This is a genomic window from Fibrella aquatica (assembly GCF_041321135.1).
Taxonomy (GTDB): Bacteria; Bacteroidota; Bacteroidia; order Cytophagales; family Spirosomataceae; genus Fibrella; species Fibrella aquatica.
Genome location: NZ_JBGGWF010000003.1, coordinates 692,058 through 784,837 on the forward strand (window position 1 = coordinate 692,058; position 92,780 = coordinate 784,837).

The following is a 92,780-nucleotide window of genomic DNA, read 5'->3' on the forward strand; positions in this document are numbered from 1 at the left end:
TACGTGCCACTTATGGGTACACCAGTGGTAGCATTTACGCCCTGAGTAGCCACGTTGGTGGTGTTGAAATAATAATCACCCATGGCACTCGTAGTAGTTTTGCCAACCAATCGGCCAGTGATGTCATAGAGGTTGACTTTGACGCCTGCCACTCCCGACTCAGCAGGGCAAGGATCCTGTACGCCATCTCCATCCTGATCAACCCAGATTCGGTTGCCGATTTCAATAGGTAGCGGGTCGCAAGCTGCAGTGAGGTCACCCATACCTGCAGCCTTACCAAACAGCCCGTTGCTAAGATTACCCGAGTATAGTTGTGCCCCCGACTGTGGTTGCGCTCCGCTACTATTGTTCAGGTAGATTACGCCACCACTGTTGTAGTTTACCGGGTCTAATGCTGTCATGGCCACCAGGTTGTCCTGAGCGGAATAAAACACCCCCCCATGAGAAGTTTCCTGATGATCGGTCAGGTACGTATCGCCGGTGAAGAATTCGCTGCCCGACGAAATGCCCGTTTCAATTGTCCAACTGTTGTTAGACACGAACGTAGCCTTTAGTATATCGCCCCCAGTAACGGCTGCTTCGTTGGTTAAGTTGTCGGGCGTTTTGTTGCCGTCGCCAAACATATGGCCAATACGGTCCATAAAGCCCAGAATCATGTTGCCTTTGCTATCGAACTCTAGATCTGACAAAATCGGCGTAGGATGCGAGAAAATATCCCGGCTGTCTGATCCATTCTTAAACACCATCAGGGCCGTTTTGTCGTAAGTGTCTATCCACGGATACCAGCTTGTCGAGAGTACGGCTGCCGACTGCCCGGCGTTGAAATAGGTTGTATTGTTCCAGGCAGGCTGTCGAGTGTAGTTCATGTTTACGCTCACCACCGGCGTTGGGCTGAAATTCGCTGTAGTTGGGTCGAAGATCAGCACGTGGGCTTTCAGATCGGCCTTGCTTTTCGAGATCGACGCATCGCAAACCACGCCTACATACACTTTGCCACGCCAATATTTCACGGCAAACGGTACCTGTTGGCCTTTGGTGAGATCACAAATAGTCGGTATGGCTACAGTCGTCAAGGCTTTGGTGGTCATGTCAACGCTCACCAATTCTTTGCTATTCAGGTTGATGGTGTAGAGTGTGGTGCCATCATCATTGAGCGACAGGCCGCCCAGACCAACCCGTCCCACTTTACCCAGGGCATCTACATCGAGCGACTGCCCTGTGGGTGTACCCAGCCCTCGGGCAGCGTCGTTGCCAATTGTTCCCGCGTTGGGAATGGTAACAAACAAAGCGCCATCGGCCGGGGAACCAGGCGTGGTCACGTAGATATCGCCCAAAGCGCCTTTGATGCCTACATGTCGCTTCAGAAATGTAGCCGAGAAAAGCTGGTTGGTTGCAGGCTTGTAGGCCAGCCCCCAAACTGCACCCACCTGATTTTTATTGACTTCTGTGAGCTTACCGGCCGGAGAAGTACCTGAGGCCAGATAATTGATTGATACTACTACATCGACAGGAGAAGTAGTGCTGTTGGCGGTTCCGTTTACGAAGCAAACGGTTATCAGACGGGGTGACGCCTGGCAGTACTCGGATGCCGATACCATACCCAAATCGACACCACAGGCAGGGGCCTGCACAAACTGAATGTCGGTCCCGCCGTCGGTGCCTCTGAATGTCGGTTTCGCCCAGCTTGGAAACGTAGACGCATCGAACTCAATCCGCAAGGGGCCGTCGGCAGCGGTTACAGTGGTCATACTATACTGGCCAGTTGCGTCAGTTGTTGCCTCATCAACCTTAACACCGTCACAGTTGTAGGCGTACACCTTAACGCCCGCAAATCCAAGTTCGTCGGTTGTATTCAGAACGCCGTTGTTATTGAAATCGCTAAATACAGAGCCTTGAACACCAGTTACATTCAGAGTGGCACCAACAGTGGCTACGCTAAATTCACTAATGCCGACATAAGTATTAGTAGTGGTAACAAGCTGAATGTAGCGGGCCGAAATTGACGAAAAGGTAAAGGTCGACAGCGTGTTGTTTACCGTTCCCGAAATTACCTGGATCGTTGTCCAGGTGGTGCCATTGGTGCTGTATTGTAACGTGATGCCGTTCAGGTACGTTGGCCCCCAGCCTGTTAATGCCAGCGGACTGATCGTTACGCCTGTCATGGTGACGGCACTGCCAAAATCCAGCCGGACATACTGCCCGTTTCCGATGTTTGTGCCCGCCCCTGTGCCGAAATTATTGTCGGTCATCGAGGTTAGCGTACCAATAACGCTCGCCCCATTATTACTGCTTTGCGTAATGGCAACGGGCGTAGGACCCGGCTCAACGCACTGAGCCTGTGCAGTTAGACTACCCAAAAATAAGCCGAACAAGAGGAATCTTAACCAGTGTGTAACAGGGGAAACAGGTAACAATCTTTTCATGGTGCTTGTAAGGAAATTCGTCTTAAATGGAGTCGTTGTTCCGGGTTAATCAGTCTTTTCCGGTAAATGCTGGTCACTCAAAATCAGTGACTCAGGCTTTGCATGCTGCCTATCCTACTTGAAAAATCCTGCCCAATCTGAGACGATGCCTTTAACCTGAATCTGTTTCTCATATATGACAGGATTTGTACTTACCTTTATGTGTAAAAAGAAAACTTTAGCTAACTTTTTAGATCATAAGGTGTATCATACAAATCCGATGCCACTCAATGTGTTAACTACTTATTTTGTTTGATATGTATGAGTATTAATATTCAATTTTATTACTTAAGTACTGAAATTCAGATAGTTAGTGTTTATTCGCAAACATTTATGTGCACACGTTTTAAGTGTCTAAAAAAAATGGCATTAATTTATCTGGATTGATTTTCGTTTAAAATGCTGATGGTCAACCTTTTTCAGGTTGACCATCAGCATTTTAAATAGTAATTTTTAGTCAGGATACTAGTAGTTACCTAAGTCGCTTCACGGTTACCGGTAGGCAAACAGGCGGCGGACACTGACATGACGCGGGCGGAATAGTCACCGTAGTGTCGGCAAAACAGCCATTGGCCGTGTACACCCGAATGGTGTAGACATCGCCCGGAGCCGAAGCCGGATTAGCCAGGTTCGCTGCTAACACCCCGCCTGAAACGGTCGTCAGCGACTGGTTGGAAGCGAATAACGGGGCCGCGGCTGTAAAGCTGCTACCCATCGTGATGTTATAGCTAACGGCATTGGCCGACGTACCTACCAGCGTGATTTTAGCATCGTTTACCGGAACGCCATTGGTGCAACTTGCCGCAACAGCTACGGCCGTCAAGCTTGGCAGTGGCCCATAAGCTTCAATGATAAAGGGGCAACAAGAGCCATCGGTACAACTTGTCGAGTTGGTCGAACTGACAGTATACTCACCTACAGCAGTAACGGCCAGGGTATTGGTAATAGCACCGGCGATTGGTTGCCCGTCTTTGCTCCACTGATAGCTGGCTTTGCCAGCCATAACGGTTAGATTGAACTGGAATGCTTCGTTGGCGCAAACTTTATAAGGCACCGTGGTACATACGGCAACCGTAGTGCCGTTGGGGGCCGTCACGGTGTTGTAGGTAATGCCCTCCTGATTCAACTGTACGCTGACTCTTAGCGTAGCTACCTGCCCCGCCCCCAGGGAAGCAATGCTCCAGCTGCCCGAGTTAGCTCCCGGTGTGAACGTACCTGCCGAAGCGGTAGCGCTGCCAATAAAGGTCACGGCGGTGTTGCTCAACTGATCGGTGATCACCAGGTTGGTGCCCGTGGCGTTGCCCGTGTTGGTCAGCGACACGGTGTAAGTCACGATGCCCCCCTTAACGGTGCGGCTAAGATCCACCGTTTTGGCAATGGCGTAGGCAGGTGCCCCGCTAGTGCACGATTCGGGTTCGGCGTAGGTGGTGCTGGCCGACAACGTACCCAGCGCGGCGCTGACCAGATGCGTGGCGGGGCCGTTGCTGATGCCCGTCAGGCTGAAGCTGGCCGATGGCTGGCCCGCTGTGACGGTGATCACCGCTACAGTGTTTCCGTTGTCAGTGATAGTCAGGCTACCGGCGGGGCTGTTGGTGAGCGAGACCATGCCTGTAGCGGTATAGGTGTTGGTGGCCGAGTTACAGATTGGCGCGTTGACCACGATGCTCATCAGGGGTGTCGAATTGGGATCGATCTGGAAGACCGACAGGGGTAGTCGCACCACGCAGCCCTGGGCATCGGTGACCACGATGGTGGTGGGGAAGGTGCCGCTAGTGGTGGGTGTGCCCGATACCACGCCTGTGGTTGGGTTCAAGGTCAGCCCGGCTGGTAACGTACCTGGAGCGGTCGAGAAGCTGTAGGGGGTTGTGCCTCCGGTGGCCACTACGGTCTGGCTGTAGGCTTTGTCTACTTCCCCTTTGGGCAGGGTTGTGGTCGTCAGCGAAAGGGTGCAGACGGTGCAGGCCGATGGGGCCGAGTAGGTCACCGTCGTTGTTCCGCAAGCGGTAGCACTGCTGAGTACAGAAACCGTTTTGGCTAGTCCATCTGATACCAGCCCTGCCAGCGTGTAGCTGACGGGTCCGTTTCCGGTTAGGGTCACCACCGTGCTGATGCTACCCACCGAGACGGTCAGCGTTTGTGGGCTGGCGTTGTTGACGGCCGCGTTGGTCGAGGTGACCGTACCCGTTACGCTGTAGGCATTGGTGGCGGAGTTACACGAACCTGGGGTAGCCGTGGCGGTGAGCGAACAGACGGGCAGGTCGGCGATGGTGATGGTCAGTGGCTGCCCATCTGAGCAGGACTTGCTGTCGGTGACCTTGACGGTAAAGCTACTGGTGGAAGCCGTCGTCGGCGTACCGGCGATTACTCCGTCTGGGCTTAGGCTCAGACCTGCTGGCAACGTACCCAGGAGCGTGTAGGAGTAGGGGGCTGTGCCGTCCGATGCGGTAACGGTCTGGCTGTAGGGTGTACCCACTTGTCCATTCTGTACCGAGGTGGTGGTGATGCTGGTCGAGCAGACGGTACAGGCTGCTGGCGCGGCATAGACCACACTGGCCGAAGTACCTCCGGTTAGGGTAGCGATTACTGTGTGGCTGCTGGCGTTGCTGATCCCCGAGACGGAGAAGCTAGCCGTGGTCTGACCGGCGGTGACGCTGATAACGCCGATGGTAGTGCCATTGTCGGTGATGGTTAGTGAACCCGCCGGGCTATTGGTCAGCGAAACCGTGCCCGTTGCAGTGTATTCGTTAGTCAGGCTGTTACATACCGGTGCAGCAACTATTACGGCTAATGCTGGTGGCGCAATCGAGCAACTGGCTGGAGCTGAATACGTGGCCGTAGCCGTTCCGCAACCGGGTAGTGTTACCGTCACTGTATGCGAGCCTGTGCCTGATGTCAAGCCTGTCAGCGAGTAAGCTACCGACGTAGCCGCTGCTGGTACGGTCACCGTAGTAGACTTCGCTCCGTCGGTGATGGTGACAATTCCCCCATCTGTGTTGCTCAGACTCATGGTTCCCGTCACCGAATACTGGTTCGTCGCCGGATTACACGTACTTGAGGTGGCCGTGGTAGCCAGGTTGCACGAGGCGCAGATGTACGTGTACACAACGGTAGCATAGGCGTACGCTTTCGTGTTTTGAGACGAAATGAGATTTCCACCTCCCCCTGCGGTGCCAAGGCTATTTAGGGTAGAGGCGAGCAGTGGTACAGTACCGCTGCCCACAAATTGAGCCAGATCCGCTGTTGACGTGTAACTGGTGGTTCCCGTAGCGGAGAAGGATTGAGGTGCCCATACGTACATATCGTCATCATGCGCAGGGTTGCCCGTGGCATTGGTCACCCAACGCGGGTCGAGACGGGGATCTACGAAGATATCCTGAAGCAAGAGGGGTAACCAGGGGTTCATGCCTCTGATTGTCGATAGGTTGGTCGCGCCAAAGGCTCCATCGCCGGGGTAGGTTCCCTGGGCCGTTACGGTAATGCCGGCCGGCAGCGACACATCGCCCGTCGTTATACTGGGGAATCCTGCTGTGATAATGGTCGCGCCATTCAGTTTCATGCGAGCATTGCCACTAATCGTCGCTTCGAACTCACTCGCTGTGGCAGCAGCATTCTCGAAGATGAAATTGGTCGCTTCAAAGATCTTGTAGCTCAGGGTGACTCCTGTTAAGGTGCGTGTGCCACCGCCATTGTCAAACCTGTTGAGCAGGAGCGGTACATCTTCCAAATCAGTCAACAGAAAAGGTGTCTGATACGTATAGGTGACCGATACGGGTGTGGTGCCCACACAAGCTGCTGGCGCACAGGTGCCGGGGTCAGTCACTGTTACCTGCGTAGTGCAGGTGGCGTTGTTTACGTCAGTGATGGTCAGGGTGATGTTGCCATTACCAGCTGCGCCAAGGGGTGCCCTGAATGGAGTTGGGTACGCATAGCTCAGGTCCGTCGGTGAATTGCCATCAGAGAGGCTCAACGAGATAGGACTGCCCGCCTGGGTGGCTGTAATGGTAAAGCGGCTGGCCTGAACGGCATTGTAGGGCGTCAGCACAAAGGTGATATAGTCATCAGCTGTGTTATCCAGGGTGCCATTGTCATTGCAGGTTGCCACGGCCGTAGCCGAGATAGAGCAGGGTATTGCTGCTACTGAGCAGCTAGCTGGGGCTGAGTAGGTAGCCGTAGCCGTTCCGCAATCAGGCAGCGATACCGTTATCGTATGCGAACCCGTTCCTGAGGTCAATCCCGTTAGTGAGTAAGCAACACTTGTGGCCGATGCAGCTACCGTCACCGTGGTAGACTTGACTCCATCGGTGATGGTAGCTATGCCGCCCGCCGAATTATTGGTCAGGCTGATCATGCCGGTTACGGCATATTGATTAGTGGCTGGGGTGCACGTACCTGGCGTAGCCGTGGTGGCTACCGTGCAGCTGGCTGCGGTAGAGCAAGAGGTTGCACAAATCCCGTCAATAGCAACCCCGTTGTTGGTATTGGTCGATGACAAATATATGTGAAGCCGGTTAGAGGCCACAGCGGGGGTGAAGTCAAGGGTTATGTACTGCCAGTTCAAGGTTTTCCAGTCAACTACCTGTCCTGATCCTCCCGTGTAGGTTGCCCCTGTAGTGGTTTTGACATTTGTCGAGGCCGGTAGTGTCCATGACACCGTTCTGAACGTGCCCGTGTTGCTGCTCGCTGTTGGTACTACAGAAGAATTGGCGACTGTACCTGGACTGCTAGACCCGAACGTATCTTCGTATTCAAAATTAAAAACGGATGTCAAACTGGGGGAATTAGGCGCTGCCGGGTCAAACTGAGCCACCCAAAAACCTAATTTGTAGCAGTCTCCTGTTTGGTAGGCAAACCCAAGTGCCGTGTTGGGGAAAAGGCACTTATTGGCACCTGTATTGGCTGGAATGACAAATAGCCGATTGGCATCTTTAGCACCTGTGCCTCCATTCGTTGATGCGTCGACCCAATAACCGGTATTGGCCTGGAAGCCAGTAATTGGCTTATCGGCCAGGGTACTTCCACCGGGATCAGCACTTAGGAAAATGGACTGGCTTCCCCCGTATGTAGCCAGTGTGCCATTAATGTTAGGGTTCGATGTGGTGAATGCGTTGAAGGTTCCATTTTCTAAACTGCCGTTGCTCAGGAGATTTCCGGGGCAGCCTGTAGTCGGACTGGCCGTGCCGCACGTATTGGCGCTACAATCTACCGTATACACTACATTGACAGACGGACTGTTGGCGTTTACGACATCAAACTGGTTATTGGCCGTATTCTTGTCGCAGAACTTCATGCCTGTACCATTATAAGAACCTGCAACGGTAATGGTGCTGACGCCATTGTTGACAATGATTCGCCCGTTGGTGCCCGACACTGCATTATTGATAGTCAGATCGCCCGTAATCTCCAGGGTTCCGTTGATGAAGCCCGGACCATTGAATGTTGTGTTACCCACAACGCTCATACAGCCATCACCGGTAACCGTGAAGATTTTCCCCGGCCCTTTATTGCCCACAATAAACTCACAACCAACGCTGCCAAAAGGCCCGCAAATTGTGTTGATCAATCCATCATTTATAATGTTACCATGATTGAAAAAATAACGACCAATGGTGATGGTAGCTCCCGCAGCGTTTCGGATGTCAGATTCTGCATTCTCAAGGTTAGAGAAGGTCATCAGGTTGGCATTCTCCACGTAACTATTCGTACCCAGCAGAAAAAGAGAGGTGGCGGTAGCCGAGACAACACCGGTTGTTCCGTTGATGAGTGTAAAGGTGCCGGCATTTGATATTTGCGCTGTGTTGGTGAAGGTCAATGTACCCTCGTTGTTGATGCGAATATTGTTGCCGAATCCAATCGTATTGGTGTTCATAATGCCCCCTGTCTTTACATTAAAGACGGGCATTCCCGAATTGACGTTGTAGTTGCCATTGGCGTTGAGCGTTCCATACACATCAATTTCCAGGCTCGACGTGAAGTTGATCCCAAACCCAATGGTCCAGGTTGCACCCGGTGCCACACAGACTTTATTACTGGTGCCACTGGTAGACAGATTGAGATCACTAACGTTGCCTGTGATACAAAGCGTCTGGTTACCTGTCAGGTTGTATGTTCCCCCCGTTACTGCTGTAAATGAGCAGGTTGAGCATTGCGCCCAAAGCGTACCTTCGCCGACCCTCAATACGAGTGTAGACACGAGTAGCATGAAATAAAGTAGACGGTTTCGCCTCATGACTATCAAGTTTATGTAAAAGAATAGCTAGAAAAAGATTACTAAATGCCTATTGCTTAGACAGAAATACGGGCATTGTGAAGGTGTTGTTACGCCTGTTTCGCTCGCTGATGTAACCGAGCGGATCTACTTCTATTTCAAGTTGGTAAGTGCCCTTGGGTAGCTGTTTTGGCAACTGAATGTATTGGCCCTCATACATGACGCCATAGGTGTCATAGCCACCTACGCTGATGCCCTGCTTCCGGGCTTTGCACTCGCTGTAGCTGCCCAGACCGTAGTTTGGCAGGTTCTTTTCACCGTATACCATACCATTCCAGCTGCACAGGCTATCACTATTGTTGCAAATGCCTGAATCGAACAAGCAGTAGCTGACTTTGCGCCCTTTGGCAATGAGTTTTCGTAAGGGAGTTTTGCCCTTACGAGGGGTCAGCTTAACCAGTCGGAACTCAACCCAATCATCCACGTGGAAGTGATTATGGCCGGGTTGATCATCGTAATAGTTGGTACCCGCTTCCCGATCCGTCCACACCAGGCCAGTGTCTGATTTCTGGTACACCCGCTGGTAAATTCGTTGCCGGGCGAAGGAGCCGTCGGGGCAGCGTAACGTAGAGTCTACCCGTTTGCCCTGACAAATCCACTCTCGTTTGCCCCAGGTCTCCAGCGGGCCATCGCCAATGTTGCCAATGCTGGCCGCAAACCGTAATTGTCCGGGGTAGTTGGGGTCGTCTTTGGCGTATTCCCGAATCTGTGTTTGGGTAAACCGGGGCAGAATGATCAGGTCGGGTAATAAATCGCAGTTCTTGCCCTTGGTAGTAACGCATCGGCAACCGTCAGGCTCTTCAAACGAGCACGGGTTGTGTTCGTTATTGGGCATCGGGTCAGCGCTAAATGTCATGTTGACAAAGTTTACGCTTCCCTGTATTCCCGCTCTTAAGTCAGTGATTACCAGATACCAGGTTCCGTTCGGGTCAGAGCCATTGTTAAGGAAGCTAAATCGACCATCAGGTATGTACTCACCGTCGAATGGTAATTTAGCCTGGTGTATATAGCCCGAAAAGCCATTCGAGCGGAAGCAGGTGTTGGTATAATGTTGCCCATCGTCACCACCATTTCGGTTCGTTAGCCAAATGCTGACTCCTGCCGGGCTAATCAGCTCTATTTTTAGATCAGAAACGCGCTGATGGTAAACGGATATACATACGCTCGATAACCCGAACGATTGATCAATACGTGCCGGTAATCCCTTGACCTGTATCGGAAAAGAGTCGGCTCGCACCTGGCCTGCAAAGTCGTCAAGTCGGCCACCCTGTGCAGCAAATTGCTTTACTTGTCCACTGCTTAAGTGAGCAATTAATAGGCAAGCCACCCCATAAATGACTCGTATTAGCATCGTAGATGGCGTTGCGTTGGATGGAATAAGCAGAATTCAGGCAGGCTAGCCAGTAGATGCTTACTTTCTTCGAAAATTCGCGTACATTCTGTTGCGTAGGTTAATCCCAAAGAAGGCGTTTTGGACCACGCCCGCGATGTTCCCGACCCAGGTTGGTTGCAGGTGGTGGCTAGTTGATTAATCGGGCTAAAAACGAGGTAAGTTGGTGGTATATAATTCACAGGCTAGACTATCAGTAGTAGATGATCGTTCATAATCAAATGTGATTCCACTTACATATATGTTTAATTGTTTTTATGTGTACACATTTAAAATATCGCTAACTTAGTGATGCTTATTTTATATAATGTGTTGATTGTTAAAATATTAACTTAAAGTGTTTTTGCTATAGCTTAACTGGTTATTTTTACTGATGTGCGGAATTGTACTACCTCTAAATGACAGCTTTTTTTACTTCATGTTAAAAAGGTAAGTGGCGTCTTTTCTCAACAATTGTGCCAAACCATACTATGATACTTCGTTTCTATATGCCCCTAATCGGGTCTTCTTATAGTCTGCCATCAGCGTACCAGACAATGAATGCTGGACATTGGACGTCGGATAATAGACGTTGACCAGTGGACGCCAGACGGTGGTCGCTAAACAAGCCTGTCGTTGTCCAACATCCAGCATTCTCTATCCAATGTTCAGTACGTATTAGTTGGTACGGTCGGGTAAAACAGAAGGCCCCTATCTGTTCGAGATAGGGGCCTTCGGCCAATAGAGCTAGTAAATAAGCAATGATTTACCGCAGTTTTCGCACCGTTAACGGTACACAAACGGGCGGTGGACACTGGCACACCGCAGGCGGAATGGTCACCGTAGTGTCGGCAAAACAACCATCGGCCGTGTACACCCGAATGGTGTAGACATCGCCCGGAGCGGAAGCCGGATTAGCCAGGTTCGCTGCTAACACCCCGCCTGAAATGGTCGTCAGCGACTGGTTGGAAGCAAATAACGGGGCGGCGGCTGTAAAGCTGCTACCCATCGTGATGTTATAGCTAACGGCATTGGCCGACGTACCTACCAGCGTGATTTTAGCATCATTGAGCGGTGTGGCTCCGTTGCAACTGGCCGCCGCAGCCACGGCTGTCAGGCTTGGCAGTGGTCCGTAGGCCTCGATCACGAAGGGGCAACATGACCCGTTGGGGCAACTGCCCGAAGTGGTAGCCGAGACAGTATATTCACCCAGCGCAGTTACCGAGAGGGTATTGGTGGTAGCTCCCGCAATAGGCTGTCCGTCTTTGTTCCACTGATAGCTGGCTTGTCCTGGATCGGTGCTCAGAGTAAACTCAAATGCTTCGTTGGCGCAAACCTTATAAGGCACCGTGGTACATACGGCAACCGTAGTGCCGTTGGGGGCCGTCACGGTGTTATAGGTAATGCCTTCCTGATTCAACTGCACGTTAACCCTTAGCGTAGCTACCTGCCCCGCCCCCAGGGAAGCAATGCTCCAGCTTCCCGAATTAGCTCCCGGCAGGAACGTACCTACCGAAGCGGTAGCGCTGCCAATAAAGGTCACGGCGGTGTTGCTCAACTGATCGGTGATCACCAGATTGGTGCCCGTGGCGTTGCCCGTGTTAGTCAGCGACACGGTGTAGGTCACGATGCCCCCCTTAACGGTGCGGCTAAGATCCACCGTTTTGGCAATGGCGTAGGCAGGTGCCCCGCTGGTGCACGATTCGGGTTCGGTGTAGGTGGTACCGGCCGATAACGTACCCAGCGCGGCGCTGACCAAATGCGTGGCGGGTCCGTTGCTGATGCCCGTCAGGCTGAAGCTGGCCGATGGCTGGCCCGCCGTGACGGTGACCACCGCTACAGTGTTTCCGTTATCCGTAATGGTCAGGCTACCGGCGGGGCTGTTGGTGAGTGAGACCGTGCCTGTAGCAGTATACGTGTTGGTGGCCGAATTACAGACCGGCGCGTTGACCACGATGTTCATGACAGGTGTTGAATTGGGATCGATCTGGAAGACCGACAGGGGTAGTCGCACCACACACCCCTGGGCATCGGTGACCACGACGGTGGTGGGGAAGGTGCCGCTAGTGGTGGGTGTGCCCGATACCACGCCGGTGGTTGGGTTCAAGGTCAGCCCGGTTGGTAACGTACCTGGGGCGGTCGAGAAGCTGTAGGGGGTTGTGCCACCGGTGGCTACTACGGTCTGGCTGTAGGCTTTGTCTACTTCCCCTTTTGGCAGGGTTGTGGTCGTCAGCGAAAGGGTGCAGACGGTGCAGGCCGATGGGGCCGAGTAGGTCACCGTCGTTGTTCCGCAAGCGGTAGCACTGCTGAGTACAGAAACCGTTTTGGTCAGTCCATCTGATACCAGCCCTGCCAGCGTGTAGCTGACGGGTCCGTTTCCGGTTAGGATCACTACCGTGCTGATGCTACCCACCGAGACGGTCAGCGTTTGTGGGCTGGCGTTGTTGACGGCCGCGTTGGTCGAGGTGACCGTACCCGTTACGCTGTAGGCATTGGTGGCGGAGTTACACGAACCTGGGGTAGCCGTGGCGGTGAGCGAACAGACGGGCAGGTCGGCGATGATGATGGTCAGTGGCTGTGTATCTGAGCAGGACTTGCTGTCGGTGACCTTGATGGTGAAGCTGTTGGTCGCGGCGGTCGTCGGCGTACCGCTGATGACGCCATCTAGACTCAGGTTCAGACCTGCTGGCAACGTACCCAGGAGCGTGTAAGAGTAGGGGGCTGTGCCGTCCGATGCGGTAACGGTCTGGCTGTAGGGTGTACCCACTTGTCCATTCTGTACCGAGGTGGTGGTGATGCTGGTCGAGCAGACGGTGCAGGCTGCTGGCGCGGCATAGACCACGCTGGCCGACGTGCCTCCGGTTAGGGTAGCGATTACTGTGTGGCTGCTGGCGTTGCTGATCCCCGATACGGAGAAGCTAGCCGTGGTCTGTCCGGCGGTGACGCTGATAACGCCGATGGTAGTGCCATTATCGGTGATGGTCAGCGAACCCGCCGGGCTGTTTGTCAGCGAAACCGTACCCGTTGCGGTGTAGGTATTGGTGGCTGAGTTACAAACGGGCGTAGCAACGATCACACTGAGTCGGGGCTGGCACGAGGCAGGGGCCGCATAGGTAGCACTGCTAACTTCACAGGTAGAACTCGATGCCGTTGCCGTTACCGTGTGGCTCGATTGGTTCGATACCAGACTGGCTCCCGTCAGCGTAAATCCGACCGGACTAGTGCCCGTAGCCGACACAATAGTAGAGGCTGTTCCGTCGACGATCGTGAAACTACCGCCACCCGTATTCGAGAAACTGACCGTACCCGTTACCACATACAGATTGGTGGCTGTCAGGCATACTGCCGAGGTGACGGCAACGCTAACGTCGCAGGGGGGCGTGGCATAGCCCGCATCGTAAGTAAAGTTATTTTGCCCCGACTGTCCCAGCGTGAAGCTGATTAACCCCGATGCATTGGCGTCTGTATCAATGGCATCGGCGGTAACACCGGTGGCCTGATCAGGTTTTGTGCTGAGCAACAACGTACCTGCGCTGACGCTGGTTGGAAACGTGAGCGAGTAACTGCCACCCATCGTTAGCCCGGTGAGGTTGTAAACAAAGCCCGTCACGTTGGTGCCTGTAGCGTTCGAGAAGTAATACTCCCCATTGGCGTTGGTTGTTACGGTGGTGCCGTTTGTTGGTAAACCAGACCCCTTAAGCGTTACTGTAACGCCAGCAAGAGCCGATTCACCCGCATCCTGCACACCGTTGTTGTTCGTATCGCGCCAAACCCGGTTGCCAATCTGAATGGGTGAAGGATCGCACAACGCCTGAATTAAACCTAGTCCATTGGCCTTGCCCAGGGTTGAAGGCTCGGCTGCTGTGCCACCCAGGGTGCGGTAAATTTCGGCCCGCCGATTGTCGCTGCCCGTTTGGTTATCAAACCAGCTAAAGCCTCCCGACCAGGTGTTGAGTGGGTCCATGACTGTGGCCACCGCTTTGTTGGTGCCAGGTAGTATCAGTGCTCCTCCCATAAATGTTTCCTGGTGAATCTCTATATCAGGGTTGTCATTGTTTAAGAAACCTCTGTAGTTTTCGGTGGAATAAAATTCGCCCGATGGGTTGGTGTAGGTTGTGCTTGTTGGTGTGCCGGGACCTTGCCCGGTGCCTACACCCGCCAGGCTGGTTAAGCCGCCAACCGTTCCGTTGCGCTCGAGTACCCAGTTGCTGCCGTTAAAACTGGCCCGTAAGATGTCACCACCAATGTATCCGCTCGAGAGCGTGGTAGACGATGCCTGCGTGGTATTTCGCTGCCGGTATCCTAGCTGATGCCCCGCACGGTCCATAAACCCAATCACCATATCACCGTTGTCAGTGAAGGCAATGTCAGACAACATAGCCTGTGGCCGACCGGCACGACGGAAAAAGGGATCGGCCACAGTACCATCGGCACTCGGGTTCAGGGTAGCCCCGATATTGATACCCGAAAACTGACTGACCCAGGTCTGCCAGTTGGCACCTAATTCGTCGTCCTGGGTATGAACCATGCCTTTCGAATAGTTGAGGCGGAAGCTAAACGTTGGTGTAGTTGGCAAGGTTGTGCTGCCTTCATCCATCGAGTAAATATGCGCGAAGAGGTTACTGGCGGTACCGCCGTTCTCTCCTGTACACACAACGCCTACATACACCTTGCCGTCATGCACTTTTACCGCCATTGGGCGGGCCACGCCATTGGTGCAGCCAGGGTCAGGAATGGTTATGAAGGATAGGTCACCAGCTGTTAGTGAGGCTTTGGCCGGATTGCCAATGGCTAGCGCGAGTAACCTCCGGTTAAATAAGTCAACCGCGTACAATGTGCGTCCATCTGTCGATAAAGCCATACCGCCCAGTCCAACTTTACCAACGGCATCGAAGGCCAATGGGTCGTTGCTTGCCACCGTGCCAGAACCAGGTAACACCCGGCCTGCCAGTAAACCTGCTCCCAACGATACGCTGAAAGGAGCCGATTCCAGATCAACGTACAGCGCTGCGTTCTGTGTTTGTGACGCCGTTATATTGGTCACGTAGATGCCTCCGAGGCCAGCAGAGCCCAAACCTACGTGCCGTTTCAGGAAAGCGGCGGTAAATAGTTTTTTGGTCTCACGCTGAAAAGCGGCTCCAAACACAGACCCCACCTGCTCGGCACTGGCCAGGTACGTGCCTTCTATCCCGGTGCCGGATGCGTTGTAAGGAACACTAACCAAAGCCACTTCATCGGCCACTGTTGTTGTAGCCGACAGTGGATCACCGCTCACGTAGCAGGGTACTGCCAAAGGGGGATTTAACTGGCAATAGTCGGTACTGGCGCTGACCCCGAAGTTAAGGCCTGTAGCGCCGCCGTTGGCAAACTGTACTGACGTACCTGTGCCGCTGGCTACCCGAAATCCTTCATTCAGAAAGTCTAACGACTGAGGAACCGTAAACTCAATTCGGTGGGCGTTGGTGTTGCCCACTGTAAGGGTGTACGAACCCACTGATGATGTGGTAGTGCTACTGGTTGTTGTAGACACAAGCGCACCCGCCGCATTGTAGGCACTGACGATCACACCACCAACACCCGGTTCGCCATACGCGTACGTACCTGAAGTAGGTGTGCTGGTGTAGATACCGTCACTGTTGAAATCTCTGAAGACTGTACCTCTGATTGTCTGCGCCTGCGTGCACAGGGGAAACAAACTGAGTAATACAAAGGAAAGCCAGACCCATTTAGGCAAACAGATTGGCCGACTGTCGTGAGTCGGGTAGTTATTTTTCATGAACCGATAATTAGGGAGCTAGACAAGTAATTACTAGAATAGCCCGAACAATTATGAGACCATGACCCCCTCACTAGCGGCAGTTATAGCAGGTCGTTATCAGGATTTATACTATATATGACCATTTGATATTTGCAAAATATTGATTTACAGACATATAATAAGGATCATATGATTTTTCTGTTTTTGTTGGTTGCTGACTGGTCGGTTTTGTGCTGTTTTATGAATAAATGAAAAAATGAGTATTTATGCTTAAACTTGTTATCTGCGCAAATACTATACCAGTATACTGGTTAAAATGAGTAAAATTAGTATGTATTTTAAATTAAACATATAGATATAGTAGACTTTAAGGTTACCTGTCCTTACAGGTACATATAGCTTACTGATGCCGTAAAACAAATTCGGGCCAGCCTTGTGCAGACTGGCCCGAACGGGAACTAGAGCAGTTTATTTACTAATCAGCGTCGTGTTACTTTCTTGATAACGAAAGGAGCACATTTAACCGGTGGGCACTGACACAAGGCCGGAGGAATCACCACAACGGCATCACTGAAGCAGCCGTCGGCCGTATAAACCCGAATTGTATAACTTGTACCGGGAGCCGAGAGTGGATTAGCTAACCCGCCTTTCAGGACACCGCCCGTGGCAATACCTGCCAATGACTGATTGGTGGCAAACAACGGAGTCGATGCGCTGAAACTAGTCCCCATACTGATGTTGTAACTTACTGCATTGGTGCTGCTACCCACCAGCGTGATGCTGGCATCATCGAGTGGAACTGAGCCAGTACAAGTGGCCGCTACGGCAAGGGCTGTTAAGCTTGGGGCTGGATCTGCCACCACCACGAAGGGGCAGCAGGATCCATCAGGACAGCCGGCAGTACTGGTAGTAGCTACGGTATATTCGCCCACTGCCGTTACGCTGTACGTAGCACTGGTAGCGCCTGGAATTGGCGTGCCATTCAGCGACCATTGGTAGGTACTGAAGTTGGCGGGTGCTTCAAGCTCAAATTCGAACGACGATCCTTCGCATACGTGATAGGGAACCGTGAGACAGGCGGTTGCTGTGGTGCCACCGGGAGCTGTAACCACGTTGTAAGCCAGTCCTTCTTCATTAACCTGCACGTTGTAGCTTAGTGTGGCAATCTGTCCGCCACCCAGGGTGGGAATAGTCCAGGTGCCGCCTGTTAGCGACGGAGCGAAACTGCCCATCGAGGCCGATCCCGAACCCACAACCGTGAGGCCTGATGAACTGAACGCGTCGCTGATGATTACGTTGTTGGCTGTTGTGGCACTGGTGTTGGTCAGAGAAACCGTGTAGGTTACAATCTGGCCTTTTTCTACCCGGTTCCTGTTCACCTTTTTGGTAATAGCATACGTAACAGGCGGCGTTGGCGCTTTTACGAAACCAGCATCCAGCGTAGTATTATTCTCGTTAACTGACAGCGTTACCGGAGCGGTCACACCTGAAATTGGGTCGGAGTCAATAGCATCATCGCTACCCTCATTCGATGTTGTAGCCGCCGAGAAGCCAACCGGCGTAGTGAAGCTCACCGAATAAGGAATGCCCGGTGTTAAGCCGGTAAAGCTGTAGAGACCGTTGGCATCGGTGGTGGTTGTTCCAGCCACGGTGCCGCTTTGCAATAAGGTTACCACGGCACCTGGGATTGGCAGGTCACCGGCATCCTGCAAGCCATCTTTGTTGACATCCTCGAAGACGAAGTTGCCCAGACTGGCTGTTGGCAGGTAGAAGCCTGCATCCAGGGTCGGATTGTTTTCGCCTGGTGCCAGCGTCACGCTTTGAGTTCTGCCCGTGGTAGGGTTGGCATCTGAGTCAGCGGTATCTGAGCCCACGTTGCTGATCGTTGCTGTATAACCAGCCGGTGTGGTAAAGCCTACTACATAGCTGTTAGACGTACCTGGAGCCAAACCCGTAAACGAGTATAAGCCAGTCAAATCTGTGGTTGTGGTGGCAATCGCTGACCCATTTAGGAAGAGCGTCACGGTTACGCCCGGCAGCGGTACATCACCCGTGTTCTGAATACCGTCCTTGTTGGTATCGATGAAGGTATAATCTCCCAGGCTGGCTGGAATGATTGGACGAACGAAGCCTGCATCCAACGTAGTATTATTCTCATCCACAGTTAGCGTTACCGGCGCAGTGATACCACTCACGGGGTCAGAATCGATAGCATCGTCGCTACCCTCATTCGATGTTGTAGCCGCCGAGAAGCCAACCGGCGTAGTGAAGCTCACCGAATAAGGAATGCCCGGTGTTAAGCCGGTAAAGCTGTAGAGACCGTTGGCATCGGTGGTGGTTGTTCCAGCCACGGTGCCGCTTTGCAATAAGGTTACCACGGCACCTGAGATTGGCAGGTCACCGGCATCCTGCAAACCATCTTTGTTGACATCTTCGAAGACGAAGTTGCCCAGACTGGCCGTTGGCAGGTAGAAGCCTGCATCCAGGGTCGGATTGTTTTCGCCTGGTGCCAGCGTCACGCTTTGGGTTCTGCCCGTGGTAGGGTTGGCATCTGAGTCAGCGGTATCTGAGCCCACGTTGCTGATCGTTGCTGTATAACCGGCCGGGGCGGTAAAGCCTACTACATAGCTGTTAGACGTACCTGGAGCTAAACCCGTGAAACTGTAGAATCCTGATGCATCAGTTGTCGTGGTGGCAACAGCTGAGCCATTCAGAAAGAGCGTTACGGTTACGCCCGGCAGTGGCACGTCACCCGTGTTCTGAATACCGTCCTTGTTGGTGTCGATGAAGGTATAGTCACCCAGAGAGGCAGGGATGATGTAAAATCCAGCGTCCAGTGTGCTGTTATTCTCACCCGCTGTAAGTGTTACCGGTGCTGTAATGCCGTTTATCGGGTTTGAATCGAGGGCTGTGTTGGTGCCGGCAAGCGGCGTGGTAGCCGTGTAGCCCGTAGGTGTCGTGAAACTAACCGAGTAGGGAATGCCGGGTGTCAGACCAGTGAATGAATAAAGGCCCGTGGCATTGGTTGTGGTAGTTGCCACGGCAGAACCATTACTTACCAACGTTACTGTGACGCCGGAAAGGGGGGAATCACCTCCATTCTGAATACCGTCTTTGTTAGCATCGATGAATACATAATCGCCCAGTGAAGCGGGGGCTACATACGCGGCATCGTAGGTGAAGTTATTTTCACCGGCAGCACCCAGCGTAAAGCTAACGAGGCCAGCTGTATTGGGGTCGGTATCGATCCGGTCGGCGTTGGTGCCGGTAGCTGAATTTGGTTTGCCACTTAGCGTCAGCGTACCTGCGCTGGCACTCGTTGGGAAAGTCAGCGAGTAGCTTCCACCGGCTGTCAGGCCCGTCAGGCTGTAAACAAAGCCTGTAGCAGCAGTGCCTGAAGTCGAATTTGAGAAATAATATTCGCCATTGGCGTTGGTCACTACAGATACACCAGCCGTTGGCAGACCAGGGCCTTTCAGCGTAACAGTCACGCCAGCCAGAACAGGTTCACCTGGGTCTTGCACGCCATCATTGTCTGAATCGCGCCAAACCCGGTTGCCGATCTGAATCGGCGAAAGGTCACACGTTATTTCTAGATCACCCAAACTGGCAGCTTTACCAAAGGTCGCCACCCGGTCTTCGGTCGATAAATTACCATCCTGTCCCAGCACCTGGTATTCAAAGTTACTTGCCCCTGTTCTGTTATCGAAGTAGCGGGCGCCGGCTGCTCTGAAGTTGGTGAAAGGGTCATAGGCCGTTGATACCACTTCGCCAGACCCAGGCCACGTGGTCAGACCACCCACCAGAATTTCAAAGTGTCCAACGTTGGCCGATGTCGAGTTGGCTGAACTACTCTTGCTGTACATATCCTGCCAGTAAAATTCACCGCCACCCGGACCTTCTGGGAACGTCTGATTAACTGCCGTTGACGATACCGTAATGGCAGCGGCACCATTGGCGGCTATGTTGGTTACAGAGCCATTGTTCTCGATCTGATATGTACCGTCTGCTTTGCGCCCGGCCCGTAACATTTCACCAGCGGCAACGGCTTCGTATACAGCGGTAGATGACGTGATAGTCGAATAGTTATTGTTACCTGCCTGATGGCCAAATCGGTCAAAGAAACCCACGATCATTTCACCGTTGACATCAAATTCAATGTCTGACAAAACAGGCTGAGGGCATACCGTTTGGGCAAAGCCCGTATTGGTAAAGCTGCTTGGAATAGAGTTCCAGTCTGAAATCCAGGGACGCCAGTTAGCCAGAGTGAAAACAGTACCTAGTGAGCCTGGAGGATCAATGTTAATCGTGCCCCGTGAGGTAATCATGCCGCGTGCGTAATCGAGCGGGAACGATAGTACCTCCGTAAAGTTGCTGGTAGCACCGGCAGGGTCGTGGACAAACACCAACGCTTTCAGGTTAGCAGCAGCACCACCTGTTTCACCCGAGCAGACTGCACCAACATAGACTTTGCCCCGGTAGAATTTTGTAGCAAAGGGCCGGAGAACACCACTGGTGCAACCCGTAGTCGGTAGAATGTGCTTTGTGTAAGTTGTTGGCTTGGCAGCGTTTTCGCCGATTGGTAATTCGTACAACGATTGGTCAAACAGGTTCATCACCCAGAGGGTGCGGTCATCGTCAGAAATATCAATATCACCCAACGACATTTTACCAACTAAATCAAACGCGGCAACGTCGTAGTTAGGGACCGTCTTATCGGTTGGTAGAGGATTGGCAATACGGGGATCAACGCCCACATCGATGCCAAGATCAGTCTTTAAGTTCACAAACTCCGTAACCGTTGTAGAGGCGCTTGTCGGGCTTGTCAAATCGATCGTGTAGATCTGACCGGGTCCACCGGTGCCAAAACCGGAGTGGCGTTTCAGGAAGGCCGCTGAGAAAAGCAGATTTTTTGTCCGGTGATAGGCCAGGCCCCAGGTAGAGCCGATAGCGCCTTTAGAGAGATAGGTATTCCGATCTGTGACCGTGCCATCGTACTCCCAACCTACCAGCCAGGCGTCATTCGCCGGATTAGCCGTGCTGCTGGAAGGAGCAGTTACCGGATTACCGTTGGTGTAACAGGATGTGACCAGATACGGATTGGCAACCCCGCAGTATTGGGCAGGATAGTTTATGCCAAAATCATTGCTGGATGTGCCACCATTGAGAAACTGAATGCTGGTTTTGCTGTCTGTGCCAACAAAGCCATCAAAGTCGCCAGTGACAACATTCGTGAATTCGACCCTGAACTGCGCTGTAGAACCTACATTGAGTGTGTATGCGCCACTGGCTGTGGTGGTTACAGTTACAGGTGCTGTAGCCGAATTGCTACTATATGCGGTGACAACTACCCCTGGTACGCCCGGCTCGCCGTAGGTATACGTACCAGAAACCGGTATAGCTACATACACGCCATCCGCATTAAAGTCTCTGAAAACAGTACCTGAGATGGTTTGCGCCCGGGAAAAAGTAGGTAGAAGTCCTAACACCAGGATGAGCATACACCCTATAGAATAAGGGTGTATGCGGCTGAAAAACAAGTAATTTGTTTTCATGAATTGATACGTATGAAGCTAGATAAGTAGTTACTTATTGGTCAGTATCAATTATGGGACCATGATTCGAGCTGTAAAAATACTTTAAGTAATAAAATGATAGAGGAGGATGGTTTTAATAGTAATTTTATGTGTAAATAGTTGATAATCACATATGTATATCCGTTAGAAACTGACCTTCATTTCCTGTCTGTCAACTTATAACCAAAAAGAACCGAAGGATTGGCCCGAAGAAATAAAGGGTCAAAATAAAAATATGGGCTTCAACAAATACTATACCATTCTATCATACAAGTGTACGTATTTATAGCAGGGTATCCTTGTGGTACTTTATGTAAGCTTTCGCCCTGACTCACGGCAGTTGCTCGTAGGTATAGGCAAGTGAGGTACACGCAGTAGTTTATTTGGTCAATGCGCACTGAACTATGTATTTGTAGTGCATTTGTCGGAAAAAGAGTTGTTCTTCCGTGGGTAGAACTAATTTTGGAGCTTAATCAAATCACAACACTCATCTACATGCGTAAACATCTCCTGTTGCTCTTGCTGGCAGTTGGATTCGCACAGTCGGGGCGCGCTCAAAGTATTGTTCCCCAAAATGGCGTTCACGACCAACGACCTAATCTGTATGCGTTCACCAATGCTACCATTGTGGTAGACCCCCAAACCACATTAAACAAGGCTACGCTTGTTGTTCGTAACGGACGAATTGAAGCCGTAGGCACTACCGTTACTATTCCGGCCGGAGCCGTGGTCACCGATGTGGCAGGACGTAGAATTTATCCCAGCCTGATCGATCTTGATTCTGATTATGGTATGCCCGAAGTACCACGGGCAGCGCCGGGTCAGGGTCGGGGAGGTGGTGGGGCCCCTCAACTGGAATCGAACAAAAAAGGACCATATTACTGGAATCAGGCGATTCAGCCCGAAAACGATGCCAGCCAACTATTCACCGTCACGGCGGCAAAAGCTGATGAGTTGCGCAAAATTGGGTTCGGTGCCGTATTGACGCATAACCACGACGGCATTGCCCGGGGTAGTGGTGCGCTGGTGACGGTAGCTAGCGATAGCGAGAACGAAGTGCTCTTACGCAATGGAGTTAGCCAACATTTCTCGTTCAGTAAAGGAACATCTCGGCAATCGAATCCAAACTCGGTTATGGGAACCGTGGCCCTGCTGCGTCAGGCATTATACGACGCCGACTGGTTCAAGCGCTCGAAGCAAAAGCCACAAATGAACCTCTCGCTCGATGCGCTCAGCCGCATGGCAACTTTACCGGCGTTCTTCGACGTATCGGATAAACTGGGTGTGCTCCGGGCCGACAAGATTGGCGATGAGTTTAACAAGCAGTTTATCATTCGCACCGGCGGCGATGAGTATCAACGGATCGACGAGATCAAAGCAACCGGAGCAACGCTGATCGTACCGGTAACGTACCCACAAGCCTATGATGTTGAAGATGCCTGGGACGCTGATAACGTGTCGCTGGCCGAAATGAAACACTGGGAAATGGCTCCTGCCAACGCCGCTATGCTGGCTGCCGCCAATATTCCCTTTGTGTTGACAAGCGCCGGCCTGAGAAACCGCGCCGAGTTTATGGCCAACGTTCGCAAAGCCATCGAACACGGCCTTAGCGAGCAAAAAGCCCTGGAAGCATTGACGGTTAGTCCTGCCAAACTGATCAAGGCCGACGATCTGCTGGGTACGTTGGCAGTGGGTAAAGTAGCCAACTTCATCATCACATCGGGTAATTTGTTTGCGGCCAACAATGTCATCTACGAAAACTGGATTCAGGGCAAACAATATGTCGTTACCAACCCGAACATTACGGATCTGCGGGGTACATACGACCTGAAAGTTAGCGCGGCCGGTGTACCATCTAACCTGAAACTGCTGGTAACGGGCGATAATCCGGAAAAGCCAACGTACCAGATTACCATCAGCGACACTACGAAGTTGACGCCGATGGTTAGCATAGACAACAACCTGATTTCGATGCGGGTAGCGTTGAACCGGCGTCAGCCAGCCGCCATGACCCGCCTCACGGGCTACCGCGATGGTACCGGTTTCAAAGGTGATGGTCAGCAACCCAACGGCAAAACAGTAACCTGGTCGGCCACGTTGAGCAAGCCATTCAGCGCGTCGATTGCCAAAGCAGACACAGCCCGTAAGCCGCAACTGGGCGGTATGTTGTACCCATTTGTAGGTATGGGGTCTGCCCAGAAGCCACAGGCACAAACCATGCTGATTCGCAACGCTACGGTATGGACCAACGAAGCCGAGGGTATTCAGGCCAATATGGACGTGCTGGTCACCGGTGGTAAAATTGCCCAGATTGGTAAAGGGCTAACAGCACCTGCTGGTGTAAGTGTGGTAGACGGAACCGGCAAGCACCTGACTAACGGTATTATCGATGAGCACTCGCACATTGCACTGGTATCCATCAACGAGGGTTCACAGTCGAGCACGGCCGAGGTACGTATGGCCGATGCCATCAACCCCGACGATATTAACATTTACCGGCAACTGGCGGGCGGCGTTACCTCATCACAACTGCTGCACGGATCGGCCAACGCCATTGGTGGTCAGTCGGCCATTGTGAAGCTGAAATGGGGCGAGTCGGCCAATAACATGCTGATTCCGGGAGCCGATGGCTTTATTAAGTTTGCACTGGGCGAAAACGTAAAACAGTCGAGCGCTCAGCCTGCTAATCAGGTACGTTTCCCGGTAACCCGGATGGGCGTTGAGCAGGTATACATGGATCATTTCATGCGGGCCAAAGAATACGCCAAAGCCTGGGCCGATTACAACGCACAGGTAGCAACACCGGCTAAAGGCAAAAAAGCGGCGGCAGCCCCTTCGGTCGAGATGCCACGTCGGGATATTGAATTGGATGCACTAGCCGAAATCTTGGCCAAGAAGCGGTTTATCACCTGTCACTCCTATGTGCAGTCAGAGATTAACATGCTGATGAAGGTAGCCGATTCGCTGGGCTTTAAAGTCAACACGTTTACGCACATTCTGGAAGGCTATAAAGTGGCCGACAAGATGGCGAAACATGGCGTAGGTGGCTCGTCGTTTGCTGACTGGTGGGCGTATAAAATGGAGGTGAAAGACGCTATTCCGTACAACGCTGCCCTCATGACCCGCGAAGGTGTAACGGTATCGATCAACTCCGATGATGCGGAAATGGCCCGCCGGCTGAATCAGGAAGCTGCCAAAACTGTACTCTACGGTGGCATGACCGAAGAGCAAGCCTGGAAAATGGTCACCCTGAACCCAGCCAAACTGCTTCACCTCGACAGCCGCATGGGTAGTATCAAAGCCGGTAAAGATGCTGACCTCGTGCTTTGGAATAATAACCCGCTGTCAATCTACGCCCGCCCTGAATTTACTATGATCGAAGGAACGGTTTATTACAGTCGCGAAAACGACGACAAGAACCGCGAAACGATGGAAGCCGAACGCGCTCGCCTGATTCAAAAGATGCTGCAGGCTAAATCGGGCGGACAAAGTACCGTACGCCCCACCATGCGTCGTCAGCGGATGTGGCACTGCGAAGACGTTGAAGGTGTGTTCGCTGAAGGAGAAGAAGAGAAGTAGTCATTTGCCGCGCGTCATTAGGTTGTCATTACGCTTCGCTGTCATTAAGTGGTCATTGATGGTCATTCATTGAAAAGCGATAAATGACCGTCAATGACCACTTAGTGACAGCGAAGCATAATGACGGCATAGCCAATTAATCATACCATGAAACACATTCTCACAACCATACTCACCCTGGCCTCGCTTACGAGCTTTGGTCAGAACCCGGCTCCGGGACGTACCCAAGAGCGGCCTATTGCCCTGATGGGAGCCACCATTCACACGGGTACCGGGCAGGTCATTCAAAACGGCCTTATCACCTTCGACAAGGGTGTGATTACCAATGTAGTCGATGCCTCCACGGTGCGGTTAAACACCAACGAGATGCAGGTGATCGACGTATCGGGTAAACACATTTATCCCGGTCTGATCTCACCGGCCTCGCTGGTTGGTATGCAGGAAATCGCCTCGGTACGCGCCACCGTCGATTCGCGCGAAATCGGGGTGCTGAATCCCAACATTCGCTCACTGATCGCGTATGACGCCGATTCTGAAATCATCCCGACAATTCGGAACAACGGTATACTGCTGACGCAGGCCATGCCGTTGGGTGGCACGGTATCCGGTTCGTCATCGATTATCCAAACCGATGGCTGGAACTGGGAAGATGCCGTTCTCAAAAAAGACGATGGTCTCTGGCTCAACTGGCCGGGTTATTATGCCCGGGAGTTCGACTTTGAAACGTTTCAGGCAGCGATTAAGAAAAATGAGCGTCGCGACGAAGCGTTGCGGGCATTGCAAGCCACCTTTGCCGAGGCAAAAGCCTACGCTGAAGGTCCCAAACAAGCGTCGGCCAATCTACGTTTCGAGGCAATGAAGGGTCTTTTTACGGGTAAGCAAAACCTGTATGTGCGTGCCGATTACGCCAAAGACATCATCGAAGCAGTTCGTTTTGCCAAAGGGGCAGGCGTACCGAAAGTGGTGATTGTTGGTGCCGAAGACGCCGACAAAGTAGCGGGTTTCCTGAAAGAGAACAACGTACCTGTAATCCTGAGCGCGCTTCACCGCCTGCCCAACCGGCAGGACGAAGCCACCGATATGCCATACCGGCTGCCTGGTATTCTCCAGAAAGCGGGTGTACTGGTTAGCTTGAGCTACGCTGAAGAATGGTGGCGCACCCGGAACCTGCCTTTCCTGGCGGGTACGGCCGTTGGCTTTGGCGTAACGGATCGGGAAGAAGCCCTAAAAATGGTTACCTCAAACACCGCCAAAATTCTGGGTATCGATGGGCAGGTAGGTACGCTAGAGGCCGGTAAGCAGGCAACTCTGGTTGTCTCGAAAGGCGACTTGCTCGACATGCGCACCAACTACGTGGAGCACGCTTTCATCCAGGGCCGCAAAGTCGACCTCGACGATAAGCACAAGCGCCTGTACAACCGATTCAAAACCAAGTACGGACAGAAGTAAGTGTTGTAGAGCCGCAAGATTTTGCGGCTCTACGCTTTTTCGATTAATGCCACACAGAAGCCGGCAATGCCTTCTTTTCGGCCCACGAAACCCATGTGCTCGGAGGTGGTTGCTTTGATGGCGATATCTTCTTCAGGTACGTTCATTACGCCAGATAGACACGCCACCATTTCCGGAATGTGTGGATTAAGTTTCGGCTCCTGCAATACGATGGTAACATCTACATTGCCCACTTCCCAACCCGCCTCGCGAATCATACGCAGCACCTCGGCCAGCAATACTTTACTGTCGACACCTTTCCAGCGCGGGTCTTTATCCGAAAAGTGATAGCCGATATTACGCATATTGGCGGCACCCAGCAGGGCATCGCAAATGACATGGCAAACAATGTCGGCATCTGAATGGCCGTAGGCTCCGTGCGTGTGTGGAATCTGAATACCACCCAGCCAAAACGGATGCCCTTCTACGAGTTTATGGACGTCGTAGCCCTGTCCAACGCGAATTTTCATGGGGTTTTCCTGAGCCGATTACCAGTTAAGCCGCTTCCTCCCGGCGGTAATACAGGGTTGAACTATTTTCGGGCCGTAGCACCTGGCGGGCCGATTCGCGGATTGCTTCGGGCGTAACAGCCTGAATTTTCTCTGCTTCCTGATTCACCAGTTCCGGGTTGCCCGCGTTGGCGGCAAAAGCCAGGTTCATGGCCCGGTTCAGTAACTCCACTTCCGAAAACGCCAGCGTCGACTCGGCCTGATTCTTCACCTTCGTCAGTTCCTCATCAGGTACGTAGTGGTCAACTACCTCCTGCAACACGCTCTGCACGGCGGCATCGGCTTCTTCCAGCGTTACACCCTCGTTCAACGTTCCCTGCACCAGCAAAAGACCCGGATCGATCGATGACGTGATGTAAGCACCGACGTTGCTAAACAATGACTGCTCTTTGAGCAACTTCTGATATAAGCGCGATGATTTACTACGCCCCAGCAAATCGCTCAGCAGGTCGGCTTCGGCAAAACCAGTGTCGAACCGGCCAGGCATATGATATGCTTTGTACAACGCATTGAGCGGAACGTCGGCGGTGGTTTCGATAAAGCGGGCCTGTGTTTGATGCGCCTCGGCGGGTAGGCTACGAATGTAGTCTTTCCCGGCCGGAATAGGCTCGAACCATTTCCGGCACAATTGCTTCACTTGCTCGGTGGTTACGTTACCGGCAACCACCAGAATGGCGTTGTTGGGCAAATAATACTTGTAGAAAAATGCCTTCACATCGTCCAGAACGGCATTTTCGATATGGCTGATATCTTTGCCGATCGTGGCCCAGCGGTAGGGGTGCTGCTGATAGGCCAACGGACGAAGCTTCAGCCAAACGTCGCCATAAGGTTGGTTCAGGTATCGTTGGTTGAATTCCTCGATGACCACTTTCTGTTGCACATCGAGCACCTGCTGATCGAACGACAGGCTGAGCATCCGATCTGATTCGAGCCAAAAAGCGGTTTCCAGATTGGCCGAGGGCAGCGTGATGTAGTAGTTGGTAATGTCGGGACTGGTAAAGGCGTTATTCTCACCACCCACCCGTTGAAGCGGTTCGTCGTAGCTCGGAATGTGCTTCGATCCGCCAAACATCAGGTGTTCAAACAAATGGGCAAAGCCTGTGCGGTTAGGATCTTCGTCGCGTGAGCCAACGTTATACAGGATGTTAACGGCGGCCATCGGCGTGCTGGCATCCTCGTGAACAAACACCTTCAAGCCGTTATCTAAAACAAAATTAGTATATTGAATCATTGATATAGGTTCGCAAAAGGCCGTAATTGGGCCATAAACAAAAGTACGCTGTCGATTGCAGATAGTCATCGGAGATGGACATTAAACCATTCTTTGCCGAAAACAGTCATACCAGAGATACCACCTCTTTATGAAACGCATCCAGCTACTGCTTCTGTTCGTCTTTGTTCCTTTTCTTGCCCCCGCACAGATCTTGACCGACCCCGCCGGGCAGCAAACCGTGGCAAAAGCCCTCGATCACATTTACAATTACGAGTTCGCTGAAGCAGCCCCCTATATCCGGCAGATTCAGACCAAATACCCGCAAAGCCCAATCGTTCCCATCCTTCGTTCACTGACGTTGCAATGGCAGTACCTACCCATCGGCGAGAACCGAACCGCCACAAATCAGTATGTACAACAGGTTGATCTGGCGATAAAGGGCGTCGAACGGATGATCGAGAAAAATGAAGATGATCCCGAAGCTATTTTTCTGGGACTGACTGCACACGGCTACATGTCGATGAAGCATACGTTCGATAATGAAACCATGAAAGCCGTCAGCGAATCAAAAAAAGCCTACGTGTATATGAAAGATGGCTTTAATCTGATGGATAAGAATGTTGAGTTCTACTTCTCAACGGGTCTCTATAACTACTATGTCGAACGCTACCCGATCGATCATCCGGTGGTAAAACCGTTTATGGTTTTTTTTAAAGACGGCAATATCGCGTTGGGATTGAAGCAGATGGAGGTGGCAGCGAAACGGGCGTTATTCACCCGACCGGAGGCTAGCCTCTATCTGGCTCATATCTACGTGAAGCACGAAACAAACTTTCCGAGGGCCGTTGAACACCTGGATTTCCTGGTTGACCGGTACCCGAAGAATCCAATCTTTCTGCTCAGGTACGTTGAGGCGCTTTTACTGGCGGGGCGATACGAAGAGGGACAGATTGCGCTACAAAAGTTAAAGAAGATGCAGCATAAGCTATTGCCCGCTGCCATTAACACCTTCGAGGGTATGCTGGCCGAGCGCATGGCCAAAAACGACTCGGCTGCCCAGCATGCTTACCTGACAGCCTTGAAACAACCGGTTAATATTGCGTTCACACAAGAAGAACATGGCCTGGCTTATTGCGGGTTGGCCCGTATTGCCGCCCGCGCCAACAACCGGGCAAAGGCCAAAGAATACTACAATAAAGCCCTCGATGTTGCTGAATACAAGTTCGTCATCCGCGAGGCGAAAGGGTTTAAATAATTAAGAATTAAGAATTAAGAATTAAGAATTAAGAATTAAGAATTAAGAATTAAGAATGGCTCTGCTAAAGCACCAGACGGTACTTCGGCAGAGCCACTCTTAATTCTTAACTCTTAATTTCTTTTACTGATTTCATCTCGAATCTTAGCGGCGCGCTCATACTCTTCGTTGCCCAGGGCTTCGTCGAGCATCTTTTGCAGTTCGTCGACCGTCATGTCTTTCAGTTGCTCACCAAACGCGCGGGGCGATTTGTTTGAGGTACGAACCAGCTCTTCCTGTTCCTCATCTTCATCATCAGCCGAGGCTGTGATACCCGCTTCTGACAGAATGGTTTCGTAGGTGAAAATAGACACACCGAACCGGATACCGATGGCGATGGCATCTGACGGGCGGGCATCAACGACGGTTTCCTGCACGCCATCTGAGCAGACAATGCGGGCGAAGAAGATGCCTTCACGCAGGTCAGAAATCACAATTTCGCGCACGGTGAAACCGAAATTCTTGGCAAACTGCTTGAACAGATCATGCGTCATCGGCCGGTTGGGCACAATCTTCTCGATCTCGATGGCAATGGCCTGCGCTTCAAACATGCCAATAATGATCGGTAAACGGCGATTACCGTATTCTTCGCCCAGTACCAGTGCAAACGAACCCGACTGCGACTGACTTGGCGATAAGCCTAATATCTCTAACTTAATTTTTTCCACGACGCAAAATTAACTGATAGCAGGCTTCTTTGTTCGGTTGTTTCTGTGATTGTAGGCCCGTTTGTTCGACAAATCGGACCAAATCAGTCTGATAACGTATCTGACTGGACAACAAAACAACCAAAAAATCGCCTAAATCAGTGCCTATTTTACTTTCATCATCATGGTAATACTGTTTGCTGTCATGCCAGTACTTCGCAGATAGTGGCCGTAGCGTAGTTCAAAGGCGTTCCAGCCGCGAATGCCCATGATGCCACCCGGAGGCGCGTACCGAATGCCTGAGCCAATAAACTGGGTGGTCATGGTACCAATGTCATAGTCACTGGTATAGTAAGTTTGGGTTGGACTGTGTTGGCGATACGGACGGAAATAATCGACCGCCGCTTGTTTGTGAAACCGGTAAAATGGGCTAACCGACAGGAAGGGGGTCAGCTTTACCGCTACTTCAACGCTGGCGGTATGGGCCACCATACCCCAGTCGTCGATGTAGAAACGGTAGAAGGAGCGAAGAATAGCACGGTCGCCCTGAAAATAGTTGGCACGCAGGCTGACCGGGAATTTTAGACGGGTCCCGGGCAATTTTTCGGTTGTAACGGCCGCATTGGTGAAATAAACCCGGTGAAAGGGTGTACTTAATAGGCCTTCCTGATACGACGGTTCAACCATAGCCAATAGCTGTAATCGCTTATTGATCACCTGAGAAACTGACAGGGCCAGATTGAACGAGTTGCGGGGTTTGCTGTCTACCCGAACTCTGTCGTTTTCGGCACCAGACCCGTAGTATGAAGGCCGAAGTTCAGACGGGAGTATGGCGTCGTAGGTATCCAAAAACGCACTGGCACGGAGGCTTACTTCCCGGTTTCGGTCGGCCGATAGCTTGGCAAACTGAGCTGTGAAGCCATGTGATCGGTAGTCGTATTCCGTTGAATAGGCGTAGCTAACTCCTTTGGTGATGCGACTTTTGGGGTCGAAAACCCGCCACGAAACAGACGGGTAAATATGTACGTCACTTTTCGAGGCCGACGAAACAGTCAGTGGGTCAATATTGTCGGATGAAGCCGAGGTGTAATAGTCGATGTTTACATCCAGGTTGAACGTGTGCTGCCGGCCAAGTCGGTCTGTTTTCGATAGGGTGAGGTCAAACGAGTTGGCAAAGTCGGTTAATTTTTCGGTGCCTATACCGCCCGTAATGGCCGATCTGTTACCGTCCTGGCTGTAGTAACTGGAAACAAAGTTGATCTCGGCCACCTTTAGCTGGCGGGCTTCGTAGGCTGTTGTCTCATCAGGCTTCAACTGTGCCCTGGCGGTTACGAAGGTGAGTAAGGCGGCAACGGTAAATACGATTTTTTTCATGGGAGAGTATGTATAAGCAACCCGTTAATTACACCCGCACCCCCCGCTGCTTTTGCCTCCGCTAGCCCCCGACGCTCCTTCGCGATAGAGGTAGAAACTCCCCTCAAATTTCTCTGATTTGCGGTTGGCCAGTTCCATTTCTGAGTCATTGATCCGGCTCTTCTGGTACTCTTTCACCGAAATGCAACTCGTGATCGAGCTGGTGAGGGCCAGAAAGAGTAAACTGGTGAGAATAAGTCTGAGTGACTGTTTCATGTGTGCAGGCGAATGTTGTTAGAGGTAAATAATCTATCGTGATCGTCAATCAGAATGCAGCCAACCTGGGGCATCTGATCAATAAGGTGTAGCCCTACGGTTCGGCCCATCACCATGACCGGTGTGGCCAGTGCATCGGCCAGTTCGGCGTTGGGGGCCAGAATCGTTACGCTTTTCAAGCCCGTGACGGGGTAACCTGTGCGGGGGTCAATAGTGTGGCTGTATCGTTTCCCGCCAATCAGTACGTATTTTTCGTAATCACCCGAGGTGGCCACTGCTAACCCACTGATGGATAGCCTCGAAAATGCTGATTGGCGCGTGTTCGGATCAGCAATGCCAATTGTCCACGGTTGACCGTCGGGTTGTGTGCCCCAGGCTGTGAGATCACCGGCTGCGTTAACAACGCCCGACGTGATGCCCTGCCGGGTCATAACGTACCTGGCCCGTTCGGCAGCGTATCCTTTGCCAATGCCCCCGAAACCAATCCGCATGCCTTTTTCGAGCAGGAAAACGCTACTATCTGCCTCGTTCAGTATCACGTTTCGGTAATTAATCAGCCGAACCGATTGCCGGGCTGTTTCGCGGTTGGGCAGGGCAGTCATCGTTGTGTCGAAGTTCCAAAGCCGTTTGTCGATGGAGCCGTAAGTGATGTCGAAAGCTCCTTGCGTCAAGGCCGATAATTTCAGCGACCGACCAATCAGCGCAAACACGTCCTGATCAACTAGTACCGGTGCTATACCTGCCTGCGCATTGATCTGGTTTGTCTGACTGTTGGCGCTGAACGTGGTCAATAACGCTTCAATCCGCTCGACCTCATCAACGGCCGCGTCGATACTGGCTTCGGCAAACGCTGTATCGGGCGTTACGGCGCTGATTTCGAAACGGTTGCCCATTAGTTTCAGCACCTTCTTATGCAACTGGCCAGTTGAATCAGTGAGCAGCGGCGTGGAGGGCATCTATCTCGTTGACAAGCGTTTGCACGTTGAGCGATGCCGGGTAACCAACCCAGTGCCTCAGCTCTTTGCCCGATGCATCGATCAGTACCGTCAGCGGAAACTGACCGTCGGGATTGTAGCGCTCGGCCAACGTTTCGTTGTGGGTGGTCTGCTGTGAGCTTAACTGGTTCTTCTTCAATCGAGGAAAATCGGCCCGAACCAGCACCAGATGCTGCCCAGCATAGGTCAGGAAAGCGTCTGATTCAAACACTTCTTTCTTCAATTTAATGCAAGGGCCACACCAGTCAGAGCCGGAGAAATTTAGCAAGATGAGCTTGTTACTGCTTTTTGCCTCTATTTTGGCCTGCTCCATGTTCAGCTGCCATTGAGGTGCGTTGGTAAAACCCAGTACCAGAAAGAAAGCGAATAGCGATTTCATAGGAAATTGGAGAAGCATTTTAAGAGTCTGCAAAGGTTAACTATACACCACCAGTGTAGTGCCGTCGGTGAGTACTTTGTAGGCCTTAATGCCACTACCTGCCAGGCTATTCTTACCCGATCCGTCAAGGTTAAAGCGGGCGCCGTGATCGGTGCAGTAAAACTCCGTACTGTTGAATATGACCTTCTTTTTAGGCTGGTGGCTACAGGTTTGTGTGACCGCTGCGTAAGATGAAGCGCTGACTCTGGCGATGACAATGCCACTTACAACAACGTACCCACCTACATTTTTAAGGGCGGCTGCATTGGCCAGTGTCAGCGTGACTAGTGGATTCTTAACACCTAGTATATCTGAAGTAGCGGCAGTGGTGCTAGTCGGGGTAGTGACCGACGTCGACGACGATGTTGTAGCAGTTGTGCCGTTTGGTCCAGTGATCGTTTGTCCCTGAGCGTTCAACGTTAGTGCAGGTACAGAGGAGTCATCTTCGTTAGTACAGGAAGCAAGCGCGGCCATAAGGGCGGCTCCCCGGAAACCAAGATGCTTCAAAAAGGTATATCGATTCATGTCAGGAAAAGTTACTGTCAGTAGTACGCACTATATGAACGTTTTGTTGCGGGTACTATTGGCTAAGTATAAATAACAAAAAGGGCACTCCCGCCAGATTAACTGGTAGAAGTGCCCTTTAATTAATACAACTGGTTGATAACCAGAAGCGAAATGAGTGAGCTTTAAGGCTAATTTAATGCCTGAACGGCTTTCGTTAGCTTAGGTAATATGTCAAATACGTCGCCAACGATACCATAGTCAGCCGATTTGAAGAAGGGGGCGTCAGGGTCTTTATTGATGACCACGATTACCTTCGACGAGTTTACACCCGCCAAGTGCTGAATGGCCCCCGAAATACCCGCTGCGATATACAGATTGGGACTAACCTTGATACCCGTCTGACCAACGTGCTCATGGTGAGGCCGCCAATCCAGATCAGATACTGGTTTTGAACAGGCAGTAGCCGCGTGCAATGCTTTGGCCAGCTCTTCAACGATACCCCAGTTTTCGGGCCCTTTCAAACCACGACCTGCAGACACGACCAGATCAGCTTCGGGCAACAGAATGTCGCCGGTGGCTTTTTCAGTATTGGTCACTTTCAGCACAAAATCGCTGTCGGCCACGGTTGGAGCGAAAGCTTCTACGCTGGCTGTGGCGTCGGTTTCTTCGGGCGAAATCGTGTTCTTCTTGATAGCCAGAATTTTTACGTCAGCTTTAAGCTCGTTATAAGCAAACGCTTTACCGGTGTAGATGCTGGTTTTTACGCGGAAACCGTTGCTCAAATCGGGCAGATCGATCACATTCGGTGCCAGACCGGCTTTCAGCTTGCCAGCCAGGCGGGCAGCCATGGCATCGCCCAGCGACGATTTGGCCAGCACAACCACTTTGGCACCTTCCTGCTGAGCGGCAGCGGCCACTACCGAAGCGTAGGCCATGCCGTTTACTTCGTTCAGCTTACCATCGGCAGCGTGCAGCACTTTCGTGGCACCGAACCTACCCGCCGTAGCGAGTTCGCTCTGATCGGCAGCGCCAATAACAACGGCCGTTGCCGACGTACCCAGCATATCGGCTACTTTCGAGCCGTAAAAAATGGCCTCCTGTGAGGACTTTTTGAGCTTCCCTTCGTCGAGTTCAGCAAAGATTAGGACAGACATGTTCAGTTGGCAGTTATCAGTGAACAGTTATCAATTATCAGTAAACAGTTATCATCATTGCTACAAGACGCAGATTGGCAACGCTGATAACTGATAGCTGATAATTGATAACTGATTAAATTACTTTCGCTTCGGTGCGGAGGAGCGTGATGAGCGTTTCGGCTTCGTCGGCGGGGATCATTTTTACGCTGCCACGGGGGGCTGGCATTTCGTAGCTGGCCACGGCCGTTAGCGAATCCTGACCGGCGGGCTGAACAATTTTCAGCGGTTTGGTCCGGGCTGTCATGATGCCGCGCATGTTCGGTATTTTCCACTCGGCAATGGGCTCCTGGCAACCGAGTACCAGCGGCAACTGCGCTTCGATATCTTCTTTACCCCCTTCAATTTCGCGTGTCATTTTGGCGGTAGTGCCCTCGATGTCGAGCTTCATCACGGGAGAGATTGAGGGAATACCCAGCATTTCGCCCACGATTCCGTGTACTTGTCCGCCATTGTAATCGATCGACTCGCGGCCCATCAGAATCAGGTCGTATTGTGTTTCCCTGGCTACGGCGGCAATTTGTTCGGCTACAAAATACGCGTCGATTGGCTCGGCATTGACCCGAATGGCATCATCGGCCCCAATGGCCAGACACTTACGAATCACCGGTTCGGCGTCGGCTTCGCCAACATTGAAAACAGTTACCGATGCACCGAGTTTTTCCTTTAGTTCAACCGCCCGGGCCAGCGCATAGTCGTCGTATGGACCGGTGATGAACTGTACACCCGCTTTGTTAAACTTGGTGTTGTTATCGGTGAACGTAATTTTGGTCGTTGTGTCGGGTACGCTCGTGACACACACTAAGATTTTCATAAAGAGAAGACGGTTTAAGGTTTAATGTCCAACGTCTAACGTTGACTGTAGTCTCGCCTGTTCTTTGGCAGCGCAACATTAGACGTTGAGCTTTAAACATTGGACTTTTCATTGCAAAATTACACACGAACTCTTAAATGGTATGCATGCATACTACTTTTCTTACTAACTCATGAATCAGGAACGTATCCAACAACTCCTTCAGTTTGTCCAAGATGAACCCGGCGAACCCTTTAATGTTTATGCGCTCGGCATGGAATATCTGTCGGAGAACCCCAGTCAGGCCCAGCATTATTTCGAACGGCTATTAGCCGATCATCCGCAATACCTGCCTACGTATTATCACGCTGCTCAACTTTACGTTGATCTGGGCAACCGCGCCAAAGCCGCCGAACTCTACGATTTCGGCCTTTTGCTGGCTAAGCAACAGAACAACGTGAAGACCTTCGATGAGCTAAACCGTGCCTTCCGCTCCTTTAAAGACGATGAGGACGACTTGTAGATCATGATCTCAGGTACGTTGCTTGTGCGCCTTGGCTGGTTGTTATCCTTATACCCGGTGTCTGCATCAGGATAGGGTAGTTTCATCTCTGTCCTTTGTAGCGGGAAATAAAACATTGAGGGTCTCGTCAGGTTTGTCCTAAAACGAAAAAACAGACCAATGAACCAAGCCCCTAACCAGTTCAAGCCATTGCCATACAGCCCTTCGTATGAACAACCGGCGCCCGACGAAGCCGAAACCATCCAGGAGATCATTGACACAATGGCGGAGATTCAGCAGAAAACCTATAAGTCGCAGGGCCATGCCATACGGAGTGTGCACGCCAAAAGTCATGCGCTGCTGAAAGGTGAACTGCAGGTGTACGACAACCTGCCTCCCTACCTGGCACAGGGTCTTTTTGCCAAACCCGGTACGTACCCAATTATAGCCCGCATTTCCACGCAGCCGGGCGATGTGTTGCCCGATAGTGTATCAACGCCCCGTGGTATTTCCTTCAAGGTGTCGGGTGTGGAAGGTGAACACCTGCCGGGTTCGGATGAGCAGGATACGCAGGATTTCATTCTGGTGAACAGCCCTGTTTTTCCGAAAAAGCTAAAAGAATTCCTGAGCGGTTTAAAGCAATTCGATGCCCTGACCAACAAAGCCGAAGGCTTCAAAGAAGGGCTTTCCAAGGTGCTGCGGGCTGCCGGTGAAGTGGTTGAAAAAGTTACCGGCTCCGACGCGGGTGTAATGGCCGGTATGGGCGGGCAGCTTGCTACGCACCCAATGGGCGACACGTATTACTCGCAAGTGGCTTTTTTATACGGTGATTACATGGCTAAGTTTTCTCTGAAGCCTGTAACTTCCAACCTGACTTCGCTTAAAGACAAACCTATCGACATTGACAGCGACGATTACGCTCTACGCCACTTGTTGCAGGAGTTTTTTGCCGGTAATGGTGGCGAGTGGGAGCTGGGCGTGCAGCTCTCGACCGACATTGAAAAAATGCCGGTGGAGGATGCCTCAGTAGAATGGCCGGAAGACGAGAGTCCCTACCTCACCGTTGGCAAGGTTACCATATCGCCCCAGATAGGTTGGTCGGATGAAAAATCGGCGGTGGTAGATGACAAGATGTATTTCAGCCCCTGGCATGGGCTGGCCGCTCACCGTCCGCTGGGCGTCATTCAGCGGGCACGTCAGGCGACCTATAAAGCATCAGCCGATTTCCGCCGGAACATGTACGGTAAATCAGCAAACCCGGCAGATGTGAAGTAAGGCTTCGTGCTTACTCAGTGTAGCACGTTCTACAGAAGGTCAACCGCCAGAAGGTTCATTGAGTAACCTTCTGGCGGTTGTGCGTGTCTGTCAGACAATCACCAGTTTCTCGTAAAAAACGTATGGATAAGAATACCCCACCGGAAGAGTTTACTGGTGATCTGGAACTAGGCAAACCCAAAACTGAGGCCGCCGGTATGACGGCCATTGCCAAATCGTTTGAGCATGTGTTGCGCGGCACGGGCGTTGCTCGTGGCTGGAAGGCGCTTGTCAATCTGAATCAGAAAGACGGATTCGACTGTCCTTCCTGCGCCTGGCCCGATCCTGATGGGGATCGCTCGGCTATTGCTGAGTACTGCGAGAGCGGCGCCAAAGCGGTTGCCGATGAGGTCATGACCAAACATACAGCTTCGCCCGTGCTGTTTCAACGGTACTCGGTGGCTGATCTGCTGGAAAAAAGCGACCTCTGGTTAGGGCAGCAAGGTCGGTTAACAAAGCCCATGATCCTCAAGCCCGGCGCTACGCATTACGTACCGATCGAGTGGACCGACGCCTTTCAGCTCATGGCCGATCAGCTTAACGCGCTCGACTCACCGAACGAAGCCATTTTCTACACGTCGGGCCGCACCAGCAATGAAGCCGCTTACCTCTACCAGCTCTTTGTGAAGATGTTCGGGACCAATAACATGCCCGACTGTTCCAACATGTGCCACGAGTCGACCACCGTTGCCTTGACGGAGACGCTCGGATTGGGGAAAGCAACGGTGACGTACGAGGATTATGAAGCCGCCGACGTAGTGATGATCATGGGGCAGAATCCGGGCACGACGGCTCCCCGAATGCTGACGCCAATGGAGAAGATGAAACGGAACGGCGGGAAGATCATCTCCGTTAACCCGTTGCACGAAGCAGGACTGCTGGCGTTCAAATACCCGCAAAGTCCGCGCGATATGCTGTTGGGCGGCGAAAAGCTGACCGACGTATTTCTGCAGGTACGTATCAACTCCGACCTGGCGTTGCTGAAGGCTATGTGTAAGCTGTTGCTCGAGGAGGAGAAGAAAGCACCGGGAAAGGTGCTCGATCAGCATTTTATTGATACGTACACATCGGGCTACGAGGACTTCGTAAAAAGCCTCGATCATTTCGACCTTAATGATCTGGCTGCTCAGTGCGGACTAACGGTGGCGCAGATTCAGGAAGCCGTTGATCTGTTTAAATACACGCCCAAACTGGTGATCGTCTGGGCGATGGGGTTGACGCAGCATAAAAACGGCGTTGCCACTATCAGCGAACTCATTAATCTACTGCTGCTGAAAGGGAGTATCGGTATCAAAGGGGGAGGCGCCAGTCCCATTCGCGGGCACAGCAACGTACAGGGCGACCGAACGATGGGTATTTACGAGAAACCAAAACCTGAACTGTCGGAGGCGCTGGAAAAGGAATTCAAGTTTACCCCGCCCCACGAGCATGGTTACGATGCCGTGGCCGCTGTGAAAGCCATGCACGAAGGAAAAGCCAAGGTCTTCTTCGGGATGGGAGGGAATTTCGCGATGGCCATATCCGACACGAATTACACGGGCGAGGCACTTCGGCGGTGTAAGCTGACCGTGCACGTATCGACTAAGCTAAACCGCAGCCACCTGATTCACGGCGAAACGGCGTTGATTCTACCCTGTCTGGGCCGTACTGATGAGGATGTGCAGGCAACCGGGCCGCAGTTTGTTAGTTGCGAAAGCACTACCGGCGTAGTGGCACAGTCGCACGGGATAGTGGAGGCAGTTTCCCCCCATCTGAAAAGCGAGGTGGCCATTGTAGCAGGCTTGGCTAAAGCCACGCTGAATGGGAGGTCGACCGTAGATTGGGATAGTCTGGTGGCCGATTATGACCGGATCCGGGACCTGATCGCTAAAACCGTCGACGGCTTTGACGGCTACAACGAAAAGGTGCGCAAGCCGGGCGGGTTCTACATTCCCAACGGCCCCCGCCAACGGGACTTCGCCAAAACCAGTGACGGGAAAGCGCAGTTTACGGTCAACGTACCTGCGCGCCATGAGCTGCAAACGGGTAGCATGCTGTTGATGACCATCCGCAGTCAGGATCAATTCAACACAACCGTTTACGCCAGTGACGATCGCTATCGGGGTGTTTATAATGAACGCCGGGTGGTCTTTATGCATGCCGACGACATGGCCAATCTGGGTTTACAGGAAAAACAGGTGGTTGATATGCACAGCACCTATGATGGCGTGACCCGCACCGCCCATCGATTCATTGTGGTGCCCTACGATATTCCGCGTGGTTGCGTAGCCGCCTATTATCCGGAAACAAACGTGCTTGTGCCCATCGACCAAATGGCTGAAAAGAGCAACACGCCTATATCCAAATCGATTGTAGTCACGATGACGCCGACAACCGAGTGAAAGAGTGAATTGCGAAAGAGTGAACGTACTAAATGACGAATCTGGCTCTATTGATTCACTCTTTCGCAATTCACTCTTTCACTCTTTAGCTTTGCGCCTATGAAGATCACCGGCGTAACGCTCTACCAGTACAACATTCCGCTGAAGGCACCCATTGCCATCTCGCTCGGCACCATCGATGCGGCGCGCAACATTCTCGTCTGTATTGAGACCGATGCCGGTCTGACGGGCTGGGGCGAAGGGTCGCCGTTCTGGATGATCGTAGGCGAAACGCAGGCGTCGGGCATGGCAGCGGCGCAGGACATGGCTCGTCTGTTGATTGGTCGTGATTCGTTAGCGATTGAGGCGTGCCTACAAGCTATTCTGCGGTATCTGCCCGGCCACCCCACCACGCGCTCGGCCTTCGATATGGCCCTGTATGATCTGGCTGCCAAAGCCGCCAACATGCCGCTCTACCAGTTTCTGGGTGGCGCCAATCGGACATTGGTTACCGATGAAACGATCTACATCAATGACCCCGAACGCATGGCTGAAGATGCCCGCCGTATTGAAGCCAATGGGGGAGAGGCGATCAAAGTAAAAGTAGGCACCACTGCCCAGGCCGACCTCGACCGGCTGGCTATGATTCGACAAGTGATTCGGTACGAAACGCCGATCCGTCTTGACGCCAATCAGGGCTGGGACGTACCTACGGCCCGGGCGGTGCTAAGCAAACTAGGCGACTGGAACGTAGAATATTGCGAGCAGCCCATTCTGAAAAGCAACGTACCTGGCCTTCGGTTGCTGCGGCAACAAACCAACGTACCTATCATGGCCGACGAATCGGTCTTCGACGCCGTTGATGCCATCCGTCTCGTGCGCGAAGAGGCCGTTGATTACCTGAATATCAAACTTTCAAAAAGCGGCGGTATCTACGAAGCGCTGAAGATCAACGCCGTGGCCGAAGCCGCCAACATGGCCTGTATGATCGGTTGCATGTCGGAGTCGAGGCTGGCGCTGACGGCAAACGCGCATTTCGCTTCCGCCCGCCAGAATATTCGTTTCTGCGACCTGGATGCCTGTTTCGAGCATGCCGAAGACCCGGTACTGGGCGGCATTGTCTACGACGGCTACCAAATTACCATTCCCGACGTACCGGGCATCGGCGCTGAAGTTGACCCGGTATTTTTGGCGAATTGCGCTTCCGTTCGCGTTGAGTAGCCTGTAGCACCGAAACGGTCCGCCGCTGCGGCTCCAGCTTCGGTAGTTTAAGCCTGTCAATCACTACCGAAGCTGGAGCTTCGGTGCTACTTTCCACCGTATGCCCATCTCTATCACCACCACACAAACCGACGACGATCTCCGCGGACTATTGGCTCTGCAACAACGCAACCAGGTACGTAACCTCACGCCCGAACAGCAGCGGGAGCAGGGCTTCGTCACGCTCACCTATACGCTGGATCAGATGCGACGGATGCACGAAGCCGCCCCGACCGTTATTGCCAAAGACGGCGATGAAGTCGTAGCCTACGCTATTACCACCGTACCCGAAGTCAGGGCCGACGTGCCTGAACTGGCGACGCTGTTCAGTCTCTTCGACACGTTGATGTACGAGGGGAAGTTACTGTCGACGTACCCATACTACGTCGTTGGGCAAGTCTGCGTCGATGCGCGTTACCGGGGGCAGGGAATTTTCGACGCGTTGTATGCCCATCACAAAGAATTGTATCAGCACCGTTTCCAGCTGTTTATTACCGACATCTCGGCTCGGAATACCCGCTCGTTGCGCGCGCATGAACGGGTAGGATTCAAATCAATCCATTCTTTCCATGAACCCGACGCCAATGAAATTTGGGAAGTCGTGGTCTGGGATTTTCTAAAATAGTAATACGCTTTGCTGCTATTTCCTGAATGAAAAAAACGCTTTATCTCTGTTTGCTTTCCACGTCGTTGCTTGCTCAGCGAGCAACATCGCCTTCTTCTATACCGAATCAGTTTACGTTTCATGCAAATTCCGAAAAGCAGGGCTTCTCGCCCGAACGATTAAAACGAGTTGATGCGTTTTTGCAGGGTTTCATCGATCAGGGGCTTGCTCCGAATGCGGTGGCTATGATTGTCCGAAACGGCGAAGTCGTACTACACAAAGCGTATGGCTACAGTAATCTGGAGAAGAAAACACCCGCGCGAACAACCGACATCTACAGAATTGCGTCGCAAACGAAAGCCATCACGACTACAACGCTGATGACCCTGTTCGAGGAGGGTAAATTCATGCTCGACGAGCCAATCTCGAAGTACATTCCCGCCTTTAAGAACCCGGTTGTGCTGGTAAAGTACACCAAAAGCGACCCTAAAAAAGGGGCTTATGAAACGCGCCCGGCTAAGTCAGAAATCACGATTCGTCAATTGCTGTGTCATAACGCAGGTATACCCTATGAACACCCGCTCGATCAACGACCCGAGTTTAAGATCCCATTTTTTGGGTCTAAAGACCCTGACAAGCTAGAAGACGTCGTGAATAAACTGGCCAAACGTCCGCTGGTGAAAGACCCTGGCGATGGGTTCACGTACGGCCTGAATACCGATATTATTGGTCGGCTCGTCGAGATCCTGTCGGGTGAGCCGCTCGATGTTGCCATGCGCAAACGCGTGCTGGAACCGCTGGGTATGAACGACACGCATTTCTACTTGCCACCCGGTCAGGCGGGGCGTCTGGTGGAGCTGTACGCCAAAAACGCTGATGGCCCGCTGGCGTTAAATGCTAATGATACGTATCGGACCTTCGCTGTTTCGGGGGCAAAAACATACTTTTCTGGTGGGGCCGGTCTGGTCGGTACTGTCGAAGATTACGCCAAATTCTGTCAGCTATTCCTGAACGGAGGCACGTTCAATGGCAGGCGAATCCTGGCCCGGAAAACTGTTGACATGATGCTCCGCAACCAGATAGGCGAGGCAAACGTATGGGATCGGCAGGATAAGTACGGGCTTGGTTTTCAACTCATCACAGCGAATAGCCATTACGGCGATCAGGCTACACCGGGGTCGTTTACCTGGGGTGGCATGTACTGTTCAGAGTTCACTGTTGACCCCGCCGAAAACCTGATCATGCTGGTCTATACCAACGTACACCCCTACGCGCATTACGGCGATTTCGTCCGTAAGTTTAGGGTTGCCGTATATCAGGCCTTGGAGTAGCCATTTTGTAATCTGGCCGGGAAGGGGCATTTTTAATCTTTAATTGCCTTTGCTGTTGCTTTCGCGTGGCCCTTCGACAGGCTCAGGGTGACAGGAATCATCACTCTATTCAGGCTAACACGCTTGAGTGGGCTTGTCACCCTGAGCCTGTCGAAGGGCCATGCGAAAGCAATGGCAACACACTCAGCAACGAATTCAACTCAGTAAGCCCACCAAGAACCCGTCGATTTTTACACTTCTTATGAAACTAAATATTACAACGAAAATCGTCATTGGCTTTGTGCTTGGCGTTCTGATTGGTCAGATTCTACACAGCAGCTACGACGTGGCTACCGCCGAAGCCATCGGCCAGAAGTTTCAGGTAGTCAGCAAAGTCTTCCTGAAGCTGATCAAGATGATCATTGGGCCACTCGTTTTCTCGACGCTGGTAGTGGGCATTGCCAAGCTGGGTGATTTTAAAGTAGTGGGCCGGATTGGCATTAAAACGCTGGGCTATTTCTATTTCGCCACCATTCTCTCCCTGATCATTGGGCTGGTCGTGGTTAATATTACTAAACCCGGCAGTATTCAAAGCTGGCCGCGCCCGGCGGCAGGTACGTCGATCGGTGTGGAAGGCAAAAAACTCAACTCGATTGAAGAGTTCATCCTTCACATCTTCCCCGACTCAGCTTTCCGGGCTCTGGCCGAGAATGAAATCCTGCAAATCGTGGTGTTCTCGCTGTTCTTCGGTGTGGCGCTCGGTGCCATTGGTGACAAAGGCAAGTCGATCACCAAAGCGCTTGACGCCCTGAGCGAGCTGGTCTTTAAAATGGTTGGGTACGTGATGCAACTGGCTCCGTTCGCCGTGTTGGGGGCTATGGCCGCCGTAGTGGCGTCGAAAGGCCTAAGCATTCTGGCGTCGTATGCCTACCTGTTGCTGTGCTTCTACGGCGGGTTGCTGTTCTTCATCTTCGTGGTGCTGTTCGCCATCTGTGCCGTGATGAAAATTCCGTTCTTCCGACTGTTGAAAGCCATGAAAGCGCCACTGCTGTTATCCTTCAGCACAGCATCCTCAGAAGCGTCTCTGCCACAACAGATCAAGGTGCTGGAGAATTTTGGTATCTCAAACCGGATCATTGGCTTCGTACTACCGTTGGGCTATTCGTTCAACCTCGATGGCTCCATGATGTATATGACTTTCGCTACGGGATTCATTGCGCAGGCCTACGGTATTCCCCTGAGCCTCAATCAGCAGATTTTCATGCTCCTGACCTTGATGATCACCTCGAAAGGCATCGCCGGTGTACCCCGCGCTTCGCTGGTCGTCATTGCCGGTACGCTGGCCCAATTTAACCTCCCCGTCGAAGGGCTGGCGCTCATCCTGGGCATCGACCCCTTCCTGGATATGGGCCGCTCAGCTACGTCCGTAATGGGTAACGCCGTTGCTACCACCGTAGTAGCCAAGTGGGAAGGCGAACTCGACCTCAACCACGTACCTGTGCTGGAAACGGAGTAACCCTAACCTTGGCAACATAATGTGAATAGAAAACCTAATAGGCTTCGCCGATTATTCCTGAAGTGGAACAGGTATTTTCTGAAAAAGCCGTTTTGGGTTAATCTATTTATGTTCTATGGGCTTTCTTACGCGTTTCTGATTGCCTGGTTGCCTGTGTTTTATCTGGTTGAAACCCTGACAGGTAAGCCCCGCGGAGGACCAGATATTTCCAGCGATAGTAGTTGGATTATCTTTCTCTTTGCTGTTGTCTTTGTGCCTTTAGTTGAAACCTTACTCAATCAGACGCTTGTGTTTGTCATTGGCCGATACGCTAAGCTGAAAGAGGGGTGGATCATCCTGTTGTCAGCGGTAGCTTTTGCGTCGACGCACCAATACAGTCCTTCTTACATTCTGTCTGGTTTTGCTATGGGGCTGGTATTTGCCTACCAATACCATCTGTATCGATCTAACTCAGGACAGGCGTTCTGGTCGGTCACCATCGTTCATGCCATGCACAACGCTACGAGCTGTCTGCTGTTTTATTTGCTCGACTGAAGTCCGTGGTACGTACGGGGTATGGCCTGTTACTCCCAACTAAATTCCGTACCTTTGCGGCTTAATTTCAGCCACAACGAACGCGAATGATATCAGTATCGAACGTCTCGCTGCGCTACGGCAAGCGGGTACTCTTTGACGACGTTAACATAAAATTTATACCCGGTAACTGCTATGGCGTCATTGGAGCCAACGGAGCCGGTAAATCAACGTTCCTGAAAATCCTGTCGGGCGAAATTGAGCCACAGACGGGTCAGGTAACGATGGGCCCCGGCGAGCGGATGTCGGTGTTGAACCAGGATCAGTTTGCTTTTGACGAATTTCCCGTGCTGCAAACGGTGATCATGGGCAACAAACGCCTGTATGAGATCATGCAGGAGAAAGACGAGCTCTACGCCAAAACCGAATTTACCGACGCCGATGGCGAACGCGCCGGGGTGCTGGAGTCAGAGTTTGCCGAGATGAACGGCTGGGATGCCGAGTCAGACGCCGCTTCGCTGCTGTCGGGTCTGGGCATTACTGAAGACCTGCACTACACGCAGATGGCCGACCTAAACGCCTCTGAAAAAGTGCGCGTGCTGTTGGCGCAGGCCCTTTTCGGTGATCCGGATATTCTGCTCCTCGACGAACCGACCAACAACCTTGACGTTGAATCGGCTATCTGGCTCGAAGGCTTCCTGGCCAACTTTAAGAACACGGTGATCGTGGTTTCCCATGACCGCCACTTCCTCGATCAGGTCTGTACGCACATTGTTGATATCGACTTCTCGAAGGTGAAGCAGTATGCTGGTAACTACACGTTCTGGTACGAGTCAAGCCAATTGGCCCTTCGTCAACGGCAGGATCAGAACAAGAAAACCGAAGACAAGCGGAAGGAGTTAGAAGAGTTTATCCGTCGTTTCTCGGCCAACGCTTCGAAGTCGAAACAGGCTACGAGCCGCCAGAAACTGCTGGAAAAACTCACTATTGAAGACATCGCGTATTCTTCGCGGAAATATCCATACATCCATTTCCGCCCTGAACGTGAACCGGGTGACCAGATTTTGACGGTCGAAAACCTCTCGTATACGGGTGAAGACGGGCAGAAACTGTTCAGCAATGTATCGTTTTCGATGAACCGGAACGATAAGGTGTTCCTCTACAGTCGCGACAGTTTGGCCGTTACAGCGTTGCTCGATGTGCTATCTGGAACCAAGCAGCCCGACACAGGTACGTTCAAGTGGGGGGTGACCATCACGAACGCTTATTTTCCGAATGATACCGGGCGTGACGCTTATTTCCAGGCTAGTGACGATCTGAACTTGGTTGACTGGCTACGTCAGTATTCGGTAGAGAAAGACGAATCGTTCATCCGGGGTTTCCTGGGTCGGATGCTGTTCTCGGGTGAAGAATCGCTGAAGAAAGCGTCTGTATTGTCGGGGGGCGAGAAAGTACGTTGTATGCTGTCGCGGATGATGCTGTCGGGTGCCAACGCGCTGATGCTCGACGAGCCAACCAACCACCTGGACCTGGAATCGATCGAAGCAGAAAACCGTGGCCTGATCGAATTCAAAGGTCCGGTGTTGTTCTCCTCACATGACCATCAGTTCGTACAGACCATCGCCACCCGCGTGATCGAACTCTCGCCAACCGGCATGCTTGACAAGCTGATGACCTACGACGAATTCATTGCCGACCCGCGTGTGAAACAGCAGCGGGAAGAATTATATAAACAAATTGCATAAACTAAAAATGGTTTGTGGTTCATAGTCTGTGGTTTGTGGTTGCGCTGCAACTGGTTCGATTGGTAACCTAGCAGCGCAACCACAAACCACAGATTACGAACCACAAACTTTATTTCCAATGAAAGCTCTAATGAACACCGATCGTGGTACAATGACGATCGAATTTTTTGAGAAAGATGCACCGGGTACGGTGGCTAACTTCGTAAAACTTGCCAAGTCTGGTTTTTACGACGGTGTTGTATTCCACCGCGTGATCCCCAACTTTATGATTCAGGGTGGTGATCCAACCGGTACCGGTTCGGGTGGCCCCGGCTACAGCATTCCCTGCGAGCTGAACGGCGACAACCAATACCACGATCGCGGCGTGCTGAGCATGGCGCACCGTGGTCGCAATACGGGCGGTTCACAGTTCTTTATCTGTCACAATCGCCAGAACACGGCTCACCTCGACCGGAACCATACGGTATTCGGTAAAGTGACCGACGGCATCGACCTCGTTGACCAGATCAAGCAGGGTGATAAAATTCAGTCGATCACTATTGCGGAAGAAGAAGCGGCGGCCTAAGCTGTAGACGTACCTACAAAAAAGCCTCGTCAGGAAACTGGCGAGGCTTTTTTATAGGTACGTTGCTGGCACGAGCATATGCTCGCGCCAGCAACGTACCTATAAAAACATGTCCGGTACTACAACAGCTTTTAAGCAACGTACCTAACCCTGCACGCGCCGGATGTTATCCAGAATGATAGCCGTGGCAATGCCAACGTTTAGTGATTCAGCGTCGCCGTAGCGGGGAATGGTGATACGCTGGGTGATAAACGGAGTTACCTCGGAGCCAATGCCATTGGCTTCGTTGCCCATCACAACGTACCCACCTGCCGGGCTGAATGTAGTCTGATGCACATCGGCACCATCCAGAAAAGCCCCGTAAACGGGCGCATCGGCTTGTTTCAACACGCTGGTAAGATCGCCGTACCACCAGTTTACGCGGGTGAAGGAGCCTTTACTGGCCGAAATAACCTTTGGATTATAGACATCGGCCGTTGTGTCGGAGCACAAAATGGTGTCGATGCCATACCAATCGGCGATGCGCAGAATGGTGCCCAGATTGCCGGGGTCCCGAATATCGTCGAGTACCAGCGCCCACGCACCCGCCGCGCGTAAAAGCGGTACATTTGCCCGCATACGCACAACAGCTATGGCGGCGTTATTGCTTTCGAGCGTGCCAAAGCGGGTAAGTTCGTCGGCGGTGGCGGTTTCAAGGCGGCAACGTTGGCGGTCTGCGAGTGGGGCGTTTTCTTTGTAGAAAGCATCGGTTGCCAACAGCAAATCGACCTCGAATGTAGACGAGAGCACTTCCTGAACACTCTTGGCCCCCTCGACCAGAAAACATCGTTCCTGTTGCCGGTATTTTTTCTGGTGCAACGACCTGACAAACTGTGCAATAGACTTTGAGACCATAAAGGGTATTTCTAATGAATAATGAACAATTGGTTGGCCGCCGTGGTGAAAATACTCCGGAACAGGGGCGTCGGTCTAACCTACTTAGCAACTATGTGAGAAAGGCAATCCAGTTTTCATTGTTCATTGTTCATTGTTCATTTATTTTCACCGCCTGTGCACCCGCAAAACGATCGGAAAACCAGTATCTGCTGTATGCCCAAACCGTGAAAGGCAACCAGATCATTGAAACCGAAGAACTGGAAGCCTTAATTCCCCAACGACCCAACAAAAGGTTACTGCAACTGCCATTTACGCCCGCACTCTGGATTTACCTGGGTTCGTCGGGTAATTACAATCCCGATTCGGCCCGGGTGGTGCTGGAGGCCCGAACCACCCGCTTCGAGCAGGAAAGTCAGTTGCTGAGTAACGATCAGAAAGCGCTGAAAAAGCTGAATCGTGAGTTTAATCGTGATGTCCGGGGAACACAACGATACATTGAAAAGGGAAACTGGTTGATGCGCAATCTGGGCGAGCCACCCGTATATTTTTCCCAGGCAAACGCCCAGGCCGACACCGCAAAAATGCGCCTTTTTCTGGAGAAAAAAGGCTTCCGTAACGCAAAAGCCCGCTATACCGTCGATACACTGACCGACAAGCGGGTGCGGGTCAACTACATCGTTACTGAAGGCATTCCAGCTGTTGTTCGGTCAATAACCTACGATATTGCCGACAAACGGATCGATTCACTGGTGGGCTATTCGCTGGGGGCGGCGGCCATTAAAGCGGGCGATCGGCTCGACGAAGAGAAAGTGATTGCCGAAGCAGTTCGGATTGAAGAGTTGTTGCGCAATAACGGCTATTACGGATTTTCGCGCCAGTACATTATCCCTTACGCCAATGATACTCTCACGTTTCGCGAAGGCGATGCGCCATCGAGACCCATTGAACTGGCGTTGACCATTCTGAATCCACCCGGCAAAACCAGCCATCCGGTTTTCAGCGTTGGAGAGGTGCAGATGACACTGGCCAAAGACCCGCGCGCGCCGTTGGATACGGTTCGGCGAAATGGCATCCGGTATTTTCTGGAAGAAGGGATGTATTCTACCCGGCTGCTCGATACCAAAATTGCGCTGCGTCCCGGTTCTGTGTACCGACTGCGCGATTATGCCGATACCCAGCGGCAACTATTTTTGCTGAACCAGTTTCGATTCGCCAACGTCAATTTTACCGATACCACCGGTCGCCGCCTGAAAACGGTCATTACGGCCACGCCCCTCGAAAAGTACGATGTTACTACCGAACTGGGCCTGACGGTTTTGTATCAGGGACAGGGGTTTCCAGGTCCGTATGCCAATGCGTCGCTTCGGGTGCGAAACCTGTTTGGCGGGCTCGAAACGTTTGAGGTTTCTGCCCGGTTTGGTCTGGAAGCACAGCTAGGTTTCGCGGCCGATTCGGTGCTGTACTCGCAGGAGTTTGGCCTGACTACCTCGCTGTTGTTTCCGCAGATTCTATTTCCCGGCAAGACGCGTTTTCTATTCAATACCTTCAACCCACGTACCCAGCTATCGCTCGGTTACACCATCACCAGCCGCCCCGATTATTCCCGCCAGAATTTACGGGCCACCATGACTTATTTGTGGCAGCGCAGCCAGTCGCAGCAGTTTAACCTGAGCATTGCCGATGTTAACTTTTTGCAGGGGCGCCCCACCAATACCGCCGTTGGGCGTCAGTTCGAACAATCGTTAAGGGATCTGGAAGAGCAGGGAAGCACCATTCGAAATAGCTTTCGTAACGCTTTTTTCTCGAGCATTGCCTTTGGCTATACCTATAATACCAACTTGCTGGGGCAAAACAAACGGGCCAATTTTTTCCGGGCAACCGTCGAATCGGGTGGTACTACCCTAAACCTGATTCGCTCGGCTGTTATCGATTCCACCTCGTCGCGTACGAATTTGCAGTTCTACAAGTACCTGCGTACCAACCTGGATTATCGCCATTATTTGCCTATTTCTCAGCACGCCATGCTCGCTTTTCGGGTCAATGCGGGGATTGTTTTTGGCTATGGCACCAACCAGACTGCCCCGTATGAAAAGCGATTTTTTGCCGGTGGTTCCAACAGTGTGCGGGCGTGGTTACCTCGCCGGTTAGGGCTGGGCGCTTCGTATCCGCGCTCCACGTCATTAACCGATGGCACGTCGGTTCCTGTGTTTGCCACCGACCAGAGCGGGCAGTTCGATTACCGGTTCGAGCAGCCGGGCGATGTGTTACTGGAAGGTTCGGCGGAGTTGCGGGCCCGACTGTTCAAATTCGTGGCCGACGTGAACGGGGCATTTTTTGTCGATGCGGGTAACGTGTGGCTCCTCCGCGATCCGGGCAATAACCCCAACGCGGTGTTCCGGCCGGGTACGTTCTACCAGCAAATGGCCGTGGGTACCGGTTTGGGCCTCCGCCTCGACTTTTCGTTCTTCGTACTCCGCTTCGATTTCGCCGTCAAAGCCTACGACCCTTCGCGCCGATACGTCGATGCCACTACCAGGCAACTCGTCGACGAGCGGTTCATCCTGAATAAATTCTCATTCAGAAATGCCTTCTCCGGCCCCAACCCCGTCAACGTAGTCTTCGGCATCGGGTATCCGTTTTAAAGGGAGGAAAGGGAGGAGGGGGAAGAAAGGGAGGAAAGGGAGCTTCGCGTAGGCAGTATTAGTGCGTCAGCTTCCCCTCCTCCCTTTCTTCCCTTTCCTCCCTTTCTTCCCTTTTTACATCCTCACCATCAACCGCTTTACCATGTCGTTTTTCCAGGAGACGAAATCACCGGCTTCGATGTGGGTGCGGGCTTGGCGGACGAGCCAGAGGTAGAACGTTAGGTTCTGGAGCGAGCCGATCTGTCCGGCAAGGAGTTCGTCGGCTTTGTAGAGGTGCCGCACGTAGGCCTTCGTGTAGAACGTGCTGGCGTACCCGCCCAGGCCGGGGTCGATGGGGCTGAAATCGCGGCTCCACTTTTCGTTCTTCATGTTAATCATGCCTTCCGTGGTGAACAGCAGCCCGTGGCGGCCGTTGCGGGTTGGCATCACACAGTCGAACATATCCACGCCCAGGGCAATGGCTTCCAGAATGTTAGCGGGCGTGCCTACACCCATCAGATAGCGCGGTTTGTGGCGGGGCAGAATCTCATTGACCAGATCGATGGTCTTGTACATTTCTTCGGCGGGCTCACCTACGGCCAAACCGCCAATGGCGTTACCGACTCGTTCTTTACCGGCAATAATCGACGCCGATTCGCGCCGCAGATCCGGGTACGTGCTGCCCTGAACGATGGGAAAGAGGTATTGATTATAGCCGTAATGTCCTTCGGTGTCGTCGAACCGCCGGATGCAGCGGTCGAGCCAGCGGTGGGTCATGTCCATCGACTGTTTGGCATAGGCGTAGTCGCAGGGGTAGGGGGTACACTCATCGAAGGCCATCATGATGTCGGCTCCGATCGTGCGCTGAATGTCCATTACTCCCTCCGGCGTAAACGTATGTTTCGACCCGTCGATGTGCGATTTAAACGTAACGCCTTCCTCCTTGATCTTCCGCGTGTTCGACAGCGAGTACACTTGGTACCCGCCCGAATCGGTCAGAATAGGTCGTTTCCAGCCGTTGAAGCCGTGTAACCCGCCCGCCTGTTGCAATACATCGAGGCCGGGACGAAGGTAAAGGTGGTACGTATTGCCCAGAATAGTATCAGCATTGATATCGGTTTCCAGTTCGCGCTGATGCACCGCTTTCACCGTACCTGCCGTGCCGACGGGCATAAAAATCGGCGTCTGAATGTCGCCATGATCGGTGGTTAACGTACCTGTGCGGGCCTGCGAAGCCGGATCGTTGTGTTGAATTGTAAACGTCATTTTTCGACGTTTGATGTTTGGGGTTTGATGTTTGAGGTTGCGCTGCTAATAAACGGACTCGTGATATTGCAGCGCAACCTCAAACATCAAACCCCAAACATCAAACTAGTTATGCCTTAAAGCACAAAGGTACGATGCCGCCGTTTGTCTCTATCTTTACCGTTCGATTAGTCCCACTTCTTCATTTGATTAAACTGCTACCGTTCTGGTGATTACTGGTTTACTAGCGGGATGGCTTTGCGTGCTGACCATTCAGGTGCTTTGTCTCCTTTTTCTCTTTGCCCGAACGGCGTTTCGGCCCGTATCGGCTCCGGTTGGCGCACCGCCTTCGGCACCGGGCGTAACCATTGTGGTGTGTGCCAATAACGAACACGACAACCTGCTCGAACTGCTGCCCATGCTCACGGCGCAGGATTACCCACTCTTTGAGGTGCTGGTGATGGACGATCGCTCGACCGATCTCTCTGATGTGCTGCTCGAAGAACTGGTACCGCTCCTGCCCAATCTGCGCTACATCCGGGTCGATGTGGAGGCCGCGCACGTGACGCCCAAAAAATATGCGCTGACGATAGCCCTGAAAAAGGCCCTGTACCCAACCGTGTTGCTGACCGATGCCGACTGCCGTCCCGCTTCTGACCAATGGCTGGCCGGTATGGTTGCCGCGTTCGAAAACCCGTCGACCGAACTGGTGCTGGGCATTTCACCTTACGACCGTAAACCCGGTTTCCTGAACTTCCTGATCCGCTCCGAAACGCTCTTTACGGCGGTGCAGTACGTGTCGCTGGCCCTGGCGGGGATGCCGTATATGGGCGTTGGACGCAACCTGGCCTACCGACGCGAGCTGTTCTTCCGGCATAAGGGTTTCTACAGCCATATGCGCGTGTGGGGCGGCGACGATGATTTGTTCGTGAACGAAGCCGCCACGCCCCAAAACGTAGCCGTCAGCCTGCACCCCGACACGTTTACCACGTCTACGCCAAAAGAAAGCTGGTCGGCCTGGAAGCGGCAGAAACAGCGGCACCTGAACGTGGGTAAACGCTATAAAACAGGCGATAAAATCCGGCTTGGCCTCATCACCGCCACCCACGTACTCAGTTGGTTGATGGCCCTGCTCGCGGCTGGGTACGTTACGTGGCTGGCTCTGACCGGGCAGACCGATGCCTTACTGAACCCGTTGCTTTTAGCGGCTACTGGCCTATTTGTGCTTCGTTTTGGCTTATTTTGGGGAATAATCGGCCGCATCAGTCACCGGTTTGGGCAGATGGTTCGCTGGTACGCGATCCCCGCCACCGACCTGACCCTGGCCATCTACTATTGCCTGTCTACCCTGCGCATAGCCCTTACCTGGCGCCGCAAGCAGACGGGGTGGTAACTTTAAGTTTGTAGTTTGTTATGCGTGGTTTGTGGTTGCGCTGCTGAATCAGCCATACCATAGATTGGCAGAGCAACCACAAACCACGCACAACAAACCACAAACCAAATTGAACGACATTCTCACCCATTTCCCCTATCTCACCGACGAGCAGAAGGCGCAGTTTGCGGCGCTCGACGGGCTGTATCGCGACTGGAACGCGAAAATCAACGTAATCTCCCGGCAGGACATCGACGCGCTGTACGAAAAGCACGTGTTGCACTCGCTGGGCATTGCCAAGGTGATTCAGTTTAAGCCCGGCACCGAAATCCTGGATGTGGGTACCGGCGGCGGTTTCCCCGGCATACCGCTGGCCATCATGTTCCCAATGGTGCAGTTTCACCTCGTCGATAGCATTGGCAAGAAGATCACCGTGGTGCAGGGCGTTGTGGAGGCGCTGGGGCTGACCAACGTGCGCGCCGAGCAGGTACGTGCCGAGTCGATCGGGCAGAGCTACGACTTTGTGGTGAGCAGGGCCGTGACGCGCCTACAGCCGTTTATGAGCTGGATGCGGTACAAAATTACCAAGCGCGGTAACAACGACCTGCCTAACGGGGTTCTGTACCTGAAAGGCGGCGATTTGACCGAAGAGCTCGCCGAAATTCCCGATAAGTACAAGATTTACAACCTCTCTGATTACTTTGAGGGCGAATTCTTCGAAACGAAAAAAGTTATACACGTGAAAAAATAGTTTGTGGCTTGTTGGTTTGTGGTTTGTTGTGTGTGGTTTGTAGTTGCGCTGCTAAACAGCTGATTGGTTGATTAGCAGCGCAACTACAAACCACACACAACAAACCACAAACCAACAAGCCACAAACCAACAACCATGAACGAACGATTTAGCAGCAGCAGTTTTAAAGATCCGATCCGGCAGGACGTGGTCGAGTTCAACGACAAGGGCGTCACCTTCCGGGTGAAGAAGCTGATTGGCGGTACCGACAACTTCATCTTCTACTCCGACATTTCGGGCGTAGAGATCGATAACGGCCTATTCTTTGCCACCATCCGCGTCATTCCCCGTGCCCGGCCCGAGATCGTGCTCAACAACTTCACCAAGGGCGATGCCCGTCGCGTGAAGGAGATTATTCTGGAGAACGTACCTGCGAACCGTCCCGACGTCTTTGGTGGCCCCACTAACTACGGACAGCGGTAAATTTATTTGTCATTAGTGGTCATTCGTAGTCATTGATAGTCATTGAGTTGCGAAGGCTGATGGGCGAGAGAACAGGCATTGACGATTAAAAATGACGTTTTTTTTCGCCAGGTACTTGCGCAGAACCCCTCAGCGGCCTACTTTTGCACCACGATATCGGAACAACGACATCGTCCGGCACATTCCCGAATAGCTCAGCCGGTTAGAGCATCTGACTGTTAATCAGAGGGTCGCTGGTTCGAGCCCAGCTTCGGGAGCAAAACCCCCAAATCAGCCTGATTTGGGGGTTTTTTATGTTACAGTGTAACAGTTCATAAGGATTATTCATATTTTGTGGTCTGTTAAACTATATGATATGCAAATTGACGTAGCTGATGCAACAGATTTATTCCGCTTGCATTATGAGGAGCCAAGTAATGACCGGATTCTTTTCTCTGGACGCTTTGGCTCTGGAAAGACTTATTTTTTAGATAGTTTCTTTAAAGGTAGAGAATCTACAACATTTCGGATTTCTCCTGTCAACTACGCAATAAGTAGCAACGAAAATATATTTGAGTATATTAAATTTGATTTGGTAATTCAATTACTGAAATCCTTCGATATTATATCAAGTGATAAAACAGAATTTAGGGATAGCATATTACTTCAACAGTATTTGATATACCACACGGAAGAGGCATTAAAAACCTTGGTAGATTTCTTAGGAAAATTTGATGAAAAAGCTAAGATAATAAGTGAGTCTTGGGGGAAGTTACTTGAGGTTAATACGAACTTTAAGGATTTTAAAAGAAAACATAAACAAAAATCTAATAGAGAGCATGCGGTTAGCTTTCTTGAATTCAATTCTTCATTAAAGGGGTCAATATATGAAGATGATATAGTTACACAGATTATCCGGCAGGCAGTGGCATTATTAAAAAATAAAAATTTAGGCCCTGTAACTTTAATTGTAGATGATCTTGATAGACTAGATCCAGAACACATATTTAGAATCCTAAACGTTTTTAGTGCACATAACGACTTTTATTCATCCGAGAATAAATTTGGTTTTGATAAACTATTGGTTGTATGCGATGTGGATAACATAGCGAGCGCATTTGAGCATAGATACGGTGTTGGTGTAGATTTTGAAGGCTATATTGATAAATTTTATACAAACGACATATTTAGATTTGACAATAAATTAGCTTTGTCATTTTTCTGTGAATCTTATGTGTCCTCGCTTCTATTGGATAAAGGCTCTGTCGAACTATTAAAAATTATTCTTAACGAATTTGTTCAAAATGGTTCTTTAACAGTTAGGAATATAATAAAATCAAAATATTTTATTGAAAAGAGAAAAGATGATTTTTTCAAAAGTTTTGAGATAGTTAAAATTTCAGCACAGTTACCTATTAGATATGATCGATATGATATAGGTATTTATTATGATATAAGGAAAATAATTAAAGAAGGAGTAGAGTATTTAACTGTTGATTCTGATAGCTTGCCGATTTTAAATGTAATAAGAGTGCTAGCAATTATGTTTGGCGATTATAGGAGATTTAAAAAGTCTTTAAAATTAATTAAAGAAAAAAATTCTAATCAATATGATATTGAAATGAACGCTTATATACTTCATCCATTCTTGCTGATGTTACACATTATTGGTAAGTTTAATCGGGAAGCAGACATTTTTTGTAGTATTGAAGCAAGGCCTGATAGTGACTCCGATCGAGTGGAAGTCCCCAGAGTATATGCCTTTAATGTGAACTATGAAGTTATTCCTGTTTGGAGCAAAGATAATCTTTACGATGGAAGTGTTAATTACTTTCAAAAGGTCAAATTTAAGCCATTGGGCAATGCGCAATCTATTATTGATATAACTAGTATGGTTACGCAATTGATCAATATATTGGAGGCGTTAGAGAGTAAGAACTTACATAATAAAATTGGAATCACAGGATAGCTAACAAATATAACATATTTACATAAGGCTCCTCAATCTTAAATGTGCTTTCTGATACCTCTGAACCAAATAATCTTGTCATATCTTGTTCATTACGTAATGGATTTGAAAAGAAGAGTGAATGTAACTGTATAGTAACTTATTCGAACAAATATGAAGATTGTTCTTTTAGGTTTGTTTATCTATATTTTGATGATGTGAACCTGCATTATGATTTTATATCTACAGAGTATGGCGTTCCATCAATAATTAAATTACTAAGTAAGAAAGCTACAGAGTCTAATCGGATTTTCGAATTAGACTCTGTAGCTATGACTGATGTACGAACTAAAATAGGCTTACTTAAAAAGCATCCAAATACTCAGAAAGATGATGATTTGATTCAGCAAGTTATGATCTACAACAGAAGTATATAGAGCTTGTTTAGTGCAAATTAATCAAGTTCTATTTCTTAACCTCAAATGTGCTTTTTGGCATCCTTGACAACAAAAGGCAGTGTCTACCCGTCTAGCTTCAAATTCTTTACTACAATACACACATTGTTTGGTGTAGAACATGCCATGTTGATGTTCTGTCCATCGGCCAATGTCACGCTCGAAATGGCTAGTTGATTTATTTTTTCTTAACCGTCTCGAACTCGTAACTACGTAAGCCATTCTTGCCTGTTTCTATTTTGTCTTCCTAATTCGGTGATATACGCGTTAAGCCTTGCTTAAACCTTCGTTAATGGTGCCTCTAAAGCCAAGGCCCCTGAAAATTTATACATAGCAAACGGGAGTTATCTATACATATCTGGCGTCATATACATAGAATAGGCCAATTCCCTATACTCATTCATCTGGCATCGTTACCCTCGCTTGTAGCAGCTATTGGGCCATAGTAGCAGTAGATATCCCTTGTTTGTAGGTCATATGCTGAACTGGATTGCCTGATGTAACATGGTCGATAGGGTTAGAAGAGGCAGTTTATGGGTCGACCGCTTAATAAATACGCTATTTTAATCAAGCTTGGTTAGGTAGAATAAATCGGGGTTGGAAGATTGAGTATACGGTTGGTAAATAGGTATAAAATAGGTTACTTCGTGGTTTGTATGCCTCAGCTTAACAGTTGTTGTCTGTGCTGCTTTTTCAGGTAGTTAATTTCCTGCCTGAATACGTTAAATAACTGTTTATCAGATAACTAATCAAATCGGTCTAGCTTATTTTATCGTATATCCTTATATGCCCCGACCGCGTCCCGAACCGCCTATAGATCCCGTCAAAGTAGTTACCTGGCTGGTAATTGCGCTGATTAGCAGCCTGATGGCCTGGGGAATCTGGTGGCTCATAACGGCCATTGTCTAAGTAGTAAGAAACCCCCATCAGTTAAGCCTGATGGGGGTTTCTTGTATAAAGTGCTTATGTTTACGGATGGTGCACAAAGGTAATATCATATAGCCCGTCAACATGAACTTACTGCCAATCACCCTAAACAGTCGTCAGTGCCCTCGCTGCGACGAGAAAATCGCTATTGAGCGCACACGCAGACCATTGCTTGTAAAGGTCTTCTTCTTGTTTCTGCCTACCCGGGCGTACCGGTGTTTCAACTGTTCACGCGTGTTCGTCCGCCTGTTTACCATTCCGGGAACAAGTCAGGATACCGCGGCCAGCTAACCCGCTAGCGGCCCTTTTCTGAGCCTCCGTCTGCTACAGCCTGACCGTTTCCGGTAAGTATTTCGCAATCAGGTCTTCGTAATAGGGGCGGAGTTCGCTGACAACGGGCGTTTTCGGGCTCTTCGAGTACAGATCGTAGGGATTAAACTTGTCGACCCATTTGAACATGGCGCGGTCGTGATCGTTCAGCAGGTGGTCATACGCTTTTTCGCGGTGCTGCGAATAGAACGAGTGATAGCGGATCATGTACAGCGCCGGCTCGGGTAGGTAATCTTTCGTGATCTGGTACAGGTATTCGTCATGCCCCCACGACATGGTCACGTTATCCAGTCCGCATTGATGGCTATACACGCCGTATTTGGTGTTGTACTGCTCGTTTTTGCTGTCAGGGTTGGCCGCGAAGAACTCAGGATACACAATTTTGTCAGAGTGTTTGCAGCCTACCGGGAAAGTATCGCCTACCACGGCCCATTGCGGTTCGCCGAATAAACACAGCACCTTACCCATGTCGTGCAGGAAACCGGTGAGCACAAACCAGTCGGGGTGACCGTCGGCCCGAATGGCTTCCGCCGTTTGTAGCAGGTGTTGCAACTGATCGAGCTCAATATCGGGGTCCGAATCATCCACCAGGGTATTCAGAAACTCCATCGCTCCCCAGACCGACATTTCTTTCTTGTTGAACGCCAGATAATCGGCCCGCTTTTCCTGCACGAAATCGTAGGTCTGATACGTGTGGTTGAGCCGATAAAACTCCTTGACCGTGTCGCGGGCGGGTTCTTCGTAGTTCCGGAACTCCTGTTTGGTTTTGTGTTCCGGGTCGGGATAGCGGGCAAGCAGATCGTCTTCCCACTCTTCGAGCGAGGCAAGCGGGTTGCGTTCCTGTTCGGTCAGTGTTGGTTGCTGGTTCATGAGATTTTTACAGCTATTTCTTGGCTAAATGTAAGAATTTATTGAGCAAGTTCTACGTCAAACCGAGCAACCCGCTTATTTCCAGATGGCAGAACGGTTAGCCGGATACTGTTTTTTTACCAGAAAAATGCCCGTTTATTCAATGGCTGCCTACTTTATGGCGTGATCGGCAACGACATTCTGCCCCGACCAGATTTTTTTCGATGTCCAGTCTTCGGCGGGGGCTGTCCAGAACGGATCGTCGGCGGGGAGGCCCAGCGGTAAAAAGGCTTCCGAACATAAATACAGGCTTCCCGTCGAAATATAGGTTTCGCCAATCGAGGGCTGATGGCCACACAACCCGATCTGTAACCAGCCTTTGGCGTCGAACGTACCTGTGGCATCCATAGTCCGGTGAATGACGGCGGTGAGTGCGCTACGTACCTGAGCGGGGCTGAGTTCGGGCGGTAATTGCTTTTGCAACGCCACCTGAGCCAGCAACTGAAACGCGCCGCAACGATAAGCCAATGACCGGCCAAAGGCGGCAAACGATCCGTCGGGATTGATGAGTCGTTCCTGAATCTGAGCGTAGCGTCGGGCGCGGGTCTGCAATTGATCGAGCAGGGCCTTGTCGCCTTTTTTAGCGTCTACCAGGGTTTTTACTACGTCGAGCAGCATAGGCTGAATCACGTAACTGTTGTAATAATCCCAGTGGAAGTCGGGACCATCGCCGTATGCGCCATCACCTTTATACCAGGCCTGATGTTGCCTAATGGCGTAGTCCATCCGCACTTCGTCGCCTTCACCGGTAAATTTCAACAGGGCGGCTTCTACCATGGCACTGAACAAGAGCCAATTGGAATAGCCCGGCTTAATGACCCGGCTCGACTTCAGGGCGGCAATCAGTCGGGTCTGCGTTTCTTTATCGAGTTTCTCCCAGAGTTGGGTAGGGGCTCGAAGCAGGCCGTGGGCCAGAAAGGCCGCATCGACCAGTGGTTGCCCGCCTTTGTTGAAATTCAGAAAATCGGGCGACGCCGGATTCACGCCGTTGGTAATAGCCCGACGAGCCAGTTCGGCAACCGCCTGCTGTTGCGCCTTTTCGGTACCCGTGGCTGTGTGTTCCAGCCAGGGAGCCACACCCGCCAGGGTACGTCCCAACGCTTCCAGATACGACACATTACGGCGTCCGGCTTCCTGACCCGGTGCCGATTCAACGGGCATCGTGGCTTTTAGCTGTTCGTTCGCCAAGGCAGTCAGCACAGGATTCGCGATTTTCAGCAGGGTTTGAACCCAGTAAGCGCGTTCTGAACTAGCCAAAGAACTTATAGCGGGGCTGGCTGCGGACTTTGCCGGTAATGGATTAACGGACAGCAGTGGTAATGCTGAAAACAAGCGGGTGAAATAACGTCGGTTCACGGTCTGGTGATTGGCTCTTTATGAGACAGGCCTGAAGCCTGTGGATTGCTTTAGGGAAGAAGCAATCCAGGAGGCTAAAATTACTGTTAACTGGTCTTGATAACCAGGTTGGCCGGTGGTTGCCAGCTACCGTTTCGCCACTCAAATTCAAACGATTCCGGCGCAATTCCCCACATCGACCATTTGCCGGCGTTGATGGTCTTGCTGATATTCTGGCGGTACTGGAGGGCTGAAATCGGTGCGGCTACTGCTTTTTGCTGGTCTGTTCCGGTTTCCGGTAAACTGGCTAAAGCGGTTGCGTACGCTTCTTTACTGACGATGTATTCGGTATGAGGATCCTGACGGGTCATGGTATAAACGTTGTTTTAACAGTAAACCCGTTCCCGAGCCGTGGTGTTGCCGACCGGGTCTGGTTTGGGCGGCAAAGTAGTGATTCAGCGCTCGGAAAACGAGTTTCGCCCGAAACCGCTCAGCTGGATAAGCGAGCCATTCCGGGCGAAAATCAAAAGACTAAACAACCAGCGTATTAACGAACGCGCACGATGCTGATGGGCACGCAAACCTTCGTTGGGCAGGTTGGGCAATCGGTTGGCGCGGTAACAGGCAGCGTAATGGCGCAGCTGCTGGCCGCGTCACGAATGGTGATGGAGAAACTGCCTGTGTTGCCTTCAATAGAGCGGGGTACGCCATAAGCGAACGGTCCGATTTCGGCACCACTGCCTACCGTCACGAAATACTGAGTGCTGGTGCCGGCGGTAGTTGGGTTGATCACGAAACTGTAGGTAGGCGTTCCGGTTGGTCCGCAAATGGCCACGATCGGAGCCTGTACCGGTGCCGGGTTAACCACCACCGTGAAGCTTGCTACGGCCGAGCAGCCGCCCGCCGTTGTAGCCGATACGCTGTATACAGTGGTCACGGTTGGGCTTACCACCAGCGACGTACCTGTAGTACCATTATTCCAGACATACGTAACGCCGTCGATCGGATTGCTCACCGAGAGCGAAGTGCTGGTACCTGCGCAGATAGCCGACAGGCTGGCTACGATGATTGGCGTTGGCAGCGGATCAACGATGATGATGACTGGGCAGCAGTTTCCTGAAGCACAACCCGTTTGGCCAACCGCCGTGAAGCTATATTCACCTGTCAGCGAGGCCGAGAAGGTCGGTGTGGTCGCTACAGATGTTGTAACGCCCTCGAATGTGCGGAACCATTCAACGCCTGCCACAAAATTGGCCGGGGTTGATAGTTGTAACAGATCTCCTTCGCAGATGCGGATGGGTACGCTGATACAGGCGCTGGCGATATCGTCTTCGGCGGTGTTACCATTGCCGGGTGTCGAGTTCGGGTCGGTTTCGAAGCTTCGAATGATCTCAGCTACGTTAGAGTTGACACCTTCGGCCGTTACCGTCACCGTGATCTCGAGCGTAACCGACGTGGTTGGTCCTGCCAACGCGCTACCGATCGTCCAACGGCCCGTAGCCGGATCGTATACCGTACCAGGCGTGGCTACGTGCGATACGTAGGCAAGGCCGGGAGCCAGTGTGTCGAGCACTACTACGCCGGTTGCATTGAATTGAGCCGTGCGCGAAGCCGTAACGGTGAAAGTGGCCGAGCTGCCTACGGTAGCCGTAGCACTGCTGGCTGATTTCGAGATCGACAGGTTTGCAATGTTCTGATCACAGGCATCGGGTACACCGTCGCCATCGGTATCCAGCAAATCATTGCCGGCAGGGCAGCGGTCCATACAATCAGAGACACCGTCGTTGTCACTGTCGGCCACCACATAGGCGTTGAACACGCGCAGGTCTACGGCCACACTGATGCCGGTCAACGAAATGCGGATGCTGTTGAAGGGTTGCGTGGCTTTGAAACCAATCTGCACACGCGATGTCGCGCCCAATACGCTGGCGGCCACGAGCGAGTTACCACTGAGTGTTTCGCGCAGAATACCGTTCTCGTAGGTCGACACCCTAACACCGCCCAGCAGATTCAGGCCAATCAGACCATCGCCATTATCAACAACGTACCCAGCTTCATAACCCGCCGGATAGGTGGTCGACGAACGTACCTCGATAAACCGCGTACAGGCCAGTCCTACGGTTGAACTGATGGTGGCAAAATTTCCGACCGAGTCAGCATCGACAACATTGGCTTCATTCGAAATATCGCCGAGCAAGCAGCTTGCTCCGCCAGGTAACGGGCTTATAGATCCGCTGGTAACCGTAGCTGATTCGCCGGTGGTTAACAGGGCGTTCATGCAGCTTTGACGGCAATTGGCGGGCCCTTCAAAAGCGTTGTACACATCAACGGCATTACCCACCGTGGCTACGCCCGTGTAGGCCAGTTCTACTTCATCGAAATCCTGGGTAGTAACAAAGCTCAGGATTTGCTTACCCTGACCGCTACCATTCAATACGTTGGCGCGTAATACGCCCGAACCACTGGAAAAGCTAGCCGTTTCAACGGGGTTTGGGTTACCTGTCCGGTACGTGCGAATCTGGAACTGGTTCAGCAAACCGGCATCGAGTAAGCCCAGCAGGCCGTTCTGCCGAAACCGGACCACAAAGCCGACTTCGTTACCGCCCGGATAATACTGGAGCGAATCACGAACCGAAATGCGATAACCACCCAGCGCCGAAACGCCCAGATCGATGGTGGTGAAGTTGGCCAGATTGCCGTCAGAAATAGCGGTAGTACTACTGCCGCCACAGGCTACACAGATACCTGAGGTGCGGGCATCATTCACATAAGGACCACGACCTGCACCCACGATGGGGTCCATGCAGATTTGGTTATTTTCCCGCGTTTGGGGCGTCGTTTGTCCGAAACCAACGGACATGGAGAAGAGAAGAGCAGCCAGCATGCCGGCCACTCTGAGTAAAGTGTTAGTCATAAGAACAGGTGTTGAGTTAATCAGAAACGAGATTCACTGAGGTGCAGTAGAAGCGGATAGCTTCCTGAAAGTCAGGGCATACGGGTGACAGCCAAGCTTTTTTGCGCTTGTGAAGACACACAGAACCAGAAGAAAAACGAGGGGTTAATTCAGGCGTTAGCGATACGCCGGAAGGGAAGTGAGTGAGCGTGTATTCATGTGATTGAGTAAATGATAAGTTGGATATTGAAATATGATCACATGAATTGTCTATACAATTTATATACCAAGTATTCTTTTATGCCGTGAACGCGTGAAATTATATTCAGAAGTAGCTAATTTTCAGTTAATGATCTGATGGAAATATTTTTGTTTATACCGCTGATAATCAGTAATTTGTGTATGGGAAGGCGATTTTTTGACTTTGTTGCATGGAATCTTCTTTTTAATACCCTAACGTTAGCTCACTGATTCGGAGTTGGGCGTGAAAAAATTGGCAACGATACGCTAACGTAACTAAAAGTTACTATGCTCCAGGCACTTAGCGGTAAGTATCAGGTTGTCATATGCTCAAGGGGCAGGATATGCCTTCGCAACGGCCTGAGTCAGGAAGGTTGTTGCCCAGCGTTGTGCTTCGTGGAGCGGTAGGTGTGCGGGTGAAATAGCAACCGCTTGCTGAATGCCCAATTGTGTAATCTGAGCCTGGGTCAGAGCCAGCTTCCCGCAAAAGGCAACCACCGGTTTACCATAGCGTTGCCCCAGCTCGGCTATACCCCGAATTGCTTTGCCATGCATGGTCTGGCTATCCAGTTTCCCTTCGCCTGTGATAATCAGATTGCACTGCTCAACGGCCTTTTCTAATTCCGTGTACTGGGTTACCAGCATGAAGCCAGATACCAGCTCTGCATTCAGGAATACCCTGGCGCCAAAACCAACACCGCCCGCAGCGCCACTACCCGGTTCCTGCGCTACCGGGAGGTCCCACAGTTGTTCAATCAGGGAAGCAATATGAGACAATCCATTGTCGAGTTGGCGCTGGGCACGGGCATCAGCCCCCTTTTGGGCGGCGTAAACGTGAGCGGCTCCCGTAGGGCCATACAACGGGTTCGTTACGTCGCAGGCTACCCGGATACGTACCTGCGTCAGAGCGGGTAAAATAGCTGCGCGTTTGATATGCGTAATTTGGCTGAGGTTGCCACCACAGGGGTATACAGGCCGATTGCCTGCATCCAGAAATTGAAAGCCAAGTGCCGCCGCCAAACCAGTCCCGGCATCATTAGTAGCGCTACCGCCCAGGCAAAGCACTACCTCAGCTACGCCGCTGTTCAGGGCGTGTTGAATGAGCTGACCTGTACCAAACGTACTAGTTTTTAATGGATTGCGTTCCTGATAGGTTAACCGGTGAAGGCCCGAAGCTTCGGCTAGTTCAACAAAAGCCGTTCGCCCGTCGCCCGATAGTCCGTAACTGGCTTCAATTGGCCGGCCAAGTGGGTCGGCCACGGTACATGTCGTGAACGTACCCAGCGTAGCATTGGTCAACAGGGCCGCCGTTCCTTCACCACCGTCGGCAATGGGGCGGCAGGTAACGGTCCAGTCGGGATGGTGCAGGCGCAGCCCTTCCCGGATCGCGTCGGCCGCCTCCAGAGCAGTGAGCGATCCTTTAAATTTATCGGGAACAACCAGGACGTGCATAGGGGATGGTGGATGCTGGATGTTGAATTTGGGCTTTGGACATTCATCCAGCATCCAATATCCAACGTCCAGCAGCTATTGGGCAGGGGCTGGGGTTGGAGTTTTGGGAATAGGTCGGCCAAAGTTTGGTGATCCATCGGCGTTCCAGGCAAAGGGCTGAATATGCGGTGCGCGTTTGTTGCCGCACCCATCGTTGGCACCCGGATTAGCATGGTAAATCATCCAGTTTTCGCCTTTTGTATCCGTGAAAAAACCACCGTGTCCAGGTGCGTACACGCCGTTCTCGGCCGATTCAGTGAAAACGGGTGTGGGTGTTTTTGTCCAGTTGGCCGCTTTTAGCAAACTGCCTTTTCCGCGGTAGGTGAGCAGCCCAAGGCAGTAGTCGAGCCAGCAGGCGTTTGCCGAAAAGGCGATGAATAGTTTCCCGTTACGTTGCAACGCTTCTGGCCCTTCGTTAACGTATATTTTCGGAACCTCACCGTTTTTTTGCCAGGCTGCAGGTACGTCGCCATGTTTTTCCCACTCATATTGAGGCGACGAAATTTTGGCTCTTCGCCCTTTTTTCAAGGTCCAGGGGTTGGTCATTTCGCTGATGAAAATATCCTGCTGCCCGTTTTTTCGACCATCCCATCCCGACCAGATAGCGTAGCGTTTTCCCCGGAAATCGAACACCGACAGGTCAATAGCCCAGTGGTCGTCCTGATCGCCAATTTTACCACGTACAGTCCATTCGCCGGTAAACGGGTCAGCGGCGCTATTTTCAACCACCCACACGCGATGGCTGATGTTATTGGCCGAGTCGGCCGAAAAGTAGACGTACCATTTATTATCCAGAAAATGAATTTCAGGTGCCCACAATTCTTTCGAGTAGCCGGTATTGGCGGGTGGCCTGAAAATGACTTTGCTTTCGGCCTTGTTCAGATCAGCCAGATTTTTGGTGCGCCACAGTCTCAGGTTACTGCCAGTGGTGTTCATGTAGTAATACCAGCCGTCTTTTTGCAGCACCCACGGGTCGGGGCCCGATTCTTTGATTGGGTTAGTAAACGTAGCCTGGGCAAAAGCCGAAAAGCCAATCAGGCAGGCTAACAGCGTGTTAAGCAGCTTATTTCGCATAAAAGAGCAGGGTTTCACAAACATGAACGTTGACAGTTTTTTTTGAGCCTATCCAGATGCAGGGGCCATGTAACAGAAAGCACGTACCCAATACCATCTTACCTTTACGTACCTGAAAAAACTAGTTCATGAAATACGCCATCTGCCTGGTTGTAGTTTTGCTTGGTTGCACATCGCTGGAGACGAAATCGAATCTGGCGGTTGAAGTAACTCAACCGGTAAAGCTGCCTACCAGTCCGCTCTACGACACGCTTGGGCTAGAAAAGCTGGCCCTCAATCCGGTTGTGTTCGACATTGCCTGTCGGGGTATGCGACTAGTGCCCAAAGCAAAGCCTCTGCTACTGATTGCTGACATGAGCAAACCCTCATCGGAAAAGCGTCTGTATGTGCTGGATCTGAAAAAAAAGACCATTTTGTTTCATACCTACGTAGCGCACGGTCGTAATTCGGGCGGGTTGCACGCCACGCAATTTTCCAACGTGATCAACTCCAACCAGACCAGTCTGGGCTTTTACCGAACTATGGGCCGGTACAACGGCAAGCACGGCTTATCGTTGAAACTTAAAGGCCTGGAAAAAGGGGTGAACGACAATGTATTTGCCCGGGATATTGTGTTGCACGGAGCTGATTATGTGAGCGAAGATACTGTACGGGTTAAGGGGCAGCTAGGCCACAGCGAAGGCTGTCCGGCTATTCCGAATGCCGAAAGCAGAGCGATGGTGAAAGCCGTTGAAGGCGGCGCTTGCCTGTTCATTTATTATCCCGATCCAACGTACCTGAGTACGTCGACCTTCGTAAAGTCAAGTCTGAGTCAGTGAGCGGATTGGCGGGCGCTGGTATTAAAAACGACCTGTTTTGCCTTAACTAGTGAATCAAACTAGTAGACTATTCGTTTTCTATGGACCGATTTGTACGTAAGCCCCCTGCATGCATGAAACAAGCGTTGATCGCAGTTCTCTCGTTCTTTTTTCTGGGCATTTCAAGCTCCGAAAAACCATCTCCTTCTCTGCCCGTGCCTCCGCCTGTGGCACCACTCGCTGCAGTTGCTCCATCTGCCAATCAGCTATTATATGATGAGTTGCACTTGGAAGCGTTAGGCCTCAACCGTGAGTCATATTCAATTGCCTTGCGTGGTATGGAGCAGATATCGGCCAAAAAACAGCTGCTTTCTATCGTCGACATGAGTCAGCCATCTTCCAAAAAAAGGCTATACATCATTGATTTAGCCAACCGGAAGTTACTGTTCAACACATATGTAGCCCACGGTCGCAACTCAGGTGAGTTGATGCCGAACCGCTTTTCAAACACTAATTCATCATTCCAGTCTAGCTTGGGTTTTTACAAAACCATGGGCTTGTACACGGGCAAACATGGTTTGTCGATGCAGCTACAAGGGCTTGAAAAAGGTATAAACGATAATGCCTTTTCGCGGGCTATCGTGATGCACGGTGCCGATTATGTATGCGAAGACTTTATTCGCCGTACCGGTCGCCTCGGACGTAGTCAGGGTTGCCCAGCCGTATCGGTGGCCGAATGCACGCCCATCATCCGCGCCATTTCAGGCGGGTCCTGCCTGTTCGTTTACTACCCCGACGATACCTACCTGACCAAGTCGGCATACTTAAAGTCCTAAGTCATTTTAGTCCTGAGTCTGGAAAATCACTTTGATACGACTTTCCAGACTCAGGACTAAAATGACTCGGAACTCTAAGTTCAGGACTTTTTACCGTACACATCTTTGTAGTAAACCAGTTGCCCCTGCTCGTTCACGTCGGCTAGATTGTAGGTGACGAAAACAGGATATGGCTTCGGTAGTTTAAACGATGAAGGTGTTTGGTCAGTGAGGCAACGATCATAAAATCCCTGATCAAACTTGGTACTGCCGAGCACAAAATTGGCCAGTTCAACGGGTTTTTCCAGCCTGACACAACCGTGACTCCGCCAATGATCGTTGGTCTGATCGAAAAGCTGCCGGGCATTGGTATCGTGCAGGTAAATAGCGGGAGGTCCGTTCAACACAAACTTGATAAGTCCAAGTGAATTGTGGCAACCCGACAGTTGCCGAAACCGGTAAGGGAAATTTGAGGCAGAGACGGTCTCCCAATCAATTGATTCGGGATCTACCGGTTTGTCGCGTGAATCGAGGATCTCCATATTCTGACTGTCGAGGTAGCTGGGATTGGCCTTTACCTTCGGCATAATCTCTTTCAAGCCAATCCCCTGAGGTACGTTCCAGTAGGGGTAAGCCACAATATCGGTGATTGAACAGTTGAACCGGGGCGTTTCTTTGCCTGCTTTCCCCACAATAACATCCATGGGCAGTTCACGTTTACCTGACTGATCGAAAACAGCTAGACGGGCCGCCGGAATGTTTACCACGATAAATTTCTCTTTATCAAACCGGTTCAGGTACCGGTAGAAGTTCAGCGTCTCTCTGATCTGCTGAAGCTGATTGGGCGTTGCCGTCTTCTTTACCTCGTTGTACCGGGTCAACAAAGTAGCATATGGGCTAAATCCGGCAGCATTGGCCTGTAGAGTGGTCATTAAGTCGGCATCCCGAACCAGTTTACCCACAACGGCTGTATCTACTTTTTCCGTCAATTTGGCGAATGATTGATCGGCTGGTTTGTGGCCGTAGTGAATTTCGGTAAGTAGCTTTTCCAGCTCCGCTTTCGCCTGGGCGGTAGGCAACCCAGCTGAAGGGGCAGTGTATCTGGTGGTATCGATGCCCACCGAGTCGGCAAATTGGCGAGCGGCCTGAAGTTGACGAACAACGGGGTTGGACTCCTCCTGTTTCTTACAACTGGAAAAAAAGGTAGTTAAAGTCAGAAACGATCCGACCAATAGCGTCAATGAAGTACGTTGAGTCATACTATAAAGACGAATGATTGCACTAAAATGTTATCATTCGATGAGTGACGGAGCCGACAGATCGTTTTATCTGGCTTCTTCCCGTTTGCGCATGGCGTACCCAAAACTAAGCAGTGCCAGCGCAATGAGGTAGTGGTACGCATCGATAGGGTGGAGGGGTAGCGCCATATGGTGTACTTTCGTGGCAAAGGCCATCAGCATCACGGCCACCACGATCCAAACGGCCCAATGCTGTTTTTGCAAGAGCGCCAACACTGCCAGCAGCATCACGATGAGAATACCCAATGCCGACACAACAGGGGTAAAAACGGCTATCTCCGGGATGAAAAGGGCCACAAAAAGCAGGATGCCGACTCCAAGCGAAACGCTGAAACTCACCGGAGACAATGCCTGATTGAATACTGTAGCATAGGTGGCTACTACTACCGCCACCACCCCTAAACTGCTGGCCAGTACGGTCAGGGAGTCATGGAGCGGATCGAGCATGGAAAGACCGGCAAAGGTGAGAACACCAACAAAGGCGGCCAGCGATATGGTCAGAAAGAAAAAGCCCCAAAGCAGGCGGGAATAAAAAGAAACTCGTCCGAATGCCGTACTAAAGACCCAGACACCCGTTGCGGCCAGTACCGCGTCGGAGATCATATGCGAAAGAATCATTGCGGAAGATACCGTTTTTCGGTCTACTTTTGCGCCATTATCTGCAATATAGACGTCAACGCACGAGGCACCGCCTACGACCCACGAACAGCATGAGCGTATTAGTAAACAAGCACTCGAAAGTGATAGTGCAGGGCTTCACCGGCTCTGAAGGGAGTTTCCACGCCCAGCAAATGATAGACTACGGCACGAACGTAGTTGGTGGAGTAACTCCCGGAAAAGGAGGACAGACCCACTTGGGAAAACCCGTTTTCAACACCGTACTGGAGGCCGTTTCGACCGCAGGTGCCGATACATCGATCATTTTTGTGCCGCCAGCTTTTGCTGCCGACGCTATCATGGAATCTGCTGATGCCGGTATAAAGGTGATTATCTGTATCACTGAAGGTATTCCTACCGCCGACATGGTAGCTGTTAAGGCTTACCTGAAAGGCAAGGAAACGCGGCTGATTGGCCCGAACTGCCCCGGCGTAATGACCGCCGGTGAGTGTAAAGTAGGCATTATGCCTGCCTTCATTTTCCAGAAAGGTAAAGTAGGTATTGTATCAAAGTCAGGTACGTTGACCTACGAAGCCGTTGATCAGTTGACTAAAGCTGGCCTGGGTCAAACCACGGCTATCGGTATTGGTGGCGACCCCATTATTGGCACTACTACTAAAGAGGCCGTTGAACTACTGATGAATGACCCCGAAACAGAGGCCATCGTTATGATTGGTGAAATTGGCGGAGGTATGGAGGCAGAAGCCGCCCGCTGGATTAAGGCAGATGGCAACCGGAAACCCGTTGTCGGCTTCATTGCTGGTCAAACAGCACCGAAAGGTCGCCGGATGGGCCATGCAGGCGCTATTGTAGGTGGTGCAGATGATACGGCTGCCGCCAAAATGGCTATCATGCGCGAGTGTGGTATCCACGTAGTTGAGTCGCCAGCCTTGATTGGTGATACAATGCTTAAAGCACTGGGATTATAAAGAAACCGGTAAAGAGTGAAGGAAATAAAGAAGAAAAGAAATGGGTGGCTTTAGTGCAGGAGTACGGATACGTACAGATGTCCGGGTAGCCCGACTTTTTCTCTTCTTGTTTCTTTCACTCTTTATCTCGTTTGCTCATTCCCTGCTTGGTCAGGGGCGGCAAGAAGGAATCGGCCCGGCACAGGCTTACTTCCCGGTCCACGATTTTGAGCAGGAGTTTGTCATCTATGACGAGGCGTTCAAAGCGTATGTCCCCTTCATTGCCGAACAACACAACACCGAAAATGCGCTGAGCGCTTCGGTCGACATCGAAAGTAATCGTCATTACAAACTGCTGATTCACAGCAAAAAAGACGGCTTTCTCTTCATCAATGCGGCCCTTCGTCGAAAATGCCCAGCCAATCAATGGCTTGTGTTTGATATCGACAGTCTCCACCGGTTATACCGGCAACCCCAGCTTTTCTTGACCCTTTACGGCCCTGCTTCGGTTGGTAACTGGAAACTACTGATCGGGTATCCCCGAGCAGCCGCCAATCAGACAATTCGGCTTGATGATGATTTGCTGAGCGTTCGTCCCCGAAATAGGTCACCATACGGTAACTTCTTCAGCCTGGGATTGCTTTTTCTGCTGGCGAGTCATGCGTTTTTGTACACATTCTTCCGACGCGCATTCGAGCTTTTCTATAACCCGCTTAATCTGATTCGGTTGGCAACGCCTGATGAATCGTTTGTTGTCAATCGACCTTTGAGCCGCATTTCGCTGGCTTTTACCCTGAATTTAAGCTTCCTGCTAGCTTTCCTGTTCGTGTATATTCAGCATTTAGATGCTCACTTGTTTGGGCTAAGTGGACTGTTTATGCCACAACAGACATTTGTTTGGGTACTAATAAGTTATGTAGTTATATGTCTCCTCATTTTTGTATTACTCATTAGTAAATACTTATTGATTGCTGCTGTTGGCAGCTTATACAAGTATGAAGCGTTGGTCAATATTCACTATTTCAAAGTACTGCAATCGTCCCTGTTGTTCAGCACGCTCATCGTGTTGGTGGTAAGCGCACTCGATTCAACGGTTTCCATTACTGACATATCAGTTAGTTATGTGCTCATTCCCTGCATTTGTTTCTATCTGTCGAGGCTCTTCTGGCTGTACCTAACCTTTGTGCGGTTGATGTCGGTCAAAAATCTCTATTTATTTTCCTACCTTTGCATCGTGGAATTAATCCCGCTTGTTGTCGGTATACGGTTTGCCGTTTGACAGGCGTGCTCTTTTCCAGAGTACGAAAACCACACCGCATAGCCGCTGGAATGCGTAACATAGAAGTAGATTCAATGAGCCATACCAACACACAGCCCACCGAGGACCGTCAGACGAAAGTCAGCCATGTGTTAGTGACCCAATCCAAACCCGCCGACGATAAATCACCCTATTTCGACCTGGCCGATAAGTATAATATCACCATAGACTTTCGGCCGTTTATTCAGATTCAGGGAGTATCGAACAAGGAGTTTAGAAAGCAGAAGATCAACATACTGGAGCATACGGCGATCATTTTCACCAGCCGAAATGCCATCGATCATTTCTTCCGTATCTGTCTGGAAGCCCGCATTGATGTGCCAGCCGATATGAAGTACTTCTGTATCTCTGAACAGACAGCCAATTATCTCCAGAAATACATTGTTATCAGGAAACGGAAAATTTTTTCGGGCACAAAAACGGCCCGCGAACTCTTCGATCTGATTCGTAAGCATAAAACGGAGAAGTTCCTGTTTCCATGTTCTAACATTCGCAGCAACGATATTCCTGATTTTATGGATACCGGCGGACTGCATTTGTCGGAAGCAGTGATGTATGAAACAGTGGCAACTGACCTGTCTGATCTGGATGTTAGCCATTTCGATCTGATCGCTTTCTTCAGTCCATCAGGAGTTGCTTCATTGATGGCAAACTTCCCTGACTTTAAGCAGAATGGCATACGGATGGCTGCATTTGGCCCCACGACGGCAAAAGCAATCACTGAAGCAGGACTGACACTGGATATTGAAGCGCCTTTGCCCAATGCGCCTTCAATGACGGGTGCGTTGGACTTGTACATACGGAAAGCCAACAATAGTTAAGCCTAAGACGTTAAGGAAAGGTCGGTGCCAGCGGAAAAAGCAGGTATCGACCTTTTTTTCGGTCAATATTTTGTGTTTACGGGCGTTAATCAGGTAATTGACCAGGGTAATGACCGCCCGGATTCTAATCGTCTATGCTTCGCAAACTCTACGTTTCTATTGGTGGCTGGTTTCTTGCGCTTACAGCGTTCGGACAGCAAGACCCTCAATTTAGCTTTTTTCCCCTCGCGCCAACGTTTTACAATCCGGCTGCAGCTGGTTCTGAAGGACTTACCCGCATACAACTCATCTACCGAACTCAATGGGCTGGCTACCAGACCTCGGCCGGAGCGGGTGGAGCACCTACTACGCAGCTACTGACGGCCAATCTGCCGCTCACCCGCCTCAATAGCGGAGTAGGCATCTATGCATTCAACGACGCCATTGGCCCGCAGAGCAACCAATCTGTTCAACTAGCCTATGCGTATCGGTTACCACTTAAATCAGGTACGTTGGCCGTGGGGCTTCAGGGTGGCTTGTACAATAAATCGATCGATTACAGCAACGTGATTATCCGTGACCCCGATGACCCACTCATTGGAACCGGACGCGTATCGCAGATGCAACCTGATGTTAGCGTAGGCATTCATTACAACACCATCGATTATTGGGTAGGAGTGAGCCTTTTCCACCTCAATGCAGCCAGTTATAAGCTTGGCACCGATCAAGGCATTAACCCAATGTCGCGTACAGCGTATCTGTCGGCAGGCTACCGACTTGGCGTCAGTTATGCTCTGGATGTGCAACCGTCGATACTTTACAAATACAGCACAGAGGCGGGCCCACAGGCATCATCACTGGATGTTAACCTACTGGCAACCTACGACAGCCGTTTCTTTGGCGGCCTTGGTTATCGAACTGGAGAAGCCATAACCGCTATGCTAGGCATCAATATGATGGCCAACAATGCTTTACGCCTTGGCCTGTCGGGCGACCTGACAACTGTGGGGTCAACGGCCAAGCGACCCGCTTCGTATGAGTTCATGATGAGCTATGCGTTACCGGCACCGAGTACTAGTAAAAAACCTATTATTCGTACGCCCCGTTTCAGATACTAACCTCACTTTTTCACCGTTTTTAGGCATATAAAAGCGTGTGTTCGACAAATTGGCTTTATTGTTGTTAGGCTGTTTAGAGCCATGCGTTTAATTTTGAGTGTTTCGATCTTTTATGCCATTGTAAGCTGTAGGTGCTTCTTTTCGGCAATCAATATTTACATACAATAAGCGTGAGGAATTTCGTTCTTACGTCAGTCTTGCACAAGTTTTATGCAGTTTATACATATGAAATCGAACCGAATGCCGGCATATACACTCCGGGGCGTATTGGTTGTGGCGACAGTGCTGGTTTTGCAGAGTTGCGGCTTTGTTAAATCTAAATTTGGGGGTGGAAAGTCCGGCGACGTTGGCGTGAGTAACGGTGAGATTGTGGCTAAGTCGCGGCCCGGCTACCGGCAAACTACGCCATACGGTATGGTTCTGGTACCATCAGGCTCGTTTATCATGGGTCAGGCCGATGAGGATATTGCCGCCACGCAAATCAACATGAACCGCCGCGTAACGATCAGTTCATTCTACATGGATGATACTGAAATCACCAACCATGAATATCGGCAATACGTAAACGCTATGATGGCCGACTCTGCCGCTTCGATCGGTGAAGAAGAAATCATGGCTAAATATTACCCCGATACCACTGTATGGAAAAATGACTTTACCTACCACAATGGTGACCCAATGCTGGAATACTATTATGGTCACCCCGCTTTCGATACATACCCGGTAGTAGGTGTTGATTGGAAAGCCGCACAACATTTCTGTAACTGGCGTACTAACCTGTACAACGACTATCGCACGAAAGAAAACCTGGTTAACGCTCCTCGTTTCCGGTTGCCTTCTGAAGCAGAATGGGAGTGGGCAGCACGCGGTGGTAAGCAAGGTGCCAAGTACCCTTGGGGTAACCCATACGTAGCCAACGGTAAAGGTTGCTATCTGGCCAACTTCAAGCCACAGCGCGGTAATTTCGATGCCGACGGCTATCCATACACAGCCCCTGCCAACCAATACAATGCCAACGAATATGGTCTGTATAATATGGCTGGTAATGTGGCCGAGTGGTGCCGCGATGCCTTCGCCGAAAACGCAAACGCCATTGTTTGGGACATGAACCCCGATAACCAGAATGCTGATGAGCCTCGGAAAGTGGTTCGCGGCGGTTCCTGGAAAGATATTGCCTATTACCTGGAGTCGGGTACACGTACCTACGAAGACGAGAATGCCCGGCGGTCGTATATCGGTTTCCGTTGCGTGATGGATAACCTCGAAGGACGGACTGCTTCGGCCCGGGGTGGTCGTTCGGCTGGTCGCTCGTCAACAAAAGCATCTAAGGCCCCTAAAGGCACCAAAGGCAGTAAAGCTTAACCCTTTCATTCCACTTTTTTAAAAATCATCTGTAAACCAACTCATGGCAGCAGGAAAAGTAAATTTCTTTTGGGACCGTCTGGTTCCTACCGTTTATAGTGCCGGAGCAGCCGTTGTAATCTTCGGAGCCTGGGCAAAAATCACCCACAACGAACAGTTCGGCTTCATGCTGACCGTGGGCTTGCTGACAGAGGTAGTAATCTTCGCCTTATACGCTATTCAGAGTTTCACTCAGCCAGTTACATCAGGTGATGATTATCAGTGGGAACGCGTTTACCCAGAATTGGCACCTGATTACAAAGGCGAAACCCGTAAGGTAGTAGCGGCTACACCACAGGCCAATGGATTGACAGCCAATATGGATCAGATGCTGGCACAGGCGAAAATTACGCCGGATGTGTTCGAGAAATTGGGTTCAGGCTTCCAGAATCTGAACAGCACGGTTTCTAAACTGACCGACCTGACAGATGCTACAGTAGCCACCAACGACTACGCCCGCAACGTGAAATCAGCGTCAGGGTCGATCTCTGAAATGAACAAGTCTTACGGTACAGCTATCACGGCGATGAATTCAATGGCTGATGCTACGACCGACGCCAAGGATTACCGGGATCAGTTCCAGAAAGTAACCAAGAACATGGGCGCGCTGAATGCCGTTTATGAACTGGAGTTGCAGGATACTAACAAGCACCTGAAAGCCATGAATGCTTTCTATGGCAACCTGACTTCTGCCATGCAGAACATGGCCGATGCCAGCAAAGACACCCAACAGTTCAAATCTGAACTGTCTAAGTTGACGGGCAATCTTGCGTCGCTCAACAATGTGTACGGCAGCATGCTCACAGCTATGCGCGGTAACAACCAGTAGTTTAGTGTTTGATGTTTGGCGTTTGAGGTTGCTTCGTTTAGTGGCAACGCACTTCAAACGCCAAACATCAAACGTTATATCATCTTTCCAATCAAACTACATTTAATCACTACCAACTAATGGCAGGTGGAAAAGAAACACCCCGTCAGAAAATGATCGGGATGATGTATCTGGTGTTGACCGCACTACTTGCATTGCAGGTAACCTCGGCCATCCTGGAGAAATTCGTCCTGCTGAATAATTCGTTAGAGCAATCAACGGGTTCAGCCAATCGGGTCAATCAGGAGACACTAGAGAAAATTAAGGCCGCAGTCAGCAAAACGGGAAACCGCCCCGCCGACGTAGCCGTATTGCAACAGGCTGATCTTGTTCGTAAGAAGGCAGCCGACATGATGGGTCAGATCGATGCACTAAAGCAGGAACTGATTACAGATGCCGGTGGTGGACTGGACGAGCAGGGTAACATCAAAAACCTAAGCGAAGAAGAAAAAGTAGCGCAACTGCTTGTTGGTAACAACCGGAATGGAGCGGCCTATAAACTGCAAACATCGCTGAATCAGTACACCGACGATCTATCGAAGCTGGGTAACGCCAAATTCGCTCCAATGGCCCTCGATGGTAAAGATGACCCTATTGCGTCACGCTCAAATGAGCAGCGGACAAAAGACTTTGCTACGCTGAACTTTGCCCAAACGCCGGTACCGGCAGCACTGGCGGTTTTGAGTCAGAAGCAAGCTGATGTTCGTCGTATCGAAGGCGAAACGCTGGACTATCTGGCCTCGAAAGTAGGGGCGCAGGATGTGAAGTTCGACAAGATCATGGGTATGCTGAGCATGCAGTCGAACGTAGTTGTTGCCGGTACCAAGTTCCGGGGTGAAATGTTCCTGGCGGCTTCTTCATCGGGCATTCAACCTCGTATGAGTTTGAGCGGTGGACCCGTTCGCATGGAAAATGGTCGTGGTGTTATCGAATTCACCGCACAGGGCGGTTCATATGACAGTCAAGGTTTGTCGAAGCGGGTTCTGTCGGGTACTATCTCGTATAATGCACCAGATGGTACAGTGAAGTCTGTTCCTGTTCGGGCTGAATACGCCGTTGCTAAACCATCTTATCAGGTTGAAACCGGTACGATGCCTCCGCTTTATTTAGGTTGTGAAAACAAGCTGAGTATTCAAAGCCCACAGTTAGGCCCTTTATGGAATCCTAACTTCTCAGCTGACGGCGCTGCAGTAATTCAATCGGGCGGCAAAGGCAAAATCACGGTTGTGCCAAATGCTGCGGCTGTTGCCCTGAACATTAGCAATGCTGGTAATTTATTGGGTACTGAACGATTTAAGGTTAACCGGGTTCCGAAGCCAACCATAGAGTATCTGGTTGGTGGTCGTCCGGCTACTGACCCTCGTGGTGTACCAGTAGGATCGGCCCGTAGTTTGAATGTTAGAGCAGTATCAGATCCGAGTTTTGCTGCTTATGCACCAAACGATGCAAACTTCCGGGTTACCGGCGTTACGGTCAACTTAGCACGGGGAACCCGGCGCGTAGCGGGTCCATTAACGTTAGGCCCTGGCGGTGGTTCATTGGGAGCAATGGCTGCTGAAATGCAACCGGGCGATCGACTCACTGTTACAATTGAAGGCGTTCAACGACGCAACTTCCGTGGTGAAACAAGTGACGTACCTATGGGAAGCACATTGCAGGTAATATCCTTATATTAACTATACTAAAGCGGCTTTCGGGCCGTTTTTAGTGAGAATACAGGTAAAGAACACAGGCTATGAAGCAAGTGACAATGATACGGACGATTGCCCTGACAGCTACGGCAACGCTAACGCTTTTGGGCGGTGCGGCTATGGCGCAGGAGCGCGACAACAGCAAAGCTAACTCGATGTCGGTTCGTCCTATCGATGATAGCGACATCATGATGAAGAAGACTCTTTGGCGTCGTATCGACCTGAAGGAGACTCAGAATCGGAGCATGTTTGCTAAAGGCAATGAGATCACCAAGTACCTAATCGAAGCGGTGAAAGCCGGTTTGCTCGATGCGTATGAGAATGACTCATGCACCAGGAAAATCTCGCCAGAGAAATTCCACGAGAAGCTGCTGATTCCAAATCAGGAGGGTGGTTTGTCGAAAGAAGAGATTGAGGCCGGATTTGGTAAGCCAGCGGATGCAGCGGGCGATGGTTGGGATTCGCCGAAGAAGGCTGATCCGGCTAAAGCAACAGCTAAAACGAAGCCTGCTGATGACGGTTGGGGTGCACCAGCGCCTAAAACGGCTGCAAAACCTGCCGACGACGGCTGGGGCGCACCCGCTCCTAAAAAAGCGACTGCCAAGAATACAAAGGGCAAGAAAGGAGCTAAGGTTACTCAGCCCGTTGCACCTATTGTAAAAGACACAGTAGCCGTGGCGCAGGCCGCTCCTGCCTTGACTGGCGACGAGTACTTCCCCAAAGAGCTTAGTGTACTGGAAGTTAAAGAAGACTGGATTTTCGATAAAAAGCGGTCACGGTTGTATTACGACATTCAGACAGTGAAAATGCTGTTACCTGCCGATAAGAACGCCGCCGGTTTTGAACTGCCTGTAGCTACGTTCAAGTACAAAGACCTTGACAAGCTGTTCCGGTCAGACCCTAAGAAGTTTGTCTGGTATAATACGCAGAACCAGGCGCAGCATAAAAACCTGGCCGATGCCTTTGATCTTCGTTTGTTCTACGGTCGTATTACGAAAGTAGCCAACCCTGAAGACGCTGAACTAGTTGGTATTTACGGTGATAAAGAAGGCTTGCTGAAATCGTATCAGACCGAGTACGATCTGATGGAAATTGAGCACGGCCTTTGGGAGTACTAGTAAAAAGGGTCCAACGTTTAATGTCCAAGGTCCCATGTTGCTCTGCACATTCGCGAAGCAACATGGGACCTTGGACATTAAACAGTAGACCCTTTTTTAGTCCACTTCCTGCGCATCGAAATAGGCCTTCACTTTCTGCGCTTTATCATCGCCAATCAATTCGGCGATAGCGGCTACATCGGCTTCCTTGATCTTTTTCACGCCTTTAAAATGCGTTAAGAGTTTGCCCGCCGTTTTTTGGCCAATACCCTCGATACCTTCCAGTTCGCTAATCAGGCTGTTTCGGCTGCGTTTGTCGCGGTGATGCGTGATGCCAAACCGGTGAGCTTCGTCGCGACACTGTTGAATAAGCTTCAGTGATTCAGATCGTTTGTCGAGATAGAGTGGGAGGGTATCCTCTGGAAAATAGATTTCCTCCAGTCGCTTGGCAATGCCGATGATCGGGATTTGACCGTAGAGATTCAGCGCTTTCAACGCATCGCAGGCAGCACTGAGTTGCCCTTTGCCTCCGTCAATCACAATCAGGTCTGGTAGCGGGCCTTTCTCTTCCAGCATACGGCTATACCGGCGAGTCACTACCTCGTGCATGCTGGCAAAGTCGTTGGGGCCTATGACGGTTTTGATGCTGTAATGCCGATATTCTTTGTTGGCTGGCTTTCCATCAATAAAACACACCATTGCCGACACCGGGTTGGTACCCTGGATGTTTGAGTTATCGAAGCACTCAATGCGGCGGGGTAGGTTCTTTAGCTGTAAATCCTGCTTCAAACGAATCAGCACCCGGTCTTTCTTGCTTGAACTAGCCGTTGCTTCAGCCGCCGCTCTTTCCTGACGCTCGCGCCGGAAATACAGTACGTTCTTCAGCGACATATCCATCAGCTTGCGTTTATCGCCAATCTGCGGAACGGTCACTTCAGCTTTCAAATCCGTCTCAAGCGGAATGTTCGTAATAATCTCCTTCGCCTGACTGCCATACTGATCCCGGAACTCGACGATCATCATCGTCAACAAATCCGCGTCAGACTCTTCCAGCTTCTTTTTGATCTCGACCGTATGCGTCTGAATAATGGTGCCATTGACCACCTTCATGAAGTTGACGTAAGCTGATACTTCATCAGAAGCAATGGTAAACACGTCGGCATCAGCAATCTTTGGGTTCACCACCGTCGATTTGCTCTGAAACCGTTGTAATACGTCCAGTTTGTCTTTGTATTGCTGGGCCTGTTCAAACGCCATGGTGCTGGCTGCTTCAACCATACGGCCGCGAAAATACTCTTGCGCCGGTTTGAGCTGTCCCTTTAGAATGGCGTGAATCTGTTCGATATCAGCGTCATAGTCGGGTTCAGCCTGTTTGCCTTCGCAGGGGCCTTTGCAGTTACCGATATGGTATTCGAGACACACCTTGTACTTGCCCGCTTCTATATTTTCGGGAGCGAGGTTGTAGTTGCAGGTACGTAGTGTAAACAACTGGCTGAACATTTCCAGCACCGTATACATGGGCTTTAGGTTCGCAAAAGGCCCGTAGTAGGTGCCTTGTCCGCGTTCGATACGTCGCGTGGTCACTACACGCGGAAAATGCTCGTTCGTGACGCAGATGAACGGGTACGTCTTGTCATCGCGCAACAGAATATTGTAACGCGGCTGATAGCGTTTGATGAGCTGGTTTTCGAGGAGCAGCGCGTCAAATTCGGTATGAACAATCGTAAACTCGATCTTCCGGATTTGACTGACAAGGCGTTGCGTTTTCCGGTCGTGCTGATTCGATTTGACGAAATAACTGCTAACCCGGTTCTTTAAGTCTTTCGCCTTTCCTACATAAATAACTTCTCCGCTGGCGTCGAAATAGCGGTACACACCAGGCTCGTGCGGTACCCTGGCCAACTCCTTTTTGTAGTCAAATTCTGGCATGTATCCTTAACGAACGTACCTGACTAAAGGTTGCCCAAACTGAGGGTGTTAAGTACGTTGCTGACGCGTGGCCCTGCTAACGAACGTACCTACGCTAGTTCAGAATTTCCTCTTCTTCAGTAGGGGCAATTTGCGGGGGAATATACCGCTGTGCCGAATCGATGTAGTAGCCGCCACAATCTACTTTATAGCCATTGGGTTTCAGGAAAGGCCCCGGCTTGTATTTCGTCAGCGACTTATCAGCGTATACTTTCTGCATGTACGCACCCCACGCGGGCATAGCCAACCGGGCACCCTGACCAAAGCCAATATCTTTAAAGTGAATCGAGCGATCGTCGCCACCTACCCACAGACCCGATACAAGGTTTTGCGTGATACCCATAAACCAACCATCCGAGAAACTTGAGGTAGTACCGGTTTTGGCCGCAATCTGATTGCCGTTCTCCAACAGCTTGTACTGTGACGCCAAACGCCCCGCTGTTCCACCTGGATCTTCGGTGGCACCGCGCATCAAATACAGCATATCGTAGGCTTTCTGCGCGCTGATGACCTGCACGGCATTCAGCGTGAAGTTGTGCAATACGTTGTCATTCTTATCGGTGATGCGGTAAATTGTGATTGGCTCTACCCGGTGACCGCTATTGGCAAATGTGCAATAAGCCGCCACCATATCCATCACTGACACGTCGGCTGTGCCAAGGCTAAGGGTAGGGTTAGATGGAAAGCCGGTTGTGTCTATGCCCAGATCGGCGGCTGTCTTCTTAACCGCCCCCGACTTGGCTTTCTTGATCAGCTGAGCAGATACGCTATTAACCGAAGCGCCAATCGCCTCCCGCAGCGTTAACGCTCGTCCGCTATAGCGTCCCGTTGAATTTTTTGGTGTCCAAGAACGGGGGCCGTTACCATCTTCGTAGGCGGCAAACGTTACCGGGCTATCCGTGATGCGATCGCAGGTGGTGTAGTAATTATTGTTGAGCGCCGTCAGGTACACGAAGGGTTTGAAGGTTGAACCAGGTTGCCGTTTTCCCTGCGCCACATGGTCGAACTTCATGTGTTTGAAGTTCATACCACCTACCCAGGCCCGAACGTACCCGGTCGTAGGGTCCATCGAGACGAAGCCGGTGTGTAGCAAACGTTTGTAGTAACGTAGCGAATCGAGCGGGCTCATGATCGTGTCTTTTTCCATGCGCCGGTTGGCGTAGGTAAACACTTTCATCTTCACGGGCTTGTTCAGTTCCTTCCAGATCTTGGCCTTATCGTCGCCATATACCTGCTTCAATAACTTATACCGGCTGGTCTTTTTTACCGCGTTCTCGATGAAATTAGGCATCTCCTGCCAATCGCCCCGGGCGTTCTTAAACACCCACGGATTGCGACCGCGCCATTGCTTGTAGAATTTTCCCTGCTGATCGCGCATATTGGCCATCACCGCTTCTTCGGCCGCCTTCTGCATACGTGAATCAAGGGTCGAGTAAATTTTCAGACCGCTCGTGTATAGATTCAGCTCTTTGCCGTTCTCTTTGTTGTACTGTTTGATCCAGCTTTTCAGGTATTCCCGGATGGTGGCGCAGTAATAAGGAGCCTTGTTGGTGTTCTGGTTCTCAATATTAAAATCGAGCTTGAGCGGTTTGATCTTATAGGCTACATACTGGTCGGTGGTCAGGAACTTGTACTTCCTCATCTGACTAAGCACCACGTTACGCCGCTCGCGGGCCCGGTCTTCAAATACACGTGGGTCAAACAGCGATGGGTTTTTTAGCATACCCACCAGCGTAGCGCTTTCCTCGACAGATAATTGCCAGGGTTCGCGATTGAAATATGTCTTCGCCGCCGTTTTAATGCCGTATGTGTTGTTACCGAACGAAACCGTATTCAGGTACATCATAATGATCTCCTGCTTGGTGTAATTGCGCTCGAGTCGGGCGGCCAAAATCCATTCTTTTGTTTTGGCAATTACCAGCCGGATTACCGGAATGCTGCCCAAAGCACCTTCATATTGCTCTTCGCGGGTGTTGAACAGGTTTTTGGCCGTTTGCTGAGTCAGCGTACTGCCGCCCCCGGTGTTGGCCGTATTTCTGAATGTCAGAATACCGGTAACTGCCCTGGCAATAGATCGGGCATCGATACCCGAGTGTTTCATGAACCGGGCATCTTCAGTAGCCAGTAGCGCCGATATGACATTGGGAGAAACCTGCGTAATGTCGATCGGCGTGCGGTTTTCCAGATAGAATTTCCCCATCTGAGGCCCATCGTTGAAATAGATCGTTGACGCTTCCTGACTTTTCGGGTTTTCGAGCGCCTTTAGATCGGGCATACCGCCAAAAAGCCAGAGAAAATTCACCGATACTGCCAGCACATACAGTACTACGGCAACCAGTGAGATTAATACAAATTTCCAGAGTCGGGAAATAGTGGTGCGGTATTTCCCGGAAGCAAATTCAATCATGGGTGGGAGAGGGGTTTCAAGTTTCAGGTTTCAGGTTTCAAGTGCTTCGCTACTACCTATGTTGCGGTTAAGCGGAGCACTTGAAACCTGAAACCTGAAACTTGAAACTCACATTTATTTCCTTTTCGCCGTCAGTTGCTCGGCGGCGGTCTGACGTTCTTTTATATGTGAAAGTAATGGACTGAGCGGATAATCGCGAACGAATTCGCCCAGGGCTTGCCGGTATGCATCGACACCTTGAACACGGCCAATCAGGATTATTCGCAACAGGGCCATCTTGTCGGCAATTTTTGAACCGCCGAACGTACCCAGCGCAGCCTCTGTACGAGCCAGGGCCTCAGTACTGTTGCCCGATTGGTAAAGCTGATACAGTTGGGTGTAGGTCTGGTTTGCACTGATCTCGTTTACCGGACCTTTGCCTGTGGTTGTGCTACCCCCGGCAACGGCCGATCCGCTTCCCGCTGCTGTCAGTAATTTCGCAAACGACGAGGTTGGAAATTCCGTCAGCAATTTATCATGCCAGGGCGAAGGCTTCCCCACCTGCTCGGCCGATAGATGCATCAGATAATAAACCTCCGGTTTATAGCTCGAATTGGGGTAACGCACCAGCAACCGATCGAGCGTAGAGATAGCCAGTAACGGTTGGTCGAGCTGAAACTTGTACAGCTTGCCCTGCCGGAATAAAGCTGACTCGAGCAGGTCATTCGATTTCTGTAAGGCTTCTGCCGAAAACGGGATCTGCCGATACAGTTCGTCTTTTCTGGTCTTCCGCTGATTCAATGTGTTGGCCACGGGGGGACGGGTTCCCGATGCAGGCAATGGATTGGCCGGATTGGTAGCGTTGGCCGGGTTAGCCCCGTTTAGTGGACTGGTTTCACTGGCAACGGCCTGCGACGCGTCTTTATTTTGTCGCCGCCAGTCATCGGCCAACGGGCGGTTGCCCCACACCTGCATAAATTCCTGCTTTCCCTGCGACTGCTGAATTGGGTTGTACAATACCCAGCGATCATTGGGAGCCAGATCGGAATTGGTGGCCTGTGCACCTGACAAATTTGTCCGGCCCGTTACCTGTTTGGCCAGCTCAGCCTGGGCGGCGTCTTCTTTTTCGCGCTGTTCAACCAGTTTTTCCAGTAATTGATCGAGCGCTGCCGGGTTCATTTGGGCCATGCGCTGCAGGCTATCTTCCCGATCAATAGTGGTCTGGTTGTTTACAAACTCATCGAGCGATTTTTTCCGGTTGGCAATCGTTGTGTAAAGCGCGTGATTCTGCGGTAACAAAGCCAGTGAACTGTCGTAATAAGCCTGCGCTTTGCCGTAGTTGCGCTTCTTATCGTAATACAGGTTTCCCATCTCGGCGTAGGTGAGGGGCACCTGCGCGGTATTGGTTATGCCCGTTTGGACCGCTTTGTTGAAATTCACGAGAGCCCGGTCATAATTTCCGCGACGGGCTTCAGCTTTGCCCATCGTGAAATAGATTTTGTCTTTTAGGTCCGAGTTTTTGCGGTCATTCAACATTTCCTCAAACCGTTCGGCGTTTTTGGCTAGTTGTTTGGCATCATCACCATCGGCCTGCATCAGGTAGATGTTAGCGAAAAACTCCTGATCGTAATTGGGCCGTGTACGGAGTACTTTCTGAAAGTGCCCCGCCGCCAGCGACGATTTACCAACCGATTCATAGAGCTGTCCCGCAACCAGGTGCAGGCGTGCTGTAGCCTCCGCTTTTTTCAGAAAGGGAAATGTGGCGTCGAGGATACCGGCGGCTACCAGCGGCTCGCCTTTACGCTGATGTAAATACGCTTTCGTCAGGTAATAGTCGCGCGTATTTTTTTTGTTGAGGGGTTGTGCCCGCAGGTATTCGGCTACTGTCAGTCCATTAGCAAAATCACCCAATTCGGTATAAGCCCGCAGCAGGTAAATCAAGGCTTCATGCTTGTCAACTTCGTCGGTACCTTTCGTATTGACGTATTTGAAAACGTCAACCGCGTTTGGTAAATCCTGCCGGTAGAGGCGGGTTTTACCAATCAGCACATAGGCGTTATCCACCCATTTGCTGTTCTGATGCCGTTCGGCAACTAATGATGCTTTTTTGATGGCATCGTCGAGTTGCGGACGAACGGACTGGATCGCGTTTGAGTCGAGCGGAAGCAGAATTGGCAGTGTTTCGTTGTAGTTGTCCTGCCTGTTTTTGAACAGATAGCGCTCCACTTCGTCAATATCGTCGCGGGCCATCACATAGGCGTTAAAATGGGCCGTCAGGTTATGATACCCTTTACTGACTGAGCCATTGCTATGCTGTGAACATGACCAGAATCCACCTGCCAATGTGAGCACCAGGCCCAGCGAAGCAATGTATGTAGGTCGAAATTGGGGCATACAAGGTAAAAGAAGTTGGTTATTGCCCCTTTTCGGGACGTACCTTCGTAGAAGCGACAAAATAGAGCTGAAACATTTATAGATAAAACGTGTCTTCTACCGGTCAACGTATCGAATCTTGTGCCAGCGTGGCGAAATTAGCTATTTTCCAACGATGAATTCTTCTGAAAACCCAAACAAGCCCTCTCAAGACCCTAACGTTGACCGCCGACCATCGGCATTTGCGCAGTATAGTGGCATTGGTATTCAAATGCTGGGTACTATCGGCGTGGGTGTATACGCCGGTATGAAACTAGACGAGTGGCAAGGAAATCAAACCCCCGGCTGGACAATCGGGCTATCGCTCTTTGCTATTTTTGCATCGCTCTATCTGTTCATCAAACAGCTTCCTAAAAATTAGCTCTACTTTTTTGACAGGCGTACTGGCGGCCACCATACGGGATTTTATTTGGTCATGTTGGATAGTCGAATCCTGAAAATCCTGTTAATCCTGTCAAAAGAGAAATTTACCACTTGATGCGCGACTCTATACTGTTAACGGCTTTACTTGGAATTGTATTTTTTGTAGCTGACCGATTCTACAAACCCAACTGGTTGCATCCATATTGGCCCTACCTGCTGCTATTTTATGCGATGTTGTCTTTGTTGCTACATCGACTCATGAGTTTCGTAAAAGACCCTAAATCAGCGCAGTTTACCACTTTCTTTATGGCATTTGTCACCGCAAAACTCATTTTGAGTCTGGTGTTCATGGGCGTTATGCTGTACAACAACGTACCTGACCGAAAAATCTTCGTATTTAGCTTTCTTGGATTGTATTTAGTTTACACCAGCTTTGAAATCTACGGCCTTGCTCGTAAATTGCGGCGCGATTCGTAGAAACGCTTACTTATTTCATATGATGAGTTCGTCAATTAATAGATTTTTGCTTGCCTTTGCTCTCGTATTCAGCACGATTGCTGGTGCATTTGCGCAGGAGCACACTGCAGAGGGTCACGATACCCACGCAGAAGAAAAAGAGTTTAAGGTTGGTGATATGATCACGCACCACATCAGCGATGATAAAGGCTGGGAGTTTGCGCATGGTCTTACATTACCACTTCCTGTTATCTTATATTCAGCCGATCGGGGCGTAGAGGTATTCTCATCATCACGGTTGGCTCATGGCGAAGTCTACAACGGCTATAAGCTGGAGCACGGGCATATTCATCGGGTTAACGAAGCTGGTCAGCCACTTGAAGATGTTCACGTACGTGACTTCTCTATCACGAAGAACGTGGCTTCTCTTTTACTGAGCGCCGTGATCCTGCTTCTCATTTTTACGTCGATCGCTAAAAGCTATACCGTAAATAAAGGTAAAGCGCCGAAAGGCCTTCAATCGTTTCTGGAGCCTATCGTTATGTTCGTTCGTGATGAGATTGCCAAGCCGAATCTGGGTCCGAAATACGAAAAGTATCTTCCTTATTTACTGACGCTGTTCTTCTTCATCCTGGTGAATAACCTGCTTGGTCTTTTACCTGGTGGTGCTAACCTGACAGGGAATATCGCCGTAACAATGGTCTTGGCAGTCATTACTTTCTTTGTGACGAACCTCAGCGGCAATAAGCATTACTGGATGCACCTGGTGAAACCTACCGGTGTACCTGCTGCCCTGTTGCCCATCATGATTCCGGTCGAAATTGTAGGTCTGATCATGAAACCCATGTCGCTAATGATCCGGTTGTTCGCCAACATTACGGCGGGTCACATTATCATTCTGGCCCTGTTGTCGCTGATCTTCATTGCCGGTAAGGCAAGTGCGGGAGTAGGCTACGGTGTTAGTTTAATTGTTGTTCCCTTTACGCTCTTCATGAACCTGATCGAGTTGCTGGTAGCTTTCCTGCAAGCGTTCATCTTCACCCTGCTGACGTCGATGTACATTGGGAGTGCCATCGAAGATCATCACGAAGCCGATCATGGTATCGGTTATGAAGGTCCAGGCGAAGAGATCGGGTAGTTTCTAATTGCTTTCTTTTGTTTTTTTCACTTATAAATCTGTTTGAAGATGTTAGCTTTCATGCTGTCAATCTTATTGGAAGCAACTGGTAGTGTAGCCATCATGGGTGCTGCTATCGGTGCTGGTCTGGCCGCTATTGGTGCTGGTCTTGGTATTGGTCGTATCGGTGGTAGCGCGATGGAGGGTATTGCCCGCCAGCCAGAAGCCGCCGGTCGTATCCAAACCGCCATGCTGATCATTGCCGCCCTGATCGAGGCCGTGGCTCTGTTCGCTGCCGTTATCTGTCTGCTGGTTGCCCTGGCTTAATCGCCCGGTCATCAGTACGTATCTTGTCTGAGCAGTAGGCAACGACGCACGGGATACACCTCATTTTTAGATAGCCTGCCAATTGGGGTTGCCGTTGGCAGGCTACTTCTACAACAAAAGAAAGCGTCTATTTTTCGACTCATTTATTCTATTCATAATCTACTATGGACCTGCTTACCCCCGACATTGGCCTGTTAGTTTGGCAAGTAGTCATTTTTGGTTTGTTGTTCTTTCTCTTGAGCAAATTTGCCTGGGGACCAATTACTGCCAGCCTGAAAGAGCGCGAAAACAGTATTCAGGGTGCCCTTGACCTCGCCGAAAAAACGCGTGGCGAAATGGCTAAACTGAAATCAGAGAATGAGCAAATTCTGGCTCAAGCCCGTGCCGAACGCGATCTTATTCTTCGTGGTGCGAAAGAAACGGCTGATAAAGTAGTTGCCGAATCGCGTGACAAAGCCGTTGCTGAAGGACAGCGTATGCTGGAACAAGCCCGTGAGGCCATGCAAAACGAACGTCAGGCATTGGTTGCTTCAATGAAAAAAGAAGTGGTGAACCTGTCTATTGAAGTGGCTGAGAAAGTACTCCGCCGCGAACTGGCTGATAAAGCATCGCAGGAGAAACTGGTACAAGAACTGGTGGCTTCATCACGGTTGAACTAAACGGTAGTAAACAATGGCTATTTCAACGGTTGCTACCCGGTACGCTAAATCTCTGATTGATTTAGCCCAGGAAAAAGGTATTGTGGAAGAGATGTATGGCGACATGCTCTATTTTCAGCGTACCATTTCTGAGAACCGCGCGTTGGGTGTTCTGTTAAAGAACCCGATTGTGCGTAACGCGAAAAAATGGAACATCATCAACGCAGTGTTTGGCAGCAAGCTGAATCCGATGACGATGTCGTTCTTTCACATTGTGGCTCAAAAAGGCCGCGATAATATTTTGGAAGACATTGCAGGTGCTTTCTGCACGCAGTTCGATAAACTGAAAGGTGTTGAGCGTGCGACGGTGATCACCACTGTACCATTGACAGAAGAACTCCGTACACAACTGAAAGCGAAAGTGAAGTCACTAACAGGTGGCCAAACGGTTGAACTTGAAGAGAAGGAGGACAGCAAATTAATCGGTGGCTATATCCTTCGGGTAGGCGACCGGCAGATCGACGCTTCGCTTCGTAGCCAGTTGAACGAAATGCGCCTGAAGTTCCTGAACTAAGTTCGGAAGACGTCCAACGTTTAAAGTCCAATGTCTAAGGTTGCTCCGCGTTTACTTCTCGTGCGGAGCTACTTTAGACATTGGACTTTAAACGTTGAACCCTTACCAACATCCGATGATTATCCCTCTTGCTCACCGCGCCAATCAGGCGCAGGAATATTATTTCTCCATCAAACTCGCTGAGGTACGTAAGCTGCAGGCGGCGGGTCATGATGTGATCAATATTGGTATCGGTAATCCCGATATGATGCCGTCTGAAGCAACCATCGATACGTTGGCAGAAACGGCCCGCCAACCCACGGCGCATGGGTATCAATCGTATAAAGGCATTCCGGCCCTTCGGCAGGGAATTGCGGATTACTACGCGCATACCTACGGCGTAACGCTCGATCCCGAATCGGAACTACTGCCGATGATTGGCTCGAAAGAAGCCATCACGCACTTGTCGTTGACGTTTCTGAACGAAGGCGACGAGGTTATGGTGCCTGAACTGGGTTACCCGGCCTACCGGGCCGTGAGTCAGATGGTTGGGGCTAATGTGGTAGAATATACCTTGTTGGAACATCAAGGCTGGCAACCGGACTGGCAGCAAATGGCCGACCAACTTACGGAACGTACCCGGATTATTTGGCTGAATTATCCCCACATGCCGACAGGAGCCCCTGCCACGCAGGCGTTGTTCGAACAGGCGGTCCGGTTTGCGCAGGACCATAAGGTGCTACTGTGCCACGATAACCCGTACAGTCTGGTGCTCAACAAGAAAGCACCGATCAGTCTGTTATCGATTGATGGGGCGAAAGAAGTGGCTGTCGAGTTAAACTCGATGAGTAAATCGCACAACATGGCGGGTTGGCGGTTGGGCTGGCTGGCAGCGGCAAAACCCTATATCGATGCGGTATTGACGATCAAAAGCAACGTCGATTCCGGGATGTTTCTGGCCCTGCAACAGGCGGCTGCCACAGCGCTTCAAAACTCCGATGCCTGGCACGCCGAACGCAATGCCGTTTATCAGGGCCGTCTGGAAGCCGCCTATGCGTTTCTGGATACGTTGGGTTGCACCTACGCCCGTGACCAGGAAGGCATGTTTCTATGGGCGAAACTACCCGACAGCATTCCATCGGCTGAAGCGCTGGTCGATGATTTGCTGTATAACAAACACATTTTCATTGCCCCCGGCCTCATCTTCGGTCCAAAGGGCAACCGATATATTCGGGTGTCGCTCTGTATGCCGAAAGAGCGTATTGAACAGGCTATAAACCGTCTAAACCAGGATTTACTTGATTTGTAGAATTTACAGGATGCTCTGCCTACCGGCGATATACCTGTAAAAGCAGCCCATGTTGTAAATTCTATAAATTAAGTAAATCCTGAAAATCAAGTAAATCCAGGTTCAGATGACGATTTCCATTGTAGGTGTTGGTTTGCTGGGCGGTTCGTTTGCCCTGGCCATTCGGGAGAAGTACCCTAAAGCCCGCTTCATCGGTGTCGATGCGTCGCCCGTTCACGGACAATTGGCGCTGGCCAAAGGTATTGTCGATGAGATGTTGCCGCTGGACGAAGCCGTTGCCCAAAGTACACTGGTCGTATTGGCAACGCCGGTAAACACCATCCTGAACCTGCTTTCAGCCGTTCTCGACAAGCTCCCGACCAACGGCACTGTGCTTGATTTGGGCTCGACTAAAGAAGGTATTTGCGCGCTGGCCGATCAGCATCCGAAACGGTCCCAGTTTGTAGCCGTACACCCTATGGCGGGCACCGAAAACTCTGGTCCGGGTGCCGCTTTCCGGGAATTGCTGCCCGGCAAAAACCTGATTATCTGCGATCGCGAAAAAAGTCAGCCCGACAGCCTGAGCCTGGTAGAAGCCATGTTCAGCGACATTGGCATGAAGCTGTTCTACATGACGCCGCAGGAGCATGACCTGCATTTGGCCTACGTATCGCACCTGAGTCACATCAGCGCATTTGCGTTAGGTTTAACGGTGTTGGAGAAAGAAAAAGACGAGCAGGCTATCTTCGATATGGCGAGTACCGGTTTTAGCAGTACCGTTCGTCTGGCCAAAAGCTCGCCGCAGATGTGGGCGCCCATTTTCGATCAAAACCGCGACAACGTCTCGCAGGCCCTGGCCGATTACATCGACTTCCTGCAACGCTTCAAAGCCGTGATCGATGAGCGGAACGTACCTGGCTCACTCGATTTCATGGCCCGCGCCAACGTCATCCGCCGCGTGCTGGAAGGTATTGAGAAGCGGTGAGGCAACTACGAAAAGCGTGTTTAACTACAGTTCGCAGAAGAAAAAAAGAGCTGTTGAAAACAGTTAGCGGTTCTGGCTAGTAGAGATAGGGTAAGCTTGTACAGACGGGCTTTCTAGTCAATAAACAACTAATACCCATGCAATCAACAACTGAACAACCGGCTACCGCCTCAGGCACAATCACATTAGGTGGCGATTTAACCGTAAACCGAATGGGCTACGGTGCTATGCGCATCACGGGCGAAGGAATTTGGGGACCACCCAAAGATCGTGACGAAGCCCTTCGCGTATTGAAACGCTGTCTCGATCTGGGCATCAACTTTATCGACACCGCTGATAGCTACGGTCCGTTTGTGTCGGAAGAACTAATCGCCGAAGCATTACATCCATACGCTAATGGTCTTGTTATTGCCACTAAAGGCGCTTTGCTCCGTACCGGTCCGAACCAATGGCCAGTCGATGGGAGCCGTAAGCATCTGGAAGAGGCACTGAACGGAAGCCTGAAACGTCTAAAAGTAGAGCAGATCGATTTATATCAACTGCACCGCTTTGACGATAAAGTGCCTTCGGAAGAGTATTTAGGCTTTTTGAAAGAAGCCCAACAGCAGGGTAAGATCAAGCACATCGGACTTTCAGAAGTGGATGTAGATCAGATCAAAGAAGCGCAACAGTATTTCGACGTAGTGTCGGTACAGAATATGTACAGCTTCGGTCAACAGAAGTGGAACCCGACGCTGAAGTATTGCGAAGAACAAAACATCGCGTTTATTCCGTGGTATCCACTCGGTGGTGGTGATCTGTCATCCGAAAAAGCAGTTCATACGGTAGCCCAACGTCATGGCGTGAGTGAGTATCAGATCGCTCTTGCTTGGTTACTAGCTGCGTCGCCCATGATGCTGCTTATTCCAGGTACGTCGTCGGTAAAACATCTGGAAGAGAACACCGCGGCAGCCACCATCAAGCTGACCGATGAAGACTTACAGGATATGCCGCTACCGCAGTAACGCACATCTTTTTCTAAAGGCCATGATTGCAGCAAGGAGTGAGGTTCTGAACGTCACCTCTTGCTGTTGATGTATAAAATAACCCCGTTGTTTGTCCAATTTAGAAATTTGAATAAGCAGCGCTTTTGTCATCCCGACGTCAGGAGGGATCTTCGCTAATTGCTAACACTGCTTGCAATTAGCGAAGATCCCTCCTGACGTC

At 51.0% G+C, this 92,780-nt stretch carries 66 protein-coding genes and 1 tRNA gene (1 of these 67 only partly in view); 39 read left to right on the top strand and 28 right to left on the bottom strand.

Annotation, left to right across the window (positions count from 1 at the left end; all coding sequences use genetic code 11):
• From ACAW87_RS10550 to ACAW87_RS10570, 5 genes are all read right to left on the bottom strand, one after another.
• Positions 1–2,357, bottom strand: the start of a protein-coding gene (locus tag ACAW87_RS10550; protein WP_370723343.1) for an SdrD B-like domain-containing protein. Its footprint begins 6,403 nt before the window's first position; only the first 2,357 of its 8,760 coding nucleotides appear in the window; its start codon is at positions 2,355–2,357; the stop codon falls past the left edge of the window.
• A 577-nt stretch (positions 2,358–2,934) separates the two neighbouring features.
• Positions 2,935–8,688, bottom strand: coding sequence for a putative Ig domain-containing protein (locus ACAW87_RS10555; protein WP_370723344.1), 5,754 nt, complete (start codon positions 8,686–8,688; stop codon positions 2,935–2,937).
• Positions 8,689–8,737: 49 nt separating this feature from the next.
• Positions 8,738–10,078, bottom strand: a complete 1,341-nt coding sequence (locus tag ACAW87_RS10560; RefSeq protein ID WP_370723345.1) for a lysyl oxidase family protein — start codon at positions 10,076–10,078, stop codon at positions 8,738–8,740.
• 784 nt (positions 10,079–10,862) lie between these two features.
• Positions 10,863–15,872 carry a putative Ig domain-containing protein gene (locus ACAW87_RS10565; RefSeq protein ID WP_370723346.1) on the bottom strand — a complete coding sequence of 1,670 codons (5,010 nt, stop codon included), beginning with the start codon at positions 15,870–15,872 and terminating at the stop codon, positions 10,863–10,865.
• Positions 15,873–16,333: 461 nt separating this feature from the next.
• Positions 16,334–21,409, bottom strand: coding sequence for an SdrD B-like domain-containing protein (locus ACAW87_RS10570; RefSeq protein ID WP_370723347.1), 5,076 nt, complete (start codon positions 21,407–21,409; stop codon positions 16,334–16,336).
• A gap of 516 nt (positions 21,410–21,925) precedes the next feature.
• On the opposite strand from ACAW87_RS10570, the gene ACAW87_RS10575 reads away from it, so the two are divergent.
• Both ACAW87_RS10575 and ACAW87_RS10580 read left to right on the top strand, forming a co-directional pair.
• On the top strand, positions 21,926–25,009 hold the full coding sequence (locus tag ACAW87_RS10575; protein WP_370723348.1) for an amidohydrolase family protein: 3,084 nt from the start codon (positions 21,926–21,928) through the stop codon (positions 25,007–25,009).
• A 147-nt stretch (positions 25,010–25,156) separates the two neighbouring features.
• On the top strand, positions 25,157–26,458 hold the full coding sequence (locus tag ACAW87_RS10580) for an amidohydrolase family protein (RefSeq protein WP_370723349.1): 1,302 nt from the start codon (positions 25,157–25,159) through the stop codon (positions 26,456–26,458).
• 29 nt (positions 26,459–26,487) lie between these two features.
• Here the strand turns inward: ACAW87_RS10580 and ispF are convergent, their stop codons facing one another.
• A complete protein-coding gene (gene ispF, locus ACAW87_RS10585; protein WP_370723350.1) occupies positions 26,488–26,967 on the bottom strand; it encodes a 2-C-methyl-D-erythritol 2,4-cyclodiphosphate synthase in 480 nt (159 codons plus the stop codon).
• Between the two features lie 25 nt (positions 26,968–26,992).
• Positions 26,993–28,237 (bottom strand): M16 family metallopeptidase, encoded by a 1,245-nt coding sequence (locus ACAW87_RS10590; protein WP_370723351.1) that lies wholly within the window; start codon positions 28,235–28,237, stop codon positions 26,993–26,995.
• Between the two features lie 130 nt (positions 28,238–28,367).
• Here ACAW87_RS10590 and ACAW87_RS10595 point away from each other — a divergent pair, with 130 nt between their 5' ends.
• Positions 28,368–29,474 (top strand): tetratricopeptide repeat protein, encoded by a 1,107-nt coding sequence (locus tag ACAW87_RS10595; RefSeq protein WP_370723352.1) that lies wholly within the window; start codon positions 28,368–28,370, stop codon positions 29,472–29,474.
• Between the two features lie 113 nt (positions 29,475–29,587).
• Here the strand turns inward: ACAW87_RS10595 and ACAW87_RS10600 are convergent, their stop codons facing one another.
• The 8 genes from ACAW87_RS10600 to ACAW87_RS10635 form a co-directional block, all read right to left on the bottom strand.
• Complete coding sequence (locus ACAW87_RS10600) at positions 29,588–30,181, bottom strand: bifunctional nuclease domain-containing protein (RefSeq protein WP_370723353.1); 594 nt, start codon at positions 30,179–30,181, stop codon at positions 29,588–29,590.
• A gap of 144 nt (positions 30,182–30,325) precedes the next feature.
• The gene (locus tag ACAW87_RS10605; RefSeq protein WP_370723354.1) at positions 30,326–31,534 is read right to left on the bottom strand and encodes a DUF3570 domain-containing protein; all 1,209 of its coding nucleotides are present in this window, start codon (positions 31,532–31,534) and stop codon (positions 30,326–30,328) included.
• Positions 31,535–31,558: 24 nt separating this feature from the next.
• Positions 31,559–31,789, bottom strand: a complete 231-nt coding sequence (locus tag ACAW87_RS10610; RefSeq protein ID WP_370723355.1) for a DUF4266 domain-containing protein — start codon at positions 31,787–31,789, stop codon at positions 31,559–31,561.
• Positions 31,786–32,745: an FAD:protein FMN transferase gene (locus ACAW87_RS10615; protein ID WP_370723356.1), complete on the bottom strand. Its 960-nt coding sequence runs from the start codon at positions 32,743–32,745 to the stop codon at positions 31,786–31,788. The genes ACAW87_RS10610 and ACAW87_RS10615 overlap by 4 nt, the downstream gene beginning before the upstream one ends.
• Entirely contained in the window at positions 32,720–33,163 is a 444-nt protein-coding gene (locus tag ACAW87_RS10620) for a thioredoxin family protein (RefSeq protein ID WP_370723357.1), read from the bottom strand. The genes ACAW87_RS10615 and ACAW87_RS10620 overlap by 26 nt, the downstream gene beginning before the upstream one ends.
• A gap of 36 nt (positions 33,164–33,199) precedes the next feature.
• Positions 33,200–33,727 (bottom strand): Rieske (2Fe-2S) protein, encoded by a 528-nt coding sequence (locus ACAW87_RS10625; protein ID WP_370723358.1) that lies wholly within the window; start codon positions 33,725–33,727, stop codon positions 33,200–33,202.
• A gap of 170 nt (positions 33,728–33,897) precedes the next feature.
• On the bottom strand, positions 33,898–34,863 hold the full coding sequence (locus ACAW87_RS10630) for an electron transfer flavoprotein subunit alpha/FixB family protein (RefSeq protein WP_370723359.1): 966 nt from the start codon (positions 34,861–34,863) through the stop codon (positions 33,898–33,900).
• A gap of 115 nt (positions 34,864–34,978) precedes the next feature.
• Positions 34,979–35,716, bottom strand: a complete 738-nt coding sequence (locus tag ACAW87_RS10635; protein ID WP_370723360.1) for an electron transfer flavoprotein subunit beta/FixA family protein — start codon at positions 35,714–35,716, stop codon at positions 34,979–34,981.
• Positions 35,717–35,888: 172 nt separating this feature from the next.
• On the opposite strand from ACAW87_RS10635, the gene ACAW87_RS10640 reads away from it, so the two are divergent.
• The 10 genes from ACAW87_RS10640 to ACAW87_RS10685 all read left to right on the top strand — a co-directional run bounded on the left by ACAW87_RS10640 (position 35,889) and on the right by ACAW87_RS10685 (position 47,384).
• Complete coding sequence (locus tag ACAW87_RS10640; protein ID WP_370723361.1) at positions 35,889–36,218, top strand: tetratricopeptide repeat protein; 330 nt, start codon at positions 35,889–35,891, stop codon at positions 36,216–36,218.
• Positions 36,219–36,377: 159 nt separating this feature from the next.
• Complete coding sequence (locus tag ACAW87_RS10645) at positions 36,378–37,472, top strand: catalase family protein (RefSeq protein WP_370723362.1); 1,095 nt, start codon at positions 36,378–36,380, stop codon at positions 37,470–37,472.
• Between the two features lie 122 nt (positions 37,473–37,594).
• Positions 37,595–39,892 (top strand): FdhF/YdeP family oxidoreductase, encoded by a 2,298-nt coding sequence (locus tag ACAW87_RS10650; RefSeq protein WP_370723363.1) that lies wholly within the window; start codon positions 37,595–37,597, stop codon positions 39,890–39,892.
• Between the two features lie 99 nt (positions 39,893–39,991).
• Positions 39,992–41,092 (top strand): mandelate racemase/muconate lactonizing enzyme family protein, encoded by a 1,101-nt coding sequence (locus ACAW87_RS10655; RefSeq protein ID WP_370723364.1) that lies wholly within the window; start codon positions 39,992–39,994, stop codon positions 41,090–41,092.
• A 100-nt stretch (positions 41,093–41,192) separates the two neighbouring features.
• Positions 41,193–41,756, top strand: a complete 564-nt coding sequence (locus tag ACAW87_RS10660) for a GNAT family N-acetyltransferase (RefSeq protein ID WP_370723365.1) — start codon at positions 41,193–41,195, stop codon at positions 41,754–41,756.
• Positions 41,757–41,782: 26 nt separating this feature from the next.
• Positions 41,783–43,066, top strand: coding sequence for a serine hydrolase domain-containing protein (locus ACAW87_RS10665; protein WP_370723366.1), 1,284 nt, complete (start codon positions 41,783–41,785; stop codon positions 43,064–43,066).
• A 241-nt stretch (positions 43,067–43,307) separates the two neighbouring features.
• A complete protein-coding gene (locus ACAW87_RS10670) occupies positions 43,308–44,561 on the top strand; it encodes a dicarboxylate/amino acid:cation symporter (RefSeq protein ID WP_370723367.1) in 1,254 nt (417 codons plus the stop codon).
• A 21-nt stretch (positions 44,562–44,582) separates the two neighbouring features.
• A complete protein-coding gene (locus ACAW87_RS10675) occupies positions 44,583–45,095 on the top strand; it encodes a CPBP family intramembrane glutamic endopeptidase (protein ID WP_370723368.1) in 513 nt (170 codons plus the stop codon).
• An 86-nt stretch (positions 45,096–45,181) separates the two neighbouring features.
• Positions 45,182–46,819: an ABC-F family ATP-binding cassette domain-containing protein gene (locus tag ACAW87_RS10680; RefSeq protein ID WP_370723369.1), complete on the top strand. Its 1,638-nt coding sequence runs from the start codon at positions 45,182–45,184 to the stop codon at positions 46,817–46,819.
• Between the two features lie 118 nt (positions 46,820–46,937).
• A complete protein-coding gene (locus ACAW87_RS10685; RefSeq protein ID WP_370723370.1) occupies positions 46,938–47,384 on the top strand; it encodes a peptidylprolyl isomerase in 447 nt (148 codons plus the stop codon).
• 144 nt (positions 47,385–47,528) lie between these two features.
• Here ACAW87_RS10685 and ACAW87_RS10690 read toward each other — a convergent pair whose 3' ends face one another.
• A complete protein-coding gene (locus ACAW87_RS10690) occupies positions 47,529–48,278 on the bottom strand; it encodes an RNA methyltransferase (protein WP_370723371.1) in 750 nt (249 codons plus the stop codon).
• A gap of 95 nt (positions 48,279–48,373) precedes the next feature.
• Between ACAW87_RS10690 and tamL the strand changes: the two genes are divergently transcribed.
• A complete protein-coding gene (gene tamL / locus ACAW87_RS10695; RefSeq protein WP_370723372.1) occupies positions 48,374–50,902 on the top strand; it encodes a translocation and assembly module lipoprotein TamL in 2,529 nt (842 codons plus the stop codon).
• 114 nt (positions 50,903–51,016) lie between these two features.
• On the opposite strand, the gene tgt is transcribed toward tamL, so the two are convergent.
• Complete coding sequence (tgt, locus tag ACAW87_RS10700; RefSeq protein WP_370723373.1) at positions 51,017–52,147, bottom strand: tRNA guanosine(34) transglycosylase Tgt; 1,131 nt, start codon at positions 52,145–52,147, stop codon at positions 51,017–51,019.
• A 208-nt stretch (positions 52,148–52,355) separates the two neighbouring features.
• Between tgt and ACAW87_RS10705 the strand changes: the two genes are divergently transcribed.
• The 6 genes from ACAW87_RS10705 (at position 52,356) to ACAW87_RS10730 (ending at position 58,002) form a co-directional block, all read left to right on the top strand.
• Positions 52,356–53,519 (top strand): glycosyltransferase, encoded by a 1,164-nt coding sequence (locus ACAW87_RS10705; RefSeq protein ID WP_370723374.1) that lies wholly within the window; start codon positions 52,356–52,358, stop codon positions 53,517–53,519.
• A 109-nt stretch (positions 53,520–53,628) separates the two neighbouring features.
• Entirely contained in the window at positions 53,629–54,249 is a 621-nt protein-coding gene (rsmG, locus tag ACAW87_RS10710) for a 16S rRNA (guanine(527)-N(7))-methyltransferase RsmG (protein WP_370723375.1), read from the top strand.
• Positions 54,250–54,384: 135 nt separating this feature from the next.
• Entirely contained in the window at positions 54,385–54,711 is a 327-nt protein-coding gene (locus ACAW87_RS10715) for a hypothetical protein (RefSeq protein ID WP_370723376.1), read from the top strand.
• Between the two features lie 183 nt (positions 54,712–54,894).
• Positions 54,895–54,968: transfer RNA gene (locus ACAW87_RS10720), tRNA-Asn, on the top strand.
• 98 nt (positions 54,969–55,066) lie between these two features.
• Positions 55,067–56,659 (top strand): P-loop NTPase fold protein, encoded by a 1,593-nt coding sequence (locus tag ACAW87_RS10725; protein WP_370723377.1) that lies wholly within the window; start codon positions 55,067–55,069, stop codon positions 56,657–56,659.
• Positions 56,660–57,879: 1,220 nt separating this feature from the next.
• Entirely contained in the window at positions 57,880–58,002 is a 123-nt protein-coding gene (locus ACAW87_RS10730) for a hypothetical protein (RefSeq protein WP_370723378.1), read from the top strand.
• Positions 58,003–58,344: 342 nt separating this feature from the next.
• Here the strand turns inward: ACAW87_RS10730 and ACAW87_RS10735 are convergent, their stop codons facing one another.
• From ACAW87_RS10735 to ACAW87_RS10760, 6 genes are all read right to left on the bottom strand, one after another.
• The gene (locus tag ACAW87_RS10735) at positions 58,345–59,220 is read right to left on the bottom strand and encodes an inositol oxygenase family protein (RefSeq protein WP_370723379.1); all 876 of its coding nucleotides are present in this window, start codon (positions 59,218–59,220) and stop codon (positions 58,345–58,347) included.
• A gap of 150 nt (positions 59,221–59,370) precedes the next feature.
• Positions 59,371–60,516, bottom strand: coding sequence for a DUF2264 domain-containing protein (locus ACAW87_RS10740; RefSeq protein WP_370723380.1), 1,146 nt, complete (start codon positions 60,514–60,516; stop codon positions 59,371–59,373).
• Positions 60,517–60,701: 185 nt separating this feature from the next.
• Positions 60,702–60,965, bottom strand: coding sequence for a hypothetical protein (locus ACAW87_RS10745; protein ID WP_370723381.1), 264 nt, complete (start codon positions 60,963–60,965; stop codon positions 60,702–60,704).
• 176 nt (positions 60,966–61,141) lie between these two features.
• Complete coding sequence (locus ACAW87_RS10750) at positions 61,142–63,508, bottom strand: Ig-like domain-containing protein (RefSeq protein ID WP_370723382.1); 2,367 nt, start codon at positions 63,506–63,508, stop codon at positions 61,142–61,144.
• A gap of 549 nt (positions 63,509–64,057) precedes the next feature.
• Entirely contained in the window at positions 64,058–65,179 is a 1,122-nt protein-coding gene (locus ACAW87_RS10755) for a glycerate kinase (protein WP_370723383.1), read from the bottom strand.
• Between the two features lie 75 nt (positions 65,180–65,254).
• Positions 65,255–66,292, bottom strand: a complete 1,038-nt coding sequence (locus ACAW87_RS10760) for a glycoside hydrolase family 43 protein (protein ID WP_370723384.1) — start codon at positions 66,290–66,292, stop codon at positions 65,255–65,257.
• 128 nt (positions 66,293–66,420) lie between these two features.
• Here ACAW87_RS10760 and ACAW87_RS10765 point away from each other — a divergent pair, with 128 nt between their 5' ends.
• Positions 66,421–67,110, top strand: coding sequence for a murein L,D-transpeptidase catalytic domain family protein (locus ACAW87_RS10765; protein WP_370723385.1), 690 nt, complete (start codon positions 66,421–66,423; stop codon positions 67,108–67,110).
• A 113-nt stretch (positions 67,111–67,223) separates the two neighbouring features.
• On the top strand, positions 67,224–67,925 hold the full coding sequence (locus ACAW87_RS10770; protein WP_370723386.1) for a murein L,D-transpeptidase catalytic domain family protein: 702 nt from the start codon (positions 67,224–67,226) through the stop codon (positions 67,923–67,925).
• 80 nt (positions 67,926–68,005) lie between these two features.
• Here the strand turns inward: ACAW87_RS10770 and ACAW87_RS10775 are convergent, their stop codons facing one another.
• Positions 68,006–69,163: a L,D-transpeptidase family protein gene (locus ACAW87_RS10775; protein ID WP_370723387.1), complete on the bottom strand. Its 1,158-nt coding sequence runs from the start codon at positions 69,161–69,163 to the stop codon at positions 68,006–68,008.
• A gap of 66 nt (positions 69,164–69,229) precedes the next feature.
• On the bottom strand, positions 69,230–69,820 hold the full coding sequence (locus tag ACAW87_RS10780) for a DUF6962 family protein (protein ID WP_370723388.1): 591 nt from the start codon (positions 69,818–69,820) through the stop codon (positions 69,230–69,232).
• A 92-nt stretch (positions 69,821–69,912) separates the two neighbouring features.
• Between ACAW87_RS10780 and sucD the strand changes: the two genes are divergently transcribed.
• The 8 genes from sucD (at position 69,913) to porN (ending at position 79,081) form a co-directional block, all read left to right on the top strand.
• Positions 69,913–70,788: a succinate--CoA ligase subunit alpha gene (sucD, locus tag ACAW87_RS10785; protein WP_370723389.1), complete on the top strand. Its 876-nt coding sequence runs from the start codon at positions 69,913–69,915 to the stop codon at positions 70,786–70,788.
• 106 nt (positions 70,789–70,894) lie between these two features.
• Complete coding sequence (locus tag ACAW87_RS10790) at positions 70,895–72,046, top strand: DUF4271 domain-containing protein (protein ID WP_370723390.1); 1,152 nt, start codon at positions 70,895–70,897, stop codon at positions 72,044–72,046.
• Positions 72,047–72,120: 74 nt separating this feature from the next.
• Positions 72,121–72,906: a uroporphyrinogen-III synthase gene (locus ACAW87_RS10795; RefSeq protein WP_370723420.1), complete on the top strand. Its 786-nt coding sequence runs from the start codon at positions 72,121–72,123 to the stop codon at positions 72,904–72,906.
• Positions 72,907–73,040: 134 nt separating this feature from the next.
• Positions 73,041–74,003 carry a PorP/SprF family type IX secretion system membrane protein gene (locus ACAW87_RS10800; RefSeq protein WP_370723391.1) on the top strand — a complete coding sequence of 321 codons (963 nt, stop codon included), beginning with the start codon at positions 73,041–73,043 and terminating at the stop codon, positions 74,001–74,003.
• Between the two features lie 225 nt (positions 74,004–74,228).
• Entirely contained in the window at positions 74,229–75,365 is a 1,137-nt protein-coding gene (gene porK / locus ACAW87_RS10805; protein ID WP_370723392.1) for a T9SS ring complex lipoprotein PorK/GldK, read from the top strand.
• Between the two features lie 43 nt (positions 75,366–75,408).
• Positions 75,409–76,233 carry a type IX secretion system motor protein PorL/GldL gene (porL, locus tag ACAW87_RS10810; RefSeq protein ID WP_370723393.1) on the top strand — a complete coding sequence of 275 codons (825 nt, stop codon included), beginning with the start codon at positions 75,409–75,411 and terminating at the stop codon, positions 76,231–76,233.
• Positions 76,234–76,352: 119 nt separating this feature from the next.
• Positions 76,353–77,948 carry a type IX secretion system motor protein PorM/GldM gene (gene porM / locus ACAW87_RS10815; protein WP_370723394.1) on the top strand — a complete coding sequence of 532 codons (1,596 nt, stop codon included), beginning with the start codon at positions 76,353–76,355 and terminating at the stop codon, positions 77,946–77,948.
• Positions 77,949–78,007: 59 nt separating this feature from the next.
• The gene (porN, locus tag ACAW87_RS10820; protein WP_370723395.1) at positions 78,008–79,081 is read left to right on the top strand and encodes a type IX secretion system ring subunit PorN/GldN; all 1,074 of its coding nucleotides are present in this window, start codon (positions 78,008–78,010) and stop codon (positions 79,079–79,081) included.
• Positions 79,082–79,177: 96 nt separating this feature from the next.
• Here porN and uvrC read toward each other — a convergent pair whose 3' ends face one another.
• The 3 genes from uvrC to porW all read right to left on the bottom strand — a co-directional run bounded on the left by uvrC (position 79,178) and on the right by porW (position 85,808).
• The gene (uvrC, locus tag ACAW87_RS10825) at positions 79,178–80,989 is read right to left on the bottom strand and encodes an excinuclease ABC subunit UvrC (protein WP_370723396.1); all 1,812 of its coding nucleotides are present in this window, start codon (positions 80,987–80,989) and stop codon (positions 79,178–79,180) included.
• A 94-nt stretch (positions 80,990–81,083) separates the two neighbouring features.
• A complete protein-coding gene (locus ACAW87_RS10830; protein ID WP_370723397.1) occupies positions 81,084–83,435 on the bottom strand; it encodes a penicillin-binding protein 1A in 2,352 nt (783 codons plus the stop codon).
• 114 nt (positions 83,436–83,549) lie between these two features.
• Positions 83,550–85,808, bottom strand: coding sequence for a type IX secretion system periplasmic lipoprotein PorW/SprE (gene porW, locus ACAW87_RS10835; RefSeq protein WP_370723398.1), 2,259 nt, complete (start codon positions 85,806–85,808; stop codon positions 83,550–83,552).
• A 154-nt stretch (positions 85,809–85,962) separates the two neighbouring features.
• On the opposite strand from porW, the gene ACAW87_RS10840 reads away from it, so the two are divergent.
• The 9 genes from ACAW87_RS10840 to ACAW87_RS10880 all read left to right on the top strand — a co-directional run bounded on the left by ACAW87_RS10840 (position 85,963) and on the right by ACAW87_RS10880 (position 92,578).
• A complete protein-coding gene (locus ACAW87_RS10840) occupies positions 85,963–86,208 on the top strand; it encodes an AtpZ/AtpI family protein (RefSeq protein ID WP_370723399.1) in 246 nt (81 codons plus the stop codon).
• A 260-nt stretch (positions 86,209–86,468) separates the two neighbouring features.
• Positions 86,469–86,687 (top strand): hypothetical protein, encoded by a 219-nt coding sequence (locus tag ACAW87_RS10845; protein ID WP_370723400.1) that lies wholly within the window; start codon positions 86,469–86,471, stop codon positions 86,685–86,687.
• Positions 86,688–86,706: 19 nt separating this feature from the next.
• Positions 86,707–87,804, top strand: a complete 1,098-nt coding sequence (gene atpB, locus ACAW87_RS10850) for a F0F1 ATP synthase subunit A (protein ID WP_370723401.1) — start codon at positions 86,707–86,709, stop codon at positions 87,802–87,804.
• A gap of 60 nt (positions 87,805–87,864) precedes the next feature.
• Complete coding sequence (gene atpE / locus ACAW87_RS10855; RefSeq protein ID WP_370723402.1) at positions 87,865–88,110, top strand: ATP synthase F0 subunit C; 246 nt, start codon at positions 87,865–87,867, stop codon at positions 88,108–88,110.
• Between the two features lie 164 nt (positions 88,111–88,274).
• Positions 88,275–88,769, top strand: a complete 495-nt coding sequence (gene atpF, locus ACAW87_RS10860; RefSeq protein WP_370723403.1) for a F0F1 ATP synthase subunit B — start codon at positions 88,275–88,277, stop codon at positions 88,767–88,769.
• 13 nt (positions 88,770–88,782) lie between these two features.
• Complete coding sequence (gene atpH / locus ACAW87_RS10865; RefSeq protein ID WP_370723404.1) at positions 88,783–89,322, top strand: ATP synthase F1 subunit delta; 540 nt, start codon at positions 88,783–88,785, stop codon at positions 89,320–89,322.
• 115 nt (positions 89,323–89,437) lie between these two features.
• Positions 89,438–90,610, top strand: coding sequence for a pyridoxal phosphate-dependent aminotransferase (locus ACAW87_RS10870; RefSeq protein WP_370723405.1), 1,173 nt, complete (start codon positions 89,438–89,440; stop codon positions 90,608–90,610).
• A gap of 106 nt (positions 90,611–90,716) precedes the next feature.
• Positions 90,717–91,574: a prephenate dehydrogenase gene (locus tag ACAW87_RS10875; RefSeq protein WP_370723406.1), complete on the top strand. Its 858-nt coding sequence runs from the start codon at positions 90,717–90,719 to the stop codon at positions 91,572–91,574.
• 137 nt (positions 91,575–91,711) lie between these two features.
• Entirely contained in the window at positions 91,712–92,578 is an 867-nt protein-coding gene (locus tag ACAW87_RS10880; protein WP_370723407.1) for an aldo/keto reductase, read from the top strand.
• The last annotated feature ends 202 nt before the right edge of the window (positions 92,579–92,780 follow it).

What these genes read in the sequence shown, in the direction of transcription:
- ACAW87_RS10555 (WP_370723344.1), bottom strand. Translation starts at nt 8,688, where the DNA reads ATGAGGCGAAACCGTCTACTTTATTTCATGCTACTCGTGTCTACACTC.
- ACAW87_RS10560 (WP_370723345.1), bottom strand. Translation starts at nt 10,078, where the DNA reads ATGCTAATACGAGTCATTTATGGGGTGGCTTGCCTATTAATTGCTCAC.
- ACAW87_RS10565 (WP_370723346.1), bottom strand. Translation starts at nt 15,872, where the DNA reads ATGAAAAATAACTACCCGACTCACGACAGTCGGCCAATCTGTTTGCCT.
- ACAW87_RS10570 (WP_370723347.1), bottom strand. Translation starts at nt 21,409, where the DNA reads ATGAAAACAAATTACTTGTTTTTCAGCCGCATACACCCTTATTCTATA.
- ACAW87_RS10575 (WP_370723348.1), top strand. Translation starts at nt 21,926, where the DNA reads ATGCGTAAACATCTCCTGTTGCTCTTGCTGGCAGTTGGATTCGCACAG.
- ACAW87_RS10580 (WP_370723349.1), top strand. Translation starts at nt 25,157, where the DNA reads ATGAAACACATTCTCACAACCATACTCACCCTGGCCTCGCTTACGAGC.
- ispF (WP_370723350.1), bottom strand. Translation starts at nt 26,967, where the DNA reads ATGAAAATTCGCGTTGGACAGGGCTACGACGTCCATAAACTCGTAGAA.
- ACAW87_RS10590 (WP_370723351.1), bottom strand. Translation starts at nt 28,237, where the DNA reads ATGATTCAATATACTAATTTTGTTTTAGATAACGGCTTGAAGGTGTTT.
- ACAW87_RS10595 (WP_370723352.1), top strand. Translation starts at nt 28,368, where the DNA reads ATGAAACGCATCCAGCTACTGCTTCTGTTCGTCTTTGTTCCTTTTCTT.
- ACAW87_RS10605 (WP_370723354.1), bottom strand. Translation starts at nt 31,534, where the DNA reads ATGAAAAAAATCGTATTTACCGTTGCCGCCTTACTCACCTTCGTAACC.
- ACAW87_RS10610 (WP_370723355.1), bottom strand. Translation starts at nt 31,789, where the DNA reads ATGAAACAGTCACTCAGACTTATTCTCACCAGTTTACTCTTTCTGGCC.
- ACAW87_RS10615 (WP_370723356.1), bottom strand. Translation starts at nt 32,745, where the DNA reads ATGCCCTCCACGCCGCTGCTCACTGATTCAACTGGCCAGTTGCATAAG.
- ACAW87_RS10620 (WP_370723357.1), bottom strand. Translation starts at nt 33,163, where the DNA reads ATGAAATCGCTATTCGCTTTCTTTCTGGTACTGGGTTTTACCAACGCA.
- ACAW87_RS10625 (WP_370723358.1), bottom strand. Translation starts at nt 33,727, where the DNA reads ATGAATCGATATACCTTTTTGAAGCATCTTGGTTTCCGGGGAGCCGCC.
- ACAW87_RS10630 (WP_370723359.1), bottom strand. Translation starts at nt 34,863, where the DNA reads ATGTCTGTCCTAATCTTTGCTGAACTCGACGAAGGGAAGCTCAAAAAG.
- ACAW87_RS10635 (WP_370723360.1), bottom strand. Translation starts at nt 35,716, where the DNA reads ATGAAAATCTTAGTGTGTGTCACGAGCGTACCCGACACAACGACCAAA.
- ACAW87_RS10640 (WP_370723361.1), top strand. Translation starts at nt 35,889, where the DNA reads ATGAATCAGGAACGTATCCAACAACTCCTTCAGTTTGTCCAAGATGAA.
- ACAW87_RS10645 (WP_370723362.1), top strand. Translation starts at nt 36,378, where the DNA reads ATGAACCAAGCCCCTAACCAGTTCAAGCCATTGCCATACAGCCCTTCG.
- ACAW87_RS10650 (WP_370723363.1), top strand. Translation starts at nt 37,595, where the DNA reads ATGGATAAGAATACCCCACCGGAAGAGTTTACTGGTGATCTGGAACTA.
- ACAW87_RS10655 (WP_370723364.1), top strand. Translation starts at nt 39,992, where the DNA reads ATGAAGATCACCGGCGTAACGCTCTACCAGTACAACATTCCGCTGAAG.
- ACAW87_RS10660 (WP_370723365.1), top strand. Translation starts at nt 41,193, where the DNA reads ATGCCCATCTCTATCACCACCACACAAACCGACGACGATCTCCGCGGA.
- ACAW87_RS10665 (WP_370723366.1), top strand. Translation starts at nt 41,783, where the DNA reads ATGAAAAAAACGCTTTATCTCTGTTTGCTTTCCACGTCGTTGCTTGCT.
- ACAW87_RS10670 (WP_370723367.1), top strand. Translation starts at nt 43,308, where the DNA reads ATGAAACTAAATATTACAACGAAAATCGTCATTGGCTTTGTGCTTGGC.
- ACAW87_RS10680 (WP_370723369.1), top strand. Translation starts at nt 45,182, where the DNA reads ATGATATCAGTATCGAACGTCTCGCTGCGCTACGGCAAGCGGGTACTC.
- ACAW87_RS10685 (WP_370723370.1), top strand. Translation starts at nt 46,938, where the DNA reads ATGAAAGCTCTAATGAACACCGATCGTGGTACAATGACGATCGAATTT.
- ACAW87_RS10690 (WP_370723371.1), bottom strand. Translation starts at nt 48,278, where the DNA reads ATGGTCTCAAAGTCTATTGCACAGTTTGTCAGGTCGTTGCACCAGAAA.
- tgt (WP_370723373.1), bottom strand. Translation starts at nt 52,147, where the DNA reads ATGACGTTTACAATTCAACACAACGATCCGGCTTCGCAGGCCCGCACA.
- ACAW87_RS10715 (WP_370723376.1), top strand. Translation starts at nt 54,385, where the DNA reads ATGAACGAACGATTTAGCAGCAGCAGTTTTAAAGATCCGATCCGGCAG.
- ACAW87_RS10725 (WP_370723377.1), top strand. Translation starts at nt 55,067, where the DNA reads ATGCAAATTGACGTAGCTGATGCAACAGATTTATTCCGCTTGCATTAT.
- ACAW87_RS10730 (WP_370723378.1), top strand. Translation starts at nt 57,880, where the DNA reads ATGCCCCGACCGCGTCCCGAACCGCCTATAGATCCCGTCAAAGTAGTT.
- ACAW87_RS10735 (WP_370723379.1), bottom strand. Translation starts at nt 59,220, where the DNA reads ATGAACCAGCAACCAACACTGACCGAACAGGAACGCAACCCGCTTGCC.
- ACAW87_RS10745 (WP_370723381.1), bottom strand. Translation starts at nt 60,965, where the DNA reads ATGACCCGTCAGGATCCTCATACCGAATACATCGTCAGTAAAGAAGCG.
- ACAW87_RS10750 (WP_370723382.1), bottom strand. Translation starts at nt 63,508, where the DNA reads ATGACTAACACTTTACTCAGAGTGGCCGGCATGCTGGCTGCTCTTCTC.
- ACAW87_RS10755 (WP_370723383.1), bottom strand. Translation starts at nt 65,179, where the DNA reads ATGCACGTCCTGGTTGTTCCCGATAAATTTAAAGGATCGCTCACTGCT.
- ACAW87_RS10760 (WP_370723384.1), bottom strand. Translation starts at nt 66,292, where the DNA reads ATGCGAAATAAGCTGCTTAACACGCTGTTAGCCTGCCTGATTGGCTTT.
- ACAW87_RS10765 (WP_370723385.1), top strand. Translation starts at nt 66,421, where the DNA reads ATGAAATACGCCATCTGCCTGGTTGTAGTTTTGCTTGGTTGCACATCG.
- ACAW87_RS10770 (WP_370723386.1), top strand. Translation starts at nt 67,224, where the DNA reads ATGAAACAAGCGTTGATCGCAGTTCTCTCGTTCTTTTTTCTGGGCATT.
- ACAW87_RS10775 (WP_370723387.1), bottom strand. Translation starts at nt 69,163, where the DNA reads ATGACTCAACGTACTTCATTGACGCTATTGGTCGGATCGTTTCTGACT.
- ACAW87_RS10780 (WP_370723388.1), bottom strand. Translation starts at nt 69,820, where the DNA reads ATGATTCTTTCGCATATGATCTCCGACGCGGTACTGGCCGCAACGGGT.
- sucD (WP_370723389.1), top strand. Translation starts at nt 69,913, where the DNA reads ATGAGCGTATTAGTAAACAAGCACTCGAAAGTGATAGTGCAGGGCTTC.
- ACAW87_RS10795 (WP_370723420.1), top strand. Translation starts at nt 72,121, where the DNA reads ATGAGCCATACCAACACACAGCCCACCGAGGACCGTCAGACGAAAGTC.
- ACAW87_RS10800 (WP_370723391.1), top strand. Translation starts at nt 73,041, where the DNA reads ATGCTTCGCAAACTCTACGTTTCTATTGGTGGCTGGTTTCTTGCGCTT.
- porK (WP_370723392.1), top strand. Translation starts at nt 74,229, where the DNA reads ATGAAATCGAACCGAATGCCGGCATATACACTCCGGGGCGTATTGGTT.
- porL (WP_370723393.1), top strand. Translation starts at nt 75,409, where the DNA reads ATGGCAGCAGGAAAAGTAAATTTCTTTTGGGACCGTCTGGTTCCTACC.
- porM (WP_370723394.1), top strand. Translation starts at nt 76,353, where the DNA reads ATGGCAGGTGGAAAAGAAACACCCCGTCAGAAAATGATCGGGATGATG.
- porN (WP_370723395.1), top strand. Translation starts at nt 78,008, where the DNA reads ATGAAGCAAGTGACAATGATACGGACGATTGCCCTGACAGCTACGGCA.
- uvrC (WP_370723396.1), bottom strand. Translation starts at nt 80,989, where the DNA reads ATGCCAGAATTTGACTACAAAAAGGAGTTGGCCAGGGTACCGCACGAG.
- ACAW87_RS10830 (WP_370723397.1), bottom strand. Translation starts at nt 83,435, where the DNA reads ATGATTGAATTTGCTTCCGGGAAATACCGCACCACTATTTCCCGACTC.
- porW (WP_370723398.1), bottom strand. Translation starts at nt 85,808, where the DNA reads ATGCCCCAATTTCGACCTACATACATTGCTTCGCTGGGCCTGGTGCTC.
- ACAW87_RS10840 (WP_370723399.1), top strand. Translation starts at nt 85,963, where the DNA reads ATGAATTCTTCTGAAAACCCAAACAAGCCCTCTCAAGACCCTAACGTT.
- ACAW87_RS10845 (WP_370723400.1), top strand. Translation starts at nt 86,469, where the DNA reads ATGAGTTTCGTAAAAGACCCTAAATCAGCGCAGTTTACCACTTTCTTT.
- atpB (WP_370723401.1), top strand. Translation starts at nt 86,707, where the DNA reads ATGATGAGTTCGTCAATTAATAGATTTTTGCTTGCCTTTGCTCTCGTA.
- atpE (WP_370723402.1), top strand. Translation starts at nt 87,865, where the DNA reads ATGCTGTCAATCTTATTGGAAGCAACTGGTAGTGTAGCCATCATGGGT.
- atpF (WP_370723403.1), top strand. Translation starts at nt 88,275, where the DNA reads ATGGACCTGCTTACCCCCGACATTGGCCTGTTAGTTTGGCAAGTAGTC.
- atpH (WP_370723404.1), top strand. Translation starts at nt 88,783, where the DNA reads ATGGCTATTTCAACGGTTGCTACCCGGTACGCTAAATCTCTGATTGAT.
- ACAW87_RS10870 (WP_370723405.1), top strand. Translation starts at nt 89,438, where the DNA reads ATGATTATCCCTCTTGCTCACCGCGCCAATCAGGCGCAGGAATATTAT.
- ACAW87_RS10875 (WP_370723406.1), top strand. Translation starts at nt 90,717, where the DNA reads ATGACGATTTCCATTGTAGGTGTTGGTTTGCTGGGCGGTTCGTTTGCC.
- ACAW87_RS10880 (WP_370723407.1), top strand. Translation starts at nt 91,712, where the DNA reads ATGCAATCAACAACTGAACAACCGGCTACCGCCTCAGGCACAATCACA.